The 115,343-nt window shown below is 71.6% G+C and carries 98 protein-coding genes (2 of these 98 running past the window's edge); 36 read left to right on the top strand and 62 right to left on the bottom strand.

Annotated features, from left to right (window positions below; genetic code table 11):
- A protein-coding gene (locus FB563_RS23320) for an ATP-binding protein (RefSeq protein ID WP_055703775.1) crosses the window boundary here: on the top strand, positions 1–1,721 show its 3' portion. Its footprint begins 1,549 nt before the window's first position; the window shows 1,721 of its 3,270 coding nt (coding positions 1,550–3,270); its start codon lies beyond the left edge, outside the window; it ends in the stop codon at positions 1,719–1,721.
- A 13-nt stretch (positions 1,722–1,734) separates the two neighbouring features.
- Here FB563_RS23320 and FB563_RS23325 read toward each other — a convergent pair whose 3' ends face one another.
- The 3 genes from FB563_RS23325 to panB all read right to left on the bottom strand — a co-directional run bounded on the left by FB563_RS23325 (position 1,735) and on the right by panB (position 4,614).
- Positions 1,735–2,553 carry an ABC transporter permease gene (locus FB563_RS23325; protein ID WP_055703776.1) on the bottom strand — a complete coding sequence of 273 codons (819 nt, stop codon included), beginning with the start codon at positions 2,551–2,553 and terminating at the stop codon, positions 1,735–1,737.
- Positions 2,550–3,575: an ATP-binding cassette domain-containing protein gene (locus FB563_RS23330; RefSeq protein ID WP_055703777.1), complete on the bottom strand. Its 1,026-nt coding sequence runs from the start codon at positions 3,573–3,575 to the stop codon at positions 2,550–2,552. Before FB563_RS23330 ends, FB563_RS23325 begins: the two co-directional genes overlap by 4 nt.
- A gap of 154 nt (positions 3,576–3,729) precedes the next feature.
- Positions 3,730–4,614 carry a 3-methyl-2-oxobutanoate hydroxymethyltransferase gene (gene panB, locus FB563_RS23335; RefSeq protein WP_055703778.1) on the bottom strand — a complete coding sequence of 295 codons (885 nt, stop codon included), beginning with the start codon at positions 4,612–4,614 and terminating at the stop codon, positions 3,730–3,732.
- A gap of 212 nt (positions 4,615–4,826) precedes the next feature.
- Between panB and FB563_RS23340 the strand changes: the two genes are divergently transcribed.
- The 4 genes from FB563_RS23340 (at position 4,827) to FB563_RS23355 (ending at position 9,698) form a co-directional block, all read left to right on the top strand.
- On the top strand, positions 4,827–6,413 hold the full coding sequence (locus FB563_RS23340; RefSeq protein ID WP_199832696.1) for an MFS transporter: 1,587 nt from the start codon (positions 4,827–4,829) through the stop codon (positions 6,411–6,413).
- 79 nt (positions 6,414–6,492) lie between these two features.
- Positions 6,493–7,122 carry a TetR/AcrR family transcriptional regulator gene (locus FB563_RS23345; RefSeq protein WP_055703780.1) on the top strand — a complete coding sequence of 210 codons (630 nt, stop codon included), beginning with the start codon at positions 6,493–6,495 and terminating at the stop codon, positions 7,120–7,122.
- 269 nt (positions 7,123–7,391) lie between these two features.
- Positions 7,392–8,360 carry an endonuclease/exonuclease/phosphatase family protein gene (locus FB563_RS23350; protein WP_411573163.1) on the top strand — a complete coding sequence of 323 codons (969 nt, stop codon included), beginning with the start codon at positions 7,392–7,394 and terminating at the stop codon, positions 8,358–8,360.
- Positions 8,361–8,480: 120 nt separating this feature from the next.
- Positions 8,481–9,698: an MFS transporter gene (locus FB563_RS23355; protein ID WP_055703782.1), complete on the top strand. Its 1,218-nt coding sequence runs from the start codon at positions 8,481–8,483 to the stop codon at positions 9,696–9,698.
- Positions 9,699–10,042: 344 nt separating this feature from the next.
- On the opposite strand, the gene FB563_RS23365 is transcribed toward FB563_RS23355, so the two are convergent.
- The 3 genes from FB563_RS23365 to FB563_RS23375 form a co-directional block, all read right to left on the bottom strand.
- On the bottom strand, positions 10,043–11,983 hold the full coding sequence (locus FB563_RS23365) for a S53 family peptidase (protein WP_055703783.1): 1,941 nt from the start codon (positions 11,981–11,983) through the stop codon (positions 10,043–10,045).
- A gap of 279 nt (positions 11,984–12,262) precedes the next feature.
- Positions 12,263–12,898: a DUF305 domain-containing protein gene (locus FB563_RS23370; protein ID WP_055703784.1), complete on the bottom strand. Its 636-nt coding sequence runs from the start codon at positions 12,896–12,898 to the stop codon at positions 12,263–12,265.
- Positions 12,898–13,575 (bottom strand): DUF3105 domain-containing protein, encoded by a 678-nt coding sequence (locus tag FB563_RS23375; protein WP_055703785.1) that lies wholly within the window; start codon positions 13,573–13,575, stop codon positions 12,898–12,900. The genes FB563_RS23370 and FB563_RS23375 overlap by 1 nt, the downstream gene beginning before the upstream one ends.
- A gap of 151 nt (positions 13,576–13,726) precedes the next feature.
- Between FB563_RS23375 and FB563_RS23380 the strand changes: the two genes are divergently transcribed.
- Positions 13,727–14,179, top strand: a complete 453-nt coding sequence (locus FB563_RS23380) for an RrF2 family transcriptional regulator (RefSeq protein ID WP_055703786.1) — start codon at positions 13,727–13,729, stop codon at positions 14,177–14,179.
- Between the two features lie 86 nt (positions 14,180–14,265).
- Positions 14,266–15,312: an FAD-dependent monooxygenase gene (locus tag FB563_RS23385; RefSeq protein ID WP_055703787.1), complete on the top strand. Its 1,047-nt coding sequence runs from the start codon at positions 14,266–14,268 to the stop codon at positions 15,310–15,312.
- 19 nt (positions 15,313–15,331) lie between these two features.
- Here the strand turns inward: FB563_RS23385 and FB563_RS23390 are convergent, their stop codons facing one another.
- The gene (locus tag FB563_RS23390) at positions 15,332–16,519 is read right to left on the bottom strand and encodes a globin domain-containing protein (RefSeq protein WP_055703788.1); all 1,188 of its coding nucleotides are present in this window, start codon (positions 16,517–16,519) and stop codon (positions 15,332–15,334) included.
- A gap of 325 nt (positions 16,520–16,844) precedes the next feature.
- Between FB563_RS23390 and glnA (FB563_RS23400) the strand changes: the two genes are divergently transcribed.
- Positions 16,845–18,206: a type I glutamate--ammonia ligase gene (gene glnA, locus FB563_RS23400; RefSeq protein WP_055703789.1), complete on the top strand. Its 1,362-nt coding sequence runs from the start codon at positions 16,845–16,847 to the stop codon at positions 18,204–18,206.
- Between the two features lie 258 nt (positions 18,207–18,464).
- Here glnA (FB563_RS23400) and FB563_RS23405 read toward each other — a convergent pair whose 3' ends face one another.
- From FB563_RS23405 to FB563_RS23430, 6 genes are all read right to left on the bottom strand, one after another.
- Positions 18,465–18,995 carry a hypothetical protein gene (locus FB563_RS23405; RefSeq protein WP_055703790.1) on the bottom strand — a complete coding sequence of 177 codons (531 nt, stop codon included), beginning with the start codon at positions 18,993–18,995 and terminating at the stop codon, positions 18,465–18,467.
- A gap of 178 nt (positions 18,996–19,173) precedes the next feature.
- Complete coding sequence (locus FB563_RS23410) at positions 19,174–23,637, bottom strand: tetratricopeptide repeat protein (protein ID WP_167528505.1); 4,464 nt, start codon at positions 23,635–23,637, stop codon at positions 19,174–19,176.
- Between the two features lie 319 nt (positions 23,638–23,956).
- Positions 23,957–24,244 (bottom strand): hypothetical protein, encoded by a 288-nt coding sequence (locus FB563_RS23415; protein ID WP_055708472.1) that lies wholly within the window; start codon positions 24,242–24,244, stop codon positions 23,957–23,959.
- Between the two features lie 54 nt (positions 24,245–24,298).
- Entirely contained in the window at positions 24,299–25,318 is a 1,020-nt protein-coding gene (locus FB563_RS23420; protein WP_142218874.1) for a TolB family protein, read from the bottom strand.
- Positions 25,315–26,574: an MFS transporter gene (locus tag FB563_RS23425; protein WP_199833028.1), complete on the bottom strand. Its 1,260-nt coding sequence runs from the start codon at positions 26,572–26,574 to the stop codon at positions 25,315–25,317. Before FB563_RS23425 ends, FB563_RS23420 begins: the two co-directional genes overlap by 4 nt.
- A 1-nt stretch (position 26,575) precedes the next feature.
- Entirely contained in the window at positions 26,576–27,463 is an 888-nt protein-coding gene (locus tag FB563_RS23430) for an alkaline phosphatase family protein (RefSeq protein ID WP_055710083.1), read from the bottom strand.
- Between the two features lie 131 nt (positions 27,464–27,594).
- Here FB563_RS23430 and FB563_RS23435 point away from each other — a divergent pair, with 131 nt between their 5' ends.
- Together FB563_RS23435 and FB563_RS23440 are read left to right on the top strand one after the other, a co-directional pair.
- A complete protein-coding gene (locus FB563_RS23435) occupies positions 27,595–28,506 on the top strand; it encodes a DUF72 domain-containing protein (protein WP_079049109.1) in 912 nt (303 codons plus the stop codon).
- Between the two features lie 237 nt (positions 28,507–28,743).
- Positions 28,744–31,737: a bifunctional [glutamine synthetase] adenylyltransferase/[glutamine synthetase]-adenylyl-L-tyrosine phosphorylase gene (locus tag FB563_RS23440; RefSeq protein WP_055710443.1), complete on the top strand. Its 2,994-nt coding sequence runs from the start codon at positions 28,744–28,746 to the stop codon at positions 31,735–31,737.
- A gap of 20 nt (positions 31,738–31,757) precedes the next feature.
- Here the strand turns inward: FB563_RS23440 and FB563_RS23445 are convergent, their stop codons facing one another.
- Positions 31,758–32,621: a phosphatase PAP2 family protein gene (locus tag FB563_RS23445; RefSeq protein ID WP_199833052.1), complete on the bottom strand. Its 864-nt coding sequence runs from the start codon at positions 32,619–32,621 to the stop codon at positions 31,758–31,760.
- A gap of 68 nt (positions 32,622–32,689) precedes the next feature.
- Positions 32,690–33,724, bottom strand: a complete 1,035-nt coding sequence (locus FB563_RS23450) for a LacI family DNA-binding transcriptional regulator (RefSeq protein WP_055710442.1) — start codon at positions 33,722–33,724, stop codon at positions 32,690–32,692.
- 345 nt (positions 33,725–34,069) lie between these two features.
- Between FB563_RS23450 and FB563_RS23455 the strand changes: the two genes are divergently transcribed.
- The 7 genes from FB563_RS23455 to FB563_RS23485 all read left to right on the top strand — a co-directional run bounded on the left by FB563_RS23455 (position 34,070) and on the right by FB563_RS23485 (position 46,743).
- Positions 34,070–35,344, top strand: a complete 1,275-nt coding sequence (locus tag FB563_RS23455) for an extracellular solute-binding protein (protein WP_055710441.1) — start codon at positions 34,070–34,072, stop codon at positions 35,342–35,344.
- A gap of 101 nt (positions 35,345–35,445) precedes the next feature.
- The gene (locus FB563_RS23460; RefSeq protein WP_055710440.1) at positions 35,446–36,450 is read left to right on the top strand and encodes a carbohydrate ABC transporter permease; all 1,005 of its coding nucleotides are present in this window, start codon (positions 35,446–35,448) and stop codon (positions 36,448–36,450) included.
- A 19-nt stretch (positions 36,451–36,469) separates the two neighbouring features.
- The gene (locus FB563_RS23465; protein ID WP_055710439.1) at positions 36,470–37,375 is read left to right on the top strand and encodes a sugar ABC transporter permease; all 906 of its coding nucleotides are present in this window, start codon (positions 36,470–36,472) and stop codon (positions 37,373–37,375) included.
- A 168-nt stretch (positions 37,376–37,543) separates the two neighbouring features.
- On the top strand, positions 37,544–39,229 hold the full coding sequence (locus tag FB563_RS23470) for a glycoside hydrolase family 13 protein (RefSeq protein WP_142218875.1): 1,686 nt from the start codon (positions 37,544–37,546) through the stop codon (positions 39,227–39,229).
- A gap of 167 nt (positions 39,230–39,396) precedes the next feature.
- A complete protein-coding gene (locus FB563_RS23475; protein WP_199832976.1) occupies positions 39,397–40,773 on the top strand; it encodes an alpha-amylase in 1,377 nt (458 codons plus the stop codon).
- A gap of 194 nt (positions 40,774–40,967) precedes the next feature.
- Positions 40,968–46,343 carry a pullulanase-type alpha-1,6-glucosidase gene (gene pulA, locus FB563_RS23480; RefSeq protein WP_055709213.1) on the top strand — a complete coding sequence of 1,792 codons (5,376 nt, stop codon included), beginning with the start codon at positions 40,968–40,970 and terminating at the stop codon, positions 46,341–46,343.
- Between the two features lie 34 nt (positions 46,344–46,377).
- Entirely contained in the window at positions 46,378–46,743 is a 366-nt protein-coding gene (locus FB563_RS23485) for a 5-carboxymethyl-2-hydroxymuconate Delta-isomerase (RefSeq protein WP_055709214.1), read from the top strand.
- 1 nt (position 46,744) lies between these two features.
- Here FB563_RS23485 and FB563_RS23490 read toward each other — a convergent pair whose 3' ends face one another.
- From FB563_RS23490 to FB563_RS23510, 5 genes are all read right to left on the bottom strand, one after another.
- Complete coding sequence (locus tag FB563_RS23490; protein WP_107100761.1) at positions 46,745–47,461, bottom strand: TetR/AcrR family transcriptional regulator; 717 nt, start codon at positions 47,459–47,461, stop codon at positions 46,745–46,747.
- Between the two features lie 36 nt (positions 47,462–47,497).
- Positions 47,498–48,520, bottom strand: coding sequence for a PDR/VanB family oxidoreductase (locus FB563_RS23495; protein ID WP_055709216.1), 1,023 nt, complete (start codon positions 48,518–48,520; stop codon positions 47,498–47,500).
- Positions 48,520–49,398: a metal-dependent hydrolase gene (locus FB563_RS23500; protein WP_055709217.1), complete on the bottom strand. Its 879-nt coding sequence runs from the start codon at positions 49,396–49,398 to the stop codon at positions 48,520–48,522. The genes FB563_RS23495 and FB563_RS23500 overlap by 1 nt, the downstream gene beginning before the upstream one ends.
- Positions 49,399–49,490: 92 nt before the next feature.
- Complete coding sequence (locus FB563_RS23505) at positions 49,491–51,407, bottom strand: hypothetical protein (RefSeq protein WP_055709218.1); 1,917 nt, start codon at positions 51,405–51,407, stop codon at positions 49,491–49,493.
- A 109-nt stretch (positions 51,408–51,516) separates the two neighbouring features.
- Positions 51,517–52,026, bottom strand: coding sequence for a tetratricopeptide repeat protein (locus FB563_RS23510; RefSeq protein WP_411573219.1), 510 nt, complete (start codon positions 52,024–52,026; stop codon positions 51,517–51,519).
- Positions 52,027–52,139: 113 nt separating this feature from the next.
- Here FB563_RS23510 and FB563_RS23515 point away from each other — a divergent pair, with 113 nt between their 5' ends.
- A complete protein-coding gene (locus FB563_RS23515; protein ID WP_055709220.1) occupies positions 52,140–52,550 on the top strand; it encodes a hypothetical protein in 411 nt (136 codons plus the stop codon).
- 71 nt (positions 52,551–52,621) lie between these two features.
- Here FB563_RS23515 and FB563_RS23520 read toward each other — a convergent pair whose 3' ends face one another.
- The 6 genes from FB563_RS23520 to FB563_RS23545 all read right to left on the bottom strand — a co-directional run bounded on the left by FB563_RS23520 (position 52,622) and on the right by FB563_RS23545 (position 60,061).
- Positions 52,622–54,241 carry a DUF1996 domain-containing protein gene (locus FB563_RS23520; protein WP_055709221.1) on the bottom strand — a complete coding sequence of 540 codons (1,620 nt, stop codon included), beginning with the start codon at positions 54,239–54,241 and terminating at the stop codon, positions 52,622–52,624.
- Positions 54,242–54,377: 136 nt separating this feature from the next.
- The gene (locus FB563_RS23525; protein ID WP_199832977.1) at positions 54,378–55,409 is read right to left on the bottom strand and encodes an NAD-dependent epimerase/dehydratase family protein; all 1,032 of its coding nucleotides are present in this window, start codon (positions 55,407–55,409) and stop codon (positions 54,378–54,380) included.
- 69 nt (positions 55,410–55,478) lie between these two features.
- Positions 55,479–56,048 carry a winged helix-turn-helix domain-containing protein gene (locus FB563_RS23530; protein ID WP_055709222.1) on the bottom strand — a complete coding sequence of 190 codons (570 nt, stop codon included), beginning with the start codon at positions 56,046–56,048 and terminating at the stop codon, positions 55,479–55,481.
- Positions 56,049–56,466: 418 nt separating this feature from the next.
- Entirely contained in the window at positions 56,467–58,281 is a 1,815-nt protein-coding gene (locus tag FB563_RS23535; RefSeq protein ID WP_055709223.1) for a hypothetical protein, read from the bottom strand.
- A gap of 103 nt (positions 58,282–58,384) precedes the next feature.
- Positions 58,385–59,416, bottom strand: a complete 1,032-nt coding sequence (gene glnII / locus FB563_RS23540) for a glutamine synthetase (RefSeq protein ID WP_055709224.1) — start codon at positions 59,414–59,416, stop codon at positions 58,385–58,387.
- Between the two features lie 138 nt (positions 59,417–59,554).
- Positions 59,555–60,061, bottom strand: a complete 507-nt coding sequence (locus FB563_RS23545; protein ID WP_063797142.1) for a MarR family winged helix-turn-helix transcriptional regulator — start codon at positions 60,059–60,061, stop codon at positions 59,555–59,557.
- A 56-nt stretch (positions 60,062–60,117) separates the two neighbouring features.
- Between FB563_RS23545 and FB563_RS23550 the strand changes: the two genes are divergently transcribed.
- Positions 60,118–60,975: an alpha/beta fold hydrolase gene (locus tag FB563_RS23550; RefSeq protein ID WP_055709225.1), complete on the top strand. Its 858-nt coding sequence runs from the start codon at positions 60,118–60,120 to the stop codon at positions 60,973–60,975.
- 3 nt (positions 60,976–60,978) lie between these two features.
- On the opposite strand, the gene FB563_RS23555 is transcribed toward FB563_RS23550, so the two are convergent.
- From FB563_RS23555 to FB563_RS23575, 5 genes are all read right to left on the bottom strand, one after another.
- Positions 60,979–61,755, bottom strand: coding sequence for an RlpA-like double-psi beta-barrel domain-containing protein (locus tag FB563_RS23555; RefSeq protein WP_055709226.1), 777 nt, complete (start codon positions 61,753–61,755; stop codon positions 60,979–60,981).
- 119 nt (positions 61,756–61,874) lie between these two features.
- Positions 61,875–62,243, bottom strand: a complete 369-nt coding sequence (locus tag FB563_RS23560; protein ID WP_055709227.1) for an arsenate reductase family protein — start codon at positions 62,241–62,243, stop codon at positions 61,875–61,877.
- Between the two features lie 25 nt (positions 62,244–62,268).
- On the bottom strand, positions 62,269–63,240 hold the full coding sequence (locus FB563_RS23565; protein WP_079049029.1) for a PhzF family phenazine biosynthesis protein: 972 nt from the start codon (positions 63,238–63,240) through the stop codon (positions 62,269–62,271).
- The gene (locus tag FB563_RS23570; RefSeq protein ID WP_055709228.1) at positions 63,233–63,808 is read right to left on the bottom strand and encodes a carboxymuconolactone decarboxylase family protein; all 576 of its coding nucleotides are present in this window, start codon (positions 63,806–63,808) and stop codon (positions 63,233–63,235) included. The genes FB563_RS23565 and FB563_RS23570 overlap by 8 nt, the downstream gene beginning before the upstream one ends.
- Before the next feature lie 92 nt (positions 63,809–63,900).
- Positions 63,901–64,263 (bottom strand): winged helix-turn-helix transcriptional regulator, encoded by a 363-nt coding sequence (locus FB563_RS23575; protein ID WP_055709229.1) that lies wholly within the window; start codon positions 64,261–64,263, stop codon positions 63,901–63,903.
- Between the two features lie 261 nt (positions 64,264–64,524).
- Here FB563_RS23575 and FB563_RS23580 point away from each other — a divergent pair, with 261 nt between their 5' ends.
- A complete protein-coding gene (locus FB563_RS23580; RefSeq protein WP_055709241.1) occupies positions 64,525–64,839 on the top strand; it encodes a hypothetical protein in 315 nt (104 codons plus the stop codon).
- A 72-nt stretch (positions 64,840–64,911) separates the two neighbouring features.
- Here FB563_RS23580 and FB563_RS23585 read toward each other — a convergent pair whose 3' ends face one another.
- Entirely contained in the window at positions 64,912–66,561 is a 1,650-nt protein-coding gene (locus tag FB563_RS23585; protein WP_055709230.1) for an alpha/beta fold hydrolase, read from the bottom strand.
- A 138-nt stretch (positions 66,562–66,699) separates the two neighbouring features.
- Between FB563_RS23585 and FB563_RS23590 the strand changes: the two genes are divergently transcribed.
- The gene (locus tag FB563_RS23590; RefSeq protein WP_055709231.1) at positions 66,700–66,978 is read left to right on the top strand and encodes a hypothetical protein; all 279 of its coding nucleotides are present in this window, start codon (positions 66,700–66,702) and stop codon (positions 66,976–66,978) included.
- A gap of 19 nt (positions 66,979–66,997) precedes the next feature.
- Here FB563_RS23590 and pspAB read toward each other — a convergent pair whose 3' ends face one another.
- The 4 genes from pspAB to glnA (FB563_RS23610) form a co-directional block, all read right to left on the bottom strand.
- Positions 66,998–67,582 (bottom strand): PspA-associated protein PspAB, encoded by a 585-nt coding sequence (pspAB, locus tag FB563_RS23595; protein ID WP_055709232.1) that lies wholly within the window; start codon positions 67,580–67,582, stop codon positions 66,998–67,000.
- 3 nt (positions 67,583–67,585) lie between these two features.
- Complete coding sequence (gene htpX / locus FB563_RS23600) at positions 67,586–68,506, bottom strand: zinc metalloprotease HtpX (protein WP_055709233.1); 921 nt, start codon at positions 68,504–68,506, stop codon at positions 67,586–67,588.
- Positions 68,507–68,668: 162 nt separating this feature from the next.
- The gene (locus FB563_RS23605) at positions 68,669–68,923 is read right to left on the bottom strand and encodes an SCO2583/SCO2584 N-terminal domain-containing protein (RefSeq protein ID WP_055709234.1); all 255 of its coding nucleotides are present in this window, start codon (positions 68,921–68,923) and stop codon (positions 68,669–68,671) included.
- Positions 68,924–69,083: 160 nt separating this feature from the next.
- Positions 69,084–70,493 (bottom strand): type I glutamate--ammonia ligase, encoded by a 1,410-nt coding sequence (glnA, locus tag FB563_RS23610; protein ID WP_055709235.1) that lies wholly within the window; start codon positions 70,491–70,493, stop codon positions 69,084–69,086.
- Positions 70,494–70,703: 210 nt separating this feature from the next.
- Between glnA (FB563_RS23610) and FB563_RS23615 the strand changes: the two genes are divergently transcribed.
- Entirely contained in the window at positions 70,704–71,171 is a 468-nt protein-coding gene (locus FB563_RS23615) for an RDD family protein (protein WP_079049030.1), read from the top strand.
- Positions 71,172–71,436: 265 nt separating this feature from the next.
- Positions 71,437–71,937, top strand: a complete 501-nt coding sequence (locus tag FB563_RS23620) for a flavin reductase family protein (RefSeq protein WP_055710454.1) — start codon at positions 71,437–71,439, stop codon at positions 71,935–71,937.
- Positions 71,938–71,956: 19 nt separating this feature from the next.
- On the opposite strand, the gene FB563_RS23625 is transcribed toward FB563_RS23620, so the two are convergent.
- The 4 genes from FB563_RS23625 to lipB all read right to left on the bottom strand — a co-directional run bounded on the left by FB563_RS23625 (position 71,957) and on the right by lipB (position 75,037).
- Positions 71,957–72,646, bottom strand: a complete 690-nt coding sequence (locus FB563_RS23625; RefSeq protein ID WP_055710455.1) for a DUF4191 domain-containing protein — start codon at positions 72,644–72,646, stop codon at positions 71,957–71,959.
- A 65-nt stretch (positions 72,647–72,711) separates the two neighbouring features.
- Positions 72,712–72,909: an SCO2195 family GlnR-regulated protein gene (locus tag FB563_RS23630; protein WP_053653973.1), complete on the bottom strand. Its 198-nt coding sequence runs from the start codon at positions 72,907–72,909 to the stop codon at positions 72,712–72,714.
- A 244-nt stretch (positions 72,910–73,153) separates the two neighbouring features.
- Entirely contained in the window at positions 73,154–74,119 is a 966-nt protein-coding gene (lipA, locus tag FB563_RS23635; protein ID WP_055710456.1) for a lipoyl synthase, read from the bottom strand.
- Positions 74,120–74,239: 120 nt separating this feature from the next.
- Positions 74,240–75,037 (bottom strand): lipoyl(octanoyl) transferase LipB, encoded by a 798-nt coding sequence (gene lipB, locus FB563_RS23640; protein WP_055710457.1) that lies wholly within the window; start codon positions 75,035–75,037, stop codon positions 74,240–74,242.
- 239 nt (positions 75,038–75,276) lie between these two features.
- Here lipB and FB563_RS23645 point away from each other — a divergent pair, with 239 nt between their 5' ends.
- Positions 75,277–76,746, top strand: a complete 1,470-nt coding sequence (locus tag FB563_RS23645) for an NsdA family TPR-like regulatory protein (RefSeq protein WP_055710458.1) — start codon at positions 75,277–75,279, stop codon at positions 76,744–76,746.
- A gap of 120 nt (positions 76,747–76,866) precedes the next feature.
- On the opposite strand, the gene FB563_RS23650 is transcribed toward FB563_RS23645, so the two are convergent.
- Together FB563_RS23650 and FB563_RS23655 are read right to left on the bottom strand one after the other, a co-directional pair.
- Complete coding sequence (locus FB563_RS23650; RefSeq protein ID WP_055710459.1) at positions 76,867–78,231, bottom strand: NAD(P)/FAD-dependent oxidoreductase; 1,365 nt, start codon at positions 78,229–78,231, stop codon at positions 76,867–76,869.
- Positions 78,232–78,413: 182 nt separating this feature from the next.
- Positions 78,414–79,310 (bottom strand): TIGR01777 family oxidoreductase, encoded by an 897-nt coding sequence (locus FB563_RS23655; RefSeq protein ID WP_142218876.1) that lies wholly within the window; start codon positions 79,308–79,310, stop codon positions 78,414–78,416.
- Between the two features lie 65 nt (positions 79,311–79,375).
- Between FB563_RS23655 and FB563_RS23660 the strand changes: the two genes are divergently transcribed.
- On the top strand, positions 79,376–79,855 hold the full coding sequence (locus FB563_RS23660) for a GNAT family N-acetyltransferase (protein WP_055710659.1): 480 nt from the start codon (positions 79,376–79,378) through the stop codon (positions 79,853–79,855).
- 33 nt (positions 79,856–79,888) lie between these two features.
- Here the strand turns inward: FB563_RS23660 and FB563_RS23665 are convergent, their stop codons facing one another.
- On the bottom strand, positions 79,889–81,073 hold the full coding sequence (locus FB563_RS23665) for a MarP family serine protease (RefSeq protein WP_142218877.1): 1,185 nt from the start codon (positions 81,071–81,073) through the stop codon (positions 79,889–79,891).
- 712 nt (positions 81,074–81,785) lie between these two features.
- On the opposite strand from FB563_RS23665, the gene FB563_RS23670 reads away from it, so the two are divergent.
- Positions 81,786–82,553 carry a peptidoglycan recognition protein family protein gene (locus FB563_RS23670; RefSeq protein WP_055705448.1) on the top strand — a complete coding sequence of 256 codons (768 nt, stop codon included), beginning with the start codon at positions 81,786–81,788 and terminating at the stop codon, positions 82,551–82,553.
- Between the two features lie 72 nt (positions 82,554–82,625).
- Positions 82,626–82,895, top strand: coding sequence for a hypothetical protein (locus tag FB563_RS23675; RefSeq protein ID WP_055705447.1), 270 nt, complete (start codon positions 82,626–82,628; stop codon positions 82,893–82,895).
- A gap of 11 nt (positions 82,896–82,906) precedes the next feature.
- On the opposite strand, the gene FB563_RS23680 is transcribed toward FB563_RS23675, so the two are convergent.
- From FB563_RS23680 to FB563_RS23720, 9 genes are all read right to left on the bottom strand, one after another.
- Positions 82,907–83,425 (bottom strand): DUF4240 domain-containing protein, encoded by a 519-nt coding sequence (locus tag FB563_RS23680; protein ID WP_055705446.1) that lies wholly within the window; start codon positions 83,423–83,425, stop codon positions 82,907–82,909.
- Positions 83,426–83,491: 66 nt separating this feature from the next.
- Positions 83,492–84,508, bottom strand: a complete 1,017-nt coding sequence (locus tag FB563_RS23685) for a helix-turn-helix transcriptional regulator (protein ID WP_055705445.1) — start codon at positions 84,506–84,508, stop codon at positions 83,492–83,494.
- Between the two features lie 76 nt (positions 84,509–84,584).
- Positions 84,585–87,287 carry a pyruvate dehydrogenase (acetyl-transferring), homodimeric type gene (gene aceE / locus FB563_RS23690; RefSeq protein ID WP_055705444.1) on the bottom strand — a complete coding sequence of 901 codons (2,703 nt, stop codon included), beginning with the start codon at positions 87,285–87,287 and terminating at the stop codon, positions 84,585–84,587.
- A gap of 281 nt (positions 87,288–87,568) precedes the next feature.
- Positions 87,569–88,192, bottom strand: a complete 624-nt coding sequence (locus FB563_RS23695) for a GntR family transcriptional regulator (RefSeq protein ID WP_055705443.1) — start codon at positions 88,190–88,192, stop codon at positions 87,569–87,571.
- Between the two features lie 177 nt (positions 88,193–88,369).
- On the bottom strand, positions 88,370–90,178 hold the full coding sequence (gene sucB, locus FB563_RS23700) for a 2-oxoglutarate dehydrogenase, E2 component, dihydrolipoamide succinyltransferase (protein WP_142218878.1): 1,809 nt from the start codon (positions 90,176–90,178) through the stop codon (positions 88,370–88,372).
- Positions 90,179–90,239: 61 nt separating this feature from the next.
- Positions 90,240–91,628 (bottom strand): dihydrolipoyl dehydrogenase, encoded by a 1,389-nt coding sequence (lpdA, locus tag FB563_RS23705; protein ID WP_055709709.1) that lies wholly within the window; start codon positions 91,626–91,628, stop codon positions 90,240–90,242.
- A 267-nt stretch (positions 91,629–91,895) separates the two neighbouring features.
- A complete protein-coding gene (locus tag FB563_RS23710) occupies positions 91,896–93,455 on the bottom strand; it encodes a leucyl aminopeptidase (protein WP_055709710.1) in 1,560 nt (519 codons plus the stop codon).
- Positions 93,456–93,687: 232 nt separating this feature from the next.
- Positions 93,688–94,296 carry an RDD family protein gene (locus FB563_RS23715; RefSeq protein WP_234358035.1) on the bottom strand — a complete coding sequence of 203 codons (609 nt, stop codon included), beginning with the start codon at positions 94,294–94,296 and terminating at the stop codon, positions 93,688–93,690.
- A gap of 48 nt (positions 94,297–94,344) precedes the next feature.
- Positions 94,345–95,130 carry an adenosylcobinamide-GDP ribazoletransferase gene (locus FB563_RS23720; protein ID WP_055709711.1) on the bottom strand — a complete coding sequence of 262 codons (786 nt, stop codon included), beginning with the start codon at positions 95,128–95,130 and terminating at the stop codon, positions 94,345–94,347.
- Between the two features lie 60 nt (positions 95,131–95,190).
- On the opposite strand from FB563_RS23720, the gene FB563_RS23725 reads away from it, so the two are divergent.
- Positions 95,191–95,955, top strand: a complete 765-nt coding sequence (locus tag FB563_RS23725) for a hypothetical protein (RefSeq protein WP_055709712.1) — start codon at positions 95,191–95,193, stop codon at positions 95,953–95,955.
- On the opposite strand, the gene FB563_RS43530 is transcribed toward FB563_RS23725, so the two are convergent.
- The 3 genes from FB563_RS43530 to cobT all read right to left on the bottom strand — a co-directional run bounded on the left by FB563_RS43530 (position 95,895) and on the right by cobT (position 99,677).
- Entirely contained in the window at positions 95,895–96,659 is a 765-nt protein-coding gene (locus tag FB563_RS43530; RefSeq protein ID WP_055709713.1) for a hypothetical protein, read from the bottom strand. The genes FB563_RS23725 and FB563_RS43530 overlap by 61 nt on opposite strands.
- A 46-nt stretch (positions 96,660–96,705) precedes the next feature.
- Positions 96,706–98,505 (bottom strand): phosphatidylglycerol lysyltransferase domain-containing protein, encoded by a 1,800-nt coding sequence (locus FB563_RS23735; RefSeq protein WP_234358036.1) that lies wholly within the window; start codon positions 98,503–98,505, stop codon positions 96,706–96,708.
- 68 nt (positions 98,506–98,573) lie between these two features.
- A complete protein-coding gene (cobT, locus tag FB563_RS23740) occupies positions 98,574–99,677 on the bottom strand; it encodes a nicotinate-nucleotide--dimethylbenzimidazole phosphoribosyltransferase (RefSeq protein WP_055709715.1) in 1,104 nt (367 codons plus the stop codon).
- Positions 99,678–99,810: 133 nt separating this feature from the next.
- On the opposite strand from cobT, the gene FB563_RS23745 reads away from it, so the two are divergent.
- On the top strand, positions 99,811–100,794 hold the full coding sequence (locus FB563_RS23745) for a class I SAM-dependent methyltransferase (RefSeq protein WP_055709716.1): 984 nt from the start codon (positions 99,811–99,813) through the stop codon (positions 100,792–100,794).
- Between the two features lie 122 nt (positions 100,795–100,916).
- Here the strand turns inward: FB563_RS23745 and FB563_RS23750 are convergent, their stop codons facing one another.
- A complete protein-coding gene (locus FB563_RS23750; RefSeq protein WP_055709717.1) occupies positions 100,917–102,119 on the bottom strand; it encodes a bifunctional adenosylcobinamide kinase/adenosylcobinamide-phosphate guanylyltransferase in 1,203 nt (400 codons plus the stop codon).
- Positions 102,120–102,200: 81 nt separating this feature from the next.
- Between FB563_RS23750 and FB563_RS23755 the strand changes: the two genes are divergently transcribed.
- Positions 102,201–102,413 (top strand): hypothetical protein, encoded by a 213-nt coding sequence (locus FB563_RS23755; RefSeq protein ID WP_055709718.1) that lies wholly within the window; start codon positions 102,201–102,203, stop codon positions 102,411–102,413.
- A 49-nt stretch (positions 102,414–102,462) separates the two neighbouring features.
- On the opposite strand, the gene FB563_RS23760 is transcribed toward FB563_RS23755, so the two are convergent.
- The 3 genes from FB563_RS23760 to FB563_RS23770 form a co-directional block, all read right to left on the bottom strand.
- Positions 102,463–103,518 (bottom strand): S1C family serine protease, encoded by a 1,056-nt coding sequence (locus tag FB563_RS23760; protein WP_055709719.1) that lies wholly within the window; start codon positions 103,516–103,518, stop codon positions 102,463–102,465.
- A gap of 56 nt (positions 103,519–103,574) precedes the next feature.
- Positions 103,575–104,276: a class I SAM-dependent methyltransferase gene (locus tag FB563_RS23765; protein WP_055709720.1), complete on the bottom strand. Its 702-nt coding sequence runs from the start codon at positions 104,274–104,276 to the stop codon at positions 103,575–103,577.
- A gap of 83 nt (positions 104,277–104,359) precedes the next feature.
- Entirely contained in the window at positions 104,360–104,989 is a 630-nt protein-coding gene (locus FB563_RS23770) for a DUF3043 domain-containing protein (RefSeq protein WP_208766306.1), read from the bottom strand.
- Positions 104,990–105,245: 256 nt separating this feature from the next.
- On the opposite strand from FB563_RS23770, the gene FB563_RS23775 reads away from it, so the two are divergent.
- The 5 genes from FB563_RS23775 to FB563_RS23795 all read left to right on the top strand — a co-directional run bounded on the left by FB563_RS23775 (position 105,246) and on the right by FB563_RS23795 (position 111,562).
- The gene (locus tag FB563_RS23775; RefSeq protein ID WP_142218880.1) at positions 105,246–106,037 is read left to right on the top strand and encodes a PspA/IM30 family protein; all 792 of its coding nucleotides are present in this window, start codon (positions 105,246–105,248) and stop codon (positions 106,035–106,037) included.
- Positions 106,038–106,069: 32 nt separating this feature from the next.
- Positions 106,070–106,348, top strand: a complete 279-nt coding sequence (gene pspAA, locus FB563_RS23780; protein WP_142218881.1) for a PspA-associated protein PspAA — start codon at positions 106,070–106,072, stop codon at positions 106,346–106,348.
- Positions 106,349–106,412: 64 nt separating this feature from the next.
- Complete coding sequence (locus FB563_RS23785) at positions 106,413–107,633, top strand: sensor histidine kinase (protein ID WP_142218882.1); 1,221 nt, start codon at positions 106,413–106,415, stop codon at positions 107,631–107,633.
- Complete coding sequence (locus FB563_RS23790) at positions 107,630–108,307, top strand: response regulator (RefSeq protein ID WP_142218883.1); 678 nt, start codon at positions 107,630–107,632, stop codon at positions 108,305–108,307. The genes FB563_RS23785 and FB563_RS23790 overlap by 4 nt, the downstream gene beginning before the upstream one ends.
- 153 nt (positions 108,308–108,460) lie before the next feature.
- Complete coding sequence (locus FB563_RS23795) at positions 108,461–111,562, top strand: efflux RND transporter permease subunit (protein WP_142218884.1); 3,102 nt, start codon at positions 108,461–108,463, stop codon at positions 111,560–111,562.
- 297 nt (positions 111,563–111,859) lie between these two features.
- On the opposite strand, the gene FB563_RS23800 is transcribed toward FB563_RS23795, so the two are convergent.
- Positions 111,860–112,438, bottom strand: coding sequence for a Uma2 family endonuclease (locus tag FB563_RS23800; protein WP_055709280.1), 579 nt, complete (start codon positions 112,436–112,438; stop codon positions 111,860–111,862).
- Between the two features lie 151 nt (positions 112,439–112,589).
- Positions 112,590–113,774: a quinolinate synthase NadA gene (gene nadA / locus FB563_RS23805; protein ID WP_142218885.1), complete on the bottom strand. Its 1,185-nt coding sequence runs from the start codon at positions 113,772–113,774 to the stop codon at positions 112,590–112,592.
- A gap of 264 nt (positions 113,775–114,038) precedes the next feature.
- Here nadA and FB563_RS23815 point away from each other — a divergent pair, with 264 nt between their 5' ends.
- Positions 114,039–114,395 (top strand): iron-sulfur cluster assembly accessory protein, encoded by a 357-nt coding sequence (locus tag FB563_RS23815; protein ID WP_028422454.1) that lies wholly within the window; start codon positions 114,039–114,041, stop codon positions 114,393–114,395.
- Between the two features lie 91 nt (positions 114,396–114,486).
- Here FB563_RS23815 and FB563_RS23820 read toward each other — a convergent pair whose 3' ends face one another.
- Positions 114,487–115,343: the 3' portion of a hypothetical protein gene (locus FB563_RS23820; RefSeq protein WP_142218887.1), read on the bottom strand. Its footprint extends 739 nt past the window's final position; the window shows 857 of its 1,596 coding nt (coding positions 740–1,596); its start codon lies beyond the right edge, outside the window; its stop codon occupies positions 114,487–114,489.

Below are 115,343 nucleotides of genomic sequence, written 5' to 3' on the forward strand. Positions count from 1 at the left end.
TGGACGCCGACGAGCGGGACGTCCTCGCCCGGCTGTCCCTCTTCGCGGGCGGCTGCGACCTGGCCGCCGCCGAGGCCGTGTGCGGGCCCGTCGCCCTGGACGCGCTCGGCTCCCTGGTCGACAAGTCCCTGGTGGTGGCCGCGCCTTTGCCGGGCGGCGGAGCCGACGGCGGGATGCGCTACCGGCTGCTGGAGACGGTCGCCGAGTACGCCGGCGAGCGGCTGGACGAGACCGGACGCCGCGCCGACGCCGAGCGCGCCCACCTGACGTACTACCGCGAACTCGCCCGCGCCACCGACCCGTTGCTGCGCGGCCCCGAACAGCGCACCGCCATCGACCGGTTCCAGCTGGAGTACGAGAACCTGCGCACCGCCCTGCGGCACGCCGTCGCCGCCCGCGACGAGCAGGAGGCGCTGTGCCTGGTGCTGTCCCTGCTGTGGTTCTGGCAGATGCGCGACCAGCGGATCGAGACCCGCACCTGGTGCCGGGAGGTCATGGCGCTCGGCCCCGACCCCTTCGCCGCACCCGCCCGGCCCGCCGAGCCGGTCTGGCAGCGCTGCACCGACGCCCCGCCCCCGTACGCCGGCGAGGTCCTCGCCGAGGCCCGGCGCGGCGTCCACCTCGCCCACCTCGCCTGCATGGACACCGAGCTGGACGCCTGGCAGACCCCCGAGGCACAGGCCAAGCTGCGCGCCATCACCCGGGTGTACCGCCCCGGGCTGCCGCAGACCTGCCGTGCGCCCGGCATGCTGTGGTTCTTCGCCGTGATACTGACCGGCGGTGTGGACCGGATGCGGGAGGTCGTCGACGCCTGCGTGCAGACCTGCCGCGAGACCCCCGGCTTCGAGTGGGAGCTGGCCGGCGCCCTGCAGATGCGCGCCAACATCCTCGCCAACCGCGCCGCCTGGGCCGGCAACGCCACCCGGGACGCCGAGGAGGCCCTGGAGATCTACCGCCGCCTCGGTGACGCCTGGGGCACCGCCGAGGCGCTGTCCGCCCGCGGCGAGGCCCATGAACGCCAGGGCGCCAACGAGGAGGCCGCCGCCGACTACCGGGCGGCCATCGAACACGCCGAACGCCTCGGCGCCCGCGGCCAGATGGCCGTCCTCCGCGCCCGCCTCGGCAGCGTGCTCATGGAAGCGGGCGACACGGAGCGCGGCGAGCAACTGCTCCGCGATGTCATCGCGAGCAAGGACGGCTCCCTCAACGAGGCCATGCCCGCCGCCCGCCTGTTCCTCGCCTGCTGGCTCGGCCTGACCGGCCGCACCGCCGAGGCCCGCGAGCAACTGCGCCGGCTGCGCGAGGAGTTCAGGATCGCGCACTTCGTCGTCTTCGACACCATGATCCTCACCCAGGAGGCCTGGCTGGACGCCATCGACGGCCGCGCAGAGGACGCCCTGGAGCGGACCAGGCGGGCGCTGAACCTCGCTCAGAACCCGCTGTCCAAGGCCGTCGTCCCGCACCTGGCCTCCATCTGCCTCTACAGCGCGGCGATGGCTCTGGCCCGCCTCGACGGCGGCGGCCGCGCCGGCGACGCCGCCCGTTGCCTGGGCGCCGCCCGTGCCCTGCTGCCGTCCGGACACGTCCTCTCCGGTGTCGAGCGCCGGTGCCACGCCATGGCCGAGGACCGGATCCGGGAGACTCTGGACGAACCCGCCTACCGGGCCGCGTACGCCGAGGGCGGTGGCCTCTCCCTCGCGGAGGCCACCGCCCTGTTCTGACGCACGGCGGGCGTCAGGTCTTCGTGCGGAACTTGTGGATCGCGACCGGTCCCATGACCGCCGTGATCGCCACCGACCAGGCCACGGTGACCCACAGGTCGTGCGCCACGGGGCCGCCGACCATCAGGCCCCGGGCCGCGTCCGCGAGCGTGGACAGCGGGTTGTAGTCGGTGAAGTGCTGCAGCCAGCCCGGCATCGACTTGGTCGGCGCGAAGATCGACGAGCCGAACTGGAGCGGGAACAGCACCAGGAAGCCCATCGCCTGCACGGACTGCGCGTTCTTCAGGATCACGCCGAGGGTGAGGAACACCCACATGATCGAGGAGGCGAACAGCGCGGACAGACCCACCGCCGCGAACAGGCCGGCCCAGTGGGTGATGTGGAAGCCGACCAGGACGGAGACGACCATCAGCACGGCCGTGGCGAACAGCATCCGCCCCAGCTCGACGGCGATCTTCGCGAACAGCACGGACCCGCGGCCGATCGGCAGCGACCGGAACCGGTCCATGACACCGCTGTTGAAGTCCTGGCTGAACCCGGTGCCGACGCCCTGGGACAGCGTCATGCTCATCATCGCGATCATGCCGGGGATGACGTACTGCACGTACTTGCCCTGGCCGCCGCCGAGCGCCTGCCCGATCGAGCCGCCGAAGACGTACACGAACAGCAGGGTGAAGACGACCGGCATCAGCAGCGCGTCGAACATCGACTCCGGGTCCTGGCGGATCCAGAGCAGGTTGCGGCGGATGAGGGCGCCGGTGTGCCGGAGGTGCCCGCGCAGCGGGATCCGGACGTCGGCGTCGGTGGCGATGGTGGCGGTGGCGGCGCTCATACGGCGACCTCCTCGCGGGAGTCGGTGGGCGTGGTGTCCTGCGGGGCACTGGCGCGGTGGCCGGTGAGGGACAGGAAGACCTCGTCCAGGCTGGGCAGTTCGGTGGTGATGGAGGAGATCGTGATGCCGCGCGCGGTGACCGCGCCGACCACGGCGGTCAGCTGCTCGTCGCTGAGGATCGGCACCAGCAGGGTCCCGGACTCGGGGTCCACCGTGGTGGTCGCGAGCCCGGTGATGCCGAGCTCGTCCAGCATGCCGGCGAGCGGGCGCAGCTGCAGCGGGTCGACGGGCCGGACCCGGAGGGTGCGCCCGCCGACGCGGGCCTTGAGCTCCTCGATCCCTCCCGTGGCGATGACCTTGCCGCGGTCGACCACGGTCAGCTCGGAGGCGAGCTGCTCGGCCTCCTCCATGTACTGAGTGGTCAGCAGCACGGTGACGCCGTCGCCGACCATCGCCTTCACCTCGTCCCACACCTCGTTGCGGGTGCGGGGGTCGAGCCCGGTGGTCGGCTCGTCGAGGTACAGCACGGCCGGGCGCCCGATCATCGAGGCGGCGAGATCCAGCCGCCGCCGCATGCCCCCGGAGTAGGTGCTCGCCGGCCGCCTGGCCGCCTCCGTCAGGGAGAACCGCTCCAGCAGCTCGTCGGCGCGGGTGCGGGCGTCCTTGCGGGACAGGTCCAGCAGCCGGCCGATCATGTACAGGTTCTCCCAGCCGGGCAGTTTCTCGTCGACGGAGGCGTACTGGCCGGTGAGCCCTATGGCCCGGCGCAACTGCCGCGGCTGCCGTACGACGTCGTACCCGGCCACGGTGGCCCGGCCGGCGTCCGGGGTGATCAGGGTGGACAGGATCCGTACGAGAGTGGTCTTGCCGGCGCCGTTCGGACCGAGCACGCCCATCACGGTGCCCTCCCGCACGTCCAGGTCGACACCGTCCAGCGCCTTGGTCTCGCCGTAGTGCTTGACCAGTCCCCGTACCGTCACTGCGTGGCTCGCGCCGACGGGGTTGTCATCGATTCGCTTCATGGGGAAGACGGTGCCAGGGCCCACCGACAGACCACCGACAGGCCGCCTACAGCCACCGACAACTCCCCGACGGCCACCGCAACCATCTGCGAAAGGCGACAGCCCCGCTGACGGGGGAAGATCAGCGGGGCTGCCGGGGTGTTTCCGCAGTGGCTCAGTGGACGGAGTGCTCCTCCAGCGGGAAGGTCCCGGAGACGACCTCCTCGGCGAACGACTTCACCGCGTCGCCCATGACCTCACGCAGGTTGGCGTACTGCTTGACGAACTTCGGCACCCGGCCCGCGGTCAGGCCGAGCATGTCCGTCCAGACCAGGACCTGCGCGTCCGTCTCCGGCCCGGCGCCGATCCCGACCGTCGGGATGTGCAGTACCCGCGTCACCTCGGCCGCCAGCTCCGCCGGCACCAGTTCGAGGACGACGGCGAAGGCACCCGCGTCCTGGACGGACTTCGCGTCGCGCAGCAGCTGCTGGGCCGCCTCCTCGCCCCGGCCCTGCACGCGGTAGCCCATGGCGTTGACGGACTGCGGGGTCAGGCCGATGTGGGCCATGACCGGGATGCCGGACTCGACCAGCAGCCGGATCTGGTCGTGCGAGCGCTCGCCGCCCTCCAGCTTGACCGCGCCCACACCGGCCTCCTTCACCAGCCGGGTCGCCGAGCGCAGCGCCTGCACCGGGCCCTCCTGGTAGGAGCCGAAGGGGAGGTCGCCGACGATCAGGGCGCGCTGCGTGCCGCGTACCACGGCCGCCGACAGCATGGTCATCTCGTCGAGGGTGACGGGCACGGTCGTCTCGTACCCGAGGTGACAGTTGCCCGCCGAGTCGCCGACCAGGATCACGGGGATCCCGGCCTCGTCGAAGACGGACGCGGTCATCGCGTCGTAGGCGGTGAGCATGGGCCACTTCTCGCCCCGCTCCTTGGCGAGGGCGATGTCGCGAACGGTGATGCGGCGGGTGCCCTTCCCCCCGTACAGCGCCTTGCTGCCGTCGGAGGACTTGTGCGGCGCGTTCTGCGCGTTCTGGGCAGCCGAAAGCTGCGTCATGGCAACGGCTCCTTCAGTCATCTCGAGGCGCCCTGACGGCGTCCCCGGATCGCCTCCATGGTGGCACCTCGTGCCAGCCACGGCCAGGGGGGTCCCCTGTGATCCCCACCCATGGCCGATCCCCGCCAGGCCGCAAACCAGCCATGTAAGGTCTTGGTAAAGAAGTAAGATACGAGACCGTTCCGTATCGAAATGGCTTTAGGCTCGAACACATGACAAGTCCCGTCCCTGCCTCCCGGATACCGGAAGCGGTGCACCGGCGCCGCTGGGCGATCCTGGGCGTGTTGATGCTGAGCCTGCTGATCGTGGTGCTCGACAACTCGATCCTGAACGTCGCCATCAAGACCATCTCCAGCCCCGCGCCGACCGGCCTCGGCGCCTCCCAGGGCCAGATCGAGTGGGCGATCAACGCCTACACCCTCGTCTTCGCCGGCCTGCTGTTCACCGCCGGCCTCATCGGTGACCGCCTCGGCCGCAAGAAGGTGCTGCTGGGCGGCATCGCCGTGTTCGGCATCGGTTCGATGCTCGCCGCCGAGTCCGGCTCGCCGGACCAGCTGATCGCCTACCGCGCCCTGATGGCCCTCGGTGCCGCCTTCGTCATGCCCGCGACGCTCGCCGTGCTGATGAACGTCTTCGAGCGCGAGGAGCAGCCCAAGGCCATCGGCATCTGGGCGGGCGGTGTCGGCCTCGCGATCGCCATCGGGCCGATCACCGGCGGCGCGCTCCTCGACCACTTCTGGTGGGGCTCGGTCTTCTTCGTCAACGTGCCGATCGTGATCGTCGCGCTGGTCCTGATGACCTGGCTGGTACCCGACTCCCGCGATCCCCGGCCCGGCCGCCTGGACCCCGTCGGCGTCGTGCTGTCCGTCGTCGGCCTGGTCCTGCTCGTCTACGGCATCATCAAGGGCGGTGAGCTGGCCGACTTCACCGACGCCAAGGTGCTGGCGACCATCATCGCCGGTCTTGCCGTCCTGACCGCGTTCGTCGTCTTCGAGAAGCGCAGCGACCACCCGTCGCTCGACGTCACCTACTTCAAGAACAAGGTCTTCTCGGCCGCCATGAGCGCCATCGCGCTGGTCTTCTTCGCGCTGATGGGCGTCACGTTCTTCGGCGTCTTCTACACCCAGAGCGTGCGCGGCTACTCGCCGCTGGAGTCCGGTGTGCTGATGCTGCCGCTCGCCTGCGCCCAGCTGATCTTCGCACCGCGCGCCCGGCTGCTGGTCGACCGGTTCGGCAACAAGGCCACCACCACCGCCGGGCTGGTGCTGATCGCCGCCACGCTGGCCGCGTTCGCCACGTTCGAGGCCGACACGCCGATCTGGATCCTGGAAGTCGTCTTCTTCCTCATGGGCACCGGCATGGCGCACATCATGACGCCGACCTCGGTCGTCATCATGCAGGCGCTGCCGCGCGAGAAGGCCGGCTCCGCCTCCGCGCTCAGCAACACCTTCCGCCAGGTCGGCGGCGCGCTCGGCATCGCCGTCCTCGGCTCGGTGCTCGCCACGTCGTACCGGGGCGGCATCGAGGGCAAGCTCGGCGTGCTGCCGCCCGCCCTACGCGACAAGGCCGCCGAGTCCATCGAGGCCACCCTCGGCATCGCCGGCAAGCTCGGCCCGCAGGGCAAGGCCCTGGTCACACCCGCCGACGACGCGTTCCTGCACGCGATGCACGTCACCGCCCTGTGCGGTGTGGGCGTCGCGCTGATCGGCGCCGTGGTGACAGCCCTGTTCCTGCCCGGCAAGCCGCCGGCCGCCGAGAAGGGCGAACAGGAGACGGAGTTGGTCGCGGCCGCGGACTGACGCGAATTCGATCGCGACTCCACGGGGGAAGGAGGCCGCTGCGGGACAATTCCCGCAGCACAGGGAGAGGACGGACGACGTGAGCCTTGCCGAGAGCCGGCCGCGGCCGGACGGGCCCGTGCGGGGACGCCCCCGCAGCGAGGCCGTGGAACGGGCCATTCTGGAAGGCGTGATGAAGCTCCTGGAGGACGGCGTACCGCTCGCCGAACTCTCCATCGAGCGCGTCGCGCGCACGGCCGGGGTCGGCAAGGCCACCATCTACCGCCGCTGGAGCGGCAAGGAGGAGTTGTTCGTCGACGTCATGCGCGCCGCCGAACCCCCCGACCCGGTACTCCCCGGCACCTCCATGCGCGACGACCTCGTCGCCCTGCTGGAGTCGCTGCGCCAACGCGGCCTGGTCAGCCGCTCCTCCGCGATCCTGCACAACGTCTACGCCCAGATGAAGTCCAGTCCCAGGATCTGGTCGGCGTACCACGCCGCGGTCGTCGAGCCCCGGCGCGCACTCGGCCTCGACGTGCTGCGGCGCGGACAGCGCAACGGCGAACTGCGCGCGGACGTCGACCTGGAACTGGCCAACGACATGTTCGTCGGCCCCATGCTCGTCCGTTCCGTCCTGCGCCGCGACGGCGCACTGCCCGAGGGCCTGGCCGAGCAGATCGTCGACTCCGTCCTGGAAGGCCTACGGCCCGTCAGCTCGACAGCCTCGTAGCACCGATGTGCGCGTTCTGTCACAGACCCCACCCGTTGCGGGGGTAATCGGAACTCCCCGCCGCGCCTCGTTCGTCCTCGTCTTCCGTACGGCCGTCATGGGACGGCGGGAACGGGACCGATCATCCCCTAGGGTCGGAAGAACACGGGGGAACGACGGTGTGTACGGCAGGCAGTGAGGCAGACGGTATGGCGCAGCAGGCGTATGTGACGGAGACGGACAACGGCGGCTCGGGGCCCGAGCGACCGGGATCCCGGCTTCGGCGCCTGATGCACCGCCTGCTCGACGGCTGGCGCGGCGACCCGCGCATCTGGCGCCGGGGCATCGTCCTCGCGCTCCTCGCCCTGCTGCTCGCCCTGGTGATGCTGCTGCACTCGCGCATCCCGAACCGGGTGGGCAACCTCGGCAGCCTCACCGAGACGTTCCTGCCGTGGCTGGGCCTCGCCATTCCGGTGCTGCTGTTCCTGGGGCTGCTCCGCAGGTCGGCGACCGCGCTGATCGCCGTACTCCTCCCGGCGGCGGTGTGGCTGAACCTCTTCGGCGGGCTGCTCACCGACAAGACGGGCTCGGGCGGCGACCTGATGGTGGCGACCCACAACGTCAACGCCGAGAACCCCGACCCCGTCGCGACCGCCCGCGAGGTGGCCGCCTCCGGCGCCGACGTCCTGGCCCTGGAGGAGGTCCCGGCGGCTGCCTTGGCCACCTACGAGAAGGCGCTCGCGCCGACGTACAAGTACCACGGCGTCGAGGGCACGGTCGGCCTGTGGAGTAAGTACCCGATGAGCGATGTGCGGGCGGTGGACATCAAGCTCGGCTGGAAGCGCGCGATGCGGGCCACCGTGACCACGCCCAGCGGCCCCCTCGCGGTGTACGTCGCCCACATGCCCTCGGTGCGGGTGAAGATGGACGCCGGGTTCACCGCTCAGCAGCGCGACACGAGCGCCGACGCGCTCGGCGAGGCCATCGCCGCCGAGCCGCTGAAGCGCGTCGTCCTCCTCGGCGACCTGAACGGCACGATGAACGACCGTTCGCTCAACGCCGTCACCTCCCAGATGCGCTCCACGCAGGGCGCGGCGGGCAGCGGCTTCGGGTTCAGCTGGCCGGCGTCGTTCCCGATGGCGCGGATCGACCAGATCATGGTCCGGGGCGTCGAGCCGGAGAGCTCCTGGACACTGCCGCGCACCGGCAGTGACCACCTTCCGGTGGCTGCCCGTGTGAAGCTCGACACGTCGTCGTAACCCCTTGGAATACTGGGCCTGAGAGGCTTTGTTCCGCAGTTGAACATAAGCTGTCCGGAACTCCGCTCCCGTCGACCCACACGCCGGGTCGACTCCTACCTCGAAAGGCACAGGCCCTTCATGCCCCTGGCCCTGCTCGCACTGGCCGTCGGCGCTTTCGGTATCGGTACGACCGAGTTCGTGATGATGGGCCTGCTGCCCGACGTCGCGGACGACCTGCACATCTCGATCCCCACCGCCGGACACCTGGTCTCGGCGTACGCGCTGGGCGTGGTGATCGGCGCCCCGCTGCTGGCCGCGCTCACGGCCCGCATGTCCCGCCGCACGGTGCTGATCGCCCTGATGGCGCTGTTCGTGCTGGGCAACGCCCTGTCGGCGTTCGCCCCCGGCAACGACGCGCTGCTGGCTGCCCGCTTCCTCAGCGGCCTGCCGCACGGCGCCTTCTTCGGCGTCGGAGCGGTCGTCGCCACGGCGATGGTCCCGCCGGAGCGCAAGGCACGCTCGGTGTCGCTGATGTTCCTCGGCCTGACCGTCGCCAACATCGCGGGCGTGCCGGTGGCCACACTGATGGGCCAGCACCTGGGCTGGCGGGCCACCTTCCTGGGCGTGAGCGTGATCGGCCTGGCGGCGATCGCGTCGCTGGCGCTGCTGATCCCGCACGACCGGGGGCAGGCCGCCTCTGCGGCCGGCCTGCGCGGCGAACTGGCCGCCCTGCGCTCCCTGCCGGTCTGGCTGGCCCTCGCTACGACGGTGGCCGGCTTCGGCGCGCTCTTCGCGGCGTACAGCTATGTGACCCCGATGCTGACGCAGTCGGCCGGCTTCGCGGAGGGCAACGTGACGCTGCTCCTGGCCCTGTTCGGTGTGGGCGCCACGGCGGGCAACCTGCTGGGCGGCCGCCTGGCGGACCACTCGCTTCGGGGCACTCTGTTCGGCGGCCTGGCCTCGCTGGGGCTCGTGCTGCTGCTGTTCCCGGTCCTGATGCGCACGGAGTGGAGCGCGGCGGCGGCGGTCGCCCTGCTGGGCATGGCGGCGTTCATCACGGGTTCCCCGCTCCAGCTGATGGTGATGGAGAAGGCGGCTGCGGCCCCCTCCCTCGCCTCCTCCGCCAACCAGGCGGCCTTCAACCTGGCCAACGCCGGCGGCGCCTGGATCGGCGGCCTGGCTCTGGCGGCGGGCTTCGGTACGACGTCCCCCGCGCTGGCGGGCTCGATGCTGGCGGTGCTGGGCCTGGGCGTGGCGAGCGTGGCGTGGGCGGTGGACCGGCGCCGGGGGACTCCGTCGGTGGGGCGGGTGGTTACGTCCCACGTGCCGGAGGAGGCGGGGGCGTTGCGCCGCTGAGTGCGCCTTTGCCCACCTGCCCACCCGACTCGGTCGGCTGGGCGGCGAGCCGAGGGGTCGGCTGCTGCCGGGCGAGCTTGTCAGTTGCCGCCGGGAAGCGGGCGGCCCCGCGGCAACTTCAAGGCTTGCACCACGCCGTCTTCCTGTCGGCCCGCTGCTCCACGCCCCGTCGCTCGGCAAGCGCGTCGAGCAGGGCCAACCCCCGCCGGAATCCGCCGCCGTACCCATGACTCGTACGGTCACCGCCTGGACCCCCTTCGTCAGCGCGCTCAAGTCGGCGTGACGCAAAGGGGCCCGGGGTCGTCACGACCCCGGGCCCCTCCGCTCAGCGGAGTGTCAGCGCGTCAGTGCTTCTTCGCGTACGACTGCACGTACCCGTCCGCCGGTGAACCGACGCCCGTCACGTCGTCGTAGCCCTTGACCGCCGACAGCGAGCTGTCCTTGCCCAGGCTGCGGGCCGAGTACAGCAGGCCGCCCGACGCGTCGAGGCCGTTGGCGAAGTCCACGCGGGCGACCGCCAGGCCGGAGCCGGTCGGGTTGTCCGTGACGTCGTGGAAGACACCCTTGTTGGACTTGGCGTAGATCGTCGGGTTGGCGAAGCCGATCGCCTTGCCGCCGCGGGCCTCCTGGGCCAGCGCCTGGACCGCCGCGATGACCGGAGCGGCGAGCGAGGTGCCGCCGATGCGGTACTCGCTGTACTGCTGCGATCCGTCCGGGAAGGTCTGGGTCTGGCCGACCAGGAAGCCGGTGTTCGGGTCGGCGATGGCCGCGATGTCCGGGACGACGCGGTTGCCGTCGGCGCTGTTGGCCTTGGCGAGCGAGTCCGGGACGACGCCCTTCTGGTAGTACGGCTCGGCGACCGTCTTGCTGGTGCCGCCGCCCGCGCCCGAGGTGAAGGCGCCGGGGAAGCTGGTCCAGCTCTTGCCGTCGGCCGACAGGGTCGACTTCTCGGTGCCCCAGCCGGTCTCCCACTCGTAGGTGTTGCCCTTGCCGACGGCCAGGGACGTACCGCCGACCGCGGTCACCCAGGCGGAGTTGGCGGGGGTGTCGACCTGCTTCGTGCCGGTGTGGGCGACCTCGTCGCCGTTGTCACCGGAGGAGAAGTAGAAGCCGATGCCCTGCACCGCGCCCAGCTGGAAGACCTGGTCGTAGGCGGCCGCGAGGTCCGGGGTCTGGTTGGCCTCGATGTCGCCCCAGGAGTTGGAGACGATGTCGGCCAGGTGGTTGTCGACGACCTTGCTGAGGGAGTCCAGGAGGTCGTCGTCGTAGCAGGAGGCCGCACCGACGTACGTGACGTCGGCGGACGGGGCGACGGCGTGCACGGCCTCGACGTCGAGGGTCTCCTCGCCGTACCAGCCGGCCGCGCCGCACTCCTTGGTCTTGGTGTAGTTCTTCGGAAGCACCTGGTGGAGCTGGCCGGTCTTCCAGGCGGCGTCGCCGTTCTTCAGCGCGTACGTGCCGGCGTCGTAGGCGATCGTCGGGGACGCGTAGGCGTCCGTGATCGCGACGCGGACGCCCTTGCCGGTGTACGTGCCGGCGCCGTAGGCGGCGCGCAGCTGCTTGCCGGTGTAGCCCTTGATCGCGTACGGGATCTTGCCGCCGTACGCGTCCGGGAGCGTGGTCGCGATGTTCGAGCCGTAGTACGACGAGAACGGGCCGGAGTTCTTGAACACGGCGTCCGGCGGCGGCAGCTGGTCGTCGTGGTTGGCCTTGTGCGGGGCGCTGTCCAGGCCGGTGACGGTCAGGACGGTGCCCTTCAGGGCCTCCGGGACGGACGCGGCCTGCGCGGGGGCGCGGTAGGTCGCCGAGCCCTTGGCGTAGTTGTGCAGCTGGGTGCCGAAGGCCTTCTCGGCGGCGGCCACGTCACCGGAGACGGCGACGTAGTGCTGGGTGACTTCGGTGACCTTCAGACCGGCCGACGTCAGCCAGGACTTGACGGCGGCCACCTGGGCCTTGGTGGCCCCGAACTGGGCCTGTGCCTTCTTGGCGTTCAGGTACTTGCCGTACAGCGGCGAGCTGGGGTCGGACACGGCCTTGGCGTAGGCGGCGAGGCCCGCCGCGTTCTTGCCGGCCAGGTAGACCCGGGCGTTCACCTGGGCGCTGTTCGGGGTCGCGCCCTTGTCCGCCTTGGCCGTGGCCCACAGCGGCTTGGTGCCTTTCAGTGCCTCACGGGCGGGGCTGTCCGCGGCGTGTGCCGCGGGTATGCCCAGCGCCAGCGCGCCGGCGACCATGGGCAGTGTCGCTGCCATGCTCACGGCGCGCAGCTTGGCGCGGTTGGATCTCATAGAACCCCCTGCGATGCGGTTCGCATGCATGTAGTGGTCGAAACGTCATGCGTCCGCGTGCCGGCCCGCGGCGGTTCGGCCGACCGTATGGATCACACGATGGGGGTCACTCTTTCGATGAACGGTTCATGCCAGGGGAACGGATAGGTCAAGAGAACACCAAGTAGCCGCCAGGTGGGGCGATTTGGGGCTTTTATCCTTACGGGCAGGTAACGAAACGGCTTGCCCGCTGTTCACAACCGTCGAACCACTCTGTTCACAGGTGCCGTTCCGCTCCGCTCACGAACGCGGCTTCGCGCCCCGCTGCTTCAGCATCTGCGCCATCACCTGGAGCTCGGACTGCTGCGCGTCGACCATGCCCTGCGCGAGCCGCTTCTCCACGCCGACCGTGCACTTGGAGACGCATCCCTCGGCCATGTGGATCCCGCCCTTGTGATGGTCCGTCATCAGCTGCAGGTAGAGGATCTCGGCCTGCTTGCCGCTCAGCGACCGGAGCTTCCTCAGCTCCGTGTTCGTCGCCATGCCCGGCATCAGCGAGCCGTCCCCGCGCTCGGGCATGTCGCCCATGCCCATCCAGGACATGGGCGGCTTCTCGGACACCTTCGGCAGCCCCCACAGATCCAGCCAGCCGAGCAGCATGCCGCGCTGGTTGGCCTGCGTCTGCGCGATGTCGTAGGCGAGCCGCCGCACTTCCGCGTTCTGCGTGCGGTCCCGGACGATGTACGACATCTCGACGGCCTGCTGGTGGTGCACGGCCATGTCCCGCGCGAACCCGGCGTCCGCCGACTCGGCGGCCGGCGTCCGCACCGACGAGCCGCCGCTCGTGTCCTCGGCGACCGCGTACGTGATCGCGCCGGCCGCGACGAGCACCGCCGCCGCGGCCCCGGTGAGCCAGCCGACGTACCGCCGCCTCACTACATCGCCCCGCTGGTGCAGGCGGCGCCCGGCTCCGGGGTCTGCGGGCCCTGGACGTAGACGCTGAAGAACTTGTTCACCTCGGGGTCGTCCGCGCTCTTGACGGCCACCTGGTGACCCCAGGCCGACAGGATCAGCGGCGCCGCCTGGTTCTCGTACGGGCTCATCAGCGAGTACGGCGTCTTCTTCACCTTCGCCGCCAGCGCGTCGACGTCGGCCTTCTTCGCCTTGCTGGTGTACGTCACCCAGACCGCGCCGTGCTCCAGCGAGTGCACGGCGTTCTCGTCCTGCAGCGGCTTGGTGTAGACGGTGCCGTCGCAGGTCGCCCAGATCGGGTTGTGGTTGCCGCCGACCGGGGGGTGCATCGGGTACGACACCTTGGCCTGGACGTGCGTGCGCGCCAGCTTCCCGCTCCAGGTCCGCACGCCGTCCTTGCCGGTGACCCAGTGCCCCGAGTCACCGGAGTTCCCGGTGGCCTTGGAGTCGCTCGCGCTGTTCTTCTTGCCGCCGGACTGGGCGTTCACGAGGACCACACCGCCGACCACGAGGCCGGCGACGACCACCACGCTCGCGCCGATGGTGAGCGCGCGGTTGCGGCGCTCGCGCGCACGCTCGGCACGGCGCATCTCCTCTATGCGCGCCTTGCGCGCCGCGCTGCTGTTCTTGGCGGAACCCATGAGTGTCCTTCTGGGGAAAAGGGCCGGCAACGGGAAGGGTGGGGCCCGCTGATCGTAAGGGGACAGGGGGTGGCTCCCGTAGACCGGGAGCGGCAAAGAGCCGCCCGCGCGATAATTTGAACCGCGGATGCGCATTACCTAGGCTCGTGGTATGCGGCTCCTGCGCTCCACCGACCTGGCCCTGCGCGTCCTGATGCGACTGGCCGTGGCCGCCGGCACCATGCCCACCACCCGCCAGGTCGCGGCGGACATGGACGTGCCCTACACGCACGCCGCGAAGGTCGTCGCCGAACTCCAGCACCTGGGCCTCGTGGACGCCCGGCGCGGCCGGGGCGGCGGGCTCGCCCTCACCGCCGAGGGCCGCACGGCCTCGGTCGGCGCGGTGGTGCGCACCTTCGAGGGCGAGGGCGACGTGGTCGACTGCGAAGGCACGGCGGGCACGGCCCCCTGCCCGCTGAACACCGGCTGCCGCCTGCGCGGTGCCCTGCGCCGGGCCCAGGAGGCCTTCTACGCCGCCCTGGACCCGATCACCCTCGCCGAGCTCGTCGCCGACCCGACCGGGCCGCTGCTGCTGGGCATCTCCCGGGGGCCGCAGGGCGGCTGATGCCGGTGACCGAAAGCCGTCGTTGATCGCCGGGGAGACCTGGGGAAGGCTGGTCCCCGACTCGAACACGACGACGGGGGTACGTCATGAAGGTCCTCATCTCGGGTGCGAGCGTCGCAGGCCCGGCGCTCGCCTTCCTCCTGCACCGCGACGGCCACGAGGTGACCGTGGTCGAGCGTGCCCCGGCGCTGCGCGACAGCGGCTACGCCGTCGACTTCCGGGGCGCGGCCTTCGACGCGCTGGCGGACCTCGGGATCCTCGAGGAGGTGCGCGGGTACGCCACCGGGATGCGCGGCACGGATCTGCTGGACGCCGACGGCAACCGCGCCGGTGAGCTCCCGGCCGAGGTCTTCGCCGGTGAACTGGAGGTACCGAAGCGGGAGTTGACCCGCATCCTGTACGAGCACACGCGGGACGCGGTGCGCTACGTCTTCGACGACTCCATCAACGCCGTCGAGCAGGACGCCGACAGTGTCCGGGTCGGCTTCGAACGGGCCGCACCGGACACCTTCGACCTCGTCGTCGGCGCCGACGGCATCTACTCCGCGGTGCGCCGCCTGGTCTTCGGCCCGCACAGCGAGGTGATCCGGCACCTCGGCCTGTCGGGGGCCGGCTTCAGCGCCCCGAACCATCTGGGCCTGGACCACCGGGGCGCGCTCCGGCAGACCCCCGGCCGGGCCGTGTACCTGTTCAGCGCGGCCGACCCGGAGCGGATGTCCGTCAGCCTGTCCTTCGCCAGTGACTCGCCGAAGCTGGACCTGCTGGACCGCGCGGAGCAGGAGCGGATCGTCCGGGAGCGGATGGCCGGCGCCGGCTGGATCGTGCCCCGGTTGCTGGAGGACATGTCCGCCGCCGAGGACCTGTACTTCTCCTCGGCCTGCCAGGTCCACCTGGACCACTGGTCCGAGGGCCGGGTCGTGCTGGTGGGCGACGCCGGGTACTGCGCCGCCCCCACCTCGGGCATGGGCACCTCCCAGGCCCTGATCGGTGCCCGCGTCCTCGCCCGGCACCTCGCCGAGTCCGGCGGCGACCACACCAAGGCCTTCGCCGCCTACGAACAGGAGCTGCGCCCGTACGTGGCGGAGAACCAGGAGACCGGCCGCGAGGGCGCCCGCCGCTTCGGCGCCGGGTGACCCCGAGGCCGTAGGTCCGCTAGCCCTGGGCCAGCCACAGGTCCGGGCCGAAGACCTCGTAGTGGATGTCGGCCGGGGCCACGCCCTTCTCGATCAGCTGGGTGCGGACCGCCCGCATGAAGGGCAGCGGGCCGCACAGGTACGCGCGCGTGCCGGCCGCTACGGCGATGTCGGCCAGGTCGACCAGGCCGGTGCGGGTGCCCGGCTCGGCGCCCCGCTCGTAGAAGAAGTGCACGGAGGCGTCCGCGAGCTTGCCGGCGTACGTCTCGTGGTCGGTGCGCAGGGCGTGGTCGGCGGGGGAGCGGTCGCCGTGGACGACGGTGACCGGGCCGCCGTGGCCGCCCGCCGCGAGGTCGGCCAGCATCGCGATCACCGGGGTCACGCCGATGCCGGCGGAGGCGAGCAGCAGGGGGGTGCCGGCCCCGGCGTCCAGGACGAGGTCGCCGTACGGCTCGGACAGCTCCAGGACGTCACCGACGCGCACGCGCGCGTGCAGGTGGTTCGAGACCTCGCCGTCGGGCGTCGCGTCGTCGCCCTGCACCCGCTTCACGCTGAACTGGCGGAGCGTCTCGCCGGGCGCGCCGGAGAGGCTGTACTGCCGTATCTGCCGGGCGCCGTCGGGCAGCTCCACCTGGACGGAGACGTACTGGCCGGCACGGAAGTCGCGCACCGGGCCGCCGTCGGCGGGCCGCAGCCGGAAGGTGACGACGTCCGCGGTCTCCTCGACGCGCTCCACGACCTCCCAGGGCCGGCGCTCCGTGGCGCCGCTCTCCTCGTACAGCCGCTTCTCGACGGCGATGAGCGCGTTCGCCATCAGCCAGTAGACCTCGGTCCAGGCGGCGGCCACCTCGGGCGTGACGGCCTCGCCGAGAACCTCGGCGATGGCGGCGAAGAGGTGCTCGTGCACGATCGGGTAGTGCTCCGGGGCCACGCCCAGGGAGGCGTGCTTGTGCGCGATGCGGCCGAGCATGGCGTCCGGCCGCTGGTCCGGGCGGTCCACCAGGTGCGTGGCGAAGGCGGCGATGGATCCGGCGAGGGCCTGCTTCTGGGCGCCGGAGGCCTGGTTGCCGCGGTTGAACAGATCCCGCAGCAGTTCGGGGTGGGCGGCGAAGAGGCGGGCGTAGAAGCGCCCGGTGATCTCGCCGATAGCCGCGCCGACGGCGGGAAGGGTGGCGCGGACGGTGGCTGCGGACTGCTCGGACAGCATCGGATCTCCTCGGATCTCGCCGGATCTCTTCACATCTCGGCTGATCAAAACGCTAAGAAAAGTTGCATCTGAGATGCAAATTAAAGAGGCGTGGTTTCCCTCACGTCCGAAGCGGATCGGCCATTACGGATGTCGGTCCGAACAGGCAAGATGGGCCACACGGCAGTACACCTGCCGGACGAGAGGCGTTCAGTCCCAGGACGCATCCGCGATCAAGGTCCGCAACGCGCATGAAATGGTGTTGTGGTGGGATGCTCAGGTGCCCGACCGCCTCCCGCGGGACGGGGGACAGGCGGCCTGACCAGCAAGGATGGGGAAGCGGAAGATGGACAAGCAGCAGGAGTTCGTGCTCCGGACACTGGAGGAGCGTGACATCCGGTTCGTACGCCTGTGGTTCACGGACGTGCTGGGCTTCCTGAAGTCCGTCGCCGTGGCCCCCGCCGAGCTGGAACAGGCCTTCGACGAGGGCATCGGATTCGACGGCTCGGCCATCGAGGGCTTCGCCCGGGTGTACGAGTCCGACATGATCGCCAAGCCGGACCCCTCGACCTTCCAGGTCCTGCCGTGGCGCGCGGAGACCCCCGGCACCGCCCGCATGTTCTGCGACATCCTCATGCCGGACGGCTCCCCGTCCTTCGCGGACCCCCGCTATGTGCTCAAGCGCGCCCTGGCCCGCACCTCCGACCTGGGCTTCACCTTCTACACCCACCCCGAGATCGAGTTCTTCCTGCTGAAGGACCGGCCGCTGGACGGCTCCCGCCCGACCCCGGCCGACAACTCGGGCTACTTCGACCACACGCCCACCAACGTCGGCATGGACTTCCGCCGCCAGGCGATCACCATGCTGGAGTCGATGGGCATCTCGGTGGAGTTCTCCCACCACGAGGGCGCCCCCGGCCAGCAGGAGATCGACCTGCGCTACGCCGACGCCCTCTCCACGGCGGACAACATCATGACGTTCCGCCTGGTCATGAAGCAGGTGGCGCTGGAGCAGGGGGTGCAGGCGACCTTCATGCCGAAGCCCTTCTCCGAGCACCCCGGCTCCGGCATGCACACCCACCTGTCCCTCTTCGAGGGCGACCGCAACGCGTTCTACGAGTCGGGCGCCGAATACCAGCTCTCCAAGGTCGGCCGCTCCTTCATCGCGGGCCTGCTGCGGCACGCGGCGGAGATCTCGGCGGTCACCAACCAGTGGGTGAACTCCTACAAGCGCATCTGGGGCGGCTCCGAGCGCACCGCCGGCGCCGGCGGCGAGGCCCCGTCGTACATCTGCTGGGGTCACAACAACCGCAGCGCCCTGGTCCGCGTCCCGATGTACAAGCCAGGCAAGACCGGCTCGGCCCGCGTCGAGGTCCGCTCCCTGGACTCCGGCGCCAACCCCTACCTGGCCTACGCCGTCCTCCTGGCGGCCGGCCTGAAGGGCATCGAGGAGGGCTACGAGCTCCCGCCGGGCGCCGAGGACGACGTCTGGGCCCTGTCCAACGCCGAGCGCCGCGCGATGGGCATCGAGCCGCTCCCGCAGAACCTGGGCGAGGCCCTGACCCTCATGGAGAGCAGCGACCTGGTCGCCGAGACCCTCGGCGAGCACGTCTTCGACTTCTTCCTGCGCAACAAGAAGTCGGAGTGGGAGGAGTACCGCAGCGAGGTCACGGCCTTCGAGCTGCGGAAGAACCTGCCGGTGCTGTAAGGGGCGGGTCCCGGGGGCTCCCCTCGGCGCTCGTCCTCAGCGTTGGCGCAGGGCGGTTTCGGCGGACCGATTGGCGGTGTGCTTGACGGCAGTAAGGCGTGTCTCGACTTTCCCTTCGTCGATCAAGCACCCGTCGTCGCCCACGCTCGCTGATGTCTCCGCCCCGCTCGGCAACGTCGGCCGTCCGCTCCCGCCCAAGAGGCAGCTCGGGCTGGGCGTGGCGAAGGTTGTCGTCCGTCGTTGCTGGGCGTCACGCGCTTACTCGCTGGTGGGTACGGCTTGCAAGAGGTTGGGGACGCCGCAGGCACTGGCGAGGAGGTCGGCGTAGGCGGTGAGGATGTGGCGGGTGCCGGCGAGGGCTGCGCGGAGTTCGTCGGCGTGTGGCCACAGTTGTTCGTGGTCGCGGCGTGAGCGGTCTGCCGGGCGCTGGTTTTCCCAGTCCTCCAGTGCGGGGTGCCAGCGCGCGAGCAGGGGGCGGATGCCGAAGTTGAGCAGGGCGACGGCGAGATAGCCGAAGTTGTACTGGCCGTTGCGTTTGGGCTCGGCCACTTCGGGGCCGTGCCGGCGCAGGACGTCACGGGTCGTGGCGAAGAGGGAGTACAGGCTGCTGAGTGCTTCACGCAGCAGGCCCTCGTCGGCGCGGAGGGGGACCACGGAGATTCGTGTGACAAGCTCTACATAGACTTCCCAGGCTGCGCGGCGTTCGGCGTCGTTGGGTTCCCAGGTGCCGGAGATCTCCAGCACGCGCAGGTTCAGTTTCACATCCACGCTCTTGGGCGCGCGCACCATGACCGTTCTCCTTGGCTGCTGACGGGGTGTTGTGTCCTCGGTTTCCCTGGCCCACGTTACTGGGGTGGATCACATGGCGGGGGGTGGCAGCCCACCGCGTGCTGCGGCGGCGTGGCCGATGCCGGGTTGGTGAGTCCGAGGGATCCGCGGATCGTCCACTGGGATGCCGCGCTGCGGTCTATTCCGGGTCCGTGCCGGTGGGATCGCCCGGGTCGGTCGGCTCCTCAGGTGGCACGGACTCGTCCTCTGGTTGCGTGGCGCTCATGATCATTGCTGCTGCCTCGTACGGCAGCAGTTCGTCGAGGAGGGATCGGAAGGCGTCGTCACCGAGGAGAGCCCTCTGCCGGATGAGCCAGTAGAGGCTCGCATCGGGCGGACTTCCGATCTCCAGTTCAAGCGCCAACGCCCGCAACGTGTGCGACACGCCTTCGCCGGGGCGTTCCTGCTCGGTGTAGAGCGCGCCCAGCTGACCGTGGCTGGTGGCGATGCCGACGCGGTCGCCGAGCTCCTCCTCGATGGTGAGGGAGGCGCGGTAGCGTTCCTCGGCCTGCTGGTAGTCCCCCCGCTCCTGCGCGATCATGCCGAGCTGGTAGTAGCTGCGGGCGATACCCGAGCGGTCGCCGAGTTCCTCCTCGATGGTGAGGGAGGCGCGGTAGCGTTCCTCGGCCTGCTGGTAGTCCTCCTGTTCCTGCGCGATGGTGCCGAGCTGGTGGTAGCTGGTGGCGATGCCGGCGCGGTCGCCGAGTTCCTCCTTGATGGTGAGGGAGGCGCGGTAGCGTTCCTCGGCCTGCTGGTAGTCCTCCTGTTCCTGCGCGATGGTGCCGAGCTGGTGGTAGCTGGTGGCGATGCCGGCGCGGTCGCCGAGTTCCTCCTTGATGGTGAGGGAGGCGCGGTAGCGTTCCTCGGCCTGCTGGTAGTCCCCCCGCTCCTGCGCGATGATGCCGAGCTGGTGGTAGCTGCGGGCGATGCCGGCGCGGTCGCCGAGTTCCTCCTTGATGGTGAGGGAGGCGCGGTAGCGTTCCTCGGCCTGCTGGTAGTCCCCCCGCTCCTGCGCGATCATGCCGAGCTGGTGGTAGCTGCGGGCGATGCCGGCGCGGTCGCCGAGTTCCTCCTTGATGGTGAGGGAGGCGCGGTAGCGTTCCTCGGCCTGCTGGTAGTCCCCCCGCTCCTGCGCGATGATGCCGAGCTGGTGGTAGCTGCGGGCGATGCCGGCGCGGTTGCCGAGCTCTTCTTCGATGGTGAGGGAGGCGCGGTAGCGTTCCTCGGCCTGCTGGTAGTCCCCCCGCACCTGCGCGATGATGCCGAGCTGGTGGGTGTAGGCGGCGGCTGGCTGGGACCGGTCGGGGAGCCAGGTGAGGGTCTCCTCCACCAGGTGTTGTTCCCAGTCCCAGGCTCCCCAGGTGTGCAGTTGGGAGCACACGTACCGGGTGATGGTGTCGGCCTGGTCGAGGTCGCCGGCCTGGTGGTGGTGATGTCGTCCCTCGATGAGCTGGGTGATGCGGTCGCTGGGTGGCTGGGGCCAGACGCGGACGCGCCATTGCCAGTAGGCGGCGGCCCGCTGGTGGGCTGCTTTGAGGGTGTCGGGGTGGGCGCGTTTGCGGAGGGCGTCGGCGGTCCAGTGGTGCACGGTCAGGCCGGTGGGTGGGCTGCCCGGCTCGTCCTGGGGTGCGGGGGCCGGTGAGATCAGCCCGAGGTCCAGCAACTGCTTCAACGCCCTCTCGGCCCGCTCGTCCAGGACGACTGGGGGCCGCCGCAGCTCCTCGAAGAGGGCCCGGTATTCGGTGATTGCCCCGGGCGACCGGCCATAGCCGTCCTCCGGTCCCGCTCCGGCCGCGCGGGCCTCATCGATCCGGGCGCTCACCGTACGCAGGCGTTGGCGGAGGGCGGGGTCGGGTTGGGGAGGTGCGGTGAGGTCCGACAGCTGCCAGGCGGCCCCGGTGCAGTCGACCGGGGTGCGGTAGACGGCCATGCCTTCCAGCAGCTCTCGCGCCCCCGCCACGCCGTTGAGCTGGTCGAGCAGGGTGTCGAGGAGGATGTCGTCGACCGCAAGGGTGACGGTCTCGGCCAGCGCCGTGTCCAGATCACCCTGGACGTCTGCCATCCAACGCTCCGGATCGGGAACGCCGCGAGCCTCCAGAGCGGCCTCCATACGGTCGGCGATGTCGGGGAAACGCGCCTGGCCGCCGCGCAGCAGGGCGTCCAGGTATTCCAGCGCCCGCGGGTGGCCTCCGACATCGGCGTACGCACGCCGTTGGTCGACCGGGGTGAGGGCGTCCAGGCCGGGCAGGCGCCAGATGAGTTTGCGGGTCTCCGCCAGTGACAGCGGTCCCAGATGGTGGGCGACGAGCCGCTTGTGCGTGCGTCGGGGGAGGTGGAAGGGGTAGCGGCTGGTGACCAACAGCCGGGTGCGCGGGCTTGCCGCCACCCACGCGGCCAGCAGATGCGCGAGCTCCGCATCGGCCGGCTCCCATCCCTCGCCGGACGGCGCGGGGGTGAGGAGATCCTCGGCGTTGTCCAGGATCATCAGGGCCGGGAGCCTTGGCAGCACGATCCGGCGGACCAGCTCCCACCGGTCCCGCCACGGCGTGCGGGCATCCGTCAGGGCCACGGCGACCTGCCGCAAAGGGTCCGTCTCCGCCAGCCCTTCGGTCAGGCAGTGGGTGTTCAGGCACTGCCGCAGGGTTTCCAGGACGGCGTCGACCGTGCGGGTCGTAGCAGCGGAGACCGGTACGACCAGCCGGTGCTTCGTGCCGTAGTGGTGCAGCAGCTCGGCGGCCAGCGTGGACTTGCCGACCCCGCCGATCCCGTGCACCAGCACCCCGGCTCGCCGCGGGTCACGCAGGGCGGACAGCAGTCGGCGCAGCTCGGCGCGGCGGCCGACGAAGTCGCCGACCTTGCGGACCACCATGCCCTCATCCAGCACGGTCTCCGGCACCCCGGTCACGTGCTCGTGGCCATCGGTGCGGTCGAACAGCGGCAGTGGAGGGCCTGCCAGGAACAGTGCCGGAGTGGCCCACTCCGGCCACCCGGTACGCGGGTCCCGGTCTTGTGTCCGGCGGCGCCGCTTTTCCAGGGTGCGGCGGGCCTTCGAGAGCGCGGTCAGCGGGTTGGGATGCTCGGCCCGCGCCAGCGTCTGGTACATGTCTGCGGCCAGTTCGGTGGCGTAGTGGTCGGTGACGGCTTCGGTCATCGCCAGCACCGCCGGCACCCCGCGCTCCAGCAACGCGCGTGCCAGGCCTGTACGGATCCTCCCCTCCGCTTCGGCATCAGCGGCGGGGACCGTGCCGCCGGCGTCCGGGGCCGCCTCTTCCTTGCCCGGGGGCTGCTCCGGTGATGCCTTCGCATCGTCGGGCACGGGAGTTTGGGCGGTGGAGCAGCCGGCCAGCACCACGAGCGGAACACCCCGATCGGTGGGCAGAGCCTCCATGAATCGTTGTGCGTCGACCTCGTCGGCGTGACCCTGCCCGTCTTCGAGCAGCAGCACTCCGGGGGCGGCGTGGCAGGACAGGTGCAGGATGTGGAAACGCTCCTGCTCCAAGGCCGCACGGATCTCGGCCAGGCTGCCCCAGTTCAGCACCCGCACATACGCGCCCTGCCCGGAGCGCGCCGGGTCGACCGCGTCCAGGATCCGGCCCAGCTCCCGTTCGTAGTCCAGCAGTTCGCCTCCGCCGGATTCGGGGCTGCTCACCACCGCCAGGATCCGCAACGGCCCCGGCACCCGCACCGCCACCGGCGGGCTGTCCCGCCGCACGGTGCGGTACAGCTCCACCTGCTCCGACAACACCAACGGGCCCGCCGCACCAGGAACGGTGAGGGTCTCCCACGGCAGATCCGCCCACCCTGGATCCCTCACCGCCAGCCCGATCCGCAACGACCCGTTCCGCGCCCGGGCCAGCTCCTCCTGGCGGGCCAGTTCACTCGCCGCCTCACCGTGGAGGAACCGCTTTCCCAGTTCCTCACCCACAGCGGCCAGGGCCGCCGCCGGCCCTGCGGGAGCGGCTGCCTCCTCCGGCGTTGGCAGCTGCCGCAGGGTCATACCGCCCGTCGCCCGCGCGCGGGCCCGTTGTAACGCCCACAGCTTCTGCTCAAGATCACCGTCCACTCCCCGCGGCGCACAGGACACCTCACGGTCCGCGGTGGAGAACACCGTCGACTCCGTCTCGATCCGTATCTCCGCGTATGTGGGCCCATCCGGGCGGTAGGCCGTGGGCGGCAGCTTCAGCGGCGCGACGCGTTCCGGACGCTGCCCCGACGGCAGGCCCCGCACCGCCCGCTCCAACTGCCCGACCAACCCCTCGTACTGTTGCGGGGATGTCACATGACGGAAGTCGACATACAGCCGCGATGCGATGAACGGCGGCAGTTCGACCTCGCCCAGCAGGACCGGGATCAGGCGCCGTCGTCGCTCCACCGCGCCCGTCACGGCCGCCGCGAACTCCTCACCGCACCACCCGGACGTCACCCAGTGCGGACTGACGACGGCCACCACAGCACCGGCCTTCGCCAGCCCGTCCTGCAACCGCGGCGCCACCAGCTCGCCCCCGGCCACCTCCCACTGGTCCAGCCACACATCAAGGCCCAGCAGATGCAGGTTCTCCGCCAGGGCCGTCGCCCACGACTTGTCCTCATGCGCATAGGACACGAACGCGTGGAACTGTCCGGCACCCGTCACAACGCACCCCCGAACCGGGCACTCCGCAACACGTGAGCGCCCCAGCAACTGGCCTGAATGCCGGCCATACACTAGGGCACCCCACGGGACCTCACGCCCGGAATGGCCCGAAGGCCTCATACCCATCGACGTCCGGCGACAACTGGCCGTTCGCTATTCGTTCGTGTGCTCGATCTGCTTCGAACGCCGCCCCGGACCAGGTGACTTGGCCGACGTCAGGGCGTTCACATCGCCCCGGGTCGGCCCGCCCCTCGGGGCGGGCCGTTGCCTGTCCGTCGTCGCCGGCGCCTCACTGCCAGGCCGAGACCGAGTTCGAGTCCGAAACGGAGTCCGGGCGCGGCTGCTGGGCGCGTTCGGGGTGGACGTGCGGGCGGTTGTTGCAGGCGTCGTGCACCGAGCTGCCCGTCCACGGCGCGGTGAGCGGGACCAGCCCGAGGGCCGTCTCGCACAGCTTGTCCGGGGACAGGGGCCGGCCGGCGATGTTGATGCGGCCGTGGGTGCCGTCGGAGGCGTGGGCGGGGGCGGCAAGCGCGAGACCCGCGGCGGTGAGCGCGGTGAGAGCGGTGATCTTCTTCACATACTGGTCAACGAGACCGAATCGGCCCAGGTCACGCGGCTGGCGGCGGTGCGGTTATCCGATGTACGCCGGCGACACCGCGGCCGTGCTGATCCGCCGCGCCGCCCCCGATCCGTCCGCGGGGACCTCGTACAGGTCCGCGCCGTAGTCACCGGGCAGCGCGTACACGACCGTACGGGCGTCGCGCCACACCACCTGGTCGTCGACGCTCCTCCGCTCGGCCAGCGGAGTCTCCCGCATGGTCCGCAGGTCCAGGACGTACAGGCGCCAAGGGGCGTCCTTCGGCAGGCCCTCGACCCGCTTCTTGTAGGCGATCCGCCTGCCGTCGGGCGAGAGCGACGGGCACTCGACGTTCGGGTGCAGGGTGGTGACCGTGCGGGCGCGCAGGTCGCCCCGGACCAGATAGGTGCTGCCGTGGGTCGCGAGCGTCGCGTAGAACGTGCGGTCGTCGCCCGCGAACGTCACGCCCCAGAAGTTGGTGTCCGCCGCCTGATAGGTGTGCCCGTCCTTGACGATCCGGAAGGCCTCCAGGGACGGGATCAGCTCGCCCCTCCTCGTGTCCACGATCGCCGCGCGCGTGGAGAAGTTCGTACCGGCGTACGAGTCACCGCCCACGAACGCCGTCCAGGCGGCGAAGTGTCCCGTCGGCGAGACCCGGGCACGCGACGGAATGCCGGGGACGTCGTACCGGTGCACGGTCCGCAACCGCGCGTCCAGGATCAGCGCGCGATAGGTGTCCGAGACCGGCCCGTGCACCGCCTGCAGACACACGCCCGTGTCCGAAGCGGCGTGGAAACGCAGGCACTTGACCCCGGACGCGGTCCGTGCCCCCGACGGGTCGCCGGCCGCGACGCCGACGAGCTCGTCCCGGTGCGGCCCCCACGCCATGTTCCGGAACACCATCCGCCCGTGCCCCGTCAGCGTCACCGTCCCCGCCGTGACCCGAGGCCCGCCCGCCTGCGCCTGGTCACGGCGGTCGGCCCGGGCCGACGCGTGCAGCACCGACGCCAGCCCCACCGCCGCGAGCACGGCGACGGCTGCGACCAGGATCAGGACGCGGCTGCGTACGGTCATGCGGGCACCGCCCCCTTCGGGCGAACGACGACGGAGAAGACGACACAGACGACCAGCGCCACCGACGCGCCCACCAGCGCCGCACGGTTGCCCCACAGAGTCCAGGCGGCGCCGAACAGCAGGCTGCAGGCGAACCGGGCCAGCGCCTGCCCGGTCTGCACCAGGGCCAGCCCCGACGAGCGCAGCGCCTGGGGCACCCCCTCCGAGGCCGCCGCCATCAGCACCCCGTCGGTGGCCGCGTAGAACGCGCCGTGCAGCGCGAGGACGACGTACGGCAGGGCCGGGCCGTGCCACGCCGTGAGCAGCAACGCATACGCGACCAGCAGACCACCGTGCCCGCTCACGAAGACCGCCCACCGGCCCACCCGGTCCGCGAGCCGCCCGAGCGGTATCGCCAGCAGCAGGAAGGAGGCGGCCGTACCGAGCGGCAGCAGCGCGAACCACCGGTCCGGCACCCCGAGACGCCGCTGGAGCAGCAGATACACGAACGAGTCACTCACCGTGGCGAGCCCCAGCAGCAGCGCGCACACGGCGATCCGCCGCAGGCCCCGCCGCCGCAACAGCCCCACCGCACCCAGCAGGCTCGGCCGCTCCTCCGCGACCACACCACCACGCCCGCCCGGCACGAACAGCACCAGGACCAGCACCCCCAGCACCGCGACACAGAAGCTGACGGTGAACACCGCGTCGTACCCGTCCACCGTCGCCCGCAGGATCAGGAAGGCCACCAGTGGCCCGAGCAGCGCACCCGCCGTGTCCATGGCCCGGTGCACCCCGAAGGCCCGCCCCCGCGACTGCGCCGTACTGGACAGCGAGATGAGGGCGTCCCGGGGCGCCGTCCGCAGCCCCTTCCCCGTGCGGTCGGCGGCGAGAACCAGCCCGATCGGAGTCAGCGCATGGGCGACCAGCAGCAACGGCTTGCACACGGCCGACACCGCGTACCCGAACCCGGCGACCCACTTGTGCCGCCCGCCGCCCCGATCCGCGAGATGCCCGCCGACCAGCCGTACGACCGCCGAGAACCCGTTGTACACACCGTCCAGCAGCCCGAAGCCCAACGGTGACAGTCCCAGCCCGCTGACCAGGTACAACGGCAGTACGGCGGTGACCATCTCGGACGACACGTCCGTCACCAGGCTGACCGTCCCGAGCGCGAGCACGACAGGCCCGACCGCGGCACGGCGCCGCCCGGCCAGTGGCCGGACGGCACCGTCCGCGGATGCCGGCGTACTCGCGCGGCTGTCCGCTACGTACACGTCAGGACGCCCAGACGCCGGTGATGTCCTTGGCGGAGGCCGCGTTGCCCGCATGCGTGCTCAGCCCCTGCAGGTCCTCCAGGGTGCGCAGCAGGTCGTAGTGGTTGTAGGTGGTGGAACTGGACGACCCGGCGGCCACCGGCTGCCCGTACAGCACGGTCGGGATCCGGTTCCCGCTCAGCCGGTTGTCCTCGTCGAAGGTGATGACGAGCAGGCTGTTGTGGGTCTTGGCCCAACTCGCATAGCCGCCCAGGTTGTTCTTCAGCCAGGTGTCACCGGTGGACACCGAGCAGTCGTGCATGTCGCTGCACAGGTTGGGGACCACGTACGACATCTGGGGCAGCGTCGAGTAGTCCGTCGGGAACTGGTCGAACGTCATGGCGCTGTCCGTCGGCACGTTGCTGAACCCGAACCACGGGTTGTGCTTCTGGGCGTAGTCGCCGCTGCTGCACGTGGTGTCGCCCTGGCCGGGCAGATCCTCGTTGTAGCTGGCCCAGGTACGGCCGGCGTCGATCACCTCGGACGCCAGGTTGGGCGCCGAGGAGAAACCGGGCGTGACACAACTGTCGTCCGTGATGCCCTGGGTGTCGCCGGAGAACATCGCGTAGTAGTTCGGCTGGCTCGGGTGGGTCTCGGCGTACGACTGCGTCAGGCTGGCACCTCCCGACTTCAGCGAGTTGATGTACGGCGCGCGGGAGGAGCCGATGACCTGGCTGTACGCGTGGTTCTCGAAGACCACGACGACCACGTGGTCCGGGCTCGGCACGGCGCCCGCGGCGTGCGCGGACTCTGCGCCGATCCCGGTCCACAGCCCGAACGCGGCCGCGGCGAGGGCCGCTGTGGACGCCACGACGGTGCGGGCACGGCGGTACACGGAACTGCCGGACACATCAACCTCCGGTGTGGGGGGCGGGACGGGGCTGGCGGTGCGGACAGAGCATGCACACGTCAATCTTCCCGCGTCCCACGCGAGCCAACCTCACGAGTGAAGACCGGATGAACGCCGGGTACCCCCGCCCCATGACAGCGAAGATCCGTGTGGGCACCTGCGGCTGGACCGACCGCGCACTCCTGGCGAGCGGTTGGTACCCGCCCGGCAATCGCGACCCGGAGAGCCGCCTGCGCCACTATGCGAACCGCTTCCCCGTCGTGGAGGCAGACTCCCCTTACTACGCCCTTCCGGCCCCCCGCACCACCCGCCTCTGGGCGGACCGGACCCCACCCGGCTTCCGCTTCGACGTCAAGGCCTTCTCCCTCCTCACCGACCACCCCACCCGACCCTCCGCCCTTCCCGAGGACTTACGGGGGCGTCCTCGCGACGAGGGCCTCCTGGAGGAGGTCTGGAATCGCTACGCCGAAGCGATCGCCCCCCTCCGTGCCGCGGATCGCCTGGGCACGCTCGTCTTCCAGTACCCCCCGCGCCTCACACCCGGCCCGGACGCCGAGGCATTCGTCCGCGCCGCCCGGGAAAGGGCCCGCGACTGGCCCTTCGCCGTCGAGTTCCGCAACCCCGCCTGGTGGCGGAGCGACCGCACGACCGCGTTTCTCGAGGACCTGAACGCCACGGCCGTGGCGGTGGACGCACCCGGCCTGCCCCCCACCGCCCACGTCACCACTCCCCGCCTCTCCCTGATCCGCTTCCACGGCCGCAGCCCGCACTGGGGCACCGGCAGCAAGGAGGACCGCTTCCGCCACACCTACACCCCCTCCGAACTCACCGAGTGGCTACCCCGCGTCCGGGCTCTGGCGCAGGCCACGGACGAAGTCCACGTCCTCTTCAACAACTGCTGCGGCGACGCGGCGCCGAAGGCGGCGCAAGCCCTGCACGACCTGCTGGACGCGACGGTGCCGCAGCCGCGCGACATGGGCAGGGAACATGGGGCATGGTGTCCGCCCGCGGCGGCCGGCGCCAACTCGTCCAACCCTGAATGAACAGCCCGCCGGCCCCGAGGACGGACACCACCCGGCGCGGCACCGGCCCACACGACGGCAGCCGCGCCACCGGCCGCGACGCACCCGCACAGGCCGCCGCAGGCATGCGACCACGTACCCGCACCCGGTACCGCACCCGTGGGGGCGGCGCACCCCACCCCGCCGTCCCCAAGCCACCCCCCGCCCCTCCGGTTAGGCTCTGGCCAGGACGACCGCATCCGAGGGGAGGCCACGGAGATGACGCCGGGGCGCAGAAGCAGTACCTTCACCCGCCTGCTCCGACACGGCTTCACCGACCCCTCCGCCGCCGAGCGCCTCCTCGACGGCCCGGAACTCGCCCCCGTCCGCAACGACCCCGTCCTCCTGGAGGCCCTGGGCGCCACCGCCGACCCCGACCTCGCCCTGCACGGCCTGGTCCGGCTCCTGGAGGCCCAGGACGGCGACACGGCCCATCGCTCACTGCTGGACACCCTCATCGCGGCCAAGCCCCTGCGCGACCGCCTCCTCGGCGTCCTCGGCGCCTCCGCCGCCCTCGCCGACCACCTGGCCCGCCACCCGAGCGACTGGCACGCCCTGGTCACCTACGAGCCGAGAGACCTCCACCCCGGCGTCGAGGAGTTCGAGCGCGGCCTGGCGGAGGCCACCGACCCCGTCTCCCTCCGCGTCGCCTACCGCCGCTGCCTGCTCTCCATCGCCGCCCGCGACGTCTGCGGCACCACGGACGTCGCCGAGACGGCCGCCGAACTCGCCGACCTCGCCACCGCCACCCTCCGCGCCGCCCTGGCCATCGCACGGGCGCAGGCCCCCGGCGACGCCGCCGCCTGCCGCCTCGCGGTGATCGCGATGGGCAAGTGCGGCGGTCACGAACTGAACTACGTCTCCGACGTGGACGTGATCTTCGTGGCGGAGGCGGCCGAGGGCACCACCGAGGCCAAGGCGCTCACCGCCGCCACCCGCCTCGCCTCGCACCTGATGCGGATCTGCTCGGAGACCACCGTGGAGGGCTCCATCTGGCCGGTGGACGCCAACCTCCGCCCCGAGGGCCGCAACGGCCCCCTGGTCCGCACCCTCTCCTCCCACCTCGCCTACTACCAACGCTGGGCGAAGACCTGGGAGTTCCAGGCCCTGCTCAAGGCCCGCCCGGTGGCGGGCGACGCGGAACTGGGCCAGGCGTACGTCGACGCGCTCGAACCCATGGTCTGGAAGGCCGCCGAACGCGAGAACTTCGTCGCGGACGTCCAGCAGATGCGCCGCCGCGTCATCGAGAACATCCCGGCGGCCGAGATCGAACGAGAGCTCAAACTCGGCCCCGGCGGCCTCCGCGACGTCGAATTCGCCGTCCAGCTACTGCAGTTGGTGCACGGCCGCACCGACCAGAGCCTGCGCAGCGGCACCACCCTGGACGCCCTGCAGGCCCTCGCCGCCGGAGGCTACGTCGGCCGCGAGGACGCCGCCCGCCTGGACGAGGCGTACCGCTTCCTGCGCGCGATGGAGCACCGCATCCAGCTCTACCGCCTGCGCCGCACCCACCTCGTCCCGGTCGCCGAGGAGGACCAGCGGCGCCTCGGCCGCTCCCTCGGCCTGCGCACCGACCCGGTGGCCGAGCTGAACCGCGAGTGGAAGCGGCACACCGGCGTCGTACGCAGGCTGCACGAGAAGCTCTTCTACCGCCCGCTCCTCGACGCGGTCGCCCAACTGGCCCCCGGCGAGGCCCGCCTGAGCCCCGAGGCGGCCCGCGAGCGCCTCGTCGCCCTCGGCTACGCCGACCCGGCGGCCGCCCTGCGCCACCTGGAGGCCCTGGCCTCCGGCGTGACCCGCAAGGCGGCCATCCAGCGCACCCTGCTCCCCGTCCTCCTCGGCTGGTTCGCCGACTCGGCGGACCCGGACGCGGGCCTGCTGAACTTCCGCAAGGTCTCCGACGCGCTCGGCAAGACCCCCTGGTACCTGCGCCTGCTCCGGGACGAAGGGGCGGCCGCGGAGAACCTGGCCCGCGTGCTGTCGGCGGGCCGCCTCGCCCCCGACCTGCTCATGCGCGCCCCCGAGGCGGTGGCCCTGCTGGGCGACGGCGACGGCGGCGGCCTCGCACCCCGCGGCCGTGCTCCCCTGGAGCAGGAGATCCTGGCCGCCGTGGGCCGCGCGGAGAACGCCGAGCAGGGCGTCACCGCGGCCCGCGGCGTGCGCCGCCGCGAGCTGTTCCGTACGGCTGCCGCCGACATCGTCGGCTCCTACGGCACCGAGACCAGCCCCGCCGAGGCCGACCAGGGCGCCCTGGTGGACCGGGTCGGCGCGGCGGTCTCCGACCTCACGGCCGCCACCCTCGCCGGCACTCTGCGGGCGGTGGTCCGGGACGGCTGGGGCGACATGCTGCCCACCCGGTTCGCGATCATGGGGATGGGCCGGTTCGGCGGCCACGAGCTGGGTTACGGCTCCGACGCGGACGTCGTCTTCGTGCACGAGCCGCAGGACGGCGTGGACGAGCACGAGGCGGCCACCGCCGCGAACAAGGTCGTCGCCGAGATGCGCCGCCTGCTGCAGCTGCCCAGCTCGGACCCGCCGCTGCTCATCGACGCCGACCTGCGCCCGGAGGGCAAGTCGGGCCCGCTGGTGCGCACCCTGAAGTCGTACGAGGCGTACTACCGCCGCTGGTCCCTGGTCTGGGAGTCCCAGGCGCTGCTGCGGGCCGAGCCGGTCGCCGGGGACGAGGACCTGGGCCGTCGCTTCACCGAGCTGATCGACCCCCTGCGCTATCCGGCGCACGGCCTCGGCGAGGATGCCGTACGCGAGATCCGCCGGCTGAAGGCCCGGATGGAGTCCGAGCGCCTGCCGCGCGGCGCGGACCCCAAGCTGCACACCAAGCTGGGCCCGGGCGGGCTGTCCGACGTCGAGTGGACCGTGCAGCTCTTCCAGCTGCGGCACGGCTGGGACCATCCCGGTCTGCGCACCACCCGCACCCGCCAGGCGCTGGCCGCCGCCCGCGAGGCCGGGCTGCTGTCCGCGGAGGAGGCGGAGATCCTGGACGAGGCCTGGGTGCTGGCGACGCGGGTGCGCAACGCGGTGATGCTGGTGCGCGGCCGGGCCGGGGACACCTTCCCCACCGAGCCGCGCGAGCTGGCCGCCGTGGGCCGCTACCTGGGCTACGGCGCCGGGCACGCCGGCGACATGCTGGACGCCTACCGCCGTACCACCCGCAGGGCCCGCACGGTGGTGGAGGAGCTGTTCTACGCGGACTGATCCGTCCGGCCCCGGACGATCTACGCGGCCTGAGCGGCACCGACCGGTTCGAGGGCCGCCGCCGGGGTCACCCGCGGCAGCGCGTACGGCAGCGCGCCGTACCACACCCGCGCCACCGTGAACCCGAAGGCCAGGCAGAGCACTCCGCCCACGGCGTCCAGCCAGAAGTGGTTGGCCGTGGCGACGATGACCAGCAGGGTGGCCGCCGGGTAGAGCAGGCCCAGTACCCGTACCCAGGGCACGGTCGCCAGCGCGAAGACGGTCAGCCCGCACCACAGCGACCAGCCGATGTGCATCGAGGGCATCGCCGCGTACTGGTTCGACATGTGCTTCAGATCGCCGGAGGCCATCGAGCCCCAGGTGTGGTGCACCATCACGGTGTCCACGAAGTGCCCGTCGCGCATCAACCGGGGCGGCGCGAGCGGAAACAGATAGTAACCGGCGAGTGCCACACCGGTGGTCGCGAACAGCGCCAGCCGCGCCGCCGCGTACCGGCCCGGATGCCACCGGTACAACCAGACCAGCACACCGATCGTGATGACGAAGTGCAGCGTGGCGTAGTAGTAGTTCATCCCGATGATCAGCCAAGACACCGAGTTGACGGCGTGGTTGACGGACCGCTCGACGGCGATGCCCAGATGGTGCTCGGCGCTGAGGATCCAGTCGGCGTTGCGCAGCGCCTTGCTCTTCTGCTCCGGGACGGCGTTGCGGATCAGCGAGTACGTCCAGTAACTCACCGCGATCAGAAGGATCTCGAACCAGAGCCGGGGCCGCCGCGGCCGTCGTAGCCGGACCAGCAGACGCGTTCGGTCCTCGCCCGTGACGGCCTGCGGAACGGCCACCTCCTCGCGACCTTCCGACTGCGTCACGGTCGAGTCACTCATAGCCATCAAGTCTGCCAGAAAAGGCTTCCTCGACCGATCATCCCAAGGTCGGGTCCGGGACGCACCTTCTACGACATACGGACGACATTCGGCGCCGAAGCGGTCGAACCGCGCACCACCAGCTCCGGCATGAACACGAACTCGCTGTGCGGCGCGGGCGTCCCGCCGATCTCCTCCAGCAACGTGCGCACCGCGGCCTGGCCCATCGCCGGCACCGGCTTGCGGACCGTGGTCAGCGGCGGGTCGGTGAAGGCGATCAGCGGGGAGTCGTCGAAGCCGACCACCGACACGTCCCGGGGCACCTCCAGGCCCCGCTGCCGGGCGGCTCGTATGGCACCGAGCGCCATCATGTCGCTGGCGCACACCACGGCCGTGCAGTCCCGGTCGATCAGCGCGGTCGCGGCCGCCTGACCGCCCTCCAGGGTGTACAGCGAGTGCTGGATCAGCTCGGTCTCGACCACCTCGGCCGCGAGCCCCAGCTGGTCCTGCACGGCCCGCACGAAGCCCTCGATCTTGCGCTGCACCGGCACGAACCGCTTCGGGCCGAGGGCGAGCCCGATCCGGGTGTGCCCGAGCGACACCAGGTGGGTCACCGCCAGCGTCATCGCGGCCCGGTCGTCGGGGGAGATGAACGGCGCCTGCACCTTCGGCGAGAACCCGTCCACCAGCACGAACGGCACGCCCTGCGCCCGCAGCCGCTCATAGCGCTGCATGTCGGCGGTGGTGTCGGCGTGCAGCCCGGAGACGTAGATGATCCCCGCGACCCCCCGGTCCACCAGCATCTCGGTCAGCTCGTCCTCGGTCGACCCCCCGGGGGTCTGGGTGGCGAGCACCGGCGTGTAGCCCTGGCGGGTCAGCGCCTGACCGATGACCTGGGCCAGGGCCGGGAATATCGGGTTCTCCAGCTCCGGTGTGATCAGGCCGACCAGCCCCTCGCTGCGCTGCCGCAGCCGCACCGGGCGCTCGTAGCCCAGGACGTCCAGCGCGGCGAGCACGGACTGGCGGGTGGTGGCGGCGACGCCCGGTTTTCCGTTGAGGACCCGGCTGACGGTCGCTTCGCTCACCCCCGCCTGCGCAGCGATGTCGGCAAGCCGTGTGGTCACGGCACTGGACTGTACCGGTCGTATGCCGCCTTGCACACCGACGGGACGCCGTGCGCGAGCGGCCGGACGGCCCGCCCTGGGTTGCTGCCTCATCGGGCTCCCTCGAATTGGTGGCGGCAAGAGCTTGCAGAGTCTTGCACAAGTGTCGTTGCTCCGGTGAGCGGTAACGACGGGGTAACCATCGTGTTCCCTTGCACTTTTTTTCTGCAAGGTCTTTCGCAACGCTTACAACGCTGTTACGTTCCTGGTCGCCCGGCCGCCGCAACGGCGCTGTCGGCAAGACCGCAGGGACGGCGGACGGGACCGCCCCTGCCTCACACGGGCTTTAACCCTCAAGGAGAACTCATGCGGCGTGGCATAGCGGCCTCCGCGCTGGTGGCGTCCCTCGCCCTCGCGGCGACGGCCTGCGGCGGCGGGAGCAGCGACAGCGGCAAGTCGGACGGCCCGGTCACCATCACCTGGTGGGACACCTCCAACGCCACGAACGAGGCGCCGACGTACCAGACCCTGATCAAGCAGTTCGAGGCTGCCAACAAGAACATCAAGGTCAAGTACGTCAACGTCCCCTTCGACCAGGCGCAGAACAAGTTCGACACCGCGGCTGGCTCCAAGGGTGCCCCGGACGTGCTGCGCTCCGAGGTCGGCTGGACCCCGGCCTTCGCCAAGAAGGGCTACTTCCTGCCGCTGGACGGCACCGAGGCCCTCGCCGACCAGGCCAAGTTCCAGCCCAGCCTGATCAAGCAGGCCCAGTACCAGGGCAAGACCTACGGCGTGCCGCTGGTCACCGACACCCTGGCCCTCGTCTACAACAAGGCCCTGTTCAAGAAGGCCGGCATCACCGACGCCCCCAAGACCTGGGACGAGCTGAAGTCCGACGCCGCCAAGATCCAGGCCAAGACCGGCACCTACGGCTACTGGGGCTCCACCGCGGCCTACTACGCCCAGACCTTCCTCTACGGCGAGGGCACCGACACCGTCGACGCTGCCGCCAAGAAGATCACCGTCGCCTCGCCCGCCGCCAAGAAGGCCTACGGCACCTGGCTGAGCACGTTCTCCGGCAAGGGCCTGCACAAGGCCGACACCACCGCCGACGCCTACGCCCACATCCAGGACGCGTTCGTCAACGGCAAGGTCGCCGCGATCGTCCAGGGCCCCTGGGAGATCACGAACTTCTACAAGGGCAGCGCCTTCAAGGACAAGTCCAACCTCGGCATCGCCACCGTCCCGGCCGGCTCCACCGGCAAGGCGGGCGCCCCGACCGGCGGCCACAACCTCGCGGTCTACGCCGGCTCGGACAAGGCGCACCAGGACGCGGCGCTGAAGTTCGTGAAGTTCATGACCTCGGCGGCCTCCCAGGAGACCATCGCGCTGAAGAACTCCACCCTGCCCACGCGTGACGACGCCTACACCGCGCAGGTCAAGGCCGACCCCGGCATCGCCGGCTACCAGGCCGTCCTGCCCGCCGCCCAGCCCCGCCCGGCGCTGCCCGAGTACAGCAGCCTGTGGGGTCCGCTCGACACCGAGCTGCCGAAGATCGCCGACGGCAAGGAGCCGCTGGACAAGGGCCTGAGCAACGCCGAGGTCGCCATCGCCAAGCTGGTGCCCGACTTCAGCAAGTGACGCCCGTGTGGCCGCCGGATCCTCTCGTCAGGAGGGGAAGGATCCGGCGGCCACCGCCCTGTGCCCGGCCCACCCCCTGATCGTTTTGAAGGTGTCGAACCATGACAGTCGCCATCGACCGCGCGACCGGCAAGCGCCGCGGTGACCGCGCGCCTCGGCCCGGGCTGGGGCAGCGCATCAGACACGGCTACCAGAAGTACTGGTACGCCTACGCGATGATCGCCCCGGTGGTCATCGTGCTCGCCGTGATCGTGGGCTACCCGCTGGTCCGCGGTGTCTACCTCACCCTCACCGACGCCAACAGCCTCAACTCGGCGCGCACGATCGGCGTCAACCACATCCCGGCCACCTACAAGTACATCGGGTTCGGGAACTACAAGGACATCCTGTTCGGCCCGTTGTCGTACGACCGGTTCTGGTCGCACTTCCTGTGGACCGTCTTCTGGACGGTCGCCTGCGTGTTCCTGCACTACACCATCGGTCTCGGCCTCGCGCTCATGCTCAACGAGAAGCTGCGCGGGCGCACCTTGTACCGGGTGCTGCTGGTCGTGCCCTGGGCCGTGCCGACCTTCGTCACGGTCTTCTCGTGGCGGATCATGCTCTCCGACTCCGGCGTGCTCAACCAGATCCTGCACGCGGTGCATCTGCCGGAGCCGCAGTGGCTCGAGGACACCTTCTGGCAGCGGTTCGCCGCGATCATGGTCAACACCTGGTGCGGTGTGCCGTTCATGATGCTCTCGCTGCTCGGCGGCCTGCAGTCCATCGACTCCTCGCTCTACGAGGCCGCCGAGATGGACGGCGCCAGCGCCTGGCAGCGCTTCCGGCACGTCACCCTGCCGGGACTGAGGTCCGTCAGCTCCACCGTCGTCCTCCTCGGCATGATCTGGACCTTCAACCAGTTCGCCATCATCTTCCTGCTGTTCGGGCCGACCGGCGCCCCGGACGCCCAGATCCTCGTGACCTGGGCCTACTTCCTGGGCTTCGGCCAGCAGCCGCGCGACTTCGCCCAGTCCGCCGCCTACGGCGTACTGCTGCTGTCGATCATCACCGTCTTCACCTCCTTCTACTTCCGCTGGCTGAAGCGCAATGACCAGCTCGCCGTCTGACGCCGCAGGAGAAGCCGCCATGAGCACCACGACCCTTGAGAAGACCGAGGCCGGACCCGCCGCCCCCGCGCAGCCCCCGCGCCGCCTGCGCCGGCGCGGCGAACGCGGCCCGCTCGGCGCCGCCCTCCTGCACGGCGGTCTCGCCGTCGCGAGCCTGATCGCGCTCGCCCCGGTGGCCTGGCTGATCTTCCTGTCGCTCGGCCCCGAGAAGGACGACTACCTGCACCCGGGCAAGATCCTGGGCAAGCTCAGCTTCTCCAACTACAGCTTCGTGCTGCAGCACACCGGCTTCTTCGACTGGTTCAAGTCGACGATGATCGTGGCCGGCGGCACCACGCTGATCGGCGTCTTCGTCGCGGCCACCACCGGCTACGCGGTCTCCCGGATGCGCTTTCCCGGCTACAAGCAGCTGATGTGGGTGCTGCTGCTCACCCAGGCCTTCCCGATCGCCATCCTGATCGTGCCGATGTACGAGATCTTCAGCCAGCTCGATCTCATCGACACCTACTGGGCGCTGATCGTCATCAACTGCACCACCGCCGTGCCGTACAGCGCCTGGCTGCTCAAGGGGTACTTCGACACCATCCCCTTCGAGATCGACGAGGCCGGACGCGTCGACGGGCTGAGCCCCTTCGGCACCTTCTTCCGGCTGATCCTGCCGCTGGCCCGCCCGGGCCTCGCCGTCGCCGCCTTCTACAACTTCATCACCGCGGTCGGCGAGGTCGCCTTCGCGACGACCTTCATGCTGGACGACTCCAAGTACACCTTCGCCGTCGGTCTGCAGACCTTCGTCAGCGAGCACGACGCCCAGTGGAACTACATGGCCGCCACCGCGGTGCTGATCGCGATACCCGTGTCGGTGTTCTTCTACCTCGTGCAGAAGAACCTCGTCACCGGCCTCACCGCCGGCGGCACCAAGGGCTGACGCCCGCCCCGGGACTCCCGCGCGCCTCACCGCGCGGGTAGGCGGCCGCGGTGCCCATCCGACCCCGCTGTCACCGCGGCCGCCTCGCACCCGCACCCCCGGCCCACCCGCATCCGCCGCCGCACCCACGCGCCCATGAACCGAACTCCGTTACAGACCAAGGACGCCATGAGCCAGCAGCACTCTGCCGCACCGGCCCACCACTCCGCCGCAGCCGCCGTCGCCGACCGCCGCCGCGACTGGTGGCGGGACGCCGTCATCTACCAGGTCTATCCGCGCAGCTTCGCCGACAGCAACGGCGACGGCATGGGCGACCTGGAAGGCGTACGCTCCCGCCTCCCGTACCTGCGTGACCTCGGCGTGGACGCCGTGTGGCTCAGCCCCTTCTACGCCTCCCCGCAGGCCGACGCGGGCTACGACGTCGCCGACTACCGCGCCGTCGACCCGATGTTCGGCAACCTGCTGGACGCCGACGCGCTGATCCGCGACGCCCACGAGCTGGGACTGAGGATCATCGTCGACCTCGTGCCGAACCATTCCTCCGACCAGCACGAGTGGTTCAAGCGCGCCCTCGCCGAGGGCCCCGGCTCCCCGCTGCGCGAGCGCTACCACTTCCGCCCCGGCAAGGGGAAGAACGGCGAACTCCCGCCCAACGACTGGGAGTCCATCTTCGGCGGCCCCGCCTGGACCCGGGTGACCGAGCCCGACGGCACCCCCGGCCAGTGGTACCTGCACCTCTTCGCGCCCGAGCAGCCCGACTTCAACTGGGAGCACCCGGCCGTCGGCGACGAGTTCCGCTCGATCCTCCGCTTCTGGCTGGACATGGGCGTGGACGGCTTCCGCATCGACGTGGCCCACGGCCTGGTCAAGGCCGACGGCCTGCCCGACCTCGGCTCCCACGACCAGCTCAAACTGCTGGGCAACGATGTCATGCCGTTCTTCGACCAGGACGGCGTCCACGCGATCTACCGTCAGTGGCGGAGGATCCTCGACGAGTACGCGGGCGAGCGCATCTTCGTGGCGGAGGCGTGGACCCCGACCGTCGAGCGCACCGCCAACTACGTCCGCCCCGACGAGCTGCACCAGGCCTTCAACTTCCAGTACCTGGCGACGGAGTGGGACGCGAAGGAGCTCCGTACGGTCATCGACCGCACCCTGGAGGCCATGCGCCCGGTCGGCGCCCCCGCCACCTGGGTGCTGTCCAACCACGACGTCACCCGGCACGCCACCCGCTTCGCCAACCCGCCCGGCCTCGGCACCCAGATCCGCACGGCCGGTGACCGCGAACTCGGCCTGCGCCGGGCCCGCGCCGCGACCCTCCTCATGCTGGCGCTGCCCGGCTCGGCGTACATCTACCAGGGCGAGGAACTGGGCCTGCCCGACGTCGTGGACCTGCCCGACGAGGTCCGCCAGGACCCGGCGTACTTCCGCGGCGCCGGCCAGGACGGCTTCCGCGACGGCTGCCGGGTGCCGATCCCGTGGACCCGTACGGGGTCGTCGTACGGCTTCGGCAGCGGCGGCAGCTGGCTTCCGCAGCCGGTGAGCTGGGGCGAGCTGAGCGTGGAGGCGCAGACGGGGGTCCCCGGCTCGACGCTGGAGCTGTACCGGTCCGCGCTGAGCGCGCGCCGTGCCCGGCCGGACCTCGGCGCGGGCGACACGGTGGAGTGGCTGCGGGCGCCCGAGGGCGTCCTGGCCTTCCGGCGCGGGGAGTTCGTGTGCGTCGCGAACACCACGGGGGAGGCGGTGACGACCCCCGCGTACGGACGGGTGCTGCTCGCCAGCGGTGAGGTGACCGAGGCCGACGACGAGACGAAGGTGCCCGCCGACACGACGGTGTGGTTCACGGCCGTCTGACGGTCGGCCTGACGGCCCGTCGACAAGTTCTTGCATCAACTTCACAACGGCCCGCTGCCTTTCAGGCGGCGGGCCTTTAACATCTGCGTCACCGCAAGTTTGCTGAAACATTGCAGCAAGCGCCTTCAAGCGGTCTTTCCCAGCCTTCAAGGACGAAGGACCCCCACATGGCACGCAGAACCCTCCCCGCGGTGGCCGCCCTCACGGCCGCCGCTCTGGTTGGCATGAACCCGACCACCGCGGACGCCTCCCCGCCCGGCACCAAGGACGTCACCGCCGTCCTCTTCGAGTGGAACTACGCCTCGGTGGCCCGCGAGTGCACCAGCACCCTCGGCCCCGCCGGCTACGGCTACGTCCAGGTCTCCCCGCCCGCCGAGCACATACAGGGCTCGCAGTGGTGGACGTCGTACCAGCCGGTGTCGTACAGGATCGCGGGCCGGCTCGGTGACCGCACCGCCTTCAAGAACATGATCGACACCTGTCACGCGGCCGGTCTGAAGGTCGTCGTCGACACCGTCGTCAACCACATGTCGGCGGGCAGCGGCACCGGCACCGGCGGCTCGACGTACAGCAAGTACGACTACCCCGGCCTGTACTCGTACCCCGACTTCGACGACTGCACCTCCCAGGTCACCAACTACCAGGACCGCTGGAACGTCCAGCACTGCGAACTCGTCGGCCTCGCCGACCTGGACACCGGCGAGGAGTACGTCCGCAAGACGATCGCCGGCTACATGAACGACCTGCTCTCCCTGGGTGCCGACGGCTTCCGCATCGACGCGGCCAAGCACATCCCGGCGGACGACCTGGCGAACATCAAGTCCCGCCTGACCAACCCTGCCGTCTACTGGAAGCAGGAGGTCATCTACGGCGCCAACGAGGCCGTCCAGCCCTCCGAGTACACCGGCAACGGAGACGTCCAGGAGTTCCGCTACGCCTACGACCTCAAGCGCGTCTTCAACAACGAGAAGCTGGCCTACCTGAACAACTTCGGCGAACCCTGGGGCTATCTCAGCAGCTCGGTGGCCGGCGTCTTCGTCGACAACCACGACACCGAGCGCAACGGCTCCACCCTCAACTACAAGGACGGCGCCAACTACACCCTGGCCAACGTCTTCATGCTCGCCTGGCCCTACGGCGCCCCCGACATCAACTCCGGCTACGAGTGGTCCGACGCGGACGCCGGCCCGCCCAACGGCGGCCAGGTCAACGCCTGCTGGCAGGACGGCTGGAAGTGCCAGCACGCCTGGCCGGAGATCATCCGCATGGTCGCCTTCCGCAACGCGACCCGCGGACAGTCGGTCACCAACTGGTGGGACGACGGCAACAACGCGATCGCGTTCGGTCGGGGGAGCAAGGGGTACGTGGCGATCAACCACGAGTCCTCGTCCCTGACCCGGACGTACCAGACCTCGCTGGCTGCCGGGACGTACTGCAACGTCCAGAACAACACGACGGTGACGGTGAACTCCAGTGGGCAGTTCACCGCCACCCTGGGTGCCAACACGGCGCTGGCGATCTATGCGGGGAAGTCGAGCTGCTGAGCAACGACGGGTGAGGTCCTGGTCGCCGCCCGGGCGCGGCGACCAGGACTCGCCCTCCGCACCGCAGGATTGACGTTGAAACGTCTTGCTATGTGTTTCAAGACTCTTGCTGTAAACCTTTCGGCGGCGATACGGTCGCGCGGGGTCGGACCCAAGGGATCCAAGAGAGCCGCATCCGCTAGGAGTTACCGCCTGTGATACCGAGAGCGAGACGGGCCGCGGCCGTCACCGCCGCAGCCCTCGCCGCCGCCCTGATCCAGCCACTGGCCGCGCAGGCGGCCTCCCCGCCGCCCGCGCCTCCTTCGGACGCGCGGCTCGCCGCCCAGCCCGCCCGGCACGACGACACCCGCGAGCAGTTCTACTTCGTCATGCCGGATCGTTTCGCCAACGGGGACAAATCCAACGATGAAGGCGGCCTGACAGGCTCGCGGCTCAGCACCGGCTACGACCCCACCGACAAGGGCTTCTACCAGGGCGGCGACCTCAAGGGCCTGACCCGGAAGCTCGACTACATCAAGGGCCTGGGCACCACCGCCATCTGGATGGCCCCCATCTTCAAGAACCGTCCCGTACAGGGCACCGGGAGCAATGCCTCCGCCGGCTACCACGGCTACTGGATCACCGACTTCACCCAGGTCGACCCGCACTTCGGCACCAACCGGGACCTCAAGACCCTCATCTCCAAGGCGCACGCCAAGGGCATGAAGGTCTTCTTCGACGTCATCACGAACCACACCGCCGACGTCGTGAACCACCAGGAGAACTCCTCCGACTACCGCTCCAAGGGCGCCTTCCCCTACCTGACCGAGGACGGCCGCCCCTTCGACGACGCCGACTACGCGGACGGCGGCAAGAGGTTCCCGGCCGTCTCCAGCGCCTCCTTCCCGTACACCCCGCAGGTCACCAGCCGGTCCAAGGTCCCGGCCTGGCTCAACGACCCGACGATGTACCACAACCGGGGCGACTCGACCTTCACCGGCGAGTCCGCGACCTACGGCGACTTCTCCGGCCTGGACGACCTGTGGACCGAGCGTCCCGAGGTCGTCCACGGCATGGAGAAGATCTACGAGCGGTGGGTGAAGGACTTCGCGGTCGACGGCTTCCGGATCGACACCGTCAAGCACGTCGACATGCCGTTCTGGACCCAGTGGGCGACCGCGCTCGACCGCTACGCGGCGGCGCACGGGCGGAAGAACTTCTTCATGTTCGGCGAGGTCTACTCCGCCGACACGAACATCACGTCCCCGTACGTCACCCAGGGCCGCCTCGACGCCACCCTCGACTTCCCCTTCCAGGACGCGGCCCGCGCCTACGCCTCCCAGGGCGCGAGCGCCCAGAAGCTGGCGGGCGTCTTCGGTGACGACTACAAGTACACGACCGACAAGGCCAACGCGTACGAGCAGGTCACCTTCCTCGGCAACCACGACATGGGCCGCATCGGGTACTTCCTGAAGCAGGACAACCCGAAGGCCACCGACGCCGAGATCCTGAAGAAGGACGAGCTCGCCAACGAGCTGATGTTCCTCAGCCGCGGCAACCCGGTCGTCTACTACGGCGACGAGCAGGGCTTCACCGGCTCCGGCGGCGACAAGGACGCCCGCCAGACCATGTTCGCCTCCAAGGTCGCCGACTACCTGGACGACGACGAGATCGGCACCACCCGCACCCACGCGAGCGACTCCTACGACCCCTCGGCGCCCCTCTACCGGCAGATCGCCGCGCTCTCCGAGCTGCGCAAGGCCAACCCGGCCCTCACCGACGGAGTCCAGACCCAGCGCTACGCCGCCGACGGCGCCGGGATCTACGCCTTCACCCGCACGGACGCCAAGACCGGCCAGGAGTACGTCGTCGCCCTCAACAACGCCGGCTCGGCGCAGACGGCGACCTTCCCGACCGGGTCCGCCGGCATGACGTACCGGGGCATCTACGGCGCCACCGGCACCGTGACCTCCGACGGCGACCGCAAGATCGGCGTCACTGTCCCGGCCGGGTCCGCCGTCGTCTACAAGGCCGCCGGCACCCTCGCCGGGCCCGCCGCCGCGCCGACGATCACCCTGAAGGCCCCGGCCGCCGGAGCCACCGGCACGGTGGAGCTCGGCGCCGACGTCGACGGAGGCCGGCTGAACCGGGTCGTCTTCGCCGCCCAGGTCGGAAACGCCAAGTGGCAGGTGCTGGGCTCCGCCGACCACGCCCCGTACAAGGTCACCCAGACCCTCGGCAAGGACGTACCCGCCGGGACCGCGCTGCGCTACAAGGCCGTCGTGATCGACTCGGCCGGGCACACCGCGAGCGCCACGGCGAGCAGCACCTCCGGCACCCCGCCCGCGCCCGAGGTCCCCACGGCCTCCTCCCGCGACTACGCGATCGTGCACTACCGGCGCACCGACGGCGACTACGGCAACTGGGGCCTGTACGCCTGGGGCGACATCGCCGACGGCGAGGCCACCACGTGGCCGGCCGGCCACCCCTTCGTCGGCCGGGACGCCTGGGGCGCCTTCGCCTACGTCAAGCTCAAGCCGGGCGCCTCGAACGTGGGCTTCCTGGTCGTCGACAAGAACGGGAACAAGGACGTCTCCGCCGACCGGAGCATCGACGTCACCAAGACGGGTGAGGTCTGGGTCGAGCAGGGGAAGCCGGACGTACTGACCCAGAGGCCCGACTACCCGGCGCAGGACAGGACCAGGGCGGTCATCCACTACCACCGGGCCGACGGCGACTACGACGGCTGGGGCCTGCACGTCTGGACGGGTGCCGCGAACCCCACCGACTGGTCGAACCCGCTGAAGCCGGTCAAGACTGATGCCTATGGCGCGGTCTTCGAGGTGCCGCTCACCGAGGGTGCCACCAGCCTCAGCTACATCATCCACAAGGGCGACGAGAAGGACCTGCCCGCCGACCAGTCCCTGGACCTCAAGGCGAGCGGCTATGAGGTGTGGCTGTTGAACGGGCAGGAGAAGTACCTGCTGCCGCAGCCGGCGGGCAGCGCGGCCGCCCTCGACCTGAGCACGTCCAAGGCGATCTGGATCGACCGGGACACGGTCGCCTGGAACGGCGTGGACGGCGCCGCCTCCACCCAGCTGCTGTACTCCCCGGACGGCTCGATCGCGGTCAAGGACGGGGCGCTGACCAGCGACGACGAGCGCTGGATCCGGCTGGAGAAGACCACGCTGACCGACGCCCAGAAGGCGAGGTTCCCGCATCTGAAGGACTACACCGCCTGGTCCGTCGACCCACGTGACCGGGCCCGGGTGCGCGAGGCGCTGAAGGGCCAGCTCGTCGCCTCGCAGCGCGCCGTGAACGGTGCCGTCCTGGCCGCGACCGGCGTGCAGATCGCGGGCGTGCTGGACGACCTCTACCCCGGCGCCACCAAGGCCGCGCTCGGGCCGGTCTTCCACGACGGCAGGCCCACCCTCTCCGTCTGGGCGCCGACGGCACGGAACGTGTCACTGGAGCTGGACGGTTCGACCCATGCGATGCACCGCGACGACACCACCGGCGTCTGGTCCGTCACCGGCCCGGCGTCCTGGAAGGGCAAGCCCTACCGGTACGTCGTGAAGGTGTGGGCGCCGAGCGTCCGCAAGATGGTCACCAACAAGGTGACCGACCCCTACTCGGTCGCCCTGACCGCGAACTCCGAGCGCAGCCTCCTCGTCGACCTGAACGACAAGGCCCTCGCCCCGAGCGGCTGGTCGGCCCTGCACAAGCCCAGGGCCGTACCGCTGAAGGACGCGCAGATCCAGGAGCTGCACATCCGGGACTTCTCGGTCGCCGACAAGACCGTCCCGGCGCAGGACCAGGGCACCTACCTGGCCTTCACCGACCGCAGCAGCGACGGCTCCAGGCACCTGCGGGAACTGGCGAAGTCCGGCACGTCGTACGTCCACCTGCTGCCCGCCTTCGACTTCGCCACCGTCCCGGAGAAGAAAGCCGACCAGGCGAGCACCGACTGCGACCTGGCCTCCTACGCACCCGACTCCGACAAGCAGCAGGCGTGCGTGGCGAAGACCGCCGCGAAGGACGCCTACAACTGGGGCTACGACCCGTACCACTTCACGGTCCCCGAGGGTTCGTACGCCACCGACCCCGACGGCACCGCCCGTACGGTCCAGTTCCGCAGGATGGTCCAGGCGCTCAACCAGGACGGCCTCAGGGTCGTCATGGACGTCGTCTACAACCACACGGCGGCCAGTGGCCAGGCGGACACCTCCGTCCTCGACAGGATCGTGCCCGGCTACTACCAGCGGCTCCTCGCCGACGGAAGCGTGGCCAACAGCACCTGCTGCGCCAACACCGCACCCGAGAACGCGATGATGGGCAAGCTGGTGGTGGACTCGATCGTCACCTGGGCCAAGGAGTACAAGGTCGACGGGTTCCGCTTCGACCTCATGGGACACCACCCGAAGGCCAACATCCTCGCGGTCAGGAAGGCCCTCGACGCGCTGACCCCGGAGAAGGACGGCGTCGACGGCAGGAAGATCATCCTGTACGGCGAGGGCTGGAACTTCGGCGAGGTCGCGAACGACGCCCGGTTCGTGCAGGCCACGCAGAAGAACATGGCCGGCACCGGCATCGCCACCTTCTCCGACCGCGCCCGTGACGCGGTGCGCGGCGGCAGCCCCTTCGACTCCGACCCCGGCGTCCAGGGCTTCGCGTCCGGACTGTACACCGACCCCAACTCCTCCACCGCCAACGGCACCAAGGAGGAACAGAAGGCGCGCCTGCTGCACTACCAGGACCTGATCAAGGTCGGGCTGAGCGGCAACCTGGCGAAGTACCGCTTCACGGACACCGACGGCAAGGAGGTCACCGGGGCGGAGATCGACTACAACGGCTCGCCCGCCGGCTACGCGGACGCACCCGGCGACGCCCTCGCCTATGTGGACGCGCACGACAACGAGTCGCTGTTCGACGCCCTGACCTACAAGCTGCCGAAGGACACCTCCGCCTCCGACCGGGCCCGCATGCAGGTCCTGGCGATGGCCACGGCCGCCCTCTCCCAGGGGCCGTCCCTGTCCCAGGCGGGCACCGACCTGCTGCGCTCGAAGTCGCTGGACCGCAACTCCTTCGACAGCGGGGACTGGTTCAACGCCATCCACTGGAGCTGCGCCGACGGCAACGGCTTCGGGCGCGGACTGCCCATGGCCGCCGACAACCAGTCCAAGTGGGACTACGCCCGGCCGCTGCTCGCCGGCGTGCGGGTCGGCTGCCCGCAGATCACCGGCGCCTCCGCCGCGTACCAGGACCTGCTGAGGATCCGCACGACAGAGAAGGCGTTCTCGCTCGGCACGGCCACGCAGGTGCAGGACCAGCTGTCCTTCCCGCTGTCCGGCAAGGACGAGACACCGGGTGTGATCACGATGAAGCTCGGCGACCTGGTCGTCGTCTTCAACGCCACCCCGGAGCGGCAGGAGCAGAGGATCGGCGACCTGGCCGGGACGCGGTACCAGCTGCATCCGGTGCAGGCCTCCGGTGCCGACCCGGTGGTGAGGACCTCCGCCTACGCGGCCGGTACGGGCACGTTCAGCGTTCCGGCGCGGACGGTGGCGGTGTTCAGCCGGGCGGCGAAGTAGGGTCGGGTCCGTTGCCGTAGAACAGGAGTGCGCAATGCCGCAGATCACCGTCGACTACTCCGACACCATGGAGAACGCCTTCGACCGGGCGGGCTTCGCGCGGGCACTGCACGAGGCGACCGTGGAGATCGCGGCGGCGAAGCCGGAGGCCTGCAAGACGCTGTTCCGGTCGAGCACGCAGACGGCGTACGGGTACGAGGACCCAGGGGTGCGCGGTCACGCCATCGTGCACGTGACGATCGGGCTCCTCGCCGGCCGCAGCGACGAGACCAAGGCAAGGCTGACGGAGGCGGTGCTGGAACTGCTGCGCAGGCATGTGGCGGACGTGGCGTTCCCGCTGTTGCACGCCTCCGCCGAGGTCCGCGACCTGGACCCGTCGTACCGGAAGTTCGACCGGTAGCTCAGGGCGCCAAGGACAGCAGCCGGCCGACGAGCTCCGCGAAGGGGCCGTCGGCCGGCTCGTCCTTGACCATCTCCTTCAGCAGGGTCGCCATGCCCTCGTCGTGGGCGGCGCTGACCGCGGCCAGCGCGGCGAAGTCGTGCACCAGCTGGACCTCCAGCTCGGCGCGCGGGATGCGCCGCCCGTCCAGCCAGATCAGCGCGGTGGACTCGGCGAGCGAGATCCAGGAGCGGACGACCAGCTCCAGGCGCGGGGAGGCGTCGGTGACGCCCAGGTGCGACAGGATCTGCTCGTACGCGGCCTGGCGCACGGAGTCGATGAGGGCGTTCGTGGCCGACACGTGGTCCTTCGAGCGGACTCCGTCCGCGGAGACGGCCGGGCCGCCGCGCATCAGCGCCGAGAAACCGGGGCCGTGCTCGTCCACGAAGTCGAAGAAGCGGCCCATCACCCGCAGCAGCCGCGCGCCGAGCGGGCCCTCGTGCGGCTCGGCGAAGCGGCCGGCGAGATCCTCCGAGGCACGCTTCAACGCGGCCTCGTACAGGCTGAGTTTGCCGGGGAAGTAGTGGTAGACGAGCGGCCGCGAGATGCCCGCGGCCGTGGCTATCTCGTCGATGGAGACCTCGTCGGGCGAGCGTCGGCTGAACAGGTCGAGGGCGACGCCGATCAGCTGCTGCCGCCGCTCCTCGACGCCCATCCTGCGGCGAACCCCGGTACTCATGGGCACACCTTACCGACCGGGTTCGACCGCGGGTGTTCACATGTCGAGCACCAAACGATCGCTTCGGGCCCGCGAGACGCAGATCAGCATCGACTCGGCGCGCTCCTCGTCGGTCAGCAGCTCGTCGCGGTGGTCGATCTCCCCTTCCAGAACCCGCTGTTGGCAGGTACCGCAGAAGCCCTGCTCGCAGGAGTAGGCGGTGTCCGGCAGCTCCCGGCGTACGGCGGCCAGCACGGTGGAGTCGGCGGGCACGGTCAACGTCCGTCCGGTGCGCCGGAGTTCGACCTCGAACTCCGTGTTGCCGCCGGACGACGTACGGGGTGCGAACCGTTCCAGACGGACGTCCGGGAAGCGTTCCGCGACGGCCGTCATGAGCCCCTCGGGACCGCAACAGTAGAGGGCGGCGCCCTCGCCCACCTCCAGTGCGTCGAGGTCCGGCCGCCCCTCCACTACGGTCACCCGGTCACCGCCCAGCTTCGCGACCTCCTCCAGGAACGGCATCGAGGCCCTGTCGCGCCCCGCGTACAGCAGCCGCCACTCGGCACCGTCCGGGAGTGCGCGCAGCATCGGCAGCAGCGGGGTGATCCCGATACCGCCGGCGACGAAGACGTACGACTCCGCCTCGACCAGCGGAAAGCGGTTCCGGGGCCCCCGCACCTGCAGCTCCATGCCCTCCGTCACCTGCTCGTGCACCTCGCGCGAGCCGCCCCGCCCGCCGACGACCAGCCGGGTCGCGACGGTGTACGAGGAGGTGTCCTCGGGGTCGCCGCACAGCGAGTACTGCCGTACGAGCCCTGACGGCAGTACGAGGTCGAGATGCGCTCCGGGCTCCCAGCGCGGCAGGTCGCGCCCCTCCAGCCGGAGTTGGACGACCCCCTCGGCCACCGTCTCGTGCGAGGTCACCAGCAGCCGCAGGGCCCGCGAGCGCGGCCGGCCCGAGACGGGCTCCTCCAGTGCGGGCATCGGCCACAGTGGCGAGGCCTGGATACGGCGGCGCAGGGCCTGCCGGGCCAGCAGGGCGGCGCCCGCGACGAGCACGACGTTGCGCAGCTTCGGCATCAGGCGGCCCTCCTCTCCGCCGCCGTGGCCGCCGGCGAGGAGGCCAGGTAGGCGACGGCCTGCTCGGTGTCGCCCTCCTGCGAGGGATGGTAGTCACGGCTCAGATAGCGGGGGATGGACCGGAACATGTCCCCGGTCGCGGGCAGCAGACCCCGCCTGCCGCGGACGTAGAAGTCCTTGAAGGTGGCCTTGCCGTCGATGAGGGTCGGGTCGTTCTCCATGAAGAAACGCGCCCCGCGCTGCCACAGGAACACCAGCGCCGAGAAGGCGGTGGCCCAGGTGCGTACGCGCCGGCGGTAGCTGCCGTCCACGTGCATGAACAGCTCGAAGGCGACCGAGCGGTGCTCGACCTCCTCCGCGCCGTGCCAGCGCAGCAGGTCCAGCATGGTCGGGTCGGCGCCGCGCCGGTCCAGCTCCTCGGCGTTGAGCACCCAGTTGCCGAGGAACGCGGTGTAGTGCTCGATCGCCGCGATGAGCGCGACCCGCTCCATCAGCCACCACCGGCGCGGCCGGCCCGGCGGCAGCGTCCGGTCGCCGAGCAGTTTCTCGAAGAACCAGTCGACCTGCGCGGTGTACGGCGTCGGGTCGAGCCCCTGCTCGCGCAGGTGCGGCAGCACCTCGTCATGGGCCTGGGAGTGCATGGCCTCCTGGCCGATGAACCCGATGACGTCCTCGCGGAGCCGCTCGTCGCGTATGTACGGCAGCACCTGCTTGTACACGTGCACGAACCACCGCTCACCGGCGGGCAGCAGCAGGTGCAGCACGTTGATGGTGTGCGTGGTGAACGGATCCTCCGGCACCCAGTGCAGCGGCGTGCCGTCCCAGGAGAAGGACACCTTGCGTGCCTTGAGCGGCACCCGGGCCTGCGTGTTAGACATGGCGTCAATGTACTGACGGGTAGGCCCGCTGAGAACCCCTGCGACAGGGCTTGTTTACGTTGGTGTCAATAAAGGGACCTGCCTCACGGGCCCTACTTCAGTCCGTCGACCTCGGTCCCGTCCGTCCGTGTGGCCTTCAGCGTGGCCCGGGCGCCCTGCTTGGCCCGGGCCACCAGGAACTGCCCTTCCCCGGCCGCGGTGACCCCGCCGCCCGCGCGGATCGACGCCGTGTCCTTGTCGCCCGCCGCCAGCAGATACCAGTGCCCGGCCGCGGACTTCCACAGCACCCCGGCGAGCACATGGGGATCACGCGGCCCGCAGGCCCGCGCGTCCGTGCCCCGGGCGACCAGCGCCCCGACCGGACGGCCCGGCAGGCCGAACAGGGCCAGCGCGCCCGTGCCGTCGCCGCGCCAGGTCTCGGCCCTGGCGCACACCCAGGAGGCCGCCCCGCTGCCGTCGGGCAGCGGCTGGCCGGCGAACGACCAGGCGTTGACGCTGCGCACCCCGCCGGAGCGCTCCGCGTCCAGTGCACAGGCGAACGGCGCCCAGGCCCGCAGCCCGGCCGGTCCGGACGCCTCGCCGGGCGAGCCGGGCCGGCCCGCGGTGAGGTGGGCCGGTACCAGCTCGCCCAGGTCGGTGGTGAGTGACGTACCGGAGGCGCCGGTCAGCTGGAGCACGGTCCAGGAGGTGCACCTGCCGGGCTGCAGCGCGGGGCTGGCCAGCGGCGCGGTGATGCCGTCGGTGACCTTCACCGGGGTCGTGTCCGAGTCCGGCTTCATCAGGTTCCGGGAGGCCACCTTCCTGACCCAGGGCGCGGTCAGGTACTGGGCGTTGCCGTCGGAGCGGCCCAGCACCAGCGCGCTCGCCTCGGCGCCGGTCGCGCCGTCGACCCGGGCGAGGTCGAGGACCGCGCCCTGGGTGCCGTCGACCGGCTCGGCGTAACGGGCGATGCGCAGGCCGTCGTAGAGCAGCACCACGCGGGCACCCGCCACCTGGCCCGCGTACAGCAGCTGGGGCGGGCCGGCCGGGCCGCCGGTCTGGGTGCCGGGGGTCGCCGAGACGTGGACCGTGGCGCCGGGGCGGGCCCACACCGCGAGGGCGCGGCGCAGCAGGTCCGTGTCCCCGGTGAGCGGGCCGCGCGCGGGCCACACCGAGAAGTCGGTGCGGGCGGAGGTCTTCCAGTCGGCGGGCGAGACCTGGATCAGCCGGGCGGGGTCGAGGGCGGCCTCGGCGGCCGGGTTCCCGGCGTAGACGGGTGCGGCGGCGCCGTCCGGGCCCCAGCCGCCCGAGGGCAGGGTGATCAGTGCCCCGCAGACCGCGAGCGCCGCGGCGGCGGCGAGCGCGGCCTTGGTGTGCTGGCGGCGGCGCATCAGATCGGTGGGCCGGGCCTGCAGCAGACAGGGGTCGAACTCGGGGGAGGAGAGCAGCGCGGGCTGCGTGGGCACGCCGTTCGCCGAGGCCAGCGCGCCGCCCGGGTCGTCCACCCCGGCCGCGGTGAGCACCTTGCGGATCTCGGCGTCGGAGAGCTTCTCCAGACCGCGCAGCACATAGGCGGCGCGGGCCGGACCGGACAGGGCGGACAGCCGCTGGTCCAGGGCGAGTTCGTCGGCGCCGCCCGAGCGCGGGAACAGCCTCAGGCCCCAGACCTGGGGCAGCAGCGGCGGCAGCTGGGAGAGCCGGGGCAGGCCCTTGCGGGGCCGGGCCGCCTCCAGTGCCGTACGCAGGACGCGCTCGCGCAGGAACGCGTACCCGGGGTCGCCCTCGGGTTCGGAGGTCTGGGCCGGGATCACGGACTGTCGCCCCCGGCCGCTGGGCAGGGCGCGCTGGGCGAGGGAGTGCGCGGTCAGCACCCGGCGGCTGCGGCCGAGGCCCGGCGGCAGCACCAGATAGGCGATCCGGACCAGCCGTGGATAGTGCTCGACGAGCGCGGCCTCGGCCTGCTCGACATCGAACGGTCCGGTGTTCCCGGAGGCGGGTGCGTGACGCTGGGCTACATCCTGTGACTGCACGTCATGGAGAACGAGCGAGCCGTGGGTTGGTCACCACCGGATGGGTGATTCGGCCTGTCGGCGGTCCGCCGCTCGGCCCTCGGTCCGCCGGCGTGCGGCAGCCGGCGCCTCAGTCCCGCGGGTCGACCAGGGCGCGGGCGTAGTTCGCCATCGACCGCTGGTAGCGCGGCAGATGGGGGGCCAGGGCGCCGAGGACGAGGGAGAGACCCTCGCGGTCGCGGCCGAGGCTGGACAGGCACAGGGCGAGAGCGGCCCGTACCGCGTCGTCCAGCTCGTCGGAGGGTGCGTCGAGTTCGGGGGTGAGCAGCTTGACGCCCTCCTCCGCCTCCCCGATGTTCCGCAGCGAGCTGGACAGCTGGATCTTGGCCCGGCGGCCCTTGTACTGGCTCGCCTCGCTCAGCCCGCGCGCCAGTGCCTCCCGGTACAGCGGCACCGCCTTGTCCGAGTGCCCGGTCGAATCCCAGGCGCAGGCCTGCTCGAAGGGGCCCAGCGGGCTGTCGTCCGGCAGCTCGGCGACCAGGGCGTCGATCACCGCGCGGAACTCGTGGGCGCGCTCTTCCGGATAGTCGTCGAAGGTGGCCCAGGCGGCGGCCACGCGGTCTTCCCAGTTCTGGTTCACCGGGTCACCTTCGCACACCCGTGCCACTCGGGCACCGGATTTGAGCGGACGGCGGCCCGGAGCCGTATCCGAAGGAGCTGAGGCATGCTTGGCCCACAGGACCGGAGGAACAGATGAGGGTGACACGACTGCTGCCGGCCGCCGCGGCCGTACTGGCGCTGGCGGGCTGCGGTTCGGGCGGGGAGACCAAGACGGTCCCGCCCACCGCGACCGGCAGCCTGGAGAGCCTGGCCGCCGAGGTGAAGTGCAAGCCGAACATGCAGACCGACGCCGACACGATCCGCCAGGCCATCTGCACGAACACCGACGGGAAGTTCATCCTCGCCACCTTCTCCACCGACCGCGGCCAGCGCGAGTGGATCAACGACGCGAAGGACTACGGCGGTTACTACCTCGTCGGCCGCAAATGGGTCGCCGTCGGCGACGACGGGGTGGTCGAGGCGCTGCGCGGCACGCTCGGCGGGGACGTGGAGATCGGCACGAACCACGCCGGCCACGCCTCCCATTCCGGGCACGGCGGCTGAGACGCAACGGAAAGGCCGGTGACGGGAGGGGGGTCCGTCACCGGCCTCGTCGCGTGGCCCGCGTCAGGCGGTCATGCGCAGTTCCGGCCGCTGTTGATGCAGTTGGCGATCCGGTTCGCCAGGCCGCCGGTCGTGACGCTGATGAAGTCGTCGTGGTCCGTGATCGGCTTGTGCAGCTCCTCCGGGAAGCCGTCCACCGCGTAGGCGTTCTTCACCGTGCCGTCCGCCTGGATGACGGGCTGCGGCACGTTGTAGACCAGGCGCATCGTCAGCTGCGGGATCGCCTTGAAGCCGTTCGGGCAGACACCGCTCGCGGGGTCGGCGAAGGCCACGTGCGTGCGATGGTTGGCGCTGTCGATGTTCTGGCCGTCCCAGCAGCTCTGGAAGGCGAACGAGCGCACCACGTTGCTGCCCTGCGGGCAGATCGGGTACTTGTCGGTCAGCTGCACCCGGTTCTCGAAGCCGGTGCAGCTCCAGTGCGCGTTGGCGTTGGCGGGACCGTTGACGAAGGCCTTGGCGTCACCGGTGATGATCCGCAGGAACTGCGGCATCGCGACGACCTTGCTCGCCGGGCTGCCCACGTACTTGATCTGGGCCTGCTGGGCGACCAGGATCTTGCCGACGTTGAGGTCCTTGCCACCGCCGTCCGCGCCCGCGTCCTTCTCCTGGGTGCCGTCCTGCTCGCGGATGACCGGCCAGTAGTACGCCGACAGGTCGTTGCGGTTCTGGCAGCTGGTGCCGCCCTGCAGGAACGTCTGGTTGCTGGAGAACGCGTTGACCTTCTGGTTGCCCACGTAGTCGTGCACGTGGTGGGCACCGTTGGTCACCCCGGGCGCGACGATCACGTTGTCACTGTTGTGGTTCTGGTTCGCGTTCACACCGCAGCGGGTGGTGAAGGTGCCCGTCGAGGCGTTGGGCGTCTTGTTCGGCTTGGACTGGACGTTCGGCGCGACCTTGGTGATGTCCACGAAGTCCGCCGCGGCCGGGCCGTCACCGGCCTGCCCGCCGTTGTTGCCCTGCTGCTGGCCGCCCTGCTGCTGGCCGCCTTGCTGCTGGCCGCCTTGCTGCTGGCCGCCTTGCTGCTGGCCGCCCTGCTGTTGGCCGCCCTGTTGCTGGCCGCCTTGCTGCTGGCCGCCCTGCTGTTGGCCGCCCTGTTGCTGGCCGCCGTTGTTCTGCTGCTGGCCACCGCTGTTCCCCCCGGCGGTGGTCTGATTCGCGGTCTGCGTCGTACAGGCGGCGAGCTGCGACAGGGCGTTGTTGAAGCTGCCGCCGACGCGCTGGACGTCGATCCGGATCCGGTCGATCGTCGCCGCCCGCTTGTCCTTGAGGGGGCCGACGATCGCGTTCTGCACGAAGCTCGGATCCTTGGCCTGCGCGTTGCGCGTGGACGCGAGCCGGTTGTAGGCCTCGGTGATCTGCCGGTCGAGGTTGGCCAGCTCGGTCGCCACGCCCTGGCGGGCCGCGTTCGGCACGTTCGTCAGCTTCTGGCCGACGTCCGGGCAGGAGATCGTCGCGACCTGCGCCGTCGCGGCTTTCGTCTGGTTGCCTCCCCACGACTGGTTGTTCGACTCATGCGCAGAGGCATAGAAGTTCGCCCAGATCAGCCCGCCCCCACCGAGCGCTAGGGCCGCCGATGCGGCTATGGCCTTGGTGGCCAGCGGCGTACGGCGTTTTCGTGTGTTGCGTCCCATGGAACTCCTCTGACTTCCTTGCGGGGCAGCATCGAGGCGCCCGACAGGAGTGAAGCGGCGCCCTTCCATACGGACGCCGCCCCAGAGGTGTTCACCGGTCTCACAAATTCCTCGCAGGAACACCGGAGTTGGCAGGTCAGCGGTCGTGGTCCTGATGGGCCTCCGCCCCGGCCAGCACCTTGGCCTCGGTCTCCGGGTCGAGCCCCAGCGGCGGCCGGTCCGGCCGCCGCGGTGCCGTACCACCGATGTCGGTCAGCCACTGCCAGGTGTCCGCGACGGTCTCCCGGACCGGCCGGCAGCGCAGACCCGTGGCCAGCGCCCGGGACACGTCCCCCCGGTGGGCCGCGTCGTGCAGGTCCGTGCCCGGCGGCGTCCACACCGGCAGCTGGGTCCACGGTGCGACACCGGCGTCGAGGACGACCCGCGGGTCGGTCCAGCGCAGCTCGGCATCGGCGCCGGTGGCCCGGACGCACTCCTGGAGCAGTTCGCCCATGGTGGTGTGCCCGGACGGGCTGACCAGGTCGTACGGCCCGCTCAGCCGCTGCTCGACCGCCCCGAGGAGCCAGTCGGCCAGGTCGCGGGCGTCGATGTACTGCAGCGGCAGGTCGCGTGGTCCCGGCGCCAGGACCGGGCCGCCGCGGGCGATCCGGGTGAGCCACCAGGGCAGCCGGCCCACGTTCTCGTACGGCCCGAGGATCAGCCCGGCCCGTGCCAGCAGCGACTCCGCCGCGCCGAACACCTCGACGGCGGCCAGCTCGCCGCCCCGCTTGTCGCGCGCGTAGTCCGTCGGTCCGGCGTCGGCGGCGGCGCCCTCGACCACCGCACCCTTCTCGCCGGCCCCGCCCAGGCTGGGCCACGGCCAGGTGTACACCGACCGGCTGGAGACGTAGACGTACCGCCCGGCACGGCCCCGCAGCAGCCGTGCCGCCGCGAGCACGGCACGCGGCTCGGCCGACCAGGTGTCGATCACGGCGTCCCAGGAGCCGGTGTCGGCGGCGAGCGCGGCGAGGCCGTCCGGGGCGGTGCGGTCGCCGTGCAACGACCGCACCCCGGGGGGTGGTTGGTGCCGTCCCCGGTGGAAGACGGTCACCTCCCAGCCGCGTCCCGGCGCCGCCTCCGCGACGGCTCGCCCCACGAATTCCGTACCGCCCAGCACCAGAAGTCTCATACCGGTGAGCGTGCCCGCTCCGGGCGCCCGGCGGCACGGGACTTAGCCGAGGGCAGAGCCGGTGGAGGGTCAGCGGCTGGTCGGCGGGGTGTACTTGTAGCCGACCCGGCGCACCGTCTGGATCGACTGGCGGTGCTCGGCGCCCAGCTTGCGGCGCAGCCGGGCGATGTGGACGTCGACGGTGCGGCCGTCCCCGACGTGGCCGTAGCCCCACACCGTGGTGACCAGCTGGTCGCGGGTGTGCACCCGGTGCGGATGGGCCACCAGGTGCGCCAGCAGCTCGAACTCCAGATAGGTGAGGTCGAGTTCACGGCCGTCGACGCTGGCGGTGCGCTGCACCGGGTCGATCCGGACCAGCGGCTCGGCGCGCGGGTCCGGGGCCGGCGGCTGAGGCTGGTCGGGCACCGCGACCGGCAGGAACGGCGGGTGCTGGTCGGCCGGGACCAGCACCAGGTAGCCGACCATCGGGGGCTGTCCGGGGAGGGTCGGCAGGGTGTGCTGCGGCGCGGGCAGCCAGGTGGCGCCCGGCGGCAGGAAGTCCGCGACGTCGACCACCTCGTCCCGGTCGACGGCGCGCAGCCGGTGCCGGGCGGGGGCGGTCAGGGTGGAGGCGGAGGAGAGAGAACGAGTGGTCGCCATGAGAGGTCAGCTCTTTCGCGCGAGAGGTTCGTCGGTGGGAACGACGGCCGCGATTCGTGGTCGGGCGCGCCGGAGGACGTACGTCGTTTCGCGCTGGCCGAAGGCCGGGGGTTACGGCTTTAGAGGGCCCGCGCGTTCACCGCGCGGCAACACACCCGGTCGAAGTCGTGGTGCTGACGGGAAGGCCAGAAGGGCTCGAGGTCATGGCGACCCGTCGCGTGGTACTTCTGGAAGCTGGCCATGGGCCCATTGAAGCAGACACGGGCGCCGGAGAGGAGCCGCCTCTCACAGCTTGGACGCTTCCTTGGTGCGAAGTTGACGTGGCAGGTGTGTCGCCGGCGCGTACCAAGCCCTGATCAGCGGCTTCCGGCCCGTCGACGTGTCCGGAATGCCGTCTCGGCATCCGGACGGGCGGTGTTCAGCCGAGCACCGTCGCGGAGCACAGCAGCTCCCGTACGGCGGACCGCAGGACGTAGTCCGGATGGGGGCCGCCCTCGACGAACAGGTCGGAGCGGACCCGCCGCCCGGACTCGGCGACTTCGCGCAGCGGCTCCACGGCGAACCGGGGGAGCAGGCCGATCACGGTCAGTGCGGGCAGGGCCGGGGGAAGGCCGAGGCCGGACCAGGAGTCCTGTCCGACGAGCCACCGGGCGAGTGGGTCCACCTTGTCCTCGGTGCGGCCGGTGATGCGCCACAGGGCCAGCGCCGCCCGGCCCCGGCCGCCGGCCGTACGTCTCCTTGCCATCCGTTGCTCCACGAGCGGCAGCAACGGCGCGGCAGCGGGGCCGAGTTCACCGGCGAGGTCCACCCACTCCGGGCCCGCGTCGGCCGGTTCGCGGCCGAGGAGGGCGAGCGCGGGCTCCGGATCGCCGGTCACCCGGTGGTACGCCAGCGCGGCGGCCGTCGACACCGAGGAGCCGGCACCTCCGGTCGCCGCCGCCCGCAGCGCCTCGGCGCCGGCACCACCGGCGGCCGCGGTGAGTCCGGCCAGCACGTGGACCGCGGCGTACGTGCCGGCGTGGGCCGGCAGCAGCGAGGCGAGCTCGGCCACGGCCTCCGCGGCCACCTCCGGATACCGCGCCAGCACTCCGGCCAGCCGCGGCGAGACCGCCTCCAGCCGCCCGGCCACGGCCCGCGCCACCGGCAGCGCCGCCGCCCCGGACTCCTCGGCCACGGCGGTGACGGCACGGACGGTGCCGTCCAGGCCGGGCGCCTCCTCGACCAGCCGTACGGCCTCGGGCACCGCCTCGGCCGCACCGGCACGGGCCAGTACCGTGAGCGCCGCCGCCCGCACCTGAGGGTCCGCGGAGTCCAGGAGCGGCAGCGCGCGTTCCCGCACCCGCCCGCGCGACTCCTTGGGCAGCGCGCACGTCAGCCGGGCCAGCCGGTACAACTCCCAGGCCGCAGCGACCGGTTCCGCCAGGACCCACGGCAGAACGTCCGCCTCGCGGTCCCGCCACCGCTCGACGATGTCGTGGGCGAGCGGCACACCCTGGGTGAGGGCCCGCAGTGCCGCCTCCGGGTCGTCCTCCAGGAGCCGGTCGGTGAACGGGCGGTAGGGATCCGGCCAGCAGCCGCTCTCCCGGTCGTGCGGGTCGGCGGCGTGGGCCCGGGCGCAGACGTCCACCAGCTCGCCGGGCAGGGGCACTTCCGCGGTGCGCAGCAGGTCCTCGGCGGCGGCGAGCCGTATCCGGGGCTCGGGGTCGGTCAGCAGGCCGTGCCGCCAGCCGCCGTCGCCCGCGTCCAGCAACCCGAGCGCGGTCACCACGTGCTCGCGCACCCGGGGGTCGGGCTCCTCGGCGAGCCGGGCCCGCAGCAGGGGGAGCAGCGGCAGGGCGTACGGATGGCCGAGGGCCGCGATCAGCAGCACCATGGCGTCCCGGATCTCGGGGTCGGTGACGTGCGCGAGGTGCAGCAGGGGCGGGAGTGCCTCGGCCACGGCCCGCCGCGCGGCGGCGCGTTCGGCGGGGCTCCCGGAGCCGTCCGCGACGGAGGCGATCAGCCAGAGCAGCTCCCGCCGGTGGCCGGGCCCGTCGAGGGCCAGCCGGGCGAGGTGGGGGACGGCGGCGGCCGAGGCGTCGTAGATGCTGCCCTGGTGGCACAGCGCGGAGAACAGCTCGTGCGAGGCATCCTCGCGTACGGCCGCGTCCTCGGACTCCATCGCGCTCAGCAGTCCGGGGACGTCGTCGGCGGGCCCGTACGCGTGGGTGAGCTTCCCCCAGTCGATCTCCATGGCCCCACGATGGCACGCACCACTGACAACGCGGCGGTCCGGCGGCGCGCGAAGGGGGCGCCCACCTTGCGGTGAGCGCCCCCGGGGAGCCTTACGGCGTGGATCAGACCTGGCCGGCCTTCTCCAGCGCGGAGCAGCAGGTGTCCACCAGCAGGCGGGTCACCACGTACGGGTCGACGTTGGCGTTCGGGCGGCGGTCCTCGATGTAGCCCTTGCCGTCCTTCTCGACCTGCCACGGGATACGGACCGAGGCGCCGCGGTCGGAGACGCCGTAGGAGAACTTGTCCCACGGAGCGGTCTCGTGCAGACCCGTCAGGCGCTCGTCGATGCCGGCGCCGTAGTTCTTGACGTGGTCCAGCGGCTTGGAGCCCTCGCCGAGCGACTCGCACGCGGTGATGATCGCGTCGTAGCCCTCGCGCATGGCCTTGGTGGAGAAGTTGGTGTGCGCGCCCGCGCCGTTCCAGTCGCCCTTGACCGGCTTGGGGTCGAGGGTCGCGGAGATGCCGAAGTCCTCGGCGGTGCGGTACAGCAGCCAGCGGGCCACCCACAGCTGGTCGGAGACCTCCAGCGGGGACAGCGGGCCGACCTGGAACTCCCACTGGCCGGGCATGACCTCGGCGTTGATGCCGGAGATGCCGAGACCGGCCTTCAGGCAGTTCTCCAGGTGGGCCTCGACGATCTCGCGGCCGAAGATCTCGTCGGCGCCGACACCGCAGTAGTAGCCGCCCTGCGGGGCCGGGAAGCCGCCCTCGGGGAAGCCCAGCGGACGGGAGCCGTCGAAGAAGGTGTACTCCTGCTCGATGCCGAAGATCGGCTCCTGCGCGGCGAACTTCTCTGCGACCTCGGCCAGCGCGGCGCGCGTGTTGGACGAGTGCGGGGTCATGTCGATGTCGAGGACCTCGCACAGCACCAGGACGTCGTCGCCACCGCGGATCGGGTCGGGGCAGGTGAAGACCGGCTTGAGCACACGGTCCGAGGAGTGGCCCTCGGCCTGGTTGGTGGAGGAGCCGTCGAAGCCCCAGATGGGCAGTGCGTCGAGACCGGCCGGGGCGCCCGTGATGATCTTCGTCTTGGAACGGAGCTTGGCCGTCGGCGCGGTGCCGTCGATCCAGATGTACTCAGCCTTGAAGGTCACGGGGCCACTTCCTTCGGGGGTGGTCGGGCGCACTCGGTGCGGGTGCTGCGGCGCTACGGCACCGGGGCACCGCGTCGATCTGCCGCGCAGCCTGTCAACGGGCGATTTCCCGGCCATTGCTCTTGTGTGAACCCCGTGTTACCTGGTCGTTCTGTGTCCCGGCTCACGTTGTGAGGTCTCGCCGGGCGGGGTATGAGTGCCCTCCGCCGCGGCCTGCCGGACCCCGTCGAGGAAGTCCCGGATCGCCGCCTGCTGATGGCCGTCGTAGCCGTGCAGCAGCCGCACGGAGTGCTCGATCAGCGGCCCGAAGGAGGCCTGTCCGAGGTGCATGGCGTGCTCCGTCACCTCTACGACGACCTTCCGCCGATCGCTCGTACCGCGCACCCGCCGCACATGACCGGCCCGCTCCAGCCGGTCGAGCAGGGCCGTGGTCCCCGCCGAGTTGAGCCCGAGCACGGCCCCGAGCCGCCCGGCGGTCAGCTCCTCGCCGGCCCGCCGTGCGTCCATGAGCGCGATCAGCGCGCGTACGTCCGTGGGGTGCATGCCGTTCGCCTGCGCGAACCGTGCGCTGTGCAGGCCGAGTTCGACGGCGACGGCACGCAGGAGGTGGACGATCTCCATCTCGGGCTGCACGCGGGCCTCCATGGCTATTATCTCGTTCAGCGGATATCTTGGTCAGCGAGATAATAGGGGGTGGTGGCGTGCCGGGACACGACAGTGAGGCCTTCCGGGTTGCCTACGAAAAGGTCCTGGCCAAGTGGCCGGCCGAGCGGGAGGCGCTGACGGTCGCGACGCCCTTCGGCGACACCCGCGTCAACAGCTGCGGCCCTCGGGACGCGCCGCCGCTGGTCCTGCTGCCGGGCGGTGGTGGAGAGACCTCCGTCTCCTGGTACGCCCAGGTCGCGGAGCTGGCCCGGGAGCGCCGGGTGCACGCGGTCGACGTGATCGGCGCCCCAGGGCTGAGCGTCCCGGCCGGCGACCGCCACCCCCGTGCGGTCGCCGACCTGATGCTCTGGCTGGACGCGGTCCTGGACGGCCTGGGCGCCGCCCGGACCGACCTGGGCGGGCACTCGTACGGCGGCTGGATCGCCCTGCATCACGCCCTGCGCACCCCCGCCCGGACACGCCGCCTGTTCCTCCTGGACCCGACCCAGTGTTTCGCCGGGTACAAGGCGGCGTATCTCTGCCGCGCCCTGCCGATGCTGCTGCGGCCCGCGCCCCGCCGGGTCCGCGCCTTCCTGGAGTGGGAGACCGGGGGAGCACCCCTGGACCCCGACTGGCTCGCCCTCCAGGAGGCGGCCGCAGGCTTCCCGGCCGCGAAGCCGGTGACCGGCCCGCGCCCCGCGCCGGACGCGCTGCGGACCCTGGACGTCCGGGTCCTGCTGCTCGTGGCCGCGAACAGCAGGACCCATGACGCCCGCGAGGTGGCTGCCGGTGCGGAGGCGCTGCTGTCGCACGTGGAGACGGCCGTACTGCCGGACGTCTCGCATCACGCGCTGCCGCAGGGGGCACCCGCAACCCTGGCCCGCCGCCTCACCGATTTCCTGTCCGGTCCCTGAGCCTCACCCCACCTTCTCGATGCGGGCGTGGCGGATGAGGAACTTGCCGGGCTCCCGGACCTGTTCGAAGGCCGCGTTGTTGAGCAGCACACAGCTGCCGGAGACCGAGGTCACCTTCACCGTCGTGGACTTGTTGTTGTCCAGGTTGGTGACCTTCAGCGTGGTCCCGGCCGGGAACTGGTTGCTGGAGGCGGCCGGGGCGCCGCCCTCACCGGAGAGCGTGACCGTGGAGCCGTTGCAGACCTGCTGACCGGAGGCCGCGGCCGCACCACCGCCGGCGTTCCCCGCGGCGGCGGACTGCGAGGGCTGCGCGGTCTGCTGGCCGGCACCCTGCTGCCCGGCCTGCTGACCGGCTCCCTGCTGTCCGGCCTGCTGACCGGCTCCCTGCTGTCCGGCCTGCTGACCCGCGCCCTGCTGTCCGGTCTGCGCCTGCTGCCCGGTCTGGGAGCCCTGAGCCGACTCCCCAACCGTGCACCCGGCCGCCTTCTGCTGGACCTCGATCTGTTTGATGACCGCCTCGCGGTTGGCGATCCGGGCCGCCGACTGCGCGTCCGGGTGCGCCTTCTGGTCCGCGATGAACCGGTCGTTGTTGCCGTGGGCCGTGGCGAGCCCCTGGCAGACGGTCGAGTTGTCCGCGGCCGACAGGGTCTTCGCGCCCTGCGCGGGCTGGGCCGCGTTGGACGTCGTGGCCAGTGCGAAGGCCCCGCCGCCCGCCACCGCCGCGGCGCTGACGAGCACCGCGAGCTTCTTCTTCGTACTGAGGGTGCGCCTACGCGACATGCGCGCCTCCTGGAGAGGTAGGGGAGCGTACGCCGCTATGTACGAGATACCGAACGAGGTTACTCAGCGGTTGGGGAGGTCGGTGAAGTGTCCTGCATCACAGGGGAGTTGAGTATCGCTCAGCTCTTGCTGTGGTCCAGGGCCTCGCGTACCGCGTCCTCCGAGCGGGCCACAAGGGCCGTTCCGTCGTCGGCGGTGATGATCGGGCGCTGGATGAGCTTGGGGTGCTCGGAGAGCGCGGCGATCCACCGGTCCCGGGAGCCGTCGTCCCGCGGCCAGTCCTTCAGCCCCAGCTCCTTGGCGACGGCCTCGCCGGTCCGGGTGATGTCCCACGGCTCCAGGTTCAGCCGCTCCAGCACGGCCCTGATCTCGTCCTCGCTCGGCACGTCCTCCAGGTAGCGGCGGACGGTGTACTCGGCCCCCTCGGCGTCGAGCAGGCTGACGGCGCTGCGGCACTTGGAGCAGGCGGGATTGATCCAGATTTCCATGGCGCACACGGTACGGGAAGCCCCGCTACCGCCCGGTGACGCCGGGCCCTCGGCGCAGCGGGAGCCGGACCGTGCCCGCCACGATCGCGGCGCCGCCCACGCGCACCCGCCGTACGGCCGGGTTCCGGGAGGGCGGCCCCGCCGCGGCGGTGACGGTGGACGGGGAGCCGAGGGCGTCCCCCAGGTCGGCGGTGACGCCGGTCAGGCCCCGGCCGGCGAGATGGGCGGCGAGGCAGCCGGTGCTGTTGGCGTTCGCGATGTCCTCCGGTACGCCGATCGACGGCGCGAACATCCGGGCCGCGAGACGCCCCTCGTCCGTCGGCTCCGTGTACACACAGCAGCCCAGCAGGCCGCTGCGGTCGCAGGCTGCGCGCAGTCGGCCGAAGTCCGGTGCCAGTGCGGCGAGGCGGGCCCGCGTGGCCACCGGGACGAGCAGCCGTGGCCGGCCCACCGAGGCCACCCGGACGAGGGCGGACGGCGCCCACGCGGCGGGACCCAGGGCGTCGAGGACGGGCTCCGCCTCCCCCGGTCCCGGTGCGCGCAGGTCGACGGGGCCCAGGGCGAACTCCGCCCGGAGCCGGCCGTTCGCGCGTACGGTCCGGCCGGTGAAGGCACGTTCCCGGGTGCGCAGGGCGGTCCGGTGCTCCCGGCCGCCGGCGCGCTCGGCCAGGTACGCCAGCGCGGCGACCGTGCCGTGGCCGCAGGCCGGCAGTTCCCCGGTGGCGGTGAAGAAGCGCAGGGTCACCTCGGGGCCTTCGGCACCGGCGTCCCCCGTGCCGACGAAGACCGCGTGGGACGTGCCCGCCAGGCCGGGAACGGCCCGCCGGGCGACTCCGTCCAGGCCGGTGTCCGGCAGCACCGCGGTGGGACTGCCGCCCATGCCGTCCCGCACGCACGCGTGCACGATCGTCGCGGTGAGCGGGCTGTCGCCGGACGTGTCGTCGTGGGCCGTGGTGTCGTGGGCCGTGGTGTCGTCGGCCGTGGTGTCGTCAGGCATGCGGGCGCGCTCCGGCCGGGAACCCGGTGGCCCAGGTCTCCGCCTCCAGCAGCAGGGAGTTGGCGACCTGGCTGATGGTCCGGTACCAGCCCGCCAGGACGAGGAACTCCAGCAGCTGGGCGTCGTCGTAGTGGGCGCGCAGGGCCTCCCAGGCGGCGGCCGAGAGGTGGGCCGTGTCATGCAGCTCGTCGACGGCGTCGAGCAGGGCCCGGTGGTGCGGCGGCCACGCGGCACCGGCCATGGGGTCCGGCTCGGTGGTCGCCCGGAGCTGCTCGGGGCCGAGTCCGGCCCGGCCGGCGAAGGCGGCGGCGTGTACGCCCCACTCGTAGGCGCAGCCGGCCCGCGCGGTGACCCGGGCGATGACGATCTCCCGGTCGAGGGCGGGCAGCAGGCCATGGCCCAGCAGTCCGGCGCCCAGGGCGAACATCCGCGAGGCGAGTTCGGGGTTGCGGTGCAGCACTCGGAACAGGGTGATCGGTTCCTCTGCGACGCCGGGCGGCATCCAGCGGCGCAGCGCCCGGTCGATCGGGGCGGGGTACGGAGGGCTGAGCGGTTCGATGCGTGGCACGCGACACCTCCTGCTTCGATTTCCGAATCATCCTGGTGCTTCGATTTCAGAAGCGCAAGGGGTCGGGGCGAAGTGGGTACGGCTGGTCGGGGTCAGTCGCCGGCGCCCGGATCCCGCTCGGTGTCCTCGGCGAGGGCCTCCGCCCAACGGCTCGACCAGCGGACGAGCGGCCGTAGGGCGGTGTACGCCTCCGTGCCGAGCGGTGTGAGGCTGTACTCGGTGCCGTCCCGCTGGGTCACGAGCCCCGCCTCGGCCAGTTCGCGGAGCCGCTGGCGCAGCACGCTGGAGGACATGTCGTCGCACCGCTGCTGCAGGGCACGGAAACCGGTGGGTCCCTCATGGAGTTCCCACAGGACGCGCAGGCTCCAGCGCCGCCCGAACAGGTCGAGCGCCGCCATCAGGGGGCGGCCGGTGGCCGAGCCCCGGACCGGCCGGCCGGGCCTGGGTGTCGTCATGGCAGTCCGCGCAATCTGTCCGATGCTTCTGTTTCCGAAACAGTAGCATCGGCCGCCGCGCGGCGCCTTGTTCGAATTGACGCCGTCTCACCCATCACTCGGCGAACTGGTGTGACGTGACGCCAATTTCTCTTCTGAGCTGGGCACTTACCCAGCTCGTCGGTCGGCCCGTTGTCAGTGCCGGGCAGTAGACTGGAAGCAGTGTTCGAGGGCATCGCCGGACTGTCCGGCCGGTGCCCTGACCGCGACAGGAGGATGCCCGTGCCCGCTGCCGCCCTGAAGCCGAAGCCGTCGCCCACCCAGTCCACCGCCAAGCATCCCGTGCTGTTCGACTCGCCCTACGAGCCCGTGGTGAAGCGGCCGCTGCCGGCCGGACGGCCGCGCGAGTGGTACGTCACCCACAACCGCCGCCTGAAGGCCATGCGCCTCGCCATAGCCCTGCTCGACTCGGGCATCTACCTCCCGGCCCAGGCCGGCGACGACAGGATCCGCAGCAAGGCGGAGGAGATCGGCATGCGCCCGCCCTCCGACACCACCTGCCGGATGGTCCGGGCGTTCATGCGCTACAGCCGCTGACACCCGGGACCGGTGCCGGGCGCCTCCGCGTCTCCTCGGCGGCGCCCGGCGACGGAGGGCGTGCGGTGCCGCTCAGCCGTAGCGCTCCAGCAGCCCCCGCACATAGGCCTCCAGGCGCGCGCCCAGCACCCCGGGGGTCAGGTCCGTACGGCCCAGGGCGCGCCACGGCACGGCCAGTTTCTCCGCGTCGGGCGCGTACCCGAGGGCGTCCAGCAGCCGCCAGTACAGATGGTCCCGGCCGCCCGCCAGGCCGTGGCCGCCCCGCCGCTCGTACCGCTCCCGGAAGGACAGGCCCTGCTCGGGACCGTGCAGCAGGGCCAGTGCGGTGGAGCAGTGGGCCACGTCCAGGTCGGCCGGCCCCCAGGAGGTCTCCACCCAGTCCACGACCCCGCTGATCCGCACGTCCTCGCCCGTGCCCGCGAAGAGGACGTTGCCCGGGTGGTAGTCCCGGTGCAGGAAGCGGCCCGGGTACGGCGGCGGGTCCCGGCGGATCGCGTCGACGGCCCGGTCCCACAGGTCCCCGGCCGGAGTGCGCACGCTCTCCGGTGAGGCCCACGCCTGGTAGGTGCGGGGCCGCTCCGGCGGAGCCACCGCGTGGATCCTGACCAGTTGGGCCGCCAGCAGATCGAGCCGCCGGTCCAGAGCCGGACCGCCCCGCTCGCCCTCGTCGTCCACCAGCACCCGGCCGGGCAGCCTGGTCATCAGCAGGGACGGGTGGTCGCAGTGCTCGGCCGTCGCGTCCACCGCGACCAGAGCCGGGGCCGGAATGCCCTCCTCGGTGGCGAGCAGCCCGAGGATCGCCGCCTCCCGTGTCAACAGCCCGGGCGCATGCCGGCGGAAGAAGGGCTTCACAAAGCTGCGCAGCACCAGCTCGGCCCCGTCGTCGAGGACGAGCCCCCGCATCTGGGACGACCATCCGCCCTCGAGTGGCCGGGCGTCCACGACCGTACGGCCGGCGGGCAGCTGCTTGGCCACCCACGCCCGGGTCGCCGCCCAGCCCCGCTCCCCGTCCAGGCCGCTCACCAGAGCCGTCACGAACTCCCGCCGGTCCTCGGCTTGATCCCGGAACCAGAGCCCCAACCGGTGCTCCGCCTCGGGGAGTTCGAGGCGGGTGTACTGGGCGCGGGCGGACAGCGCGTCCTGGACGGCCTCGGTCACGGCCGGCGGGATGACCGCGTCGGTGCCCGGGACCGCCAGCACCGCGCGGCCCTCGTAGCCGCGCAACGCCTCCAGGGCGGTCGAGGTCCGCCAACTGTCCGGGGTGCGGACGATCTCGCTGAACAGGCCCTGGCGGTTCTCGAACCGCACCGCCCAGGCCTCGGAGGCGTAGACGGCCGGGGAGCACAGGCCGATGGCCGCCACCCTCGGGCCGTAGTGCCGTACGAGATCGGCGACCGTCTGGGCGCTCATGCTGAAGCCGACCAGGACCAGCGGATCGTCCGCCGGGGCGTGGGCGTCGAGCACCGCCACCGCCTGCTCGAACCGCCGGCGCAGGCTCAGCTCCGCGAGGGATCCCGTGCTCTCGCCGTGGCCCGAGAAGTCGAACGCCAGGGCGTGGCAGCCGGTCCCGGCGAACTCCGTCAGCAGGGGCAGGAGGCGCTGCTTGCTGCCGTTGCCCGCGCCGTGCAGCAGGACGGCCGTGGCCCGGCCCGGTGGGCCGACGGTCAGGCCGTGCAGGCGTTCGCCGCCGAAGTCGTGGCTGAATGCGGTGAGTTCGCTCATGGAGTCATTCACTCACGCCGGGCCCCGCCGGGCGGAAAACGGGATGCGGCCGCCGCCACCGCCTCCCTACGCTGAACAAACGGCACGAAGCCGACACACTCCACCCCAGCCACCCACACCTCACGGAGGAGGTCCGTCATGCGTGGCATCGTCGCTACCGGGACCGTCGTCCTGGTGATCCTCGGAATCGGAAACCATCTGTGGTGGCTCGCCGCCGTCGCGCTGCTGTATCTGTACGCGACGCACGGACGTGGCTCACCCGGCACGCCACCACCCGCCGGCGCGGGCACCCCGCCCCTGCCGGACAGCTACCGCGCCTACCGTGACCGCCGGGACCGGCAGGCGAAGTGGGAGCGCCGCTACCGCCGTGAGCGGCCCTTCGAGGCGCGCCGGCAGGAGCGCGAGAAGAGCAGGTGAGGATGCGGGGCGTCCCCGGTCACAGGCCGGGGGCGCCCCACACCGGGAACCAGCGGCCGAGGTCCTGCTCGATCCGCAGATCGTTCGCGAGCGTCGCCTTCACCTGGAGCTCCAGCGCGTTGTCCCGCCGCTCGGCGGCGCCGGGCAGGGGAGCGAAGGGATAGAAGGTGCCCCGCTTGTAGAGGTAGACCAGCCCCAGCCTGCGGCCGCCGTCGTCCGTGAAGGCGGCCAGCGAGCACAGCAGCTGCGGGCCGAAGCCGTTGACCTCCATCGCGCTGTTCACCGCGTGCAGGTCGTTGACCAGCTCCGGCAACTGCTCGGGGCTGCGCGCGGACACCAGCCAGGAGTAGCCGTAGTCGTCCCGGCGCAGCTCCACCGGTGGACCGGAGCGGTCGGTGTCCGCGTCGAGCAGCGCCTGCACCTCCCGGTGGGTCTGCTCGAAGGCCGCGCCCTCCACCGTGGCGAAGCACACCGCGCCGGTCCCGGTCGGTGTGAAACCGGCCGCGGCCTGGAGGGTCACGGCCGCCGAGGGCAGCGCGAAGAGCTGGTCGAGATCGGGCACGACCGGTTTGGTACGGCCCAGCAGGATGTCCAGCAGCCCCAACGCTCAGCCCGCCTTCCCGGGAGTGGCGGCCTCACCCAGCTCCGCCGAGATCCGGCCCAGCTGCTCCAGCCGCTGCTCCAGGGACGGGTGCGTGGAGAAGAACCGCTCGATGCCCGGTTCCTTCCCGGTCGCCGGGGTGAAGTAGAAGGCGTTGAAGGCCTGCGCGGTGCGCAGGTCCTTGGTCGGGATCCGGGCGATGTCCCCGGATACCTTGGTCAGCGCCGAGGCGAGAGCCGACGGGCGGCCCGTGAGATGCGCGGCCGCGCGGTCGGCCGCCAGCTCCCGGTACCGGGACAGGGCCCGGATCAGCAGGAAGCTGATCGCGTACACCGCGGCGGAGACGCCCATGATCGCGGCGAAGACGGCGGCGGTGTTCTGGTCCCGGCGGCCCCCGCCGAAGAGCTGCGAGTAGAAGGCGAACCGCACGATCAGGCCCGCCAGCACACCGAGGAAGGACGCGATCGTGATCACGGCGACGTCCTTGTGCGCCACGTGCGACAGCTCGTGCGCCAGCACGCCCTCCAGCTCGGCCGGCTCCAGCCGCCGTAGCAGCCCCGTGGTCACGCAGACCACGGCGTGGTCGGGGTTGCGGCCGGTCGCGAACGCGTTGGGCATGTCCATCTGGGACACCGCGACGACCGGTTTGGGCATGTCCGCGAGTCCGCACAGCCGGTCGACCACCGCGTGCAGCTCGGGGTACTCCTCCCGCTCCACGACCCGGCCGTGCATCGCGAACATGGCGATCCGGTCGGAGAACCAGAACTGTGCCACGAACATCGCCCCGACCACCACGACGACCAGCACCCAGGACCTCAGCAGCGCGATCAGCGCGGCCACGAAGCCCACGTACAGCAGACCGAGCAGGAACATTGTCAGACCCATGCGCACGGTCAGCCGTCGGTCGCTCCGGAAGCGGCTCTGCATCTTGCATCACCCCGCAGTCAGGCACTCGTCCCGCTGTCCAGTGTGCACCAGCCGACCCCCATGAACAGGTCCCGATCGGCCCTAGGAGGGGCAAAACGTACCTGTGAGTCGGCCGGCTGCCGCTGAGCGTCCCCGGTCCCCGTGCGCCGGGTACGACACGTCCTAGTACGACGAGCCGAACTGCACCAGCCCGATCAGCACCATGACCACGATCACACAGCCGAAGACCACGGCCGTCGACGCCCACGACGACCGGCGCGGCACCGGATCCGGGTCGGCGCGGAAGGGCGCCGGGTCCGGCGGGTTCTCCCTCCAGCGCGCGGCCAGCATCCGGGCCCGGGCCGAGGGCTCCTTGTGCTCGGAGGAATTCGCCCAGCGGTGATCGAACTCCCGCTCCCAGTCGTCCTGTTCCGTCATCCCCGTTCAACCTCTCTCGTCCGGCAGGGTCAGGAGGGATGATCCCCCGGAAGTAGGAAGTCCGGGAAGCGGGAAAAAGTTCCCTCGCACCGGTGCACACGGGCTGAAACACGCCGAAGGCCCCCCGGCGCGAACCGAGGGGCCTTGCGGGTGGTGTCTGTCACACGTCGAAGTAGAGCTCGAACTCGTGCGGGTGCGGACGCAGCTGCAGCGGCGCGATCTCGTTGGTGCGCTTGAAGTCGATCCACGTCTCGATCAGGTCCGGCGTGAACACGTCGCCCTGGAGGAGGAACTCGTGGTCGGCCTCGAGCGAGTCGAGGACGGCCGGCAGGGAGGTCGGGACCTGGGCGACGTTCGCGTGCTCCTCCGGAGCCAGCTCGTACAGGTCCTTGTCGATCGGCTCGGCCGGCTCGATCTTGTTCTTGATGCCGTCCAGACCCGCCAGCAGCAGGGCGGAGAAGGCCAGGTACGGGTTGCCGGAGGAGTCCGGCGCGCGGAACTCGACGCGCTTGGCCTTCGGGTTGGAGCCGGTGATCGGGATACGCATGGCCGCGGAGCGGTTGCGCTGCGAGTACACGAGGTTGATCGGCGCCTCGAAGCCCGGCACCAGACGGTGGTACGAGTTCACCGTCGGGTTGGTGAAGGCCAGCAGCGACGGGGCGTGCTTGAGGATGCCGCCGATGTAGTAGCGGGCGGTGTCCGACAGGCCCGCGTAACCGGCCTCGTCGTAGAACAGCGGGTCGCCGTTGCTCCACAGCGACTGGTGCACGTGCATGCCCGAGCCGTTGTCACCGAAGATCGGCTTCGGCATGAAGGTCGCGGTCTTGCCGTTGCGCCAGGCAACGTTCTTCACGATGTACTTGAACAGCTGCAGGTCGTCGGCAGCCGCGAGCAGCGTGTTGAACTTGTAGTTGATCTCCGCCTGGCCGGCGGTGCCCACCTCGTGGTGCTGGCGCTCGACCTTCAGGCCGGCCTTCTCCAGCTCCAGGGAGATCTCGGCGCGCAGGTCGGCGAAGTGGTCGACCGGCGGGACCGGGAAGTAGCCGCCCTTGTAGCGGACCTTGTAACCACGGTTGTCCTCGAGGGCGCCGGTGTTCCAGGCGCCTGCCTCGGAGTCGATGTGGTAGAAGCTCTCGTTCGCCGAGGTGGCGAAACGCACGCTGTCGAAGACGTAGAACTCGGCCTCGGGACCGAAGTACGCGGTGTCCGCGATACCGGTCGAGGCGAGGTAGGCCTCGGCCTTCTTCGCCACGTTGCGCGGGTCACGGGAGTACTGCTCGCCCGTGATCGGGTCGTGGATGAAGAAGTTGATGTTGAGCGTCTTGTCGCGGCGGAAGGGGTCGACCCGGGCGGTCGACAGGTCCGCGCGCAGCGCCATGTCGGACTCGTGGATCGCCTGGAAACCGCGGATCGACGATCCGTCGAAGGCGAGCTCCTCGTCCGGGTCGAACGCCTCGACGGGCACCGTGAAGTGCTGCATGACGCCCGGCAGGTCGCAGAAGCGGACGTCGACGAACTTGACGTCCTCGTCCGCGATGAACTTCTTGGCCTCGTCGGCGTTCTGGAACATCCAGCTCCTCCTACTCCCGACCGTCCTCGCCGGGGTGGTAGATCGTTCGTGCGGCCAGTGCGGTGGCACACGCTGGTCATGACCCTAGGGACGGGTGATTTCTCGGGCGTGACCCATTTGTTTCGCAGAAGTTAACCGGCCACCTCTCCACCGTAGCCCCGGCGCACCCCTCGGCGCAGGGCCCGAATCCGGGCGCAGTACCGTGGACGGGTGGACAACAGGCAAGCACTCGGATCGTGGCTCTCCGGGCCCCGCGCGGCCATGGAAGAGGCCGGTGCGGACTTCGGCTACCGGGGCGAGCAGCTCGGCCTCCCCGAGGAGGGACCGGACTCCATCGCCCGGCCCGGCCGGCGGCTCGGTGCGCTGGCGGTGGACTGGGGGCTCTGCCTCTTGATCGCATACGGTCTGATCGCCGACAGCTACCACAGCGCGGCCCAGGTCTGGGCGCCGATCATCCTGTTCGTGCTGATGGTGCTCACCCTCGGCACGGTCGGCTTCACCCCGGGCAAGCGGCTCTTCGGGCTCCGGGTGGTCGCCCTGGACACGGGCCGGGTGAACCCGCTGCGTGCCTTCCTGCGCACGGTGCTGCTCTTCCTCGCGATCCCGGCGCTGATCTGGGACCGGGACGGCCGCGGCCTGCACGACCGGCTCGCGAGGACCGTAGAGGTCCGTATCTGACCGCTCCGCTCCGTAACTGACCGTTCCGTATCCGACGATCCCGGCGATATCTGACCGCTCCCCGCGATATCCGACCGTTCCCGGCGGTATCCGACCGTTCCCGGCGGTATCCGACCGTTCCCGGCGGTATCCGACCGCTCCCCGCGATATCCGACCGTTCCCGGCGGTATCCGACCGCTCCCCGCGATATCCGACCGATCCCGGCAATGGCCCGGATGCCCCCCATCCGGTTGCCCGGTCACACCACCGGCGGCATCGTCGCGGTATGACCGATGCTCAGGATGTGCTGGCGGCCGAGGTGGCGCCGGAGGACTTCCGGGACGCCATGGCCCGTTTTCCCTCGGGCGTGGTGGTGGTGACCGCCCGCTGCGAGGACGGCACCCCGCGCGGCTTCACGGCGAGCTCCTTCTGTTCCGTCTCCCTGGAGCCACCGCTGGTCCTGGTGTGTCTCTCGGACGCCGCCGACTCCGCGGCGGTCTTCGCGCGGTGCGAGCACTTCGCGGTGAGCGTGCTGGCCCCGGAGCACCAGCCGCTGGCCCTGCTGTTCGCCACCAAGGGCGCGGACAAGTTCTCCGACGCCCTGCTGCAGCCGGGCCCGTCCGGACTGCCGACGGTGCGGCAGGCGCCCGTGCAGCTGGACTGTGCCGCATACGCGCGTTACCCGGCCGGGGATCACACGATCCTGGTCGGCCGGGTAACGGGGGTACGGCTGGGCGAGGGTTCGCCGATGGTCTACTGCGAGCGGGAGTTCCGGCGCCTGAACTGACGGGCCGGTACCACGGGGCTCAGCGGCCCTTCGGCATCCGCATGCCCTTGGGCATGGGCCCCTTCGGCAGCGGCATGTTGCTCATCAGGTCGCCCATGGCCCGCAGCCGGTCGTTGGTGGCCGTCACCTGGGGGCCGGTGAGCACGCGCGGGAACTTCAGCATGGTCGTGCGCAGCTTCTTCAGCTCGACCTGGCCCTCGCCGTTGCCGACGATCACGTCGTGCACCGGTACGTCCGCGACGATCCGGTTCATCTTCTTCTTCTCGGCGGCGAGCAGGCTCTTCACCCGGTTCGGGTTGCCCTCGGCGACCAGTACGATGCCGGCCTTGCCGACCGCCCGGTGCACCACGTCCTGGCTGCGGTTCATCGCCACCGCCGGGGTGGTCGTCCAGCCTCGGCCGATGTTGTCCAGCACGGCGGCCGCGGCGCCCGGCTGGCCCTCCATCTGGCCGAAGGCGGCGCGCTCGGCCCGGCGGCCGAACACGATCGCCGTCGCCAGCAGGCCGATCAGCAGGCCGAAGATGCCCAGGTAGATCGGGTGGCCGAGCAAGAAGCCGATCACCAGGAAGACAGCGAGGGTGCCGATGCCGACGGCCCCGAGCACAAGACCGATCTTCTTGTCGACCTTGCGGGTCATCTTGTAGGTGAGAGCGATCTGCTTCAGTCGCCCTGCGTTCGCGGCGTCCGCCGCGGGTTCCTTCCTCGCCATGTCACGAAGTCTACGTGGCCCCGGGAGTGCGGACGACGGCAGTGCCCGGTGTCCGGCTGGTGGGCTCAGGAGCGGCCGGCGGCCTGCTCCAGGACGCGCTGCGCCTCGACCCGGTCCTTGGCGCGCCGGCGGTCCTCCAGCACGGAGGTCCAGGCGTTGCGCCGGGCGGTGCGCTGACCGCCGCTCATGAGCAGGGACTCGACGGCGCGGAGAGCATCGGTGAAGGACGGGATGGCGGTGGCGCGTACGGGCGCGGCCTGCATGATCGAGGTCCCCCCTCGGAGCGGGTGGTGTACGAGGCGTGATACCAGAGTCACTGATTGGTGTTACCAGGGCGTGTCCGACCGGTCAAACGCCAATGAAGCCTTGATACAGAGCACAGAAACGCCGACGCGGCCCTGACGCCCGCCCTCATCAGCGAGGACGGTCAGGACCGCGTCGTCTCGGCCATTACTGGCCAGTAGCTACTTGTGCGCGAATTCACACGCGCCGGCGCACGCGCCGGGCTCACACCGCCTGGGTGGCGACGAACGAACCCCGCTTCTCGACGGCCATCTGGTACAGGCGTCCGGCGCGGTAGGAGGACCGCACCAGCGGACCCGACATCACACCGGAGAAGCCGATCTGCTCGGCCTCCTCCTTCAGCTCCACGAACTCCTGCGGCTTCACCCAGCGCTCGACCGGGTGGTGCCGGACGGAGGGGCGCAGGTACTGGGTGATGGTGACCAGCTCGCAGCCGGCGTCGTGCAGCTGCTTCAGCGCCTCGCTGACCTCCTCGCGGGTCTCGCCCATGCCGAGGATCAGGTTGGACTTGGTCACCAGGCCGTGGTCGCGGGCCTCGGTGATGACCTTCAGGGAGCGCTCGTAGCGGAAGCCGGGGCGGATCCGCTTGAAGATCCGGGGGACCGTCTCGACGTTGTGCGCGAAGACCTCGGGGCGCGAGGAGAAGACCTCCGCGAGCTGCTCGGGGACCGCGTTGAAGTCGGGGGCGAGGAGTTCGACCTTCGTACGGCCGCCCTCCCGCTCGGCGGTCTGCTGGTGGATCTGGCGCACGGTCTCGGCGTACAGCCAGGCGCCGCCGTCCTCCAGGTCGTCGCGGGCGACGCCGGTGATGGTGGCGTAGTTCAGGTCCATGGTGACCACGGACTCGCCGACGCGGCGGGGCTCGTCGCGGTCGAGCGCCTCGGGCTTGCCGGTGTCGATCTGGCAGAAGTCACAGCGCCGGGTGCACTGGTCGCCGCCGATGAGGAAGGTGGCCTCGCGGTCCTCCCAGCACTCGTAGATGTTCGGGCAGCCGGCTTCCTGGCAGACCGTGTGCAGGCCCTCGCTCTTCACGAGGTTCTGCATCTTGGTGTACTCGGGGCCCATTTTCGCCCGGGTCTTGATCCACTCGGGCTTGCGCTCGATGGGGGTCTGGCTGTTGCGGACCTCCAGGCGCAGCATCTTGCGTCCGTCGGGTGCGACTGCGGACACGACCGGCTCCCTGTAGCTTCGATTCTTCGGCGTACACCAGGGTACGCCCGTGTTCATTGCGCCCTGCCGACGAGATCAACCTCGCGGTCGCAGGGCGCATTCCCCCGGACGGCCGACGGCTCAGGCGGACGCCTTCTCGATCGTCCGCGGCCTGAGGTCCGCGTTCTCCAGGACGTCCTTCAGGTGCTTCTCGACCACCGGAAGGACCTCCTCGATGGTGACGTCCCGGCCCAGCTCGGCCGCGAGGGAGGCGACCCCCGCGTCCCGGATGCCGCACGGGATGATGCGGTCGAACCACTTGTTGTCGGGGTTCACGTTGAGGGCGAAGCCATGCATCGTGACGCCCTTGGCGACCCGGATGCCGATCGCGGCGATCTTGCGGTCCTCGCGGCGCTGGCCCGCGTTGGAGGGAGCGTACTCGGGGCCGTTCAGCCGGGGGTCGAACTCCGGGTCCTGCAGCCGCGGGTCGAAGTCCAGGGACAGCCCGCCGAGGGCGGGCCGCTGCTCGACCGGGTCGCCGAGCACCCACACGCCGCTGCGGCCCTCGACCCGGGTGGTCTCCACGCCGAACTCGGCGCAGGTGCGGATGAGGGCCTCCTCCAGGCGTCGTACGTGCGCGACCACGTCCACCGGGCGCGGAAGCTTCTGGATCGGGTAGCCCACCAGCTGGCCGGGGCCGTGCCAGGTGATCTTGCCGCCGCGGTCCACGTCGATGACCGGGGTGCCGTCCAGCGGGCGCTCGCTGTCCTCGGTGCGCCGGCCGGCCGTGTACACCGGGGGGTGCTCCAGGAGGATCACGGTGTCCGGGACCTCGTCGGCGAACCGGGCCGCGTGCACCCGGCGCTGCTCGTCCCAGGCCTCCTGGTACTCGACGGCATCCGCACCGAACCCCATGCGGACGAACCGCAACTCACTCACGGCAAGCGCCTCCCTCAGCGAACCGGTGTGTCAGGCACGTAACGCGCCCACGCCACTGTACGTCCGACCGGCGCACGTCAGCCCTGCGGGCGTTCCTCACACGATCGGATGAATGCGCACCGAAAGCTGCGACCAGCTGCTCACTCTCCGCTACATTCGCGCCGTTCGTGAGGCCAAAAGGGCAGCTCACAGGCAATCCCGGCACTTCAGGAGCCGGAAGGCAGGAGACCGCACCGCAGATGACGGACCGACCCGCGCAGCGCACCCCCAACCGCCAGCTCGCCGCGCTCATCGCAGAGGCGGGGTTCTCCAACGCGGGTCTGGCCCGTCGCGTCGACCAGCTCGGCCTGGAGCACGGGCTGGACCTCAGATACGACAAGACCTCGGTCACCCGCTGGCTGCGCGGACAGCAGCCGCGCGGGACGACCCCCGCCCTCATCGCCGAGGTGTTCACGCGCCGGCTCGGGCGCCGGCTCACGGCCCAGGACCTCGGCCTGGACGCCTGTGCGCCGGTGTACGCCGGGCTGGAGTTCGCGGCCACCCCGGAGGAGGCCGTCGACATCGTCAGCGGGCTGTGGCGCAAGGACTCCGGCAGCCACGCCGAGCTGCGCAAGATCGCGTTCACCCCGGCGGGGCTCGTGGTGCCCAGCCGGGACTGGCTGATCGGCAAGCCCGACGACCGGGTGGCCCGGGAACCGGCACTGCGGGTGCCCGCGCAGGGGCGGTCCGCCCCGGCCAGGCCCCAGGCCCGGGCCGTCCTGCCGCTGCCGCCCCGGGCGCGCGGACAGGCCGAGCGAGCCCCCGGCAACAAGGTCACGGGCGGCGACATCAACGCGCTCCGCTCGGTCGGCGAGCTGTTCCGCACCCTCGACGACCGGTACGGCGGCGGCCACGCCCGGCAGGCCCTGGTGCGCTACCTGGAGCACGAGTGCGAGCCGATGCTCCGCGGCTCCTACGACGAGCAGACGGGCCGCAAGCTGTTCGCCGCGGCGGCCGACCTGACCCGGCTCGCGGGCTGGACCTCGTACGACATCGCCGCACACGGACTCGCCCAGCGTTACTTCGTGCAGGCCCTGCGGCTCGCCCAGGCGGCGGGCGACCGGGCGTACGGCTCCTTCGTCCTGGTCACCATGAGCCGCCAGGCCGTCTATCTCGGCCACGGCAGGGAGGCCGTACAGCTGGCCCGGGTCGCCCAGCAGGGCGCGGGGACCGGTGGCCCGCCGGTCGTGCAGGCGCTGCTGCACGCCGCCGAGGCGAGGGCGCACGGCGTGCTCGGCGAGGTGCGGGCGTGCACGGCGGCGCTGGTGCGGGCCGAGCGCGCCCTGGAAGCGGCCCGGCCCGGGGACGAGGTGCCGTACTGGGCCAAGTTCTTCGACGAGGCGCAGCTCGCCGACGAGTTCGGGCACTGCCACCGGGATCTGCAGCAGTTCCGGGCGGCCGCCCAGCACGCCGAACGCTCGCTCCAGCTCCGCGCGCCCGCCTACGCCCGCAGCCGGCTCTTCTGCCGGGTCGTCCTCGCCACGGCCCGCCTCGGCCTCGGCGAACTCGACCAGGCGTGCGCCTTGGCCGCCGAGGCTGCGGGGCAGGCCGCGGAGATGCGGTCCGCTCGCGCGATCGAGTACGTGCGGGATTTCGAGCGCCGACTGGAGCCCTATCGAGATGCGGCACCGGTGCGGGGGTATCGGGAGAAGGTGGCGGCGTTGGGGTAGCCGGTTGCCTCTCGCCGTTGGGGGTGGCGGTTGTGCGCTTCGTCACGCGCCGTCGTGGCTTGTCGCGCCCACGCGGCGGAGCCGCATATCGATACGGCCCCGCGCCCCTGAGGGGCGCGTTTACGCCGCCCTCGGCAAAGTGGGCGCCGGATCTGCGCGATTCAGAGAACCCGTTGCCCCCAGGTCCGCCAGGATCGCGCCCGTGGCCCGGTGCGCGGAGTGCAGCGCGCCCTGGACCGTGCTGGTGTCGCGGTGGTCGCCGCAGACGTAGAGGCCGGCGAGCAGGCGTACGGGGCGGCGCAGGTCGTGGGGTGGGCGCATCGCCGGGACCGCCTCCGGGGTGTGGTGCACCGCCAGCGTCTCCCAGCGGCGCGTCGAGGTGCCGTAGAGCCGGGAGAGGTGGATGCGGACGGCGGTGTCGATCCCCTCCGGCGGTGTGCCGAGCACGGTCGAGGAGATCAGCACCCGGCCGACCGGCGCACGGCTGGGGTCCACGTTGCTGAGCACCGCCGTGTGCGCCACCGGCCCGCCACGGTCTGCGTCCAGCAGCAGTGAGGTGCCGGTCGGAAAGGCCGCCGCCGGATCGTCGGTGGTGTGGTGGACCACGGTCACCGGGTGGAAGGCCGGCACCCTCAGGCCCGGAAGCAGCTCCGCCGCCGCCCGCGCGTCGGTCGCCAGCAGCACCGCCCGGCAGCGGATCGCGCCGTGCTCGGCGGTGGCCACCGAGGTCGTGGACACCGAGGTGACCCGCACGCCGGTGTGCACGGTGCCCGGCGGCAGCGCCCGCGCCAGCAGTTCCGGCAGCACGTCCGCGCCGCCCTCCGGCACACCCAGCCGGCCGCTCGCGAAGGCGCGCAGCGCGAGGTCGGCGCACCGGCTGGAGGTGGTCAGCTCCGGGTCGCACAGCAGGGCGGCGAGCAGCGGGCGCAGGAAGCCGTCGATCGTGCGCGGCGGCATCCCGCGCCGGGCGAGGGCCTGCCGGGCGGGCATCTCGGGGCGGGCCAGGATGCGTTCGACCGGGGTGGCGGCGAGCCGCCCCAACGCGGAGCCCAGCCGGGCCTGGTCGACCGCGCCGCCCACCGGTGTACCGGTCCGGCCGGGAGTGGCCGCCGGTCCCCTGGGGGCGCTCGCGAGGGCGCGCACCACATGAAGTGCGCCCCTCGTGCTCCTCCCGGTCGCCGGTGCGCCCGCGCGCTGGGTGCGTCCGTCGCGGTGCAGCAGGACGCCCGGCGCGAAGGTGCGCAGGACCAGGGAGTCCAGGCCCGGGGTCGTGCGGAGTTCGGGGTAGGACGTGGACAGCAGCTGTCCGATGCGGTCGAGCCGGAAGCCGTCGACCTTCTCCGTCGACATGCGGCCGCCGACGTAAGGGGCGGCCTCGAGGACTGCGGTCGATATTCCTGCGCTGGTCAGCCGATGGGCCGCCGAGAGTCCGGCGATTCCGGCTCCCACGATGACGACGTCCACCTGGTACGCGGGCTCAAGCACGAGGCCCCTCCTGTGGTTGCGCGGCCGGTGGAGACGTCATGCCCCCAACTGGCTCCGGGGATACCCGAGTTCGCGTCGAGGTTAGGTCCGTGATCGGTCACAAGCAGTCGCGCATCAACAGGGCACGGTCGCATGGAGGTCGCATGCGGTCACGTCTGTTCGCCGGTGTTGCAGACGCCGGCTCACCCCGCGGAGCGAATCGCCTCCTCGATCCCCGGGAACGCGAACCGGAACCCCGACTCCAACAGCCGCCTCGGCACCACCCGTTGGCTGCCCAGCACATCCCCCGCCATGTCGCCCAGCACCACCCGCAGCACCGGCGCCGGAACCGCGAAGGGGGCCGGGCGGTGCAGCACCCGCGCCATCGCCGCCGTGATCTCACGGTTCGTCAGCGGCTGCGGGGCCGTCAGGTTGAACGGCCCGGACAGGGTGTCGTCGTCGATGAGACGGCGGAGCGCGGCGACCTCGTCGTGCAGCGAGATGTACGACCAGTACTGCCGCCCGTCGCCCAGCCGCCCCCCGAGCCCCGCCCGGAACAGCGGGAACAACCGCCCCCAGGCCCCGCCGCCGCGCGCCACCACCAGGCCCGTGCGCGCGAACACCGTCCGCACGCCCGCCTCCTGCGCGGGCGCCGCCGCCTCCTCCCACTCCAGGCACAGCGAGGGCAGGAAACCGTCGCCCGGTGGGGCGTCCTCGTCCACCGTCCGGTCGCCGGTGTCGCCGTAGATGCCGATCGCGCTGCCGCTGACGAAGACCCGCGGCGGCTCGGGCAGCGCGGCCACCGCCTCCGCCAGCGCGGCCGTGCCCAGCACCCGGCTGTCCCGCAGCACCCGCTTGTACGACGGCGTCCAGCGCCGGTCGCCGATCCCGGCCCCGGCGAGGTTCACCACCGCGGCACAGCCTCTCAGCCCGCCCGCGTCGACGTACTGGCCCTCGGGGTCCCAGCAGACCTCGTCCGGGCCCGCGGCCGCCCGGCGCACCAGTCGTACCACCTCGTGCCCGTCCGCGGTCAGCGACCGCACCAGGGCGCTGCCGATCAGCCCGGACGCCCCGGCCACCGCGATGCGCATACGCTCCATGGCCCCAGCATGCCCCGGCGAAAGCCCCGTGAGGCGCTGCGGCGGGGCGCCGTAGGCTGATCGTCATGCCGGAGCCGTACATACGCATCGCCGTGCCCGCCGACGAAGCGGAACTGGCCGCTCTCGACCGGGCCACCTGGTCCACCCTGCACGCCGTGTCGCCCCCGCGTCAGGGGCCGTTCTTCGACGAGCGCCACCTCCCGGAGGACTACCTGGTCGCCGAGGCCGACGGGCGGCTCGCCGGTTACCTCCGCATCGGCCGCCCGACCCCGCTCGCCTCCAACGCGCACGTCCTGCAGATCCAGGGCCTCGCCGTCGCCGCTCAGGCGCGCGGGCGGGGCCTCGGGCGCGCGCTGATCCGGGCCGCCGTCGAGGAGGCGCGCGGGCGCGGGGCCCGGCGCCTCAGCCTGCGGGTGCTCGGGCACAACGCCCCGGCCCGCGCGCTGTACGCGTCCGAGGGGTTCGCCGTCGAGGGAGTGCAGCCGGAGGAGTTCCTCCTCGACGGCGCCTACGTCGACGACGTGCTCATGGGCCGCCGCCTCTGACCACCGTCGCACTCCCGCCGTTCGACGACAGGGCTAGGAGCTGACCAGCTGGCCGGTGTTCACCGACGTCGTCGACGTGGCCGCGCGCTGGGCGTCGCCCGCCACCTCGTCCGCCGTCAGGGCATACCCCGTCTCGGCGTCCGAGGTGGAGCGCGCGAAGACCACACCGAACACCCTGCCGCTCGTGGTCAGCAGCGGGCCGCCGGAGTTGCCCGGCCGGACCGTGGAGCGGATCGAGTAGATGTCCCGGGTGACCGCGCCGTCGTTGTAGATGTTCTGCCCGGTCGCCCGCACCCGGCTCGCCACCGTCGCCGCCTGCAGGTTCAGGCCGCCGTCCTGCGGATAGCCCGCGACCACCGCCGAGTCCCCGCGGCTCGCGCTCGTGTCGAAGCGCAGCACCGGGGCGTGCAGCCCCGGCACATACAGCACCGCCACGTCCCGGTCGGGGTCGAAGAGCACCACCCGGGCCGCGTACGACCGCCCGACGCCGCCGACCCGCACGCTCGGGTGGTCGATGCCCGCCACCACGTGCGCGTTGGTCATCACGTGCTGAGCGGCGAAGACGAAACCGCTGCCCTCCCGGCCCTCGTTGCCCGAGGCACCCTCGATCTTCACCGTGCTCAGCTTCGCGGCGCTCGTTGCCGCCGGGGTGACGCTGTCGCCGGAGGGCCGGGCCACACGGGCCGTGGACTCGTTCTCGAACGGGTTGAAGACCTGCGGAAAACCCGCCTCGGTCAGTGCCGAGGTGGCCCGTGAGAACCACGCGGGCGTGGTGTCCGGCATGGCGTCCTGCACCGCGCCCAGCAGCGTCGAGTTCCGTATCGCCGCATTCAGCGTCTGCGACGGGGCCGCGCCCAGCACGCTCGCCGCCACCCAGGCCACGATCAGCACCGCGACCGAGTTCGCCGCCGCGCCCCCCAGCCCGTCCAGCACCCTGAGCGGGCCCCGGTCCAGCTCCCCGCGCAGCCGCAGCGCCAGCCGGCCCGCCAGCTCGTGCCCCACCACGGCGGGCACCAGCACCGTCACCACCGCGAGCGCCGTCGCCTGCGCGGTGCCGCGCTCCACCAGGCCGGTCACCCAGGGCAGCACCCACACGCCCACGACGGCACCGCCGACGAACCCGGCCAGCGAGACACAGCCGGCCACCAGCCCGCGCCGGTAACCGGACGCCGCGTAGACGAGGATCACCAGCACGAGCACCAGGTCGAGCAGGTCCACGGAGCCGCCTTTCTCTCGGACCCCTCAGTACGCACGGGACGGGTCCGGTGATCAGTCACCCAGTCATGGCACGGCCGCCGGGTGGCGAACCGGCCATGTCATGTGTGTACCCCCAGAAACGTCCCGGACCGGGATGATGGTTCCGCCAGGTGGCAGAGCGCACATCGCGGGCGCGGTCCGGCCACCCGAGAGTGGGCTCATGCACGTCATGCACGCCGTCCGAAAAAGACTGGTCCGAAGAAGACCGCAGACGCCCCGGCGCCGTCGCAGACCGGTGGCATCGGGGATGCAGGCAATGCGGGCAGAACCGGACAAACGGGCAAACCTGGGGAGTTCGGAGCCGTCGGAGACCCAGGGAGCCCCAGAAACGCCGGAGCCGTCCGGGCCCCGGGGGGCGCCGGGGCCCTGGAGGCTTGCCGGACTCCTGGGGCGCCGGCCACGCCGGGGAGCCCGCGGGGCCGGGCAGCCGGCGGGAGCGCCGGACACGGCCGGGGGTTCCCGCAGGCCGCCGACTTCGCGGTGGCAGGTGGCGGAGGGCTCGGGGGCCCCCGGAATTCCGCCGGAGCCACCGGCGTCGCCTTGTCGTCAGCACCCACCCGCGCCGTCGGACATGCCGGGGACCCCGCGCCCGCCGGAGCCCCCCGGGCCGCCGCGGACTCCGCAGCCACCGAAGCCCAGGCGCCGGCCCGTACGGCGCATACCCCGTGCCCCTATGGTGCTGCTCGGCTGCCTGCCCGGACTGGTGGCCGTGCTCGTGCTCACCCTGTGCGCCCGCGGTGTCGAGCGCCCCGCCGCGGACCGCCTGGCCCGGCTCGTCCCGGTCCGTACCCCGGTCACCCACCGCGCACCGCGGCCGCGCATCGTGCCCCGCACCGCCTGGCTGGGCACCGCCGGGCGGGTCCAGCCGCCGCCGCGCTACGACGACAAGGTGGTCGCCGTCTTCCTGCACCACACCGACTCGCCGAGCGGGTACGACTGCGCCGACGCGCCGGAGATCATCCGCCGCCTGTACGCCGGCCAGACCGGCGCCCGGAACTGGGACGACATCGGCTACAACTTCATCGTCGACCGCTGCGGCACCATCTACGAGGGCCGCGCCGGAGGCACCGACCGGCCGGTCACCGGCGCCCACACCCAGGGCTTCAACCACCGCACCGCCGGCATCGCCGCCCTCGGCACCTTCACCGCGGGCGTGCCCGTGCCGCGGGCCATGACCGACGCGATCGCCGCCCTGGTCGCCTGGAAGCTCGGCCTGGCCGACGTCGACCCGCGCGCACGCGTCCGGCTGGTCTCCAGCAACAACCTCAGCCGCTACCGGGCCGGCACCACCGCCACCCTGCCCACCCTGGCGGGCCACGACGCCGGGTTCATGACCAGCTGTCCCGGCGCCGCCCTCAGCGCCCGCCTCCCCGAGATCAGGGAGAAGGCCGCGCGCCTCCAGGGCCGGGCCAGCACGGCACGGCTCACAGCAATCCCTTAGGCGCCACGCAGCCCGCTCCGAGCCCCGCGCCCTACGGTCGTGCACATCACAGGCCGACCGGAGGAGGGGATCATGAACAGCAGTCGTACCCGGGAGAAGGGCACGGCCGGGAGCGCCGGCCGGAGCACGGCCGAGCGCGCGGACCGGGCGCGGTGGACGCGGACCGCACGCGGGCCCTGGGCGGTGCTCTGCGCGGCCGCCACCGTCGTCATCGGCCCGGCGGCGGCCACCGCGTCCGCCCTCGACCAGGCCAACGCCGCGCCGCTGCACCACGCAGTGCGGGCCGACCAGCCCCAGGCCTGCCTGCCGGCCGACAGCCTCCGCAGGCGTACGGCCGGCTGAGCCGGGGCCGGCTACTCCCGGAAGCGGTCCCACAGCCGGGGGAAGCGCGCGGCGAGCGCCCGCTCGTTCTCGAAGTCCACCGGCGAGCCCTCCGGTTCTGCGGGCGCCGGGGCGATGCCGAGGTCGGGCGCGACGGTGCCGGTCAGCTGTTCGTAGGCCTCGTCCGCCGCATAGCCCAGGTCCTCGCCGTCGCCGTCGATCTCCTCGTCGAAATCCTCCAGCAGCTCCGCCAGCGAGTCGGGGTCGTGCAGGGCGCCCTCGTAGACCTCCCGGCCCTGGCCGATCAGCCAGCACCGGAAGAAGTCGAACGCGTCGTCGCTGGCCCCGTCCAGCAGCACCCAGGCCGCGCCCCACAGGTCCCAGCGGTAGGCGCGGTTGTAGCGGGCCTCGAAGTGACGGGCGAAGTCCAGGACCAGGTCGGGGTCCAGCTGGAGCAGCCGCTCCACGAGCACGTCGGCCTGCTCCTCGGGGTCGCCCTCGGCGGCCTCACGGGCGGCGTCGATCAGCTCCCAGAACTCCGTCTCGTCCATCACGCCACCAGCATCGGGCCTCCACCGGTGGGGCGCACGCGGAGTACGCCGGAGTACGGCGGATCGTTATCCGCCGTCCGCACGGCGCCGTCCGTCGCCGTCACCGCCGTACAGCACGGCCAGCCGGGCGGCGTCCCGCGCGAACCGCTCCCGCAGGGTCTCGGGGCCCAGCACCTCCGCCTCCGCCCCGAGCGCCGTCAGCTGCGCGTACGCGACCTCCTCCGACTCCACGGGCACCGTCACCGTCACCCAGCCGGCCCCGTCCGGCTCGGCCGGCCCGCTCAGCGCCTCTCGCGCCGCCACCGGATCGACGGCGTACCGCAGCCTGCGCACACCCTCCGGCGACAGCCGTACGACGACCTCGGCGCGCAGGATCGAGCGCGCGAACCGCTCGGACTGCTCGGACCAGTGAGCGCGCAGATCGAAGCCCGGATCACGGGTGAAGCGTTCCTCCAGCGGATCCACGGCGCTGAACCGGTCGATGCGGTAGGTCCGGTGGGTCCGCGAGGCGCCCCCGTCGGCCACCCTCGCGCACAGGTACCAGACCCCCGCCTTCAGCACGAGCCCGTACGGCTCCAGGACCCGCTCCACTTCCTCCTCGCCCCGCCGGTACCGGGCCGCGACGCGGCGGTCGTCCCACACCGCCCCCGCGACCGCCGGCAGCAGCGCGGGCGTCTCCGGTTCCCGGAACCAGGCCGGTGCGTCCAGATGGAAGCGCCGGGCCGCGCTGTCCGGGGCGTCGCGCAGGGACGGCAGCAGCGCTGCGGAAACCTTCAGCCGGGCGGCGGAGTGGGCATCCTCCAGGCCCATCTCCCTGAGCGCCCCGGGCACCCCGCTCAGGAACAGCGCCTCCGCCTCGCTCCTGGCCAGCCCGGTCAGCCGCGTGCGGTATCCGCCGACCAGCCGGTACCCGCCGGCCCGCCCCCGGTCCGCGTACACCGGCACGCCCGCCTCCGACAGCGCCTGCGCGTCCCGGGTGACCGTCCGCTCCGACACCTCCAGCTCCCGCGCGAGTTCGCCGGCGGTCATGGACGGCCGGGACTGCAGGAGGAGAACCATCTTGATCAGGCGTGCGGCACGCATGCCTTTCATGATGCCGGGGGGTACTGACAAGGAAGGGGTACGGCGAGAGCCGTACCCCTTCACAGAGCCCTGGTGACTACAGCCCGTACTTCTCCCGGGCCTCCTTGACCGCCGTGGCCTTCACCTCGCCGCGCCGTGCGAGCTGGGCCAGGGCCGCGACGACGATCGACTGGGCGTCGATGCCGAAGTGGCGGCGGGCGGCCTCACGGGTGTCCGACAGGCCGAAGCCGTCGGCGCCCAGCGAGGACCAGTCCTGGTCGACCCACTGCGCGATCTGGTCCGGCACCTGGCGCATGTAGTCGGAGACCGCGAGGACCGGGCCCTCGGCGCCCTGCAGCGCCTGGCGGACGTACGGCACCCGCTCCTCGCCGCGCAGCAGGGCCGCGTCGGCCTCGAGCGCGTCGCGGCGCAGCTCCGTCCAGGAGGTCGCCGACCAGACGTCGGCCGCGACACCCCACTCCTCGGCCAGCAGCTGCTGCGCCTGAAGGGCCCAGTGGATCGCCGTACCGGAGCCCAGCAGCTGGATGCGCGGGGCGTTGGCGGCCGGGGACAGGCCCGCGGACTCCGCCGTGTTGAAGCGGTACAGGCCCTTGACGATGCCCTCGTCGATGCCGAGGCCCTGCGGCTTGGCGGGCTGCGGCAGCGGCTCGTTGTAGACCGTCAGGTAGTAGAAGACGTTCTGGTCCTCGCCCGGCTTGGCCTCGCCGTACATCCGGCGCAGACCCTCACGGACGATCACCGCGATCTCGTAGGCGAACGCGGGGTCGTAGGTGAGGGCGGCGGGGTTCGTCGCCGCGATCACCGGGGAGTGGCCGTCGGCGTGCTGCAGGCCCTCGCCCGTCAGGGTCGTACGGCCCGCCGTCGCGCCGACGAGGAAGCCGCGGCCGAGCTGGTCGCCGAGCTGCCACATCTGGTCGGCGGTGCGCTGCCAGCCGAACATCGAGTAGAAGATGTAGAACGGGATCATCGCCTCGCCGTGCGTGGCGTACGCGGTGGACGCGGCGATGAAGTCGGCCATCGAACCGGCCTCGGTGATCCCCTCGTTGAGGATCTGGCCGTTCTTGGCCTCCTTGTAGTACATCAGCTGGTCGCGGTCGACCGGCTCGTACGTCTGGCCCTTGGGGGAGTAGATACCGAGGGACGGGAACAGGCTCTCCATGCCGAAGGTGCGCGCCTCGTCCGGGACGATCGGCACCCAGCGCTTGCCCGTCTCCTTGTCGCGGACCAGGTCCTTGACCAGGCGGACGAAGGCCATGGTGGTGGCCACGTTCTGGGAGCCGGAGCCCTTGTCGAAGGAGGCGAAGGCCTTCTCGGCCGGGGCCGGCAGCGGGCCCAGCGCGTGCGTGCGGCGGGCCGGGGCCGGGCCGCCGAGGGCCGCGCGGCGCTCCCGGAGGTAGCGGACCTCGGGCGAGTCGGCGCCCGGGTGGCCGTAGGGGACCACGCCGTCGACGAAGTCGCTGTCCTTGATCGGCAGGTCGAGCAGGTCGCGCATCGCCTTGAACTCGTCCACCGAGAGCTTCTTCATCTGGTGGTTGGCGTTCTTCGACGCGAAGCCCTCGCCGAGGGTGTGGCCCTTGACCGTCTGGGCCAGGATCACGGTCGGCGCGCCCTTGTGCTCGACGGCGGCCTTGTACGCGGCGTAGACCTTGCGGGCCTCGTGACCACCGCGGGAGAGGTGGAAGCACTCCAGGATCTTGTCGTCGCTCAGCAGCTTCGCCATCTCGGCGAGCGCCGGGTCCTTGCCGAAGAAGTCGGCGCGGATGTAGGCGGCGTCGCGGGTCTGGTACGTCTGGATCTGCGCGTCCGGTACCTCGCGCAGCCGGCGTACGAGCGCGCCGGTGGTGTCGAGCTGGAACAGCTCGTCCCAGGCCGTGCCCCACAGCGTCTTGATGACGTTCCAGCCGGCGCCGCGGAACTGGGCCTCCAGCTCCTGCACGATCTTGAAGTTGGCGCGGACCGGGCCGTCCAGGCGCTGCAGGTTGCAGTTGATGACGAAGGTGAGGTTGTCCAGCTCCTCACGTGCGGCGAGCGCGAGGGCCGCCGTCGACTCCGGCTCGTCCATCTCGCCGTCGCCCAGGAAGGCCCAGACGTGGGAGGCGGAGACGTCCTTGATGCCGCGGTTGGTGAGGTAGCGGTTGAAGCGCGCCTGGTAGATGGCGGAGAGCGGGCCGAGGCCCATCGACACCGTCGGGAACTCCCACAGCCAGGGCAGGCGGCGCGGGTGCGGGTAGGACGGCAGGCCGTTGCCGCCGGCCTCCTGGCGGAAGTTGTCCAGGTGCGCCTCGTTCAGGCGGCCGTCCAGGAAGGCGCGGGCGTAGATGCCGGGGGAGGCGTGGCCCTGGATGTACAGCTGGTCGCCGGAGCCGTCGCCCTCCTTGCCCTTGAAGAAGTGGTTGAAGCCGGTCTCGTACAGCCAGGCCGCCGAGGCGAAGGTGGCGATGTGGCCGCCCACTCCGTACTTGCTGCCCCGGGTCACCATCGCGGCCGCGTTCCAGCGGTTCCACGCGGTGATCCGGGCCTCCATCTCCGGGTCACCGGGCAGGCCGGGCTCGGCGGAGGTGGGGATGGTGTTGACGTAGTCCGTCTCGAGGAGCTTCGGCAGCGCGATGCCGCCCGCCTCGGCGCGCTCCAGCGTGCGGCGCATCAGGTATGCGGCGCGGTGCGGCCCGGCCTCCCTGGCGACGGCGTCGAGGGAGGCCTGCCATTCGGCGGTCTCCTCCGGGTCGCGGTCGGGGAGCTGGTCGAGCGCGCTCGGCTGGATGGCGTTGGGGTCGGTCATGTCGCCGCCTTCCTCAGTCGAAGGGGGTTCCCTCATCGGTAAGGGTTCGGGGGTGCCCTTGGTCTTTGGCAGGACAGGGCTAGGACTTCGGTGGAAGTCCGTCGGCGACTGTAACTCCCTGATCGATGATCGATCAAAGGGTTGAGGTGGAAAACTTCTCGAATACGAGAAAGTCGGCACGCGGTGCCTTCATGACTGGCACCGGGTGACGCCGGATTGCCTTGTTTTCGCAGGTGGGGCGGCGTCTGAGCGGGTGCCCGCTCGACTGAACGAGGCGTGTGTCAAGCCCGCGGCGCGCAGCCCAGGACGTGCGCCTTCACGATCTCCGGGATGCGGGGGTCCCGCCTCTTGAACGCGGCCACCAGTTCCTCGTGCTCCTCCGCGTACGACTGCTGGACCGTGCCCAGCCAGCGGATGGACAGCGCCGTGAACACCTCGATGCCGAGGCCCTCCCAGGTGTGCAGCAGCACCGAGTTCTGCGCGGCGCGCACGAGTTCGCGGTGGAAGCCGACGGTGTGCCGGACCTGGGCGGTGCCGTCGGCCTTGCGGTCGGCCTCGTACAGGGCCAGGACATGCGGCTCCAGGGCCGAGCAGTCCTCGGCGAGGCGGTCCGCCGCCAGCTCCGCAGCGATGGCCTCCAGGCCGGCCCGGACGGGGTAGCTCTCCTCCAGGTCGGCCGCGGTCAGGTTCCGTACGCGCACGCCCTTGTTCGGGGCTGACTCGATCAGCCGCAGCGACTCCAGCTCCCGCAGGGCCTCGCGGACCGGGGTCTGGCTGACCTCCAGCTCCGTGGCGATACGGCGCTCCACGATCCGCTCGCCCGGCTGCCAGCGCCCGCTGACGATTCCCTCCACGATGTGCTCGCGGATCTGTTCGCGCAGCGAGTGGACGACGGGCGCGGTCATTGAGGGCTCCTTCGGGAGGGCTGACGTTTAGACAATACGGCGGGTTCGCTCCGCGGGTAGGGCACGCGGGGGTGCTTTCGTGCAGGTGAGACGAGGCTTACACGCGACGCGTGCCGACAAACACGAACACCCCGCCCGGAAAGCTCCGGACGGGGTGCCGTACTACCCGAAGAGGCGTCAGAGACCGAGCTCGACCTCGAACTCGCCCGCCTCCAGGATCGCCTTGACCGCCGTCAGGTAACGGGCCGCGTCGGCGCCGTCGACCAGGCGGTGGTCGTAGGAGAGGGTCAGGTAGGTCATGTCGCGGACGCCGATGACCGTGCCCTCCTCGGTCTCGATGACGGCCGGACGCTTGACCGTGGCACCGATGCCGAGGATCGCGACCTGGCCCGGCGGCACGATGATCGTGTCGAACAGCGCACCGCGCGAACCGGTGTTGGAGATGGTGAAGGTCGCGCCGGACAGCTCGTCCGGGGTGATCTTGTTGGCGCGGACCTTGCCCGCCAGCTCCGCCGTGGCCTTGGCGATGCCCGCGATGTTGAGGTCGCCGGCGTGCTTGATGACCGGGGTCATCAGGCCCTTCTCGGAGTCCACCGCGATACCGATGTTCTCGGAGTCGAAGTAGGTGATGGTGCCCTCGGCCTCGTTGATCCTGGCGTTGATGACCGGGTGGGCCTTCAGCGCCTGGGCCGCCGCCTTGACGAAGAACGGCATCGGGGAGAGCTTGACGCCCTCGCGCGCGGCGAAGGAGTCCTTGGCCTGGGCGCGCAGCCGCATCAGGCGGGTGACGTCGACCTCGACGACCGACGACAGCTGGGCCTGCTCGTGCAGCGCCTTGACCATGTTGTCGCCGATGACCTTGCGGATGCGCGGCATCTTGACGGTCTGGCCGCGGAGGGGGGAGACCTCCAGGGCCGGCGCCTTCTTCGCGGCAGCGGCGGCCGGAGCGGCAGCGGCAGGAGCCGGGGCTGCGGCGGCGGCCTTCGCGGCCTCGGCGGCGGCGATGACGTCCTGCTTGCGGATCCGGCCGCCGACGCCGGTGCCCTTGACGGTGGCCAGGTCGACGCCGTTCTCGGCGGCGAGCTTGCGCACCAGCGGCGTCACGTAGGCGCCCTCGTCGGTGGCCTGGGTGGCGGTCGGGTGGGTCGGCGCGGTGGCCGGGGTGACCGGAGCCGGGGCCGGGGCGGGCGCCGGAGCCGGGGCCGCGGGCTGGGCCGGGGCGGCAGCGGCGGGGGCGGCCGGGGCCGGGGCCGGGGCGGGCGCCGGAGCCGGAGCCGCGGGGGCGGCCGGAGCCGGGGCCGGAGCGGCCGGGGCAGCGGCGGCGGGCGCCGGGGCGGCCGGAGCCGGAGCGGCGGCCGGGGCGGCACCCGGGGCGCCGATGACGGCGAGCTTGGCGCCGACCTCGGCGGTCTCGTCCTCGTTCACCACGATCTCCAGCAGCACGCCGGAGGCGGGCGCCGGGATCTCGGTGTCGACCTTGTCCGTGGAGACCTCGAGCAGCGGCTCGTCGGCCTCGACGGAGTCACCGACCGACTTCAGCCAGCGGGTGACGGTGCCCTCGGTGACGGACTCACCGAGCGCGGGCAGGACCACGTCCGTGCCCTGGGCGCCACCGGCGGGAGCGGCTGGGGCAGCGGCGGCGGGGGCCGGGGCGGCCGGGGCCTCGGCGACCGGGGCCGGCGCGGGCTCGGCGGCCGGAGCCGGGGCCTCGGCGGCGGCGGGGGCCGGGGCGGCCGCGGGGGCGCCGGTGCCGTCGTCGATCACGGCCAGCTCGGCGCCGACCTCGACGGTCTCGTCCTCGGCGACCTTGATGGAGGACAGGACACCGGAGACGGGCGAGGGGATCTCGGTGTCGACCTTGTCGGTCGACACCTCCAGCAGCGGCTCGTCGGCCTCGACGCGCTCGCCCTCGGCCTTCAGCCAGCGGGTGACAGTGCCCTCGGTGACGCTCTCACCGAGCGCCGGAAGGGTTACGGAAACCGCCATGGTTTCGGTTGCTCCTAACGAATTGCGGAAGTCTGTGTCGTCGCGCCCGTTGACCGAAGGCTCAGTCGTGGGAGTGCAGCGGCTTGCCGGCGAGCGCCAGGTGCGCCTCGCCCATCGCCTCGTTCTGCGTCGGGTGGGCGTGGATGAGCTGGGCGACCTCGGCCGGCAGCGCCTCCCAGTTGTAGATCAGCTGGGCCTCGCCGACCTGCTCACCCATCCGGTCGCCGACCATGTGGACGCCGACCACGGCACCGTCCTTGACCTGGACGAGCTTGATCTCGCCCGAGGTGTTCAGGATCTTGCTCTTGCCGTTGCCCGCCAGGTTGTACTTCAGAGCGACGACCTTGTCCGCGCCGTAGATCTCCTTGGCCTTGGCCTCGGTGATACCGACGGAGGCGACCTCCGGGTGGCAGTACGTCACCCGCGGGACACCGTCGTAGTCGATCGGGACGACCTTCAGACCGGCCAGACGCTCCGCCACCAGGATGCCCTCGGCGAAGCCGACGTGCGCGAGCTGGAGCGTCGGGACGAGGTCACCGACGGCGGAGATGGTCGGGACGTTGGTCCGCATGTACTCGTCGACCAGGACGTAGCCACGGTCCATGGCGACGCCCTGCTCCTCGTAGCCCAGGCCCTGCGAGACGGGGCCGCGGCCGACGGCGACGAGGAGGACCTCGGCCTCGAACTCCTTGCCGTCCGCCAGGGTGACCTTCACGCCGTCCTGGGTGTACTCGGCCTTCTGGAAGAAGGTGCCGAGGTTGAACTTGATGCCGCGCTTGCGGAACGCGCGCTCAAGAAGCTTCGAAGAGTTCTCGTCCTCGACCGGGACGAGGTGCTTGAGGCCCTCGATGACCGTGACGTCCGAGCCGAAGGACTTCCACGCCGAGGCGAACTCGACGCCGATGACACCGCCGCCCAGGATGATCGCGGACTTCGGCACGCGGTCCAGGACGAGGGCGTGGTCGGAGGAGATGATCCGGTTGCCGTCGATCTCCAGGCCCGGCAGCGACTTCGGCACGGAGCCGGTCGCCAGCAGGACGTGGCGGCCCTGGATCCGCTGCCCGTTCACGTCGACGGAGGTGGGGGAGGACAGCCGGCCCTCGCCCTCGATGTACGTCACCTTGCGGGACGCGATCAGACCCTGCAGGCCCTTGTACAGGCCGGAGATGACACCGTCCTTGTACTTGTGGACGGCCGCGACGTCGATGCCCTCGAAGGTGGCCTTGACGCCGAACTGCTCGCTCTCGCGGGCCTGGTCGGCGATCTCGCCCGCGTGGAGCAGGGCCTTGGTGGGGATGCAACCCCGGTGCAGGCAGGTGCCGCCGACCTTGTCCTTCTCGATCAGGGCGACGTCCAGGCCCAGCTGCGCCCCGCGCAGGGCCGCGGCGTAACCACCGCTACCACCGCCGAGGATCACTAGGTCGAAAACGGTGCTGGCGTCGTTCGCCACGTCACGTCCTCCATGCATGTGCGCCTTGCGCCGATCTCCAGTGACCGGCGGGCGGCTGGTGTCCGGCCGCTTGATGCTTCGGCCCTTCGGTGGGGCCCTGTCCTGCCGGGCTCCATCTTTGCACTTGTTCGAGGCGGACGAGACGCCGGGCTGGGGTGTGAGACGTCCCACTAGAGCGCCCCGAAGGGGCGTGGGGAACTGCGCGAACAACCCCCACGCCCCTGCAAGCCGCCGTACGACGGCCGGAATCGAGCTCTTGGGCGACCGTTACCCCAGGTCACCCGCCGCGGTCAGCTCCGCCAGCCGCACCAGCGTACGCACGGCCGATCCCGTACCACCCTTCGGCGTGTACCCGAACGGCCCGCCCTCGTTGAACGCGGGACCGGCGATGTCCAGGTGCGCCCAGGTGATCCCCTCGCCCACGAACTCGCGCAGGAAGAGCCCGGCGACCAGCCCGCCGCCCATCCGCTCGCCCATGTTCGCGAGGTCGGCGACCTGCGAGTCCATCCCCTTGCGCAGGTGCTCCGGCAGCGGCATCGGCCAGGCCGGCTCGCCGACCTCCTCCGCCGCCTCGTGCACCGCGGAGCGGAAGGCGTCGTCGTTGGCCATGACGCCGAACGTCCGGCTGCCCAGCGCCAGCATCATCGCGCCGGTGAGGGTCGCGACGTCCACGATGGCGTCCGGGTTCTCCTGCGAGGCCGCCCACAGCGCGTCGGCGAGCACCAGCCGGCCCTCGGCGTCGGTGTTGAGGACCTCCACGGTCTTGCCGCTGTACATGCGCAGCACGTCACCCGGGCGCACGGCGGAGCCGGACGGCATGTTCTCGGCCAGCGCCAGCCAGCCGGTGACGTTGACCTCCAGGCCGAGACGCGCGGCGGCGACGACGGCGGCGAACACGGCGGCGGCACCGCTCATGTCGCACTTCATCGTCTCGTTGTGCCCGGCCGGCTTCAGCGAGATGCCGCCGGAGTCGTAGGTGATGCCCTTGCCGACGAAGGCCAGGTGCTTGTCGGCCTTCGGGTGCTTGTACGACAGCTTCACCAGGCGCGGGGTGGCCGCCGAGCCGCCGCCGACGCCGAGGATGCCGCCGTAGCCGCCCTTGACCAGGGCCTTGTCGTCGAGCACCTGCACCTTGATGCCGTGCTCCTTGGCCGCGGTCTGCGCGATGCCCGCGAAGGCGGCCGGGGTCAGGTCGTTCGGCGGCATGTTGATCAGGTCGCGGGCGCGGTTCAGCTCCTCGCAGACCGCGACGGCGCGGGCGACGGCCCCCTTGTGGGCGGCGTCACGCGGCTTGCCGCCCAGCAGCGCGGCCTCGGCCAGCGGCGCCTTGCCGTTCTTGGCCTTGCCACCGTTCGCCTGCGGGCCGTTCTCCTTGTAGACGTCGAAGGAGTACGCGCCGAGCAGGATGCCCTCGCCGATCGCCCCGACGGCGCCCGGGCCGTCGACGGGCAGCGCGAACGCGGCCTTCTTCGAGCCGGCGAGCGCGCGGGCGGCGACGCCGGCGGCCTTGCGCAGCGCCTCGGCGTCGTAGCCCTCGCCGTCCTCGCTCTTGGCGTCCGGCTCCGTGCCCAGGCCGACCGCCACGACGATCGGGGCCTTGAAACCGGCCGGCGCGGGCAGCTTGGTCAGCTCGCCCTCGGCACCCGAGGCGCCGAGGGTCTCCAGGACGGCCGCCAGCTTGCCGTCGTACGCCTTGTCCACGGCTTCGGCGCCCGGCGCTACGACAAGGTCCCCAGACCTGGATCCAGCGCCCTTGGCGACACCGATCACGATCGCGTCGGCCCGCAGGCCGGGCGCCGCGGCGGTGCTGAGAGTCAGAGCAGTCACGGTGGTGAAATCTCGCTTCCGATGTGAAGTTGCTGTGGCCGAAGTGGGGTGGGTCGACCGGGCCCGAGAGCCGACCCTAGGTCCATACCTGGGCGCAGGTGGCAACCGGGGCCTTCACCCTGTCGGCGAACACCCGGGACGAGACTACGCGCGTGCGCCCGTTCGCTCATTCCTGCGGGCGTTCACCTGTGCGTGGCGTCGTGCTCACTTCCGCCTCCCCGGGGCGGGGGGCTCACCGCTGGAACGCGCTGCCCATCGGACCGGACTCCGCCCGCTGGAGCGCGCCCATGACCGAGGTGCCGGCCAGCCGGTCGGCGAGGGAGCGGCGACCGGGGAAGACCACCGTCAGGGCGTTGACCAGGAACAGCACCACCGCGATGGCCCACACCAGCACCGAGAGACCGAAGTGCCCCTCGATCAGCAGCACACAGGCCAGCGCGTACACCGCGACGTCGGCGACGGTGGTGACGGCGGCGCGGCGCAGGGCGTGCCGGGACAGCCGCGGGGTGACGCACAGGCCGAGCAGTCCCTTGCCGAGGGTGCGGCCGAGCAGCGCGAGGCAGGCCCACTGGTAGAGGAACGTGACGACGACGAGCGCGCCGAAGGCCTCCTCCACGTCCAGGACCACCGTGTCCCACAGGGACAGGCCGAGGTGTTCGGAGGCGCCGATGACATCACCGCGCGAGGTCACGAGGTCGAGGCCGCCCTTCGTGGCCAGCGAGGGCACGTCGGTGACGAGGGCGGTGACGCGGTGGAAGGTGAGGACGGCCAGCACGGCGGCCACCACCGCCACCAGTGCGAAGTCTATGGACCAGGCCAGGGCGCGGCGCAGCTTGAGCACGGAACTCCCCCGAATCACAACGCTCTTGTCCGTGTACGGCAGAGCAGCTTAGCGGCCCAGGGACAGCACGATGAGGGCGCTTGTCGCCGCCGTCTCCGCCAAAGCCCCGAAGACGTCCCCCGTCACCCCGCCGAACCGGCGCACGCAGCGGCGCAGCAGGAGGTCGGCCACGGCCAGGGACAGCAGGACCGCGGCCGCCGTACGCACGGCGTCGTACGGGCCCAGCGCCGTGCCCCAGGCCGCCGAACCGATCGTGAGGGCTGCCGTGACGGCGAGCGCGCCCGGTACCGGCACCACCCCGGCGACCGCCGCCCCCAGCCCCTCCGGGCGGGCGGCCGGCACTCCGGTGCGGGCGGCCAGGGTGAGGGCGAGCCGGGCCGTGACCGCCGAGACGACCGCCGCCAGGGCACCCCGCGCCCAGGAGTCGCCGTACAGCTGTGCCAGGACGGCGACCTGGGCCAGGAGCACCAGGACCAGGGTGATGACGCCGAACGGCCCGATGTCCGACTGCTTCATGATCCGCAGCGCGTCCTCGGCGGGCTTGCCGCTGCCCAGGCCGTCGGCGGTGTCGGCGAGGCCGTCGAGGTGCAGCCCCCGGGTGAGCGCCGCCGGTACGGCGACGGAGGCGACGGCGGCGAGCAGCGGGCCGGCGCCGAGCAGGAGCAGCAGCAGTCCGAGCCCGGCCGCGCAGAGGCCCACGGCCAGGCCCGCGGCGGGGGCGCTCAGCATCCCGCCGCGGGCGGTCCCGCGGTCCCAGCGGTGCACCCGGACGGGCAGCACGGTGAGGGTGCCGAAGGCGAAGCGGAGGCCGTCGAGGGGGGAGGACTTGCGCACCGGCGCAGGTTACCGGGCGGTCGCGGAGCCGCCGTCCACCCCCGGGGATAAGGTGCGCATATGGGGCACTGGTGGGTACGGAACATCGTCGAACCGGGCAAGCTCCCCTTGCTGCTGGCTCTCGCCGCCTTCCTGCTCACGTTCGTCGTCACCCGGGTGATCACCCGGCTGATCCGGGCCGGCAAGGGCCCGTTCGGGAACGTCAGGGCGGGCGGGATGCACATCCACCACGTCGTCCCCGGGGTCGTCCTCACCGTCGTCGGCGGGTTCGGCATGCTCGCCAGCGACTGGCACGGCGCGGCCGGCACCGTCGCCGCCGTCCTGTTCGGGATGGGCGTCGGGCTGGTGCTGGACGAGTTCGCGCTGATCCTGCATCTGGACGACGTGTACTGGACCGAGGAGGGCCGCAAGAGCGTCGAGATCGTCGTGCTCACCGCCGCCCTCGTCGGGCTGCTGCTCGCCGGGTTCGTCCCCTTCGGCGTCAACGACCTGTCCCCGCAGGAGCTCCAGGACCGCGGCGGCGCCCTCAGCACCATCGGCATGAACTTCCTCTGCGCGCTCATCGCCCTGAGCAAGGGCAAGGCGCGCGTCGCGGTCTTCGGGGTGGTCGTGCCGCTGGTCGCGCTGGTCGGCGCGGTACGGCTGGCCCGCCCCGGCTCCCCGTGGGCCCGCCGTTTCTACGGCCGCCGGCCGCGCGCCCGCGCCAAGGCCGCTCTGCGCGCCTACCGGCACGACCGCCGCTGGGCCCGGCGCAGCCGCGCCGTTCAGGACTGGATCGGCGGCAAGCCCGACCCGCGCCCGGCCCGGCTGCCGGACCGCCGCTGAACCCGCCACCGCATGCGGCCGTACACGTGGCGCGGCCTCAGGCGCAGCCGGTGTCCGTACCGGTGCCGCACCGCGACCGCGAGGCAGATCAGCCCCACGGCCATCAGCGCGGCCAGGTGCTCCTTGCCCGCCAGATTCTCCTTGACCAGCACCTCGGCGACCATCGCCAGGGTCACCGCGCCCGAGGTGACGTACGCGCCGTAGCGCCAGCTCACGAACACGGCGAGACCCACCACGGCCGCCGACGGACCGGTGTCCACCACCTGCGCGTCCGTCCACGGCAGCCCGAACGGGGCGTGCGCGCCCAGCGAGATGCCCACGCGCGCGTAGAGGGTTCCGGCGAGCGTGGCGGCGTACGCGATGACCAGCGTCCGCCACCAGCCGATGCACACCTCCGCGATCCCGAACACCAGCAGGATCTGGGTCAGCGCGCCCCACACCGGCAGATCCAGCGCCGGCACGAACAGCGACAGCGGCGTGCGCAGCAGGGCCAGCCACAGCGGGTCCTCGGCCCGTACGGCGCCCACGTCCTGCACGAACTGGTAGCCCCACGGCCGGTTCTGCACGTACTGCAGCAGGGCCGTCAGGCAGACCGCGCCGAGGGTCATCGGTGCCGCCCGCAGGCGCCGCTCCGGCAGGGCCGTGCGTACGGTGACGTACAGCGGCCCCCACTCCTCACGGGCCCAGCGGGCGAGCGCTCTCATCAGACGTTCCTCATCGGCCGTTGCTCAGCGGTGCGTGTCCGGGTGTCTAGCGGTGCGTGTCCAGGTGCCTGCGGTGCAGCCACTTCGGCAGTCCCGGCGCCTCCAGGAAGCCCTCCGCGCGGGCCGAGGCGAGGCCGATGCGCAGCAGGTCCGCGCTCTTCTCGAAGAGCAGGAACCGCGGCTCCCAGATGGGCCGGTACTTGGCGTTGGCGCGGTACAGCGACTCGATCTGCCACCAGCGGGAGAAGAAGCTGAGCAGCGACCGCCACAGCCTCAGCACCGGACCGGCACCGAGGCGCGCCCCACGTTCGAAGACCGACCTGAACATCGCGAAGTTGAGTGAGACCTGCGTGATCCCGATCTCGTCGGCGCGCCGCAGCAGTTCGATGACCATGAACTCCATCAGCCCGTTGTCGGAGTCCCGGTCGCGGCGCATCAGGTCCAGCGACAGCCCGCGCGGCCCCCAGGGCACGAAGGACAGCAGCGCGCGCAGCCTCCCCCCGGCGTCGGTGCACTCCAGCATCACGCACTGCCCGTCCTCGGGGTCCCCGAGCCGGCCGAGCGCCATGCTGAACCCGCGCTCGGTCGCCCCGTCCCGCCAGTCGTCCGCACGCTCGACGAGATACGCCATCTCGTCCGCCGGAATGTCCTCGTGCCGCCGGATCCGCACCTGGTACCCGGCCCGCTTCACCCGGTTGTACGCCTGCCGGACCGTCCGCATCGCCCGGCCCTCCAGGGTGAAGTCGGCGACCTCCACGATCGCCTCGTCGCCGAGTTCCAGCGCGTCGAGCCCGTGCCGGGCGTAGACCGTCCCCGCCTCCTCGCTCGCCCCCATCACCGCCGGGATCCAGCCGTGTGCCCGCGCCTGGGCAAGCCACGGCACGATCGCGCCCGGCCACGCCTCCGGATCCCCGAGCGGATCCCCGGAGGCCAGGCTCACCCCGCCGACCACCCGGTAGGCGACGGCCGCCTTGCCCGTGGGCGACCACACCACGCTCTTCTCCCGGCGCAGCGCGAAGTAGCCCAGCGAGTCCCGCTCGCCGTGCCGGTCCAGCAGGGCCCGCAGCTGCTTCTCGTCGTCCTCGGTGAGCGGGTCGACGGCGCGTCGGGAGCGGAACGCGGCGTAGAACACGGCGAGGACGAGGGCCGTGCTGAGCACGTTGATCGTGACGTTCGCCCAGTTCGGCGGGTCGATCCCGGGGAAGCGGGACTCGTCGGCGGCCACCGACACCAGGCGCAGGGCGCCGTAGTGCCAGCGCTCCCAGAAGGTCGAACGGGCCGCGTCCGGCGCCTGGTTGGTGACCGTCACCAGCAGCCCGGCCAGCAGGCTCGAGGCCAGCCCGCCGCCGACGGCGACCGTCGCCGCGAGCCGCGGGTTGGACCGGTCGCCCTTGGCGTAGAACTCCCGGCGGCCCACGAGCAGCGCGCCGAAGAACACGGTGGTGAGCCCCAGCGAGATCCAGTTCTGCGCATACCGCCGGATCTCCGGGAACGACACCATGGCGAACGCGAACAGGGCGAGGAAGGCGCCGCTGATCACCAGGTTGAGGATCCAGGCGGCCCGCTTCCGGCGCCGCATGGTGATCGCCAGGAAAGCGGTGAAGACGCCCGAGGCGAAGCCGGCCGTCAGCAGGTACGGGGTGAAGAAGTCGTCCTGATTGTGCCGGCGCACGTCCTGGCCGAGCGAGACCCAGACCGCGCTGAGGAAGTTGATGAAGGCGACGGTCCGCAGATACCAGACGGCGAAGGCGGCGGCCCGCCGGGAAGCCCCGGTGGACCGCCGCCCCTCCTCACCCGGACGCCCCGGCTCGACTTGCTGCGGCACGGCATTTCGGGCATCTCCCATGACGCAGGATCATATGGGTGTCGCTCCGGCGAACCTCACTTTTCCGCCGGGGGTTCGCCCGGAGCCGGTTACTCCTGGTCCGCGGTTTCCGGGCCGGCGGTCTCCTCCTCCGGCTCCTTCCCGGTCTCCGGCTTCTCGGGAAGCTCCGCGGCCAGCGCCGCCGCGGCCCGCACCAGCGGCAGAGCCAGCAGCGCACCCGTGCCCTCGCCGACCTTCACCCCCTGCTGCAGCAGCGGCTCCAGGGCCATCCGGTCCAGCGCCTTGGCCTGCCCCGGCTCCCCGCTGTCGTGCCCGGCCAGCCACCAGTCCGGCGCCCGGAAGGCGACCCGCTGCGCGACCAGCGCGCAGCCGGCGGCCACCACCCCGTCGAGGAGCACCGGCAGTTTCCGCACCGCGCACTGCAGCAGGAACCCGGTCATCGCCGCGAGGTCCGCCCCGCCCACGGTCGCGAGCAGCTGCAGCTGGTCCCCGAGCACCGGCCGCGCCCGCCGGAGCGCGTCCCGGATCGCCGCGCACTTGCGCATCCACGCCAGGTCGTCGATCGCGAGGCCGCCCCGCCCGGTCACCACCGACGCGTCCGTCCCGCACAGCGCCGCGATCAGCACCGCCGCGGCCGTGGTCCCGCCCACGCTGACGTCACCCAGCACCACCAGGTCCGTGCCCGAGTCGGCCTCCTCGTCGGCGACCGCGACGCCCGCGCGCAGCGCCGCCTCGGCCTCCTCCAGGGTGAGCGCGTCCTCGATGTCGATCCGGCCGCTGCCGCGCCGCACCCGGTGCCGTACGACGTCCTCCGGGAAGGAGTCGGGATCGCAGTCCAGGGCCATGTCCACGATCCGTACGGGAACCTCCTGCCGCCGCGCGAGCACGGACACCGGGCTCGCGCCCTCCAGCACGGCCCGCACCAGCTGCTCGGCACTGCCCGCCGGGCGCGCCGAGACGCCCAGCTCGGCGACGCCGTGGTCACCGGCGAAGAGGATCACCTTCGGCCGCTCCACGGTCCGTACCGGAACGGCACTCTGCGCGGCGGACAGCCACTCGCCCAGCTCGTCGAGGCGGCCCAGCGCCCCGGGCGGCACGATCTGGCGCTCCCGCCGGGCCTCGGCGTCACGGCGCACGCCCCCGTCCGGGCGCTCGATCAGATCGGTGAAGTCGTCCAGATTAAGCCTGCTCATTCGCCGAACAGTACCGCCAGAGAACGAACGCTTCCGCGCCACATGGCCACCACACCCCCATGACGTCGTTGCACCCAAGATCGGCATCCCATACGTTCCGGTTTGCAGCGGAATGTCGCCCAGGGAGCCGCCCATGCCGACCTCGCCCTTCACGCCGACGCCCCTTCCGCGGTCCTCCGACCCGTTCCTCGAACCGCGCCGCGAGGACTGCCCCTGGTGCGGTTCGGCACGCCTGCGCACCCGGGTGCGCGTGGTCGACCCCCTGCGGCACCGGCCGGGCCGGTTCGCCGTCGACCAGTGCCGCGACTGCGCCCACGTCTTCCAGAACCCCCGGCTCACGGCCGAGGGATTCGCCTTCTTCCACCGGGACTTCTACGAACGGCACCTGGAGGAGTTCACCGCGCGCGTCCAGTCCGCCCACGCCGTCCGCCGACGGCACCGGGCCACCGCCCGGAGGCTGTCGGCGCTGGCCGAGGCGGAGAGCTGGCTGGACGTGGGCACCGGCCACGCCCGTTTCCCCGAGGCGGCGAAGGAGTTCTTCCCCTACACGAGCTTCGACGGCCTGGACCCGACGGCCCGGGTGCAGCAGGCCCAACTGGAGGAGCGGGTCGAGGAGGCCCACCGCGGCTACCTCGCCACCCCCGGCATGACGGCCCGGCTGCGCGGCCGGTACGACGTGGTCAGCATGTTCCGGCATCTGGAGCACACCCCCGACCCGCGCGCCGAACTCCGCGCCGCCCTCATGGCCCTCCGCCCCGGCGGCCACCTCGTCGTCGAGGTCGCCGACCCCCGCTGCGGGTTCGCCGCGCTGCTCGGCAGGCTCTGGCTCCCGTACGGCCAGCCCCGTCACCTGCACCTGTTGCCCCTGGCAAATCTGCGGGCGGAGCTGGAGAGCCTCGGCTGCACGGTTCTGGTGATCGACCGTACGGATCCCCACGTGCCTCACGACCTGTCGGGCGCCGTGGCCCTGGCCTCGGCCCCGCATGCCGCACTGACCGCCGCCGCGGCGCCCGTGCGGGTGCTGGCCTCGGTTCTGGACCACGCCCTGGCACCCCTGCTGCGCCGCACACCGTTCTCCAACGCATACAGGATCGTGGCCCGCAAGGACCGTGGCTGACCGCGGGAGTGTGGTGGGCTGGTCGAGCCCACGCGGCGGAGCCGCACATCGATACCGCCCCGCGCCCCTTCGAGGGCGCCGGTGAGCGACCCCACCACGCACAGCCGATCACCGGGCGCCCCTCAACCCCGGAGCACCAACGCCTGCCCCGCCACCACCAACAGCACCTGCTCGCACTCCTCCCCGAACGCCGCGTTCAGCCGCCCGAGTTCGTCCCGGTACCGCCGCCCGGACGCGGTCGCCGGCACGATCCCCGACCCCACCTCGTTGGAGACGGCGACAACGGTCCGCCGAGTCGACCGCACCGCCTCCGTCAGCTCCCGTACCCGCGAGCGCAGCGTCTTCTCACCCCCGCCCGCCCACTCCGCGTCGTCCCACGCCCCGACGGCGTCCATGGCATCCGTCAGCCACAGCGAGAGGCAGTCGATCAGCAGCGGCGGCCCGTCCTCGCCCAGCAGCGGCACCAGGTCCGTCGTCTCCGCCGTACGCCACGACCCCGGCCGCCGCTCCCGGTGCGCGGCCACCCGCTCGGCCCACTCGCCGTCCCCGCCCCGCGTCCCGCCGGTCGCCACGTACAGCACGTCCGGGAAGGACGCGAGCCGCCGCTCGGCCTCCACCGACTTGCCCGAGCGCGCCCCGCCCAGCACCAGTGTCCGGCGCGGCACGTCCGGCACGTCCTCGTACGCGCCGACCGGGAGCGTCGTACCGTCCGGCACCGCCCGCGCCCCGGCCGCCGCCAGCCGGCGCCTGAGCTCCGCGCCGGGCGGCACGTCATGGTCGAGGTGGACGGCGAGCACATCGGTGGTCGGGCCGGCCGAACCCACCGCCCGCAGGCGTGCCAGCGCGTCCGGGCGGCCGACGACGTCCATGAGGACCATGTCGTACGACTCCGCCGTCGCCTCCTGAAGACCCGCCGGCGCCCCGCCCGGCGGCAGATACAGCAGCCGTTGTCCGTCCGGCCCGGTCACCGCGTAGCCGGTGCCGCCCGCGTCCATCGCCACGGCCCGTACCCGATGCCCCGTCAGCAGCGCCAACTCCCGTCCGTCGGGCACCCTCCCGGGCTGCGGCAGCCCGGCCGGCACCTCCACCGCCGGTCCGTCGTGCGGATGCGACAGCAGCACCTGACGCACCCCGGCGAGCGAATGCCCGGCCCGCGCCGCCGCGAACGCCGCGCCCGGCGTCAGGTCGAGCAGCAGCTCCCCGTCGACCAGCACGGCGGTGGCCGCGCGGGCGTCCGGCCCCAGCGCACCCGCGCAGGCGGCGCAGGGACAGCCGGGTCGCGGCAGCCCAGCCGGGGCACCAGTACCGAGCAGAGTGATTTCCACGGGATCGATTCTCACCTGTCTCAGCAGGTCTTGCGCTTCCGGCTAGGCTGCGAGCACGAGTTGGATCACTAGGAGGCCCACATGACGGCATGGACGTGGCGGTTCGAGAAGGCCGACGGGACGGAGGTCCAGCCGGCGGTCCAGCCCGAGGAGTTCACCACGCAGGGGGATGCCGAGTCCTGGATCGGCGAGCACTGGAAGGCACTCCTGGAGGGCGGCGCCGACCAGGTGCGGCTGTTCGAGGAGAACACCGAGATCTACGGGCCGATGAGCCTGCACGCCGACGCGGCCTAGCCCGTGCCCTGGGGTGCGGCCCCCGCGGCCGTGGGGGTCGTGCCCCTCGTCACTGCTCGCCCAGCGTCACCTCCACCGTCTTCCGGGCGCCGTCCCGCTGGTAGGTCACGGACGTCTTGCGGCCCGGGGTGTCCGCCGCCAGCGCCTCGGAGAGGGAGGTGATGGTGGTGATCGGCCGGTCGCCCAGCTTGGTGATGATGTCGCCCGGGCGCAGGCCCGCCCGGTCCGCCGCGCCGCCGTGCTTGACGCTGACCACCGCCACCCCGATGGGCCGGTAGCGGTCGTCCAGGACCGTCCGGCCGGTGATGCCGAGCGCGGCCCGCCCCGAGTCGGTGACCCTGCCTTCCTTGACGATCTGTCCGGCGATGGTCTTCACCATCGACGCCGGGATGGCGAACCCGATGCCGGGCGCCGCGCTGCCCCCGAGGGCGGGGTCGGCGGCGGCGAGCGTCGGGATGCCGATGACCCGCCCGGACAGATCGACCAGCGCGCCGCCGCTGTTGCCGGGATTGATGGCGGCCGAGGTCTGCACCATGTTCGCGAGGGTCGCGCCGGTACCCCCGCCCGGGACCTCGCTGACGGTCCGTCCGGTCGCCGAGACGATCCCCTGGGTCACGCTGGACGAGAGGCCGAGCGGCGAGCCCATGGCCAGCACGATCTGGCCGACCTGCACCTTCCCGGTGTCGCCGAACCTCGCCGCCCGCAGCCCGGCCGGCACCCTGTCCAGCTTGATCACGGCCAGGTCCTGCGCGGGGTAGGAGTACACCAGGCGCGCGGTGAGCGGCTCCTGGCTGTTGGCCGCGGTCACCTTGAACGTCTTCTGCGACTCGACCACGTGCGCGTTGGTGACGATGTGCCCCTTGCCGTCGTACACCACCCCGGAGCCCAGGGTGTGTCCCGCCTGGATCTGCACGACCGACGGCAGGGCCTCCTTGATGACCCTCTGGTACTGGCTCTGCAGATCACCCGCGGCCATCGGCACGGCATGCGGTGCCGTCGCCGTGGCCTCCTCGGGGGAGTTCGCGCTGCAGCTCGCCGCCACACAGCACACCAGCGCCGCGGCGGCCGCGACCCTCCGCAGGGCACGGATCGGGGAAGCGTCCATGCCCCGAGTCTCACCGCGCGCCGATCACCCGGCCCGCGCTGTTGGCCCGAACGGACTCAGCCCCGTACGCCGCACAGGTGCAGCAGCGCCGCCACCCGCCGGTAGGGGTCCGTGCGCCCGGCCCGCTCCTCGACCGCGAGCAGCGTGTGCAGGTCCTCCGGGAGCTCCGCGTCGTCCGCCGCCGTGTCCGTGAAGACGCGCACGCCGTACCAGGCGTGCAGGGGGGCCGCGATCCCGGCGAGCGTGGCGGTGAGCGCCGACAGCCGGTCGGCGCGGACGTCCAGACCCAGGCGGTTGCGATAGGCGGTCGTGTCGAAGGCGGCCAGGGCGCCCGCCCAGTCACCGGACAGGCCCGGCCGCATGGCGAGCGCGTCGCCGTTGCGGACGAGCAGGGAGAGGAGTCCGCCGGGGGCGAGCATCCGCGCCAGGCCCGCGACCAGCGGGTCGGGCTCCTCGACGTACATCAGCACCCCGTGGCACAGCACCACGTCGAAGCTGCCCGGCAGGAAGTGCACGCCGGTGTCCCGCCCGTCGCCCTGCACCAGCCGCACCCGCTCACGGATGCCCTGCGGCTCGGCGGCCAGCGCCGCACGCGCGGCGGCGATCATCGTCGCGTCCTGCTCGACCCCGGTCACCTGATGGCCGAGCCGGGCCAGCCGCAGCGCCTGCGTGCCCTGGCCCATCCCCACGTCGAGAACCCGCAGCCGCTGCCCGACCGGGAACCGCCCGGCTATCTGCTCGTCCAGCTGCCGTGCCACCAGCTCCTGGCGTACGACGTCACGCAGCCTGCCCAGCCTGCTCAGCCAGGCCTCGGCCGCGCCCCCGGTGAAGGCCTCTGCGCTCAGGGCCGCTCTCCGCGCTTGACCTGCGGCTTCGGCAGCCGGAGCCGGCGCATCTGGAGGGAGCGCATCAGGGCGTAGGCGACCGCGCCCCGAGTGTTCTCGTCCGGGAAGCGCTCCTTGAGGCGCTTCTTCAGCCGGAAGCCGCTGAACGCCGCGTCGAGCACGATCAGCACGATCACCACCAGCCACAGCAGCAGCGCGATCGACTGGATCGCCGGCACCCGCACCACGCTCAGCACCAGGATCACCACGGCGAGCGGCAGGAAGAACTCCGCCACGTTGAACCGCGAGTCCACCCAGTTGCGGGCGAACTTGCGGACCGGGCCCTTGTCCCGGGCGGGCAGGTAGCGCTCGTCACCGGTCGCCAGCGCCTGGCGCTGCCGCTCCAGGGCCTGGCGCCGCTCCTCGCGCTGGCGCTTCGCGGCCTCCTTGCGGTTGGTGGGCGTGTGGGCCACGCTGCGCCGCTGGGACTGGGCCTCACTGCGCTTGGGCGTGGGCCTGCCCTTCGGGGCCTGCGGGTCACGGGGCTGCTTGGAGAGGTTCACCTGCGCCTTGTCGGCGGTAGGGGCCTTCTCGTCCTTGGCACGGCTACGGAACACAAAACCCAAGGGTAAGGGCTTCACCGGCATGGACCCCAGCCCGGCCGGGAACGATCCGGCAACACCGGACGTCTGTAGGGGGACAGAGGGGACGTTCCGGTGGGGCCGGCGGGGGACTGGTGGGGGATCACCTACTCCTTGCGCCGGAGCGGTACCGTCCGCAGTCGTCCTCGGGGATGAGCGCATCCGTCCCCGAACAGTGCGGTAATGGAGTCAGGGCCCGTACTGTGGGTCCTGTCGCAGGATCTGTGAGCTGGAGTCCGTCAGAAGGGGGCGCGCGAAGCCCATGAGCGGTGTCATGAAGCGTATGGGGATGATCTTCCGCGCGAAGGCGAACAAGGCCCTTGACCGGGCCGAGGACCCGCGCGAGACCCTCGATTACTCGTACCAGAAGCAGCTGGAGCTGCTGCAGAAGGTCCGCCGCGGCGTCGCCGACGTGGCGACCAGCCGCAAGCGCCTGGAACTCCAGCTCAACCAGTTGCAGCAGCAGTCCTCCAAGCTGGAGGACCAGGGCCGCAAGGCGCTCGCGCTCGGCCGCGAGGACCTGGCCCGCGAGGCGCTGTCCCGGCGCGCCGCGCTCCAGCAGCAGGTCACCGACCTCCAGACGCAGCACGCCACCCTCCAGGGCGAGGAGGAGAAGCTCACCCTCGCGGCCCAGCGCCTGCAGGCCAAGGTGGACGCGTTCCGTACGAAGAAGGAGACCATCAAGGCCACCTACACCGCCGCCCAGGCGCAGACCCGGATCGGCGAGGCCTTCTCCGGCATCTCCGAGGAGATGGGCGACGTCGGCCTGGCCATCCAGCGTGCCGAGGACAAGACGCAGCAACTGCAGGCCCGGGCCGGCGCCATCGACGAGCTGCTCGCCTCCGGCGCCCTGGACGACCCGACCGGCATGGCCAAGGACGACATCGCGGCCGAGCTGGACCGGCTCTCCGGTGGTAGTGATGTAGAGCTGGAACTGCAGCGCATGAAGGCCGAGCTGGCCGGTGGCTCCCCTCAGCAGGCCATCGAGGGCGGCACCGGCCAGGGGCAGACCCAGCAGCAGCCGCAGGACACCCCGCGCTTCGACAAGCAGTAGCCCGGCGCCGGACCCGAGCCGAGGAGGCCGACGTGATCGTACGGATCATGGGGGAGGGCCAGGTGAGGCTGGACGACTCCCACTTCGTCGAGCTGAACAAGCTGGACGACGAGCTGCTGGCGGAGATGGAGAGCGGCGACGAGGCGGCGTTCCGCCGCACCTTCGCCGCGCTCCTGGACGCCGTCCGGCGACTCGGCACGCCGCTTCCCGACGACGCGCTGGAGCCCTCCGAGCTCATCCTTCCGGCGCCGGACGCGTCGCTGGAGGAGGTGCGGGCGATGCTCGCCGACGACGGGTTGATCCCCGGGTGAGGCGAGGGGGCGCCTGAGAGCTCGGGGCGCTCGTGGCCTTGCCGGCACCCGTACTGTTCCATCCGTGAGCACCCTCGACCGCGCCCGCTGCAGTCTCAAGGCGCACCCCCTCGCGCTGGACGCGGCCATCGCCGCAGGCGTGCTGGTGTGCATGATCGCGGGATCCTTCGTGACCCCCAGGGGCAACAACGGTGTCACCTGGGGCATCCGCACCCCGGACCCCCTCAGCCTCCTGCTCATGCTGCTCGCCGCGGCCACGCTGGTCTTCCGCCGCCGCGCCCCGAAGACGGTCCTCACCGTCACCGGCGCCCTCTCCGTGATCGAGTGCGTCACCGGCGACCCCCGCGCCCCGGTCGCGATGTCCGCCGTGATCGCCCTGTACACCGTCGCCGCGACCACCGACCGCACCACCACCTGGCGCGTCGGCCTGCTCACCATGACCGTGCTGACGGCGGCCGCGATGCTCGGCGGCCCGCTGCCCTGGTACGCGCAGGAGAACATCGGCGTGCTCGCCTGGACCGGCATCGGCGCCACCGCCGGGGACGCCGTACGCAGCCGGCGCGCGGTCGTCCAGGCCATCCGGGAGCGGGCGGAGCGGGCCGAGCGCACCCGGGAGGAGGAGGCCCGCCGCCGGGTCGCCGAGGAGCGGCTGCGCATCGCCCGTGACCTGCACGACGTCGTCGCCCATCACATCGCCCTGGTGAACGTCCAGGCAGGGGTGGCCGCGCACGTCATGGACAAGCGGCCCGACCAGGCCAAGGAGGCCCTGGCCCACGTCCGCCGGGCCAGCCGGTCCGCGCTCGACGAACTGCGCGCCACCGTCGGACTGCTCCGCCAGTCCGGGGATCCCGAGGCCCCCACCGAGCCCGCTCCCGGCCTGAGCCGGCTGGACGAGCTGGCCGGCACCTTCCGCAGCGCCGGCCTGCCCGTGGAGGTGGCCCGCGCCGACCAGGGCGCCGAACTGCCCGCCGCCGTCGACCTGGCCGCCTACCGGATCGTGCAGGAGGCCCTGACCAACGTGCAGAAGCACGCCGGACCCGAGGCCAGGGCCGAGGTCAGCGTCGTACGGGTGGGGACGGACATCGAGGTCACCGTGCTGGACAACGGCGCGGGCGCGGCAGGCCGGCCCGAGGCCGGCGGCGGGCACGGACTGCTCGGCATGCGCGAGCGGGTCACCGCGCTCGGCGGCACCCTCACCACCGGGCCCCGCTACGGCGGCGGCTTCCGCGTCCATGCGATCCTGCCCCTCAAGACCCGTACGACGGCCCCGGGGGAGCCCGTATGACGATCCGTGTCCTGCTCGCCGACGACCAGGCCCTGCTGCGCAGCGCGTTCCGGGTGCTGGTCGACTCCGAGCCCGACATGGAGGTGGTGGGGGAGGCCTCCGACGGGGCGGAGGCGGTCCGGCTGGCGAAGGAGCAGGCAGCCGACGTGGTCCTCATGGACATCCGGATGCCGGGCACCGACGGGCTCGCCGCCACCCGGCTGATCAGCGCCGATCCCTCGCTGGCGGACGTACGCGTGGTCATCCTGACCACCTTCGAGGTCGACGACTACGTCATCCAGGCCCTGCGCGCGGGCGCCTCCGGCTTCCTCGGAAAGGGCAGCGAGCCGGAGGAGCTGCTGAGCGCCATCCGGGTCGCGGCGGGCGGTGAGGCCCTGCTGTCGCCGGCCGCCACCAAGGGGCTGATCGCCCGTTTCCTCGCCCAGGGCGACGACGACGGCCGCGACCCGGCCCGCTCCGACCGGCTCGGCGCGCTCACCGGGCGGGAGCGCGAGGTGCTGGTCCAGGTCGCCGGCGGCCACTCCAACGACGAGATCGCCGAGCGCCTCCAGGTCAGCCCGCTGACGGTGAAGACGCACGTCAACCGGGCCATGGCCAAGCTGGGCGCGCGCGACCGGGCGCAGCTCGTGGTGATCGCGTACGAGTCGGGGCTGGTCCGGCCGAGGATGGACTGATCTCCACCCTGGCGTACTGCGGATCTCCACCCTGGCGTACTGCGGGCGGAGTAGGGCCCGGATAAGGAAATGGACCCAGGGCTTACAAAAACGTGCTCTGGCGTGGCTCAGGGTGAGAGGGTCTGCCGCTCACAGATTGAGAGACCCTGATCCATGTCCTGGCTGTCGAGATTCAGCCTCCGGCAACGGGCCCTGATCGGCCTGATGTCGCTCGTCGCGCTCGTCTTCGGGCTGATCGCGATCCCCCAGATCAAGCAGCAGCTGCTGCCCACCATCAACCTGCCCATGGTGTCGGTGATCGCGCCGTACCAGGGCGCCTCGCCCGACGTGGTCGAGAAGCAGGTCGTCGAGCCGATCGAGAACAACCTGCAGGGCGTCGACGGTGTCACCGGCGTCACTTCCACCGCCAGTGAGGGCAACGCCGTGATCATGGCGTCCTTCGACTACGGCAACGACACCAAGCGGATCGTCTCCGACGTCCAGCAGGCCGTGAACCGGGCCCGTAACCAGCTCCCGGACGCCGTCGACCCGCAGGTCATATCCGGCTCCACCGACGACATGCCGACCGTGGTCCTCGCCGTCACCTCCGACAGGGACCAGCAGGCGCTCGCCGACCAGCTGGACAAGACGGTCGTGCCGACGCTGAAGGACATCGACGGCGTCGGCCGCGTCCAGGTCACCGGCGTCCGCGACCTGCAGGTCACCGTCACCCCGGACGACGCCGAGCTGGCGCGGGCCGGTCTCACCTCCGCCGCGCTCGGCCAGGCCCTCCAGGCGGGCGGCGCGACGGTCCCGGCCGGCTCCTTCGACGAGGACGGGGCCAACCGCACCGTCCAGGTCGGCGGCGGCTTCACCTCGCTGCGGCAGATCCAGGACCTCATGGTCACCGGCCAGGGCGGGGAGAAGCCCGTACGCCTCGGTGACGTGGCCACCGTCAAGGAGCAGCCGGCCCCCGCCGACTCCATCACCCGCACCGACGGCAGGCCCAGCCTCGCCGTCAACGTGACCATGGACCACGACGGCAGCGCGGTCACCATCTCGAACGCGGTCAAGGACAAGCTGCCCGGCCTGCGCGAGCAGCTCGGCTCCGGCGCGAAGCTCACGGTCGTCAGCGACCAGGGCCCCGCGGTGTCCAAGTCCATCAAGGGCCTGACCACCGAGGGCGCGCTCGGCCTGCTCTTCGCCGTCCTCGTCATCCTGGTCTTCCTCGCGTCGATCCGCTCGACGCTGGTCACGGCCGTCTCCATCCCGCTGTCCGTGGTGCTGGCCCTGATCGTGCTGTGGACGCGCGGCCTGTCGCTGAACATGCTGACGCTCGGCGCGCTGACCATCGCCATCGGCCGGGTGGTCGACGACTCGATCGTGGTCCTGGAGAACATCAAGCGGCACCTCGGCTACGGCGAGGAGCGCACGGACGCGATCCTGAACGCCGTGCGCGAGGTGGCCGGCGCCGTCACCTCCTCCACCCTCACCACGGTCGCGGTGTTCCTGCCGATCGGCCTGGTCGGCGGCATGGTGGGCGCCCTGTTCGGCTCCTTCAGCATCACGGTGACGGCGGCCCTGCTGGCCTCCCTGCTGGTGTCGCTGACCGTCGTGCCCGTGCTGTCGTACTGGTTCCTGCGCGCCCCGAAGGGCACCCCCGAGGACGCCGCCGAGGCCCGCCGCCGGGCCGAGGAGAAGGAGGCGAACAGCCGCCTCCAGCGCGCCTACGTCCCCGTGCTGCGCTTCGCCACGCGCCGCCGCCTGACCAGTGTCCTGATCGCGATCGTGGTCCTGGTGGTGACCTTCGGCATGGGCGGCCTGCTGAAGACGAACTTCTTCGACCAGGGCGACCAGGAGGTCCTCACGGTCAAGCAGGAGCTGAAGCCCGGCACCGGCCTCGCCGAGACGGACCGGCAGGCCAAGCGCGTCGAGAAGCTGCTCGCCGCCACCGAGGGCGTCAAGGACTACCAGGTCACCGTCGGCTCCTCCGGCTTCATGGCGGCCTTCGGCGGCAGCACGGACACCAACCAGGCGTCGTACCAGGTGATGCTCAAGGACTCGAAGTCGTACGACACGGTGCAAAAGCGCCTGGAGACGGGCCTGAAGCAGCTCAAGGGCATCGGTACGACCACGGTGTCGGCCGGTGACGGCTTCGGCAACCAGAACCTGAGCGTGGTGGTCAAGGCGTCCGACCCGCAGGCGCTGCGTACGGCAGCCGAGCAGGTCCGCTCCACGGTCGCCGGCCTGGACGGCGTCACCGACGTCACCAGCGACCTCTCCACGAGCGTGCCCCGCATCTCGGTGAAGGCGAACGCCAAGGCTGCCGCGGCCGGGTTCGACGACCAGAAGCTGGGAGCGGCGGTCGCCCAGGCGGTGCGCGGTACGACGGCGGCGAAGGCGGTCCTCGACGACACCGAGCGCGATGTCGTCGTGCGGTCGGCGAAGCCCGCGACCACGCTGGCCCAGCTGAAGGCGCTGCGCCTCGGCCCGGTGAAGCTGGGCGACATCGCCACGGTGCGGCTGGAGGACGGCCCGGTGTCGCTGACCCGGATCGACGGGCAGCGCGCCGCGACGATCACCGCCAGGCCGGCGGGCGACAACACGGGTGCGATCAGCACCAAGCTCCAGTCGAAGATCAAGGCGCTGAAGCTCCCGGCGGGCGCGAAGGCCGAGATCGGCGGCGTGACCTCGGACCAGAACGACGCGTTCAAGAACCTGGGCCTGGCCATGCTGGCGGCGATCGCGATCGTCTTCATGCTGCTGGTGGCGACCTTCCGCTCGCTGGCCCAGCCGCTGATCCTGCTGGTCTCCATCCCCTTCGCGGCGACGGGTGCGATCGGCCTGCTGGTCGCCACCGGCACTCCGATGGGCGTCCCGGCGATGATCGGCATGCTGATGCTGATCGGCATCGTGGTGACCAACGCGATCGTGCTGATCGACCTGATCAACCAGTACCGGAGGCAGGGCCACGGCGTCGTGGAAGCCGTCGTCGAGGGCGGCCGCCACCGGCTCCGCCCGATCCTGATGACGGCGCTCGCGACGATCTTCGCGCTGCTTCCCATGGCCCTGGGCGTCACCGGCGAGGGCGGCTTCATCGCCCAGCCCCTCGCGGTGGTCGTCATCGGCGGCCTGATCACCTCGACCCTGCTGACGCTCCTGCTGGTGCCGACGCTCTACGCGATGCTGGAGCTCCGCAAGGAGCGCCGGGCGAAGAAGCGGGCGGCCAGGAAGGAGCCGAAGATCCGGGAGGCCCTGGAGCCCGCGGGGGTCTAGACGGCCGACAGGTACGACGGCCGGGCGTCGCACGGGTGCGATGCCCGGCCGTTCGACGTGGTCGACCTCCTTGTGCACGGGCCAGGCGGCGCGCTCGGTCCGGGGGCGGTGGCGGCAGCCCTCGCGGGCTGTGTGAGCCGTACCTTCATCCGCTCCCAGGGTCTCAACGAGGAACGCCGGGCGGAGGTGCTGGGCACGCTGGTCGAGGCGATGGTGTCGGGAGCGGGGAGGAACTCGTCTGAGAACGTGGGCGGTTCGGAGGGCGAGCGCGGGGGTGAGCGGTCGCCGGTGCGCGGGTCAGAGGAAGTCCGTGGTCTCCAGCTCGAAGCCGAACGGTTCGGGCAGGGCGAGGGACTTGCCGAACGGGACGGTGGAGTGCTGGCGGTAGTCCTCGTTCCTGGGGTCGCTGAACAGCGTGACCGAGGAGGTGTCCCGGTCCACGAGGAGGTACAGCGGGATGCCCGCGCGGGCGTAGCAGTGGCGCTTGGCATCACGGTCCGCCGTGGGCTTGGTGGAGGTCACTTCCAGGACCATGGCGACGCCGTCGGAGGGCATCCAGGGGTCGGCGCCCCGGAAGAGCCGCAGCTCGCTGGGAGCGAAGGTGCCATCAGGAATCACGTGGTCCTTCGGGCAGCGGCCACCGCTCTTCAACTTCAGGCCCTTGTTACCGGAGAACTGCATGTCGGTCCGTGACCGCTTGATCACCTGGTTCAGGATCAGCCCGATGCAGTCCTCGTGGTCCCCGTCCGGCGGCGGCGTCACGACGATCTCCCCCTCGATCAGCTCGGCCCGGAAACCCTCTGGGGTGTCCAGGGCGAGAAAACCCTCGAGCAGGACGTCCGCCTGCGTGAGCGGCTCGTGCGCCATCGCGGTCATGTCACGCCCCTCCTTCGGTCGCTCGCCAGACTGGGACATCCGAAGATCACCTGTCCAAGAGATCGGGAACCGTTCCCTCGATCGTGGCACGAAAGGGGCGCCCCCCGACACCGGGAGGCGCCCCTGACATGCGCGATGTGCCGATGTGCCGTTACGGCAGCGCCAGCATCCGCTCCAGGGCCAGCTTGGCGAAGGCCTCGGTCTCCTGGTCGACCTCGATCCGGTTGACCAGGTTGCCCTCGGCCAGGGACTCCAGGGCCCAGACCAGGTGGGGCAGGTCGATGCGGTTCATGGTCGAGCAGAAGCAGACCGTCTTGTCGAGGAAGACGATCTCCTTGCCCTCCGGCGCGAAACGGTTCGCCAGCCGCCGGACCAGGTTCAGCTCGGTGCCGATGGCCCACTTGGAGCCGGCCGGGGCGGCCTCCAGGGCCTTGATGATGTACTCGGTGGAGCCGACGTAGTCCGCCGCGGCCACGACCTCGTGCTTGCACTCCGGGTGGACCAGGACGTTCACGCCCGGGATGCGCTCGCGCACGTCGTTGACCGAGTCCAGGCTGAAGCGGCCGTGGACGGAGCAGTGCCCGCGCCACAGGATCATCTTCGCGGCGCGCAGCTCCTCGGCGGTCAGCCCGCCGTTCGGCTTGTGCGGGTTGTAGACCACGCAGTCGTCCAGGGACATGCCCATGTCCCGTACGGCGGTGTTGCGGCCGAGGTGCTGATCGGGCAGGAAGAGCACCTTCTCGCCCTGCTCGAAGGCCCAGTCGAGGGCACGCTTGGCGTTCGACGAGGTGCAGATCGTGCCGCCGTGCTTGCCGGTGAAGGCCTTGATGTCGGCCGAGGAGTTCATGTACGACACGGGGACCACCTGCTCGGCGATGCCCGCCTCGGTCAGGACGTCCCAGCACTCCGCGACCTGCTCGGCCGTCGCCATGTCGGCCATGGAGCAGCCGGCGGCGAGGTCGGGCAGGACGACCTTCTGGTCGTCGGAGGTGAGGATGTCCGCCGACTCGGCCATGAAGTGCACACCGCAGAAGACGATGTACTCGGCCTCCGGGCGCGCGGCCGCGTCCCGGGCCAGCTTGAAGGAGTCACCCGTGACGTCGGCGAACTGGATGACCTCGTCGCGCTGGTAGTGGTGGCCGAGCACGAAGACCTTGTCGCCGAGCTTCTCCTTGGCCGCACGGGCGCGCGCGACCAGGTCCGGGTCGGACGGCGAGGGCAGGTCACCGGGACACTCGACGCCCCGCTCGCTCTTCGGGTCGGCCTCACGGCCGAGCAGCAGCAGGGCGAGCGGAGTCGGCTGCACGTCGAGTTCCGGGGTCTGGGCGGTGGTCACGACACGCACCCTTTCTACTTTTCGTCTAACTGACGCTATCTATCATAACTGGTTCACGTCAGTTTGACGATGGCCATAGCGTCGATGTGACGTGAATCCCGCTCCGGTCCCTCCACAGGCCGCTGTCGACCGCGGGGGGCATGTGCGAGCATGAAGGCGGAAGCAAAAAGGCGACAACGTGACTGCCCGGCCCGGAATGAATCCGCGGAAGCGCCGGTTGCACTCGTCGGCAAGCAGTCTCCGTACAACCCGGGAGAGATGTAGATGTCCGTATCGGACGAGACCACCACCGTCACCGACGGCATCATCCTGACCGACGCCGCCGCGGCCAAGGTCAAGGCCCTGCTCGACCAGGAAGGCCGCGACGACCTCGCGCTGCGCGTCGCCGTCCAGCCCGGCGGCTGCTCCGGCCTGCGCTACCAGCTCTTCTTCGACGAGCGCTCGCTCGACGGCGACGTGGAGAAGGACTTCGGCGGGGTCAAGGTCGTCACGGACCGGATGAGCGCTCCGTACCTGGGCGGCGCCACCATCGACTTCGTGGACACGATCGAGAAGCAGGGCTTCACGATCGACAACCCGAACGCCACCGGCTCCTGCGCCTGCGGCGACTCCTTCAGCTGAGCCGAGGGGTCATGGCCTGACGGCCTGACGGACCTGGAAAGGCGGCGGCCTCCTGTCGGGGAGCCGCCGCCTTCGTCGTGTCCCGGGGGCGTTAACGCGACTGCGCCGAAGTGTCCGGGTGCAGCGCGCCCGGCTCGGTCCGCGGGATCCGGTCGCCGTCGGCACCGACCACGGTCCGTCCGTCGAGGGGTGTGGACAGCTGGACGGTCTTCACGTACTCCTTGGCGATCAGCACACACACCTTGTCCGGCCAGGGGTGCTCGGTGACCGTCACCGCCACCCGCTCACCGGCCTCCTTCGCCGCCACCGTGTAGTCCGCACACACCCCGCCGTAGAAGCTCACGGTCAGCTCACGGCCCTCGGCCGAGTAGCCGGTGACCTTCACCGTCCGGGCCGTGGGTGTCCCGGACGGCGCCGGCGCCGAGGGTGTGGCCGCCGGCGCCAGGTACCGGGGATCCACCGCCGGATAGGCCACCGTGGCACCCTGGCCGACCTCGAACAGCCAGGACGGCACCAGCGTCCGCCGCCCCGCGACGGAGTGCGCGGCCAGCCCGAACACAGCCTTCCGCACGGTGACCGTGTCACCCTTCGGTACTCCCGTGGCCGCGCCGCAGGGCTGCTCCAGCCGGTTCTTCAGCGGCACCGGACTGGCGCAGCCGCCGATGCCCATGCGGTGGTCGCTCTTCGGCGCCGCGTTCATCAGCTTCAGCGTCTTCGCGGCGGTCAGCACGGGATACGTGTCGCCCTTCGCCGGCGCGCCGAGCAGCCCGTGCCCGCCGACCAGTTCCCCCTGCCGGTCCACGGTCAGGCCGGTCGTCCAGCCGTACGTCGGCAGCCCGCCGACCACCGGGTCGGCATTGACGACCCGCTGACTCCCCAGGACCTGGCTCGCGTCGATCTTCGCGTCGTCCAGCCCCGCCGCCTTCAGCACCGGCGCGGCCACCTCGG

The sequence above is a fragment of the Streptomyces puniciscabiei genome (assembly GCF_006715785.1).
GTDB lineage: Bacteria > Actinomycetota > Actinomycetes > Streptomycetales > Streptomycetaceae > Streptomyces > Streptomyces puniciscabiei.

Excerpts from the sequence above, each read along its gene's own strand:
- FB563_RS23325 (WP_055703776.1), bottom strand. The coding sequence starts at position 2,553 with ATGAGCGCCGCCACCGCCACCATCGCCACCGACGCCGACGTCCGGATC.
- FB563_RS23330 (WP_055703777.1), bottom strand. The coding sequence starts at position 3,575 with ATGAAGCGAATCGATGACAACCCCGTCGGCGCGAGCCACGCAGTGACG.
- panB (WP_055703778.1), bottom strand. The coding sequence starts at position 4,614 with ATGACGCAGCTTTCGGCTGCCCAGAACGCGCAGAACGCGCCGCACAAG.
- FB563_RS23340 (WP_199832696.1), top strand. The coding sequence starts at position 4,827 with ATGACAAGTCCCGTCCCTGCCTCCCGGATACCGGAAGCGGTGCACCGG.
- FB563_RS23350 (WP_411573163.1), top strand. The coding sequence starts at position 7,392 with ATGCACCGCCTGCTCGACGGCTGGCGCGGCGACCCGCGCATCTGGCGC.
- FB563_RS23355 (WP_055703782.1), top strand. The coding sequence starts at position 8,481 with ATGCCCCTGGCCCTGCTCGCACTGGCCGTCGGCGCTTTCGGTATCGGT.
- FB563_RS23365 (WP_055703783.1), bottom strand. The coding sequence starts at position 11,983 with ATGAGATCCAACCGCGCCAAGCTGCGCGCCGTGAGCATGGCAGCGACA.
- FB563_RS23375 (WP_055703785.1), bottom strand. The coding sequence starts at position 13,575 with ATGGGTTCCGCCAAGAACAGCAGCGCGGCGCGCAAGGCGCGCATAGAG.
- FB563_RS23380 (WP_055703786.1), top strand. The coding sequence starts at position 13,727 with ATGCGGCTCCTGCGCTCCACCGACCTGGCCCTGCGCGTCCTGATGCGA.
- FB563_RS23385 (WP_055703787.1), top strand. The coding sequence starts at position 14,266 with ATGAAGGTCCTCATCTCGGGTGCGAGCGTCGCAGGCCCGGCGCTCGCC.
- FB563_RS23390 (WP_055703788.1), bottom strand. The coding sequence starts at position 16,519 with ATGCTGTCCGAGCAGTCCGCAGCCACCGTCCGCGCCACCCTTCCCGCC.
- glnA (WP_055703789.1), top strand. The coding sequence starts at position 16,845 with ATGGACAAGCAGCAGGAGTTCGTGCTCCGGACACTGGAGGAGCGTGAC.
- FB563_RS23405 (WP_055703790.1), bottom strand. The coding sequence starts at position 18,995 with ATGGTGCGCGCGCCCAAGAGCGTGGATGTGAAACTGAACCTGCGCGTG.
- FB563_RS23420 (WP_142218874.1), bottom strand. The coding sequence starts at position 25,318 with ATGACCGTACGCAGCCGCGTCCTGATCCTGGTCGCAGCCGTCGCCGTG.
- FB563_RS23435 (WP_079049109.1), top strand. The coding sequence starts at position 27,595 with ATGACAGCGAAGATCCGTGTGGGCACCTGCGGCTGGACCGACCGCGCA.
- FB563_RS23440 (WP_055710443.1), top strand. The coding sequence starts at position 28,744 with ATGACGCCGGGGCGCAGAAGCAGTACCTTCACCCGCCTGCTCCGACAC.
- FB563_RS23445 (WP_199833052.1), bottom strand. The coding sequence starts at position 32,621 with ATGAGTGACTCGACCGTGACGCAGTCGGAAGGTCGCGAGGAGGTGGCC.
- FB563_RS23455 (WP_055710441.1), top strand. The coding sequence starts at position 34,070 with ATGCGGCGTGGCATAGCGGCCTCCGCGCTGGTGGCGTCCCTCGCCCTC.
- FB563_RS23460 (WP_055710440.1), top strand. The coding sequence starts at position 35,446 with ATGACAGTCGCCATCGACCGCGCGACCGGCAAGCGCCGCGGTGACCGC.
- FB563_RS23465 (WP_055710439.1), top strand. The coding sequence starts at position 36,470 with ATGAGCACCACGACCCTTGAGAAGACCGAGGCCGGACCCGCCGCCCCC.
- FB563_RS23470 (WP_142218875.1), top strand. The coding sequence starts at position 37,544 with ATGAGCCAGCAGCACTCTGCCGCACCGGCCCACCACTCCGCCGCAGCC.
- FB563_RS23475 (WP_199832976.1), top strand. The coding sequence starts at position 39,397 with ATGGCACGCAGAACCCTCCCCGCGGTGGCCGCCCTCACGGCCGCCGCT.
- FB563_RS23485 (WP_055709214.1), top strand. The coding sequence starts at position 46,378 with ATGCCGCAGATCACCGTCGACTACTCCGACACCATGGAGAACGCCTTC.
- FB563_RS23490 (WP_107100761.1), bottom strand. The coding sequence starts at position 47,461 with ATGAGTACCGGGGTTCGCCGCAGGATGGGCGTCGAGGAGCGGCGGCAG.
- FB563_RS23495 (WP_055709216.1), bottom strand. The coding sequence starts at position 48,520 with ATGCCGAAGCTGCGCAACGTCGTGCTCGTCGCGGGCGCCGCCCTGCTG.
- FB563_RS23500 (WP_055709217.1), bottom strand. The coding sequence starts at position 49,398 with ATGTCTAACACGCAGGCCCGGGTGCCGCTCAAGGCACGCAAGGTGTCC.
- FB563_RS23515 (WP_055709220.1), top strand. The coding sequence starts at position 52,140 with ATGAGGGTGACACGACTGCTGCCGGCCGCCGCGGCCGTACTGGCGCTG.
- FB563_RS23520 (WP_055709221.1), bottom strand. The coding sequence starts at position 54,241 with ATGGGACGCAACACACGAAAACGCCGTACGCCGCTGGCCACCAAGGCC.
- FB563_RS23525 (WP_199832977.1), bottom strand. The coding sequence starts at position 55,409 with ATGAGACTTCTGGTGCTGGGCGGTACGGAATTCGTGGGGCGAGCCGTC.
- FB563_RS23530 (WP_055709222.1), bottom strand. The coding sequence starts at position 56,048 with ATGGCGACCACTCGTTCTCTCTCCTCCGCCTCCACCCTGACCGCCCCC.
- FB563_RS23535 (WP_055709223.1), bottom strand. The coding sequence starts at position 58,281 with ATGGAGATCGACTGGGGGAAGCTCACCCACGCGTACGGGCCCGCCGAC.
- FB563_RS23545 (WP_063797142.1), bottom strand. The coding sequence starts at position 60,061 with ATGGAGGCCCGCGTGCAGCCCGAGATGGAGATCGTCCACCTCCTGCGT.
- FB563_RS23555 (WP_055709226.1), bottom strand. The coding sequence starts at position 61,755 with ATGTCGCGTAGGCGCACCCTCAGTACGAAGAAGAAGCTCGCGGTGCTC.
- FB563_RS23560 (WP_055709227.1), bottom strand. The coding sequence starts at position 62,243 with ATGGAAATCTGGATCAATCCCGCCTGCTCCAAGTGCCGCAGCGCCGTC.
- FB563_RS23565 (WP_079049029.1), bottom strand. The coding sequence starts at position 63,240 with ATGCCTGACGACACCACGGCCGACGACACCACGGCCCACGACACCACG.
- FB563_RS23575 (WP_055709229.1), bottom strand. The coding sequence starts at position 64,263 with ATGACGACACCCAGGCCCGGCCGGCCGGTCCGGGGCTCGGCCACCGGC.
- FB563_RS23585 (WP_055709230.1), bottom strand. The coding sequence starts at position 66,561 with ATGAGCGAACTCACCGCATTCAGCCACGACTTCGGCGGCGAACGCCTG.
- FB563_RS23590 (WP_055709231.1), top strand. The coding sequence starts at position 66,700 with ATGCGTGGCATCGTCGCTACCGGGACCGTCGTCCTGGTGATCCTCGGA.
- htpX (WP_055709233.1), bottom strand. The coding sequence starts at position 68,506 with ATGCAGAGCCGCTTCCGGAGCGACCGACGGCTGACCGTGCGCATGGGT.
- FB563_RS23605 (WP_055709234.1), bottom strand. The coding sequence starts at position 68,923 with ATGACGGAACAGGACGACTGGGAGCGGGAGTTCGATCACCGCTGGGCG.
- glnA (WP_055709235.1), bottom strand. The coding sequence starts at position 70,493 with ATGTTCCAGAACGCCGACGAGGCCAAGAAGTTCATCGCGGACGAGGAC.
- FB563_RS23620 (WP_055710454.1), top strand. The coding sequence starts at position 71,437 with ATGACCGATGCTCAGGATGTGCTGGCGGCCGAGGTGGCGCCGGAGGAC.
- FB563_RS23625 (WP_055710455.1), bottom strand. The coding sequence starts at position 72,646 with ATGGCGAGGAAGGAACCCGCGGCGGACGCCGCGAACGCAGGGCGACTG.
- FB563_RS23630 (WP_053653973.1), bottom strand. The coding sequence starts at position 72,909 with ATGCAGGCCGCGCCCGTACGCGCCACCGCCATCCCGTCCTTCACCGAT.
- FB563_RS23645 (WP_055710458.1), top strand. The coding sequence starts at position 75,277 with ATGACGGACCGACCCGCGCAGCGCACCCCCAACCGCCAGCTCGCCGCG.
- FB563_RS23655 (WP_142218876.1), bottom strand. The coding sequence starts at position 79,310 with ATGGAGCGTATGCGCATCGCGGTGGCCGGGGCGTCCGGGCTGATCGGC.
- FB563_RS23660 (WP_055710659.1), top strand. The coding sequence starts at position 79,376 with ATGCCGGAGCCGTACATACGCATCGCCGTGCCCGCCGACGAAGCGGAA.
- FB563_RS23670 (WP_055705448.1), top strand. The coding sequence starts at position 81,786 with ATGGTGCTGCTCGGCTGCCTGCCCGGACTGGTGGCCGTGCTCGTGCTC.
- FB563_RS23675 (WP_055705447.1), top strand. The coding sequence starts at position 82,626 with ATGAACAGCAGTCGTACCCGGGAGAAGGGCACGGCCGGGAGCGCCGGC.
- FB563_RS23680 (WP_055705446.1), bottom strand. The coding sequence starts at position 83,425 with ATGGACGAGACGGAGTTCTGGGAGCTGATCGACGCCGCCCGTGAGGCC.
- FB563_RS23685 (WP_055705445.1), bottom strand. The coding sequence starts at position 84,508 with ATGCGTGCCGCACGCCTGATCAAGATGGTTCTCCTCCTGCAGTCCCGG.
- aceE (WP_055705444.1), bottom strand. The coding sequence starts at position 87,287 with ATGACCGACCCCAACGCCATCCAGCCGAGCGCGCTCGACCAGCTCCCC.
- FB563_RS23695 (WP_055705443.1), bottom strand. The coding sequence starts at position 88,192 with ATGACCGCGCCCGTCGTCCACTCGCTGCGCGAACAGATCCGCGAGCAC.
- sucB (WP_142218878.1), bottom strand. The coding sequence starts at position 90,178 with ATGGCGGTTTCCGTAACCCTTCCGGCGCTCGGTGAGAGCGTCACCGAG.
- FB563_RS23725 (WP_055709712.1), top strand. The coding sequence starts at position 95,191 with ATGGGGCACTGGTGGGTACGGAACATCGTCGAACCGGGCAAGCTCCCC.
- FB563_RS43530 (WP_055709713.1), bottom strand. The coding sequence starts at position 96,659 with ATGAGAGCGCTCGCCCGCTGGGCCCGTGAGGAGTGGGGGCCGCTGTAC.
- FB563_RS23735 (WP_234358036.1), bottom strand. The coding sequence starts at position 98,505 with ATGGGAGATGCCCGAAATGCCGTGCCGCAGCAAGTCGAGCCGGGGCGT.
- cobT (WP_055709715.1), bottom strand. The coding sequence starts at position 99,677 with ATGAGCAGGCTTAATCTGGACGACTTCACCGATCTGATCGAGCGCCCG.
- FB563_RS23745 (WP_055709716.1), top strand. The coding sequence starts at position 99,811 with ATGCCGACCTCGCCCTTCACGCCGACGCCCCTTCCGCGGTCCTCCGAC.
- FB563_RS23755 (WP_055709718.1), top strand. The coding sequence starts at position 102,201 with ATGACGGCATGGACGTGGCGGTTCGAGAAGGCCGACGGGACGGAGGTC.
- FB563_RS23760 (WP_055709719.1), bottom strand. The coding sequence starts at position 103,518 with ATGGACGCTTCCCCGATCCGTGCCCTGCGGAGGGTCGCGGCCGCCGCG.
- FB563_RS23770 (WP_208766306.1), bottom strand. The coding sequence starts at position 104,989 with ATGCCGGTGAAGCCCTTACCCTTGGGTTTTGTGTTCCGTAGCCGTGCC.
- FB563_RS23775 (WP_142218880.1), top strand. The coding sequence starts at position 105,246 with ATGAGCGGTGTCATGAAGCGTATGGGGATGATCTTCCGCGCGAAGGCG.
- FB563_RS23790 (WP_142218883.1), top strand. The coding sequence starts at position 107,630 with ATGACGATCCGTGTCCTGCTCGCCGACGACCAGGCCCTGCTGCGCAGC.
- FB563_RS23795 (WP_142218884.1), top strand. The coding sequence starts at position 108,461 with ATGTCCTGGCTGTCGAGATTCAGCCTCCGGCAACGGGCCCTGATCGGC.
- FB563_RS23800 (WP_055709280.1), bottom strand. The coding sequence starts at position 112,438 with ATGACCGCGATGGCGCACGAGCCGCTCACGCAGGCGGACGTCCTGCTC.
- FB563_RS23815 (WP_028422454.1), top strand. The coding sequence starts at position 114,039 with ATGTCCGTATCGGACGAGACCACCACCGTCACCGACGGCATCATCCTG.